Origin of the sequence: Bacillus suaedaesalsae, from assembly GCF_016890225.1 — a bacterium.
GTDB lineage: Bacteria > Bacillota > Bacilli > Bacillales > SA4 > Bacillus_BS > Bacillus_BS suaedaesalsae.
This window is the reverse complement of sequence record NZ_JAFELM010000043.1, coordinates 288,357-369,147: the sequence shown is the minus strand read 5'-3', so window position 1 is coordinate 369,147 and position 80,791 is coordinate 288,357. Positions and strand designations below refer to the sequence as shown.

The 80,791-nt window shown below is 36.4% G+C and carries 76 protein-coding genes, 1 pseudogene, 1 riboswitch and 1 other annotated feature; of the genes and pseudogenes, 58 read left to right on the top strand and 19 right to left on the bottom strand.

All coding sequences use genetic code 11. The annotated features are described in order from the left end of the window. On the bottom strand, positions 1-521 hold a 521-nt coding region (locus JR050_RS18510), incomplete at its 3' end, for an IS110 family RNA-guided transposase (protein ID WP_204205127.1). Positions 522-877: 356 nt separating this feature from the next. On the opposite strand from JR050_RS18510, the gene JR050_RS18505 reads away from it, so the two are divergent. After that, positions 878-1,123 (top strand): hypothetical protein, encoded by a 246-nt coding sequence (locus JR050_RS18505; RefSeq protein WP_204205126.1) that lies wholly within the window; start codon positions 878-880, stop codon positions 1,121-1,123. A 112-nt stretch (positions 1,124-1,235) separates the two neighbouring features. Beyond that, positions 1,236-1,415: a hypothetical protein gene (locus JR050_RS18500; RefSeq protein ID WP_204205125.1), complete on the top strand. Its 180-nt coding sequence runs from the start codon at positions 1,236-1,238 to the stop codon at positions 1,413-1,415. Between the two features lie 221 nt (positions 1,416-1,636). On the opposite strand, the gene JR050_RS18495 is transcribed toward JR050_RS18500, so the two are convergent. Next, on the bottom strand, positions 1,637-3,013 hold the full coding sequence (locus tag JR050_RS18495) for a M20/M25/M40 family metallo-hydrolase (protein ID WP_204205124.1): 1,377 nt from the start codon (positions 3,011-3,013) through the stop codon (positions 1,637-1,639). 267 nt (positions 3,014-3,280) lie between these two features. Here JR050_RS18495 and JR050_RS18490 point away from each other — a divergent pair, with 267 nt between their 5' ends. Next, positions 3,281-4,291 carry an MEDS domain-containing protein gene (locus JR050_RS18490; RefSeq protein ID WP_204205123.1) on the top strand — a complete coding sequence of 337 codons (1,011 nt, stop codon included), beginning with the start codon at positions 3,281-3,283 and terminating at the stop codon, positions 4,289-4,291. Continuing rightward, positions 4,291-4,950, top strand: a complete 660-nt coding sequence (locus tag JR050_RS18485; RefSeq protein ID WP_204205122.1) for an ATP-binding protein — start codon at positions 4,291-4,293, stop codon at positions 4,948-4,950. Before JR050_RS18490 ends, JR050_RS18485 begins: the two co-directional genes overlap by 1 nt. A 45-nt stretch (positions 4,951-4,995) precedes the next feature. Here the strand turns inward: JR050_RS18485 and JR050_RS18480 are convergent, their stop codons facing one another. Further along, positions 4,996-6,045, bottom strand: coding sequence for a C40 family peptidase (locus tag JR050_RS18480; protein WP_346726777.1), 1,050 nt, complete (start codon positions 6,043-6,045; stop codon positions 4,996-4,998). Positions 6,046-6,269: 224 nt separating this feature from the next. Here JR050_RS18480 and JR050_RS18475 point away from each other — a divergent pair, with 224 nt between their 5' ends. The 6 genes from JR050_RS18475 (at position 6,270) to JR050_RS18450 (ending at position 13,219) form a co-directional block, all read left to right on the top strand. Beyond that, entirely contained in the window at positions 6,270-6,767 is a 498-nt protein-coding gene (locus JR050_RS18475; RefSeq protein ID WP_204205121.1) for a fasciclin domain-containing protein, read from the top strand. A gap of 493 nt (positions 6,768-7,260) precedes the next feature. Then, the gene (locus JR050_RS18470) at positions 7,261-7,932 is read left to right on the top strand and encodes a GntR family transcriptional regulator (RefSeq protein WP_204205120.1); all 672 of its coding nucleotides are present in this window, start codon (positions 7,261-7,263) and stop codon (positions 7,930-7,932) included. A gap of 168 nt (positions 7,933-8,100) precedes the next feature. After that, positions 8,101-9,204 carry a tartrate dehydrogenase gene (locus JR050_RS18465; RefSeq protein WP_204205119.1) on the top strand — a complete coding sequence of 368 codons (1,104 nt, stop codon included), beginning with the start codon at positions 8,101-8,103 and terminating at the stop codon, positions 9,202-9,204. Positions 9,205-9,457: 253 nt separating this feature from the next. Continuing rightward, positions 9,458-10,801: a 2-hydroxycarboxylate transporter family protein gene (locus JR050_RS18460; protein WP_204205118.1), complete on the top strand. Its 1,344-nt coding sequence runs from the start codon at positions 9,458-9,460 to the stop codon at positions 10,799-10,801. Positions 10,802-10,882: 81 nt separating this feature from the next. Then, complete coding sequence (locus JR050_RS18455) at positions 10,883-12,022, top strand: glycerate kinase family protein (protein WP_204205117.1); 1,140 nt, start codon at positions 10,883-10,885, stop codon at positions 12,020-12,022. 9 nt (positions 12,023-12,031) lie between these two features. Beyond that, entirely contained in the window at positions 12,032-13,219 is a 1,188-nt protein-coding gene (locus JR050_RS18450) for a mandelate racemase/muconate lactonizing enzyme family protein (protein ID WP_204205116.1), read from the top strand. Between the two features lie 307 nt (positions 13,220-13,526). Here JR050_RS18450 and JR050_RS20400 read toward each other — a convergent pair whose 3' ends face one another. Next, the gene (locus tag JR050_RS20400; RefSeq protein ID WP_346726780.1) at positions 13,527-13,793 is read right to left on the bottom strand and encodes a DUF3231 family protein; all 267 of its coding nucleotides are present in this window, start codon (positions 13,791-13,793) and stop codon (positions 13,527-13,529) included. A gap of 483 nt (positions 13,794-14,276) precedes the next feature. On the opposite strand from JR050_RS20400, the pseudogene JR050_RS18440 reads away from it, so the two are divergent. The 3 genes and pseudogenes from JR050_RS18440 to lepB all read left to right on the top strand — a co-directional run bounded on the left by JR050_RS18440 (position 14,277) and on the right by lepB (position 17,340). Next, positions 14,277-15,242 (top strand): annotated as a pseudogene (locus tag JR050_RS18440) (DUF3231 family protein). 743 nt (positions 15,243-15,985) lie between these two features. Next, a complete protein-coding gene (locus JR050_RS18435) occupies positions 15,986-16,441 on the top strand; it encodes a CBO0543 family protein (RefSeq protein ID WP_204205115.1) in 456 nt (151 codons plus the stop codon). Positions 16,442-16,710: 269 nt separating this feature from the next. Continuing rightward, complete coding sequence (gene lepB / locus JR050_RS18430) at positions 16,711-17,340, top strand: signal peptidase I (protein ID WP_204205114.1); 630 nt, start codon at positions 16,711-16,713, stop codon at positions 17,338-17,340. Positions 17,341-17,509: 169 nt separating this feature from the next. On the opposite strand, the gene JR050_RS18425 is transcribed toward lepB, so the two are convergent. Then, positions 17,510-17,935 carry a hypothetical protein gene (locus tag JR050_RS18425; RefSeq protein ID WP_204205113.1) on the bottom strand — a complete coding sequence of 142 codons (426 nt, stop codon included), beginning with the start codon at positions 17,933-17,935 and terminating at the stop codon, positions 17,510-17,512. A 134-nt stretch (positions 17,936-18,069) separates the two neighbouring features. Further along, on the bottom strand, positions 18,070-19,326 hold the full coding sequence (locus JR050_RS18420) for a dicarboxylate/amino acid:cation symporter (RefSeq protein WP_204205112.1): 1,257 nt from the start codon (positions 19,324-19,326) through the stop codon (positions 18,070-18,072). A 72-nt stretch (positions 19,327-19,398) separates the two neighbouring features. Further along, positions 19,399-19,560: riboswitch (cyclic di-AMP (ydaO/yuaA leader) on the bottom strand. A gap of 159 nt (positions 19,561-19,719) precedes the next feature. Between JR050_RS18420 and JR050_RS18415 the strand changes: the two genes are divergently transcribed. From JR050_RS18415 to JR050_RS18405, 3 genes are all read left to right on the top strand, one after another. After that, positions 19,720-20,649 carry a ParA family protein gene (locus tag JR050_RS18415; protein ID WP_204205111.1) on the top strand — a complete coding sequence of 310 codons (930 nt, stop codon included), beginning with the start codon at positions 19,720-19,722 and terminating at the stop codon, positions 20,647-20,649. Continuing rightward, complete coding sequence (locus tag JR050_RS18410) at positions 20,637-21,101, top strand: hypothetical protein (RefSeq protein ID WP_204205110.1); 465 nt, start codon at positions 20,637-20,639, stop codon at positions 21,099-21,101. The genes JR050_RS18415 and JR050_RS18410 overlap by 13 nt, the downstream gene beginning before the upstream one ends. Before the next feature lie 96 nt (positions 21,102-21,197). Then, complete coding sequence (locus tag JR050_RS18405; protein ID WP_204205109.1) at positions 21,198-23,555, top strand: EAL domain-containing protein; 2,358 nt, start codon at positions 21,198-21,200, stop codon at positions 23,553-23,555. 50 nt (positions 23,556-23,605) lie between these two features. Here JR050_RS18405 and JR050_RS18400 read toward each other — a convergent pair whose 3' ends face one another. Then, positions 23,606-24,865, bottom strand: a complete 1,260-nt coding sequence (locus tag JR050_RS18400; RefSeq protein WP_204205108.1) for an MDR family MFS transporter — start codon at positions 24,863-24,865, stop codon at positions 23,606-23,608. 356 nt (positions 24,866-25,221) lie between these two features. On the opposite strand from JR050_RS18400, the gene JR050_RS18395 reads away from it, so the two are divergent. From JR050_RS18395 to JR050_RS18385, 3 genes are all read left to right on the top strand, one after another. Further along, entirely contained in the window at positions 25,222-26,127 is a 906-nt protein-coding gene (locus JR050_RS18395; RefSeq protein WP_204205107.1) for an AEC family transporter, read from the top strand. A gap of 222 nt (positions 26,128-26,349) precedes the next feature. Beyond that, the gene (locus tag JR050_RS18390) at positions 26,350-26,922 is read left to right on the top strand and encodes an ester cyclase (RefSeq protein WP_204205106.1); all 573 of its coding nucleotides are present in this window, start codon (positions 26,350-26,352) and stop codon (positions 26,920-26,922) included. 33 nt (positions 26,923-26,955) lie between these two features. Beyond that, a complete protein-coding gene (locus JR050_RS18385) occupies positions 26,956-27,351 on the top strand; it encodes a gamma-glutamylcyclotransferase family protein (RefSeq protein WP_204205105.1) in 396 nt (131 codons plus the stop codon). Positions 27,352-27,423: 72 nt separating this feature from the next. On the opposite strand, the gene JR050_RS18380 is transcribed toward JR050_RS18385, so the two are convergent. Continuing rightward, complete coding sequence (locus JR050_RS18380; protein ID WP_204205104.1) at positions 27,424-27,822, bottom strand: hypothetical protein; 399 nt, start codon at positions 27,820-27,822, stop codon at positions 27,424-27,426. Between the two features lie 94 nt (positions 27,823-27,916). On the opposite strand from JR050_RS18380, the gene JR050_RS18375 reads away from it, so the two are divergent. The 12 genes from JR050_RS18375 to JR050_RS18320 all read left to right on the top strand — a co-directional run bounded on the left by JR050_RS18375 (position 27,917) and on the right by JR050_RS18320 (position 39,922). Further along, complete coding sequence (locus JR050_RS18375) at positions 27,917-28,609, top strand: alpha/beta hydrolase (RefSeq protein WP_204205103.1); 693 nt, start codon at positions 27,917-27,919, stop codon at positions 28,607-28,609. 10 nt (positions 28,610-28,619) lie between these two features. Continuing rightward, on the top strand, positions 28,620-29,477 hold the full coding sequence (locus tag JR050_RS18370; RefSeq protein ID WP_204205102.1) for a phosphotransferase family protein: 858 nt from the start codon (positions 28,620-28,622) through the stop codon (positions 29,475-29,477). 59 nt (positions 29,478-29,536) lie between these two features. Further along, a complete protein-coding gene (locus JR050_RS18365) occupies positions 29,537-29,701 on the top strand; it encodes a hypothetical protein (RefSeq protein WP_204205101.1) in 165 nt (54 codons plus the stop codon). 208 nt (positions 29,702-29,909) lie between these two features. Further along, positions 29,910-31,466, top strand: a complete 1,557-nt coding sequence (locus tag JR050_RS18360) for a sensor domain-containing diguanylate cyclase (protein ID WP_204205100.1) — start codon at positions 29,910-29,912, stop codon at positions 31,464-31,466. Positions 31,467-31,568: 102 nt separating this feature from the next. Next, on the top strand, positions 31,569-32,564 hold the full coding sequence (locus tag JR050_RS18355) for a DUF3231 family protein (protein WP_204205099.1): 996 nt from the start codon (positions 31,569-31,571) through the stop codon (positions 32,562-32,564). 1 nt (position 32,565) lies between these two features. Continuing rightward, positions 32,566-33,141, top strand: a complete 576-nt coding sequence (locus JR050_RS18350; protein ID WP_204205098.1) for an isochorismatase family protein — start codon at positions 32,566-32,568, stop codon at positions 33,139-33,141. Between the two features lie 160 nt (positions 33,142-33,301). After that, positions 33,302-33,853 carry a GNAT family N-acetyltransferase gene (locus JR050_RS18345; protein ID WP_204205097.1) on the top strand — a complete coding sequence of 184 codons (552 nt, stop codon included), beginning with the start codon at positions 33,302-33,304 and terminating at the stop codon, positions 33,851-33,853. 146 nt (positions 33,854-33,999) lie between these two features. Beyond that, entirely contained in the window at positions 34,000-35,892 is a 1,893-nt protein-coding gene (locus tag JR050_RS18340; RefSeq protein WP_204205096.1) for a sensor domain-containing diguanylate cyclase, read from the top strand. A gap of 192 nt (positions 35,893-36,084) precedes the next feature. Then, complete coding sequence (gene serC / locus JR050_RS18335; protein ID WP_204205095.1) at positions 36,085-37,197, top strand: 3-phosphoserine/phosphohydroxythreonine transaminase; 1,113 nt, start codon at positions 36,085-36,087, stop codon at positions 37,195-37,197. Next, positions 37,175-38,338 carry a phosphoglycerate dehydrogenase gene (locus JR050_RS18330; protein WP_204205094.1) on the top strand — a complete coding sequence of 388 codons (1,164 nt, stop codon included), beginning with the start codon at positions 37,175-37,177 and terminating at the stop codon, positions 38,336-38,338. Before serC ends, JR050_RS18330 begins: the two co-directional genes overlap by 23 nt. Before the next feature lie 13 nt (positions 38,339-38,351). Then, entirely contained in the window at positions 38,352-39,599 is a 1,248-nt protein-coding gene (locus tag JR050_RS18325) for a DUF1015 domain-containing protein (protein ID WP_204205093.1), read from the top strand. A 113-nt stretch (positions 39,600-39,712) separates the two neighbouring features. Next, on the top strand, positions 39,713-39,922 hold the full coding sequence (locus JR050_RS18320; protein ID WP_204205092.1) for a DUF1540 domain-containing protein: 210 nt from the start codon (positions 39,713-39,715) through the stop codon (positions 39,920-39,922). 60 nt (positions 39,923-39,982) lie between these two features. Here the strand turns inward: JR050_RS18320 and fumC are convergent, their stop codons facing one another. Beyond that, on the bottom strand, positions 39,983-41,371 hold the full coding sequence (gene fumC, locus JR050_RS18315) for a class II fumarate hydratase (RefSeq protein ID WP_204205091.1): 1,389 nt from the start codon (positions 41,369-41,371) through the stop codon (positions 39,983-39,985). A 166-nt stretch (positions 41,372-41,537) separates the two neighbouring features. Between fumC and JR050_RS18310 the strand changes: the two genes are divergently transcribed. Next, positions 41,538-41,843, top strand: coding sequence for an iron-sulfur cluster assembly accessory protein (locus JR050_RS18310; protein ID WP_204205090.1), 306 nt, complete (start codon positions 41,538-41,540; stop codon positions 41,841-41,843). 112 nt (positions 41,844-41,955) lie between these two features. Here JR050_RS18310 and JR050_RS18305 read toward each other — a convergent pair whose 3' ends face one another. Then, positions 41,956-42,150: an alpha/beta-type small acid-soluble spore protein gene (locus JR050_RS18305; protein ID WP_149217471.1), complete on the bottom strand. Its 195-nt coding sequence runs from the start codon at positions 42,148-42,150 to the stop codon at positions 41,956-41,958. A 755-nt stretch (positions 42,151-42,905) separates the two neighbouring features. Here JR050_RS18305 and JR050_RS18300 point away from each other — a divergent pair. The 8 genes from JR050_RS18300 to JR050_RS18265 all read left to right on the top strand — a co-directional run bounded on the left by JR050_RS18300 (position 42,906) and on the right by JR050_RS18265 (position 54,113). Beyond that, the gene (locus JR050_RS18300; protein WP_204205089.1) at positions 42,906-43,214 is read left to right on the top strand and encodes an ArsR/SmtB family transcription factor; all 309 of its coding nucleotides are present in this window, start codon (positions 42,906-42,908) and stop codon (positions 43,212-43,214) included. Positions 43,215-43,227: 13 nt separating this feature from the next. Beyond that, entirely contained in the window at positions 43,228-44,160 is a 933-nt protein-coding gene (locus tag JR050_RS18295) for a cation diffusion facilitator family transporter (RefSeq protein WP_204205088.1), read from the top strand. 238 nt (positions 44,161-44,398) lie between these two features. Further along, positions 44,399-44,929 carry a GNAT family N-acetyltransferase gene (locus JR050_RS18290; RefSeq protein WP_204205087.1) on the top strand — a complete coding sequence of 177 codons (531 nt, stop codon included), beginning with the start codon at positions 44,399-44,401 and terminating at the stop codon, positions 44,927-44,929. Positions 44,930-45,049: 120 nt separating this feature from the next. Then, a complete protein-coding gene (locus JR050_RS18285; RefSeq protein WP_430392901.1) occupies positions 45,050-47,284 on the top strand; it encodes a UvrD-helicase domain-containing protein in 2,235 nt (744 codons plus the stop codon). Positions 47,285-47,341: 57 nt separating this feature from the next. After that, positions 47,342-49,519, top strand: a complete 2,178-nt coding sequence (locus JR050_RS18280) for a DNA topoisomerase III (protein ID WP_204205085.1) — start codon at positions 47,342-47,344, stop codon at positions 49,517-49,519. Between the two features lie 105 nt (positions 49,520-49,624). Beyond that, positions 49,625-50,653, top strand: coding sequence for a GGDEF domain-containing protein (locus JR050_RS18275; RefSeq protein ID WP_204205084.1), 1,029 nt, complete (start codon positions 49,625-49,627; stop codon positions 50,651-50,653). A gap of 50 nt (positions 50,654-50,703) precedes the next feature. After that, positions 50,704-50,920: a binding site (T-box leader), on the top strand. 270 nt (positions 50,921-51,190) lie between these two features. Further along, positions 51,191-52,435 (top strand): tyrosine--tRNA ligase, encoded by a 1,245-nt coding sequence (gene tyrS / locus JR050_RS18270; RefSeq protein WP_204205083.1) that lies wholly within the window; start codon positions 51,191-51,193, stop codon positions 52,433-52,435. A gap of 148 nt (positions 52,436-52,583) precedes the next feature. Next, positions 52,584-54,113 (top strand): gluzincin family metallopeptidase, encoded by a 1,530-nt coding sequence (locus tag JR050_RS18265; protein ID WP_204205082.1) that lies wholly within the window; start codon positions 52,584-52,586, stop codon positions 54,111-54,113. Positions 54,114-54,247: 134 nt separating this feature from the next. Here the strand turns inward: JR050_RS18265 and JR050_RS18260 are convergent, their stop codons facing one another. Beyond that, positions 54,248-56,317 (bottom strand): sensor domain-containing protein, encoded by a 2,070-nt coding sequence (locus tag JR050_RS18260; RefSeq protein WP_204205081.1) that lies wholly within the window; start codon positions 56,315-56,317, stop codon positions 54,248-54,250. Between the two features lie 145 nt (positions 56,318-56,462). On the opposite strand from JR050_RS18260, the gene JR050_RS18255 reads away from it, so the two are divergent. The 8 genes from JR050_RS18255 (at position 56,463) to JR050_RS18220 (ending at position 63,962) form a co-directional block, all read left to right on the top strand. Then, positions 56,463-57,995, top strand: a complete 1,533-nt coding sequence (locus JR050_RS18255) for a spore germination protein (protein WP_204205080.1) — start codon at positions 56,463-56,465, stop codon at positions 57,993-57,995. Positions 57,996-58,023: 28 nt separating this feature from the next. Further along, the gene (locus tag JR050_RS18250) at positions 58,024-59,181 is read left to right on the top strand and encodes a Ger(x)C family spore germination protein (protein WP_204205079.1); all 1,158 of its coding nucleotides are present in this window, start codon (positions 58,024-58,026) and stop codon (positions 59,179-59,181) included. Positions 59,182-59,397: 216 nt separating this feature from the next. After that, positions 59,398-60,471, top strand: coding sequence for a GerAB/ArcD/ProY family transporter (locus tag JR050_RS18245; RefSeq protein WP_204205078.1), 1,074 nt, complete (start codon positions 59,398-59,400; stop codon positions 60,469-60,471). A 414-nt stretch (positions 60,472-60,885) separates the two neighbouring features. After that, positions 60,886-61,212 (top strand): YnfA family protein, encoded by a 327-nt coding sequence (locus JR050_RS18240; protein WP_204205149.1) that lies wholly within the window; start codon positions 60,886-60,888, stop codon positions 61,210-61,212. Between the two features lie 22 nt (positions 61,213-61,234). Next, positions 61,235-61,687 (top strand): GNAT family N-acetyltransferase, encoded by a 453-nt coding sequence (locus JR050_RS18235; protein ID WP_204205077.1) that lies wholly within the window; start codon positions 61,235-61,237, stop codon positions 61,685-61,687. Then, on the top strand, positions 61,684-62,256 hold the full coding sequence (locus JR050_RS18230; protein ID WP_204205076.1) for a hypothetical protein: 573 nt from the start codon (positions 61,684-61,686) through the stop codon (positions 62,254-62,256). The genes JR050_RS18235 and JR050_RS18230 overlap by 4 nt, the downstream gene beginning before the upstream one ends. A gap of 357 nt (positions 62,257-62,613) precedes the next feature. Then, a complete protein-coding gene (locus JR050_RS18225) occupies positions 62,614-63,426 on the top strand; it encodes a hypothetical protein (protein ID WP_204205075.1) in 813 nt (270 codons plus the stop codon). After that, positions 63,423-63,962 (top strand): DUF4275 family protein, encoded by a 540-nt coding sequence (locus tag JR050_RS18220; protein WP_204205074.1) that lies wholly within the window; start codon positions 63,423-63,425, stop codon positions 63,960-63,962. Before JR050_RS18225 ends, JR050_RS18220 begins: the two co-directional genes overlap by 4 nt. An 11-nt stretch (positions 63,963-63,973) precedes the next feature. Here the strand turns inward: JR050_RS18220 and corA are convergent, their stop codons facing one another. Next, positions 63,974-64,921, bottom strand: coding sequence for a magnesium/cobalt transporter CorA (gene corA / locus JR050_RS18215; RefSeq protein WP_204205073.1), 948 nt, complete (start codon positions 64,919-64,921; stop codon positions 63,974-63,976). Positions 64,922-65,054: 133 nt separating this feature from the next. On the opposite strand from corA, the gene JR050_RS18210 reads away from it, so the two are divergent. From JR050_RS18210 to JR050_RS18200, 3 genes are all read left to right on the top strand, one after another. Then, the gene (locus tag JR050_RS18210; protein ID WP_204205072.1) at positions 65,055-65,687 is read left to right on the top strand and encodes a LysE family transporter; all 633 of its coding nucleotides are present in this window, start codon (positions 65,055-65,057) and stop codon (positions 65,685-65,687) included. Between the two features lie 179 nt (positions 65,688-65,866). Beyond that, positions 65,867-66,430: a GNAT family N-acetyltransferase gene (locus JR050_RS18205; protein ID WP_204205148.1), complete on the top strand. Its 564-nt coding sequence runs from the start codon at positions 65,867-65,869 to the stop codon at positions 66,428-66,430. Between the two features lie 119 nt (positions 66,431-66,549). After that, entirely contained in the window at positions 66,550-67,428 is an 879-nt protein-coding gene (locus JR050_RS18200) for a hypothetical protein (RefSeq protein ID WP_204205071.1), read from the top strand. A 413-nt stretch (positions 67,429-67,841) separates the two neighbouring features. Here JR050_RS18200 and JR050_RS18195 read toward each other — a convergent pair whose 3' ends face one another. Further along, positions 67,842-68,354 carry a CBO0543 family protein gene (locus JR050_RS18195; protein ID WP_204205070.1) on the bottom strand — a complete coding sequence of 171 codons (513 nt, stop codon included), beginning with the start codon at positions 68,352-68,354 and terminating at the stop codon, positions 67,842-67,844. 152 nt (positions 68,355-68,506) lie between these two features. On the opposite strand from JR050_RS18195, the gene gabT reads away from it, so the two are divergent. Continuing rightward, entirely contained in the window at positions 68,507-69,850 is a 1,344-nt protein-coding gene (gabT, locus tag JR050_RS18190) for a 4-aminobutyrate--2-oxoglutarate transaminase (RefSeq protein ID WP_204205069.1), read from the top strand. Positions 69,851-70,152: 302 nt separating this feature from the next. Here the strand turns inward: gabT and JR050_RS18185 are convergent, their stop codons facing one another. Next, a complete protein-coding gene (locus JR050_RS18185) occupies positions 70,153-70,593 on the bottom strand; it encodes a YueI family protein (protein WP_204205068.1) in 441 nt (146 codons plus the stop codon). Between the two features lie 133 nt (positions 70,594-70,726). Between JR050_RS18185 and JR050_RS18180 the strand changes: the two genes are divergently transcribed. Then, positions 70,727-73,018: an ATP-dependent DNA helicase gene (locus tag JR050_RS18180; protein ID WP_204205067.1), complete on the top strand. Its 2,292-nt coding sequence runs from the start codon at positions 70,727-70,729 to the stop codon at positions 73,016-73,018. A gap of 53 nt (positions 73,019-73,071) precedes the next feature. Here the strand turns inward: JR050_RS18180 and JR050_RS18175 are convergent, their stop codons facing one another. Then, complete coding sequence (locus JR050_RS18175; RefSeq protein WP_204205066.1) at positions 73,072-73,386, bottom strand: hypothetical protein; 315 nt, start codon at positions 73,384-73,386, stop codon at positions 73,072-73,074. Then, the gene (locus JR050_RS18170; RefSeq protein WP_204205065.1) at positions 73,376-74,674 is read right to left on the bottom strand and encodes an ATP-binding protein; all 1,299 of its coding nucleotides are present in this window, start codon (positions 74,672-74,674) and stop codon (positions 73,376-73,378) included. The genes JR050_RS18175 and JR050_RS18170 overlap by 11 nt, the downstream gene beginning before the upstream one ends. Positions 74,675-74,848: 174 nt before the next feature. Between JR050_RS18170 and JR050_RS18165 the strand changes: the two genes are divergently transcribed. The 5 genes from JR050_RS18165 (at position 74,849) to JR050_RS18145 (ending at position 77,512) form a co-directional block, all read left to right on the top strand. Then, complete coding sequence (locus JR050_RS18165; protein ID WP_204205147.1) at positions 74,849-75,529, top strand: HAD-IA family hydrolase; 681 nt, start codon at positions 74,849-74,851, stop codon at positions 75,527-75,529. Then, positions 75,526-76,089 carry a DJ-1/PfpI family protein gene (locus JR050_RS18160; protein WP_204205064.1) on the top strand — a complete coding sequence of 188 codons (564 nt, stop codon included), beginning with the start codon at positions 75,526-75,528 and terminating at the stop codon, positions 76,087-76,089. The genes JR050_RS18165 and JR050_RS18160 overlap by 4 nt, the downstream gene beginning before the upstream one ends. A 172-nt stretch (positions 76,090-76,261) precedes the next feature. Beyond that, positions 76,262-76,717: a GNAT family N-acetyltransferase gene (locus tag JR050_RS18155; RefSeq protein ID WP_204205063.1), complete on the top strand. Its 456-nt coding sequence runs from the start codon at positions 76,262-76,264 to the stop codon at positions 76,715-76,717. A gap of 13 nt (positions 76,718-76,730) precedes the next feature. Further along, entirely contained in the window at positions 76,731-77,285 is a 555-nt protein-coding gene (locus tag JR050_RS18150) for a GNAT family N-acetyltransferase (protein WP_204205062.1), read from the top strand. A 59-nt stretch (positions 77,286-77,344) separates the two neighbouring features. Beyond that, positions 77,345-77,512, top strand: a complete 168-nt coding sequence (locus JR050_RS18145; protein ID WP_204205061.1) for a hypothetical protein — start codon at positions 77,345-77,347, stop codon at positions 77,510-77,512. 1 nt (position 77,513) lies between these two features. On the opposite strand, the gene JR050_RS18140 is transcribed toward JR050_RS18145, so the two are convergent. From JR050_RS18140 to JR050_RS18130, 3 genes are all read right to left on the bottom strand, one after another. Continuing rightward, the gene (locus JR050_RS18140) at positions 77,514-78,767 is read right to left on the bottom strand and encodes an MFS transporter (protein WP_204205060.1); all 1,254 of its coding nucleotides are present in this window, start codon (positions 78,765-78,767) and stop codon (positions 77,514-77,516) included. An 84-nt stretch (positions 78,768-78,851) separates the two neighbouring features. Further along, positions 78,852-79,454, bottom strand: coding sequence for a TetR/AcrR family transcriptional regulator (locus JR050_RS18135; RefSeq protein WP_204205059.1), 603 nt, complete (start codon positions 79,452-79,454; stop codon positions 78,852-78,854). A gap of 151 nt (positions 79,455-79,605) precedes the next feature. Next, positions 79,606-80,655, bottom strand: a complete 1,050-nt coding sequence (locus JR050_RS18130) for a M42 family metallopeptidase (protein ID WP_204205058.1) — start codon at positions 80,653-80,655, stop codon at positions 79,606-79,608. Positions 80,656-80,791 lie beyond the last annotated feature (136 nt).

The following is an 80,791-nucleotide window of genomic DNA, read 5'->3' as shown; positions in this document are numbered from 1 at the left end:
GCATTAAGCATGTCTCTAGCTGAAACTCCCATAATATCTGATACAACAGATCCTAACTTAATATTCGCACCTTCTAATACCTTTTGAATACGATTATGCTGCCTTGCACGTTCTTCAATAATGCTTCTTCGATAACGAACAAGCTCGCGTAATTCACGTTGATTCCTGTCAGGTATATAGCTAGCTTTAATTAGTCCATGACGGAGAAGTTTGGCAATCCATTCTGCATCTTTTACATCTGTTTTACGTCCTGGAACAGCCTTCATATGTTGTGCATTTACTACTAAAAATTCAATCTCCTCATATTCTAGTAAGTTCACAATAGGCTTCCAGTAAACACTTGTGCTTTCCATAGCAGCATGCGTACAATTGTGCTGTTTGATCCAGTCAACCAGTTGGATCAAAAACACAGTCTTAGTAGAAAAAGTTTTAATCTCCTTTCCTTCTGGAGTGATGATACATGCGGTGATGTTGTCCTTATGGACATCCATTCCACACGCTCTTTCAATGATTACATCCATTGAAATACATCCTTTCTACGGCGATAATTAGAATTAGAGGCTGGTGCAACAACCAGAATAGGATTAATCTACCATGTGTGCTTCCCGTAAGGGAGCGACAATCAGTGGTGCACCGTGGTCGGTGGAGTCAGACTAAAGAATGGGCTCTAACGCACCATAGTTAAACGACCTTCCTCTCCCAGCCGTAGAATCAGTATTGACGGTTCTAAACCATTTTCATTCTCTGTGGTGAAGCGCTGACTTTGCGCTTCATGGATGGCTAAAGGGTAAGTTTAATTCAATAAGGCATTACTGTTTTTTATAGTTTTTTATAGGAAAGATCAAAAATCAATGAAAATATGGATGGGGAAGAGCTAGTGGATATAAAGAATATTGCAATTGGGATATTATTAACTATTGCTGGATTAATAACATTAATACTTACAATTAGATATTTAGTAAAAGAATATAAAAATGAAGAACGTAAAAAAAGAGTATGGCATGTCTTAGATGTAATATTGGATATCTTTTGGTTCCATATTAATTTTAGTACCATATTTTTATTAACTGGTATTGTGTCATTAATATTAGGGATTTTTTATATTTTAATAGAACTGGTTTAGGTCATATCAATTGTTACTTAATTCAATTAAAGGGGAAGGATAGTTGAAGAAGGGAACGTACTAAAATAGAAAAAGTATAAACTTTATATCAAGACAAGGAGGGTGAAGATTTATGAACTTTATGTTTACAATTATTTTTGGAGTGATAGGGATATTACTACCTTTATTTGGTGCTGATCCAGCAATTTTACTACAAGGCTTAATATTCGGTATTCTTGTAGATTTGTATGTTAAAGCAGATAAAATTCATCAAGAATTGAGTAAATCTAAGAATAAAAATGGGCAGGAGTAACAAGTATAATTTACAAACTTTTATTCAACTAACGGGGGCGTTAGTTGAACAAGACTGTGATATCAGAGCAAAAGGATCAGATTGTAATTATCTAATCCTTTTTGTATTGTTATTTGTATTGCTAATTTGCTGCTAAATCCAGTGCTAATTAACCTGCGATTTAACGTTTTCTCCCTCTCAACCGAACGGGTTACCACACAAGGCTACGAGCGTTTTCACATTTATTTACCAAATTCATTCAACACATGAGCAATATGTAAAATACCTTCCTCATAATCTGTTATTCGAATCGATTCGTTTGGTGCATGTAATTTTGACTGTGCCCAGCCTACACCTGTGCTCACAATCGGAAGTTTTAGATTGTGACCAAAGTCTGTCATCGGTCCTGTTCCTGCGTTGTTAGGAGAGAGAACGACGTCACACTTGTATACTACTTCTGCCGTGCGAACCATTAATGAAACGAACGGATCAGATAAGTCAGAACGATAGGCTTTCACACCACTTAGAAGTTTTACACTTACATCTGAAAATCCGTGTTTGTGCAAGTGGTCTGAAATCACTTGGTGAATGTGTTCAGGGTCCTGACCTGGAACTAAACGACAATCTAGCTTTGCTAGTGCTTTTTTCGGCAATACTGTTTTCGAGCCATCTCCGTAGTAGCCACTTTGAATTCCGCAAATCGTCATCGTTGGATTTAAGATGTACGCTTCTCGAGGGTCTTGACCACTGTAGTTCGTAATTAATGGATGCTTCAGTCCATAGTTTTCACGAAACGACTCTTCGTCGAACGGCATCTTTTTTACATAGTTCAACTCAATTTCAGTAGGAGGGAGGATGTGATCATAAAATCCTTTGACTAAAATTTCATGTTTACTATTTTTCATAGAAGCAAGTGCATGTGTCAATCTCCAGGCAGCATTCTCAGCAAGCGGACCTGTTTTAGAGTGAAGATCCATGTCGGCAGTTTCTACCGTTAATTCGAAATACGCCATTCCCTTCACACCTGCCATTAAATTGACCCGGTTTTTCTCATCTCGATCTGCATGCTCCCATATACATGCGTCCGCCTTAAATAAATCACTATATTTCTCTAAATAGTAGGGAAGGTTTGGACTACCAATCTCTTCTTCACCCTCTAGTAAAAACTTAATATGACAAGGCAAGCCGCCATCTTGCTTCTGTAATAACTCGATAGCAGTAAGGCGTGCCATTAAGTCTCCTTTATTATCAGCAATGCCTCTAGCAAACAGCTTTCCATCACGCTCTGTTACGTCAAACGGATCAGATTCCCATTCATGAAGAGGCTCCGGTGGTTGAACATCATAATGATTATAAAATAGTAGAGTTTTGTTTGAATTTCCTTTTTCTCCAGGTTCAAAGTGAACATACAAAACAGGAAAACCACCAGTAACCTCATCTAGTACCCGAACACTACCACCAATAGAAGTTATTTTCTCCTGTAAAAATTGAACTGCCTCTCCAATACTATTATTTTGCGCTGAAATCGAAGGGATCCGGCAAAATTGCTTTAGCTCCTCAATGGATTGAGACAGTGATTCTTTTACTTTCGCTGATAAGATTGATAGATTTTTGCTCATTATTTTAACCTCCTATTAGTTTTTTTCGTTATATTCAATGAAATGGGTGAACTTTGTAACAATGGTAAACGATGACATAAAACTCAATCATATGAATAGGCTTGCAAGTATTTAGATAGTGCGTATTCAAGTATGTAGTCACATTAAAGGGACTAGGTGTTTATATGAAGTTTGGCAGAACATTTGAACATGTAAAAAAACATAAGATTATACTATTATATCAATTTCCCAAATACTTAAACTATTCTAAAAAATGCGAGGGTACAAATGTCTGAAAACATAGTTCGATTAAACAAGATGATTGATGTCACAAATCATGGACATATTTTATATATATATGATTCCATTGATTGCTATATTGATAACGCATCAACCTATATTTTTACAGGTGTTGAAGAAGGTCATCAAGTCCTCTTCATTGAAAGAAAAGAACTGTTTGAACAGATTCTACAAACACTAGAACAATCCTTAACACCAGAACAACTTAAAAATGTACATTTTTGTGATAATCAAGAGTATTATAGGACGTATGATGATTTTAATAGTGAAAAAATCCTTGAGCATTTTTCGAAAACATTACAGAAAATGTTTAATCCTCATTTGTCTGTTCGAACGTGGGCAAATGTTGATTGGAAAAAACAAGAGTCCATTTCGACAAAACTCGAGCATTTTGAAATAATGGCAGATGAATGTGTACGAGATTCAAAGGTTATATCCGTTTGTGCATATTGCGGTGAGCGAATATCAGCGACTCTTCAAAATAAATTACTACGATCACATGACTACTTCATGACGGACCATGAGTTTGTGAAGTCAAATTTATATCAAATTAGAAATGTTACGTTTCCATCCCTTTGGGAACAAAAACAACAAATCAAGGTAGCTGGTGAGTTAAAGGCAACCCAACATCAACTACAGTCATTTATCATGCAAAACTTAGATCCGATTATTATTTTAGACAGCAATGATATCGTTGTAACTGTAAATGAATCATTTGCTTCAACATTCGGTTATGAAACAAATGAAATTCTCGGTTTGTGTGTGTATGACCTTCCGTTTATACCAAGTAATCGAATAAATGAAATCTACTTGAATCGAAGTATTACGCACCAAGGAGAAAAAGTACAAGGATATGAAACAATACGTCAAACAAAGGATGGAAGAAATTTAGCCATTCTTGTCTCTGGCTTTCCATTAATTGATGAAGACAACAATGTCTCAGGTTGGGCCGTGATACTACGAGAAATAACAGAGAAGAAGCACAAGCGGAAGAACTGATGATTAAGTCTGAAAAGCTATCCATTGCAGGGGAGTTAGCAGCAGGGATTGCCCATGAAATTCGAAACCCGATTACTTCTATCAAAGGATTTCTTCAGTTGATGCAATCAAGTGAGTATGAAAAAGAAATATATTTTGACATTATGTCATCGGAAATTAATCGCATTGAGCTCATATTAAGTGAACTGCTCATGCTCGCAAAACCACAAGCCACTCAAACTGCACCTAGAGATGTCACGATGATTCTTGAAGATGTGGTTGCACTCATGCAGCCAGAAGCGATATTAAAAAATGTACATATCCAAGTGATGGCTGAAATTGAACAAGCCGTTGTTGATTGTGAAGAAAATCAACTAAAGCAAGTTTTTATAAACTTTATTAAAAATGCTATAGAAGCAATGCCTGACGGTGGTGTACTAAACATCATTGTGACAAACTCATCTTCTAATGAACTTAGCCTACAATTCACCGATCAAGGATGCGGCATTCCAGAAGAACTCATTTCAAAACTAGGACAACCCTTTTATACAACAAAAGAAAAGGGAACCGGTCTTGGATTCATGGTAAGCAAACGCATCATCGAAAACCACCATGGAACCGTAGACATCCATAGCAAACTAAATGAAGGTACGACAATAGAGGTTAAACTTCCAATATAAGGATATAAAGAAAAGTCGACAAGTGCCAGCACTGTCGACTTTTCTTTATTTTATTACACGCTTTGCAAATAAGTAATGCTTTCCCCAGTAAGGGTTGCTTAGCACATTTTCTGTAATGGTTACGCCTTTTGAGGAGGAAGCGTGTATCATACTTCCGTCTGCCATATAGATTCCTACGTGACCAACACGTCCATCTGAATACGTACTTGGATCTGTAAAAAAGAGCAGGTCACCTTGTTCTAACTTTGATACAGACATTCCTACACTGGCTTGTTCTCTCGATGTTCTTGGTAAATTAACTCCATTTTTCTGGAAAACGAGCATTGTGTATGATGAACAATCGAATAGGCGCGGAGCTTCAGAAAGTTTTGCGCCATATTTATAGCCGGCACCAATATATTTTTTCGCGTGTGTAATGATGTTTGCACGAACTGCTGTAATATTTGTTGTCTTTTTAACAGGTGCTTTTTCTCTAATAGGTTCGGTTTCTTTTGCTGTTACCTTCGTCGGAATTTGTAGTCGTTGACCTGGATGGATGATGTTGGTTTTTAAATTGTTTGCAAACTTTAATTGATACACCGTTGTATGGTGAGCACGAGCGATATCGAATAATGAATCACCATGTTGTACAATGTACTGCTTCGCTGGTTTTTGAACTTGAATCGATCCGTTTTCTGGTTTGAAATACATATACACGTTGAATAACGCACTACCAGCAGAAAGCGAGATATAGGCCGTTTTGTTATGCCACACAAGTGGGTCGATATGAATATACTCATTTCCTTTTCTAGCAATCGCGCCTCCAACTGTTGCACGAAGCTGGCTCGAGCCATCCGTCACTTGAAACGTCGCATTTTTCGGATTGTATTCAATCGCATTATACTTTAACATATTCGCTAACCGAACGAACGGTATGTACAATTCACCGTTAATTTTTATCGGCTCTACTCCATCTACTGCTTTACCGTTCACGAATACACCTGCAGTAGGCATTACCTTAGTCTCCGCATGAACCGTTAGTGTACCACTTGCACTAACAATCAGAATCAAAAAAGCAATAAGTATTCTTTGAAGTCGGTTTCTTGTTGATTTCACTACTAATTAACCCCTTTTCTTAAAATCATTCAGTTCTATATTCTGCCCAAATTTGTCATTTCATTCCCGATACTCGAAAAAATAGAAATAACTACACAAATTAGGATAATCATGGAATAGTAACAAATACTAATGTTGAAATAATAGAAGGAGGTGAATACGAGAGGTTATAGAACAAAATTGTTACATAAAAAATTTGTTAAACATTAAAGGAGGTTTTATTGATGAAAAAGAAATTGTTTGGGTTTGTTTTATTAATTTCTTTACTTGTTACATCATTCTCAGGAGGAGTATTTGCTGCTGAAAATCCTAATGCAGAAAAGGATATCGTGGATACGGCAGTAGCAGCAGGTCAGTTCAATACACTAGCAGCCGCATTACAAAAGGCTGGATTAGTTGAAACACTGAAAGGGAAAGGACCTTTTACCGTATTTGCTCCAACTGATGAGGCATTTGCCAAATTATTAAAAGACTTAAACATTACAGCTGAAGAGTTATTAGCAAGAGAAGATTTAAAAGATATTCTTTTATATCATGTTGTACCAGGGAAAGTGTTATCAACTGACTTAAAAGATGGAATGAAGGTAAAAACAGTATCAGGTAAAGAAGTAACCATTTCACTAGATCCAGTTCAAGTAAATAAATCAAACGTCGTAAAAGCAGATGTTTTAGCATCGAATGGTGTGATTCATGTCATTGATGCTGTATTATTACCACAATAAAAATTAAGAGGCTGTCCTATAAGTCATAAATTGATGACTTATAGGACAGCCCTTTTTTATGTATAAAGGAAATCGTCATTTTGACACCATTTTGTCGCTTATTCACACATAGGACACTGGAAACTATCAATTGAAGTATTAAGCAGGAGAAATCTCGCTTTTTTGTTTATGGATAGTAATTTTGATGAGGATGAAAAAATATAAATCAACGAAATGATTTGTATTCCGACGAAACAATTCTATATCAAACAAAAGTGAGTCACATTCCGGCGAATCTGTCACTTATTTCGGCGAAAATTCAATATCTATCGGCGAACACCATCATAATTCAACGAAACATATTCCGATTCAAACACTTTAAGTCAAATCCGACGAAATCGCCCCAATGTTTTCCATCACTTTTTCGAACTCTCTGAAAATAAAGGTAGATTTTTCAAGTATACCTATTTTAAAATAGTGAAAGAACATAGGGTAGTTAGTAAAGGATGGTAGTATGGATTATTTTGCAGTGAACAAGCCGGTCCCGTATTATGAACAATTTTATCATTCGATTAAGCAAATGATTTTTGATGGAGTATTTGCACCCGGTGATCGAATTGTGGAAACGCAGTTAGCTAAAGACTTTAATGTGAGTAAAAGCCCAATTCGTGAAGCAATCAGAATGCTTGAAAGAGATGGACTTGTCATATTAGATGAAAAGTCCAGAGTCATCGTTTATAAACCAACGTTAGAAGATGTGGAAGAAATTTATTTTTGTAGAAAAGCTCTGGAGTCCTTTGCGGTTGCACATACGACGAAAATTGCTACAGATGATGAAATTGCGAGTATTGAAAAATTATTGAACGATACAGAGATTGCCATTCAAAATAAGGAAGACGCTCAATCAATTATAAAGCTGAATGAAATGTTCCATAATCACATTATTGATTACACTAAGAATAATCGACTTCAAAAGCAGTTATCGGAATTACGATCACTCATGTATTTCTTCCGCATTATGAACTACAAAGGGGAGAACAGGGCAGAAGTGATTCTTGAGCAACATCGTGGGATCTTCGCGTTGATAAAATCAAGAAAAGCTGAAAAAGCATCCGAAGCAATGGTACATCACTTGCAACAGGATCTCGATAATTTAACGGCGTATTTAAACAAATTGAATAACTAAAACGAGGACACTTCGAAACTAGAAGTGTCCTTTTTCATAATTGAGTGAAAATTTACAAAAATATATTGCATGCACTATTTTTATCGTTTATGATTATCTTAGTATCCAGTCGACTGGATACTAAAAACACAAAATTACATACAAACACTAATGGGGTGAGAGCCAGAAATGAAAACATTAAAGATCGCAAATATACCAGGAGACGGAATAGGAAGAGAAGTTGTTCCGGCGGCAACCGACGTATTACACGTGATCGCAGACCTGCATGGTGGATTAAAATTTGATTTTACTGAATTTCCGTGGAGCTGTGAGTATTATTTAGAGCATGGGACAATGATGTCTGAGGATGGAATGGAGAGACTTAAAGACTTTGATAGTATTTTCTTAGGAGCAGTTGGAAATTTACAACTCGTTCCGGATCACATTTCATTATGGGGATTACTCATTAAAATCAGGCGTGAGTTTGAACAAGTCATTAACATCCGTCCAGCCAAGATGTTAAAAGGAGTACGCTCGCCACTGTTAAATCCGAAAGACTTCGACTTAATTGTTGTTCGTGAAAATAGCGAAGGAGAGTATAGCTCAATTGGCGGAAATATTTATCAAGGTGAAGATGAGCTAGCCATTCAAAATGCGGTGTTTTCTCGAAAGGGTACAGAAAGAGCGATGCGTTTTGCATTTGAATTAGCGAAAACTCGTCGAAACTTCGTTACAAGTGCAACCAAATCAAACGGTATTGTGTATTCCATGCCCTTTTGGGACAGTGTGTTTAAAGACGTTTCGGCGGATTATCCAGAAGTGAAAACTGATTCGCAGCATATTGATGCATTATCTGCCTTCTTCGTCACACAACCTGAACGATTTGATGTGATTGTAGCTAGTAACTTATTTGGTGACATCTTAACTGATTTAGGGGCAGCCATTATGGGGAGCATTGGAGTTGCACCAGCTGCCAATATAAATGTAAATGGTAAGTATCCATCGATGTTCGAGCCTGTCCACGGTTCTGCACCAGATATTATTGGAAAAGGAATCGCGAACCCAATTGGTCAAATATGGACAGCGAAGATGATGCTCGATCATTTCGGCGAACACGAACTTGGTACGACTCTAATAAATGTAATCGAAAGTGTGACCAACGACGGTTTCTTAACACCAGATATTGGTGGTACCTATACAACGAAAGAAGTAACAGATGTAATTACTACTAGATTAAAAGAAGTTGAAAAAACAGGAAAACTAGTTCAAAGTAATAATATCGAGATTCTTTAATCCATTTTACATCAATGTTTTGGCTACTTTGTTTCAAAGGTGGAAGTAAAGTTCCTGACATTATTATTTAAATTTAAAAGGGTTGTTTTCGCAAAGCTTGTTGTTGCAGATGAGGTTTTGAAAACCAAAATGTTCGAGTTTCAGAGCATTTGTCGCATTTCCCCTCATTAATAAGCAACAACTTTGGTAAACGCCTAAATGAAAGCGCTTTAGGGGTAAACGCTTTTTCAAATTTAAATAAGAGGTGAGTAGGATGAGTATTCAAACAGAAACAAATGTTGGGGTATCAAAGGTACGTTTAAAAGATGAAAAAATTCTAGGTTTGCAGTTACCACTTTTCTTTGGGGTTGCGTTCATCGTCATTTTAGGAATGTACCTCGAAATCCTTCCAAGCAATATCGCGAGTGGTCTTGCGGTCACCATGATACTTGGTGGATTGCTAAATTGGATTGGTGATAAGATTCCTGTCTTCAACACATTTGGTGGTGGACCTTTACTATGTATACTGATTCCTGCCTTGTTCTTGTACTGGGGTTGGATTCCCGAAAGTGCTGGTGTATTAGCTGATAGCTTCTACAATGATATGGGATTTGCAGAAGTTGCGGTAACAGGTATTATTGTCGGTAGTTTATTGAGTATGGATCGCAACATGTTGATGAAATCTGGAGTACGCTTTTTCATTCCTCTTGTAGCAGGGGTTGCCTCTGCATTATTAGTAGGTGGATTAGTTGGTCATTTAATAGGATTTGGATTTGCAGAAACGATTTTCTTCGTTGTTGGTCCGATTATGGGTGGGGGAATGGCTGCTGGTGCAGTTCCAATGTCTGAAATTTACGCTTCCACAGGTGGCGGTGACGCAGGAGACTACCTGGCAAAGCTGGCTCCAGCGGTTATGGTAGGAAATATGATTTGTATAATCCTAGCAGGTATATTAAATGGTCTAGGAAAAAGAAAAAAGCCATTATTCAATAACTTTTCTGGTGACGGAAAAATTTTAAGATCTGATACATCTAAGCCAAAAGTTGCTTCTGAAGAAAAGAAACAAGGATTAATTCCATCTTCATTATCAAACATTTCGATTGGAATTCTAATCGCTTCTGGAATATTTGTATTTGGTCAAATCTTAAACGAATTAGTTCCTTCTCTACATTCTTATGTTTGGATTATTTTAGCTGCAGCATTCTTAAAATTATTTAATATTTTACCAGCAAGTGTAGAAAAAGCTTCTGAAGACTGGTATGACTTTATTTCAATGGCATGGGTACCTGCGATACTAGTAACGATTAGTGCAGGAATGATTGATTTTAATAGTGTACTAGAAATTGTTACAAACCCTAGTTACTTAAGCTTAACGTTAATTACAGTCGTTATGGCAGTACTTGGTGCCGGTTTAGTCGGATTACTAGTTGGCTTCTATTTCGTCGAATCTTCTATTGCTGCTGGTCTTGGTATGGCAGACATGGGTGGATCTGGAGACGTTGCGGTATTAAGTGCAAGTGGAAGAATGGGCTTAATGCCATTCCTTCAAATCTCTTCCCGTATAGGTGGAGCCTTCATGTTAATTGTATTATCTGTTCTTGCTTCCTTCTTGCTATAAAACGAGGAAGAATACTAAAGCTCGAATCTTATCATGTATAAGATTCGAGTCTTTCATTTTAAATAGGTAGGTGCTTGACACATGAACGTATTAATTGCCATCGATTCCTTTAAAGGAAGTGTATCTTCTATAGAGGCAAGCGAGACAATCTCACTTGGAATCAAAGATGTATATAAAGAGGCAACTATAACGGTATTACCATTAGCTGATGGCGGAGAAGGAACCGTTGAAGCATTAGTGGCTGTACGTGGTGGAGAGTTGGTTACGAAAGAAGTGACCGGTCCTCTCGGAAGAAAGGTTCAGGCTACATATGGAATCGTTGATTCAGACACCGCCATTATTGAGATTGCACAAGCATGCGGATTACCTCTCGTTCCCACTAACGAACGAAATCCTTCACTGACGACAACGTATGGTGTTGGTGAACTGATTGCAGATGCAATTGAAAGAGGATGCCGAGAGTTTGTTGTTGGACTAGGAGGAAGCGCCACGAATGACGGTGGCATTGGGATGCTTCAGGCACTAGGCTTTCGCTTTGAAGATAAAAATGGACAGGAACTAGGGTTTGGTGGAGGAGCATTGGTACACCTTCATTCTATTAAACTAGATCAAGTTCATCCTGATGTGAAAAACTGTTCTTTCCGTGTCGCCTGTGATGTGAATAATCCGTTGTATGGTCCAAATGGTGCTGCCTATATTTATGGAACACAAAAAGGAGCATCTGATGAAATGATTGCCAAGTTAGATGAAGGCTTGCAGCATTATGGAAAGGTTGTAGAGCAGCAGCTTACCCTTGATATACACAGCATAGAAGGTGCCGGGGCTGCCGGAGGACTTGGTGCAGCGTTCATTGGATTTTTAGGGGCAGAATTGGAATCCGGAATTGACTTAGTATTAGACGTGATTGAAATGGAAACACACATCCAAGGCGTAGACTTTGTTATTACCGGTGAAGGGAAGCTTGATCACCAAACGGCAATGGGAAAAGCCCCAATCGGAGTGGCAAAGCTAGCAAACTACTATAACGTTCCGGTCATTGCACTCGCTGGGAGTGTTCCAAGTGGAAAAAGCACGTTAAATGATCACGGAATTACCTCGTATTTTTCCATCATGAGTTCGCCAATGACATTGGATGAAGCAATGAATTCAGATGTGACGATCCATCATCTACGAAACACAACAGAACAATTGTTCCGATTAATAAAATCTATTACAAAATAGGAGGTTCCTATGAAAATAACAGATGTGAAAGTAATTGGTGTGAATCGTTTTTTGTATGTCAAAATCTACACTGACGAAGGAATTACGGGAATTGGTGAGTCGGGAGCGTGGGGTTTTCTCGATGCTTCACGTGAGGCCATCAATACATTCAAAGGTTATTTAATCGGAAAAGATCCACTGCAAATTGAGCATCACTGGCAATACATGTATCGTTCGTTTCATTTTAGAGGTGCAGCGATTATGGGTGCATTAAGTGCAATTGATATTGCCCTTTGGGACATTGCCGGGAAATGGTTTGATGTACCAACCTATGTGCTATTAGGTGGGAAAACACGTGATAAAATACGAACGTATTATCATGTTAGTGGAGAAACAACCGAGGAATTAGTGGCAAGCTGTGTAAAAGCAAAAGAACTAGGCTATACAGCTGTAGGTCATTTATCTCCATTTTTAGATGAACCAAGAAGCAAACCATACTTCATGCCATATGCGAAGATGTTGAATGAAGCTGTTGACCGTGTTCGGTTAATTCGAGAAGCAGTTGGTGATGATATGGACTTATGCATCGAGCTACACAGGCGAATGAAGCCAGGTGAAGCAATTGCTTTCGCGCAAGCAGTCGAGAAATACCATCCATTTTTCTTAGAGGATCCAACTACTGCGGATAATTTTGATTCAATGGCACTCATTGCAAACAAGACTTCAGTACCGATTGCGACTGGTGAACGTATCCATACGATTCAAGAGTTTCAAATGCTCCTATCACGTAATGCGATGTCCTACGCGAGAACAAGTGTATGCTTATGTGGAGGAATAACAGGTGCAAGAAAGATTGCAGCTATTGCAGAAGCAAATGGAGTTCAAATCGTACCGCACAATCCACTAAGTCCAATTAGCACAGCAGCTTGTATACAAGTTGCAGCATCCGTTGAAAATCTTGCAATCTTAGAACTACCCGATCATGATACGATTTCAGCAACAGAACGTTTTACGAGTTCTACTTCTACAGAATCACTAACATTTAAACAAAGTGATACCGTTACATGGGTACCTCGAGCAGAAAACGGCTTTATTGAAACACCAACCGGAAAAGGAATAGGCATTGATTTAATAGAAGGCATTGAACTTGAATATCCATTCCAACGAAGAGAAATTAATACACGATTACATGTTGATGGGTCGATTGTGGATCAGTAGAGAGTGGGGGAGACCCTGCTTTTTTTATTCGTCAGAAAGGATTCTTTCCATAATTGGGTAGATCCTTTTTTCTTGACTATATTTCTTAAAGTTTATAGATTTTAAAAAAAGGAAATTGAAGCATTTGCATTATCTTACTTTCAAAAAAAATCAGAAAAGAAAAAAGCCAAGAGCAAATACTCCTGACCAATTTTATGTATCAACTTATTAGTTATTCGGGGCACCTGGTGGATAATAATATGGAGGTACTTTAATCCATCCTCTTTTTCTCATAGCATCTTTCAAATAAACCCCATATTTCATTTTTTCATTGAGTAAACATTGAACCAATATCTTTGCGAATTGATTGGCTAGCAGCTGCAGCACAATGGACTACAGCTGCTGCTGTCTTTATACCTATTCCATTCATAATTTCATTATCGGTCAATTTTACGCCAAGTGGAACTGCATTTGGATCAGAATTAGGTCTTTGTTCACTAGTTGGTGGTAAATGGACACCCTCGTTAATTAAAAATTCTTTAAATTGTGTAGATTGAGTATCACATTGTTTATAGCTTTGGTTTAGTAACTCTATAACTTCATCATCATTTGTTCAGATGAGCCCAATTTGTATGTATACAGTGGCCTCGTCCATGATACCTAAATATTACCATGCGTTCATAACTTCTCCTACGTGAAGGGGACTCTTAGGTTCATTATCTAAAGTCATTTGTAGATAGTCTTTTAAGGATTCAAAAATTGTAGTCATCTGTAACCTCATCGGATAGATTTATAAATTTCCCTAGTTATTTTGCATTAAGATTAGGATGACCGATAATTGCTAAAATATACTGTGGTGTGATTATAGGTGTGTAATGTTCATAAAGGAATTCCTAGAAGAACATGTCCTGGGTTTTATGGATGTAAACAGGGTAATAGATGTGGTTTAATAAGATAAGATGATTATAGTATCCATTAAATTAAGGGAAGGTTAATCGTTACTAGGTACTAAGTGTAAAAATGAATAGTATTCCCATGAAGGAAAATACTATCTGAAAAATGGATAACTGGGGGTACCATGAAATTGCTTACACCGATAAATTTACATTCACCCAAAACAGACGTCTCAGAGAAATTAACTGCAGCAGAAATGGGAAAGCTTTGGGCTACATATATGGGAAATAGTATGGCGAAATGTATACTAACGTATTTTAAAGAACATGTTGAAGATGACGATATCAAAACATTAGTAGAAAATGCATATAATCTATGTTCAGATTTCATGCTTAAAACCGAAGAAATTTTAAAGAAGGATAACTTTCCGATTCCCCAGGGATTTAGTTTAGAAAATGACGTATAGCCTAATGCACCTCGTTTATTTGAAGATGAATTTTACGTTCATTATTTAAAATATACGGCCAAAGCCGGAATGAGTATTTATAACGTAGGATATCCTTTAGTTTACAGGGAAGATGTAAGAAACCTCTTTAGATATTGTATGGAATCTACGATGGAACTAATGGACCAAATTAAAGCAATTTTAATGCATAAAGGGTTTATTATTAAACCACCTATTATACCGATTCCCGATAAAGTTGAATTTGTTCATCAAGACTTTCTAAATGGATTCTTTGGGCATGTACGACCTTTACACGCTATGGAAATCACCCATTTTTACGACAACATTGAAAACAATGTAACGAGTAAAGCTTTAATTATGGGATTTGCTCAAGTTGTTAGGGACGAAAAAATTCGGCAATTGTTTGAAAGAGGCACGGAGCTTACACAAAATAATTTAAAAAGATATATGCAGAAACTTCACGATGAAAAATTACCATCACCTTCATTTTTAGATCATTTAGTTACAGAATCAAATTTTTCGCCTTTTTCCGATAAGATCATGTTATTCCATAAGGTAGATATGTTTTCAATGAAGATTAGAGCGTTTGGGAATTCAGTTGCTGTAAACGGAAGACATGACATAGGATTATCATACGCTGCATCATTAGCAAAAATCTCCTTATTTGTTGAAGAAGCAGCCTGAATCATGATTGAGAAAGGGTGGATGGAGCAACCGCCATATGCTGCTGAAAGATAAGAGTAATTTTTAGTTACTTTACTTTATAATTACTTTGGAAATATATGTAGGAAAGCAGTAAACTCAATCATAAAGGATCTATAATACAGTTCTGAATAGTTAGGCATTGTCTACTAAAGACAATGCCTTTTACTTTTCTAATATTACGTAGTCTTTAGTTTTCCTAATGTTAATGTTATATCTTTTCGCAAACGAGTGTAAATCAACATATATAGATTTGGTTTGAAATCATAAAGGCGGATATTAAAGCCTTTTCTTAATTAGGCTAGATTCTTTTTTTCTTGGCTATATTTCTTAAGGTTTATAGATTTTTTAAAAAGGATTAAAGCATTCGCATTATAATTATATTTGTTCAACTAATGGAGGCCAGTAATGAAATTAGGAGATAGTGGACACTAACAAAAATCTAGTGGATGTAAGTTTAATATAGGGAAACTAGAATAAAAGATTGAAGACAATATTAATGTCTGGATTGAACTACTAATAATTCTTTCGCCTTTGTTAATTTTTATCATATATACTTATTGGGTTTCCTTAAATCTAAGGGAGAAAAAGATATGTGAATCAAAAATAGAATGTCTGGGTTGATTTTACTATAGATAGTTAGTTAAAGAAGAATAATTCATCGAATAAATAATGATAATATGCTTGATATTGTTGTTTTTTAAAAGGACGAGGTGTTCCTCTTGGTGAAGCTATTTATAGTGACAGTTATATTAGTTGTTTTAATTGCCTTAAGAATTCCTAGAAAAAGAACTAGGCATGAGTTACTTGCTACAATACAGTTTGCATTGTTAATGAATTTTGTAACTGATTTGTATCTTGATTTAAAGTACAAACTTTACTGGTATTTTGATAAAAAACAAATAGAGTGGTTGTATCTAGTTGTAGCCCTTGGTGAAATTGCTGTATTGGTTATTATTTTTAATTATTTTCCACTGAAATCTAATCCCATTAAGAAATTTATATATATCTTGGGATGGACATGTATTCTTGCATTACTTGAGTTGTATGCGGTATATATTAAAGTTTTACATTATGGTGAATGGAATATAATTTATTCTGCGTTGATTTACTTTATTTCACTATACATCCTTTATTTTGTATTAGTCTACACGGCGGATAGAAGAGAACATATATCATGAATAAAGATCTGTTTATGACCTTCTTACCAAGGATGGAGATCATCTTACTACAAGAGGTAATAAAATAGAATATAATAATGGACTAATAAAAGTGACAAATGGAATTTAGGTAAAGACGAAACATAAAAAATGCAAAATGTGTTAAATGGGTGGTCTTGTTGGTTTGTTAGACAGTTTAAAGAATTATCGATAAAAATTCTAAATATTGTAACAATTAACCAAAAACACACTCTTCACTTGTTGTAAAATAATTACAAGGAGGAGTTTATATGAGTAAGTTTAGCTTAGCATCTTTCTTGGTTTTATTAGTAATTGTAACGGGATGTACAAATGGAATATCGAAAACAATAAACGATCACAATACAACACCAGAGATTTTGAACGTTCACAATATTACATCTGATATGCTCGTTATCCATCCAATGTATGATGCCATGGACCGTGGAAATCATGATTTCTATAATAAAGATGTTGTCGTTGATGTGAAATACTATGAAAAAAATGAGATTGAACGAGGCGATATAATTGCGTACAAAGAAAATCCAAATAATGAAGAGGATTTGATTCGTGTAATTGGTCTCCCTGGTGAAAAAGTAAAGATTGAGCAAGGTCAAATCTTTATTAACGGAATGAAACTGGATGCGTTTTACGGAAGAGCACATCGATTAGGGTTAAACTTAGAAGAACTAAAAAGTATGATAGAGGAAGGTAGTTATGGTAACCTTCAATCAAAGGAAAATGTTGAAAATAATATAAAAAACTTTGAAAATACAAATGAAAAGGAAGTTGAAGTTGCTGAAGGACAGGTGTACGTTATAGGTGACGACTGGCTGAGAACCCCAATAAAAGGATTGTTACCTACCAAAACAATAGTTGGAAAAGTATTAGGCTACCATTAAATTCTTAACTAAAGATTAAAATATAAATGAGAATACACTAGAGACTTTAATTATGTCTTCTTATAGTTGCTTAACCCACGTTTTCGAAATTACTTACTTATTATGTAAGATCCTTTCTCTATAATATAGTCTTGAATAGTTAGGCATTGTCTATTAGCGACAATGTCTTTTACTTTTCCAAAATTTCGTAGTCTTTAGTTTTCCTAATGTTAATGTTATTTTTTTTCGCAAACGATTGTAAATCAACAAATAGGGAGATTGGCTTTACATCATAAAGACGGATATTAAAGGCTTTTCTTATAACAACGACTGCACCTTTTTTAGCCCAGCCTATTCTTATAAATCTAATTTGTGTAATTTGTTTTGAAGAAATAACTTTTCTATAAATCCGTAATCCAAATACATATACTTCATACGTTAAGCTATCCTCAAGTCTCACTTTATAGTGGGAGAAGATCGCGAAAATAAATAATAATATAAGTAAACCTTGAAATGTGAATAAAATTCCGTATGAACGAGTATCCATCATCCATGTTAAATTTAATGCTAGCAAAAATATGAGTGATTTATTCTCGTTTTTCCCCACGTAAATCAAATAATCACATCCACTGTTTTTTCCTAATTTTAACACATAATATAATGAAAAATGACGACATAAAAAGAAACTTGAAAACTACCATCAAAAAATAAGAGGCCAAATCATAAACTGATTTGGCCTCTTACTATTTTTTATACTGACACACCTTGATTACTATCTGTTGTTGTATGTTTTTCTTCTGATTTCGCCACGATGACTGCACATGCTGCGTCACCTGTAATATTAACGGCTGTTCTTGTCATATCAAGCAGACGGTCAATACCGATGATTAGGGCAATACCTTCAACTGGTAGGTTAACAGCTTTTAATACCATCGCCAGCATGATTAATCCAACGCCTGGGACACCAGCTGTTCCGATACTTGCAAGAACGGCAGTAAGAACAACCATGAGAAGTTGACTCATTGTCAGGTCAACACCGTAAACTTGTGCGATAAATACAGTTGCCACACCTTGCATAATGGCTGTTCCATCCATGTTGATCGTTGCGCCAAGTGGTTGAACGAAACTACTAACCGATTTCGGAACACCTAAATTGTTTTGAGCTGTTTCCATTGAAACTGGAAGTGTAGCCGAACTACTTGATGTACTGAATGCAACCGACATAGCTGGTGTAAAACCTTTGAAAAACTTCCAAGGATTCATTTTACCTAGGAATGATACTAATCCACCGTAAGCTACCACTACATGGATGAGTAGAGCAACGAGTACGGCAATGAAATATAGTCCCATTACTTGGAATGCGTCCCAGCCTTGCTTCCCAACTGCTGAAGCAATTAATGCAAATGCGCCGGCTGGAGCAAGTTTCATGACTAAGTGTACAAGATACATCATCACTTCATTTGCTTGTTCGAAAAGGTTTAAAATACCTTTCGTTTTGTCACCAAGTACAGCAAGTGCTAATCCGATAAATACTGCGAATGTAATAATTTGAAGCATGTTTCCAGTTGACATCGCATCAATAGGATTTGTTGGTATGATTGCGAGTAATGTATCGACAAATGATGGAGCTTCAGCAGCTTCAAATTGAGCATTTGACGTATCGAAGTTTCCACTAGCACCAGGCTTCATAATGTAACCAACTGCTATTGCGAGCACAATCGCTACTGTTGTAGTAACTAGGAAGAAACCAATTGTTTTTGCTCCGATTCTTCCAAGTTTCTTAGGATCCCCAAGCCCTGCGACCCCTAACGTAATCGAAATTAGAACAAGTGGTACAACTAGCATTTTAATTAAGTTCAAGAAGAGTGTACCTAGAGGATAAAGGATGTACGGGTTCAAATAATCAGCAAAGAAATCAGGTGCAAAAAAGTTAAACACAAAACCAAGAAGTAAACCTAGAATAAGAGCGATAATAATGTTTCTCGTTAATCTGTTGCTTCCTTCCATTGAAAAACCTCCTTTTATTTTTAAATATAAAAAACCACGACAGAGAGAACCCCATCGTGGTTAATTAAAAAGTTGTGGTCTCTACTGTAGCTTACGAGGTTAGCTGGCGGATTCGGATGTAGAGACACCCTACCTAACTAGAAAACTAGTAAAAAGGATTCACCCCTGTGACACGAATGCCACGGTAATAAGTTGGTTCCCCCGTTCCCATATGGGATTAAGCTTTATTATTCAATTTTTATAATCATAACGAATTACATCTCTTTATGTCAATTATATGAACTTTTAATTGAAACAGAACAATTTTCCAAAAAGCAGGAGATTAAAAATAGGAATATAAATCGCAATACTTCAAGTACATTGTAATGAATTGATGAAAAGGGGGAAGTGCCTTTGACGAAAGCTACGAAACTATTTGTTGGTAATTACAAGGGTGGAGTAGGAAAGACGACAAGTATTTACCAAATTGCGTTACATATGGTTACGAAGGGAAGAAAAGTATTATTGGTAGATCTTGATCCACAATGTTCATTAAGCGAGATTTGTTTATCCAAAACCGACATAACACTCGATACGTTACAAGACAACGAATGCCTAAACTATATATATGACATGTGGAATGAACGGAAGAAGTTTCCATTATTAAAGTTTGATATGACTTGTAGTAACTTAGTTAAACAGACAAAAGAAGGTATTCATTTCATTCCTTCAAACATCTTTTATACAGGTGGAGGACTCGACGAACTTGCATTAAAGCTTTCAAATGACTTTTACGATTTACTGCCTTTACAGCAATTCTTTAAGGAAAGCGAAATTGAAAAAGAGTTTGATTATATTTTGTTTGACTGTCCACCTAGTAACACGATGTTAACACAAGGAGCATTTTTGCTATCAGATTATTATGTGATTCCGTCTATTATTCAGACGCTTAGCATCCGTGGAGTCGTGCATTATATTAAAACAGTAGATTCTATTTTTGAAAAGAGATGTACATCAAGTGATCATTCATTGATTGCTACAGCTTGTTTTGGTGAGAAGCCAAGGTTATTAGGTATATTTGAGACGTTAAAAAAAGGAACCGTTAATAATACGAGTGAGTTACAAGAACTAAAGGACGAGTTAAAGAAGATTAACATTGGCTCACTACAATCCAACTATTTATTTGACACCATTATTAAAAGTAATGAACATATTGCAAGAAACACGGCGAACGGAACGTTATGTGAAGAGTACGAACCGTTAACAGACGAAATCGTAACTAGTTTAGAAGGAAAGCGATCTCATGCAGTTGCAGTCATAGGTGATAAACGATGGCTCAGGTAGGGAAAAACGAGATTATTCATTATTTAGAAAAACTTAAGTCGATGTACGTAGCGATAGATGAAAATGCATTAAGAAAAGATATTCGAAAAATAGAGGAGATAATTCGATCGTTACATGGAAAGGTAGAATCGAATCCTATAAAAAAGCAGGTGCGGAAGAAGGAAAACACGTTTAGGGAAAGTCTCGCCTTATTAAATGAAAGAAAATATAACGACCTAAAAGGGACGAAGGTAAATTTTGAACACGTTCGCTCCAGTGAAGATGTTATTACATTTTTTGAGATTCATAGTGAAACTCATATTTTATCTCATACTACAGCGTTAGATTTAAAGCTGATTTACACCATTTTAACGGGAGAGCATCGTGAGATTAAAGGAAAGAAAGAGGAGTTATTGCAAACAGTTAAGCGAAATATTCGGGCTCGAAAAAGAGGAGAAGCATTTTCCAGATAAATATTTAACGAAGGGGTCTATCTGAATCCTATATTTCTCGCTATAATAAGGAGTATATACCTAGTTTCGACAAATTCTATCAAAGAGGATACGATCATGTTTCAGATAACCTTTCATTATTTTCATATTTTCGAAGTGTTGATCACTTCTTTATTCTCCATGGTGGCAACATTTATTGGGATCAATTCAAGTCGTAATATTAAATTATCAAAAAATAAAGTGAGAACAACAATCATCTCCGCTGTTGTGATGGGCTTTACCTTTTGGTTAAGTCACTTTTTTACTGCCTACACCATAGACATTCCGTTTTCAACGAATAATTATGTGTTGTATTTCGCAACGAACTTTTTATTATGCTTTACTGGTTCATATATAGCGATTTATTTGGCTCAATATCAAACATTTAATTTATTACGTTATATTATCGGATCCATTATGTTAGCTATTGTCATTTTAAGCGCCGAATTAGGGGGCTTTTATGTACTGTATCAGGATTTAATCGACATCAAGCCGATATTATTGATTGTTTCTATTATTTTAGTAGTAGGAATGTCCTTTTCAACTCTGCGATTCTTAATTCAAGTCACGAATGAAGACATTTTCACAACGAAAAAGAGCTGGAAATTCATAGCAGGAATGTTAGCTGGAACGTCAATAGCGGGTATTCCTTATATTCTATTAATATCTATACTAGATTTACAATCTGTTTTTGGTGAAGCACCTCAGTATTCATATTTAGTACCATTCATTTTTATGATCGTGTCTAACTTATTGTTAATGTTAGTCCCAGATATATTTGGTGAAAAAATCTTAATGAAAGCTTTATCAAAATATCAATCACTGGAGCATCATAATCATAGTGCTGTATTTTCAATTGACTTAAGCGGTTTTATAACGAGTGTGAACAAGGAAGGCATAAAGTTAACAGGCTATTCCGAGGAAGAATTACTAACACTCAATATTGCACAGCTTCTCCCAAAGGAACGAACAAAATGGGTAGTAAAAAATATGAACAGCGTTTTGTTTGGTGAAACTAAAAATATTGAATCACAAGTAATCAGAAAAGACGGTTCCTTAATAGATGTAAAAATTAATGCAGTAAGAATTATCGTAGATAAGGTTGTAATAGGTGCATTCGGTATCGTTGAAGACATTACTGAGGCTAAAAAAGCACAGCAAACGATTGAGCATTTAGCCTATTATGATGAACTAACGAATTTACCAAATCGTAGAAAGCTAAGAGAAGTGTTAGATGAATTAGTTGATGACAATCAAGTGTTTTCGGTTATTCTCATCGATTTTGACCGATTTAAACGAATCAATGATAACTTTGGACATACGTTTGGAGATTATTTCTTAGTGGAAGTGGCTAAAAGTCTGACAAATGTTATTCCAGAAGATTGCTTAGTAGCAAGACTTGGTGGGGACGAATTTTTAATCATTGTTCCCGAAACAGAAAATGTAACGTTGACGGCTCAAAAGTTAATTCATGAATTTCGTAGTCCGATTCAAGTGTATGGCATTGAATTGTTAGTGACAGCAAGCCTCGGTATTGCATCGTTTCCTCATGATACGGGAGAAATTGATGAATTATTGAAGTTTGCCGATATAGCAATGTACCAAGCAAAGGATAATGGTGCGAATAAGTTTGCTCATTTTTCTCATGACATGATTAATGATCAATTTGATTTGACACTTGAGAATGATTTTAGAAGAGCCATTGATAACAAAGAATTAATGTTATATTTCCAACCGAAAATGAATGTGTACAAAAATGAGGTAATCGGCTGTGAGGCACTGTTACGTTGGATGCATCCGAAAGAAGGCTTTATATCACCAGGTGTATTTATACCACTTGCTGAAGAAGTAGGACTTATTGTTCCGCTTGAAAGGTATGTAATTCGCGAAGTTTGTAAACGAATTGCATCCTGGACCGAAATGGGCTTACAACCAGTACGAGTTTCTATGAATATTTCGATGGATAGCTTATTTCAAGAGGACTTTATTCATTATTTATTAAAAAATATGCGTGAATTTAACATTGATGGAAGTATGCTAGAGTTAGAAATTACAGAACGAATCGTGATGAAGAACGAGGAGTATGTGAATAAAACACTGCAAAAGCTTCGTGAACTAGGAATTGAGATTAGTATTGACGATTTCGGTACAGGTTACAGCTCATTAAGTTATTTATATAAACTGCATGTTGACCGATTAAAAATAGATAAGCTGTTTATTGATATTTGTTTAGAAAACGCTGAGATTGTAGCAACGATTATCGCGATGGCGGGAAGCTTACATCTAAAAGTAATTGCAGAAGGTGTTGAAACTGAAGAACAACTGAGGGTATTAAAAGAGCTTGGCTGTAAGGAAGTACAAGGGTTTTACTTCTCGAAACCACTACCAAGTGATGAATACGAAAAGCTGTTAAAAGAAATAGCCATTATAAAATAAAAAAAGAAGTAACGGTTCACTTTTTGAGTGATTCGTTACTTCTTTTTCATTTATGCAGATTGAGAGTGCTGCTTCTCGCGTATTGCTCTGCGTTCTTCTAATCCAGGAATGATTTTGATTAAAATAGCTACTCCAGTTAACCCCACTGCAAGTGCAAGGACTGCCATCCAAAGGGAAGGGAGGAAAGCACTAAGCGTTACGAAAAGTGAGGCAATCATCATCGAACCGTTAAACGTAAGGCCGTTTAATGCCATGTAAGAACTGCGTTGATCATCAGGTGGTATTGAAGCTAAATAAGATTGCTCAACTGGTACACGGATGACTTCTCCAACCGTAGCGAGGATCATACAAATAAACAGTAACCAAATGTTGTTTGAATACGCGATAATGGCATAGCCAATTACAAACGTAGTGGAACCTAGTAAAATAACGTTTCTGTCTTTAAAGCTTGAAATTAGCTTCACCGCAAATAGGGAAGTAAGAGCAACAAGAATCGTATTTTCCGTTCGTAAAATCCCTAGCATCGCTACACCATCAATGTTCCAGTTAAAGAAAGGCTGAACGGGCATGTCATTGGATAAACGAATACCAATATAGTTCGTTAAGTTCATTTCTAACGATATGATGAGTAAGTGAGAAAGAATAAATAAAACGAAAAGCTTGTCTTGGACAACTGTTTTGTAACTTCTAAACATTTCTAGTGGGCTAAAGCTCGTTTTCGTTTCCGTAGCTTTTGGAACATAGCTTTCTTTAATTAAGAAAAGTACCATGAGAGCAATGATGAATGCTGAAAAGGCAACGGCGGTGAATAGTTCAAATAAGTATTCTTTGAAGAAAATCCCTCCGATAATACCACCAAGCGCAATCGATAAATTAGAAGCCCAATACGTGATCGAGTACATCAATTTACGTTGCTCAGGACTTGATACATCAATTAGCATCGCCTGGTTTGCTGGACCCGCTAAGCCCCAGCAAATACTATTAACCGTCATCATTAAATAAGTAAGAACAGGTAACTCCAACCATGGAGAATTCGCAACTGCCATTGTCGCAAAGGCAAGGAAGCGAAGCACCTCCGCAAATGCCATAATCTTCTTACGGCCATATTTATCCGCAATATATCCTCCAAGAAAGTTAACAGCTGCACCAATCACAACGTTCAATAAAAGCAGCATCCCCGTAACCTTTGCACTAAAATGACTCGCCAAGTAGATCGCCATAAACGGAAACACCATTCCACCGACCATCCTACTTAAAAACGTCTCTACAATTCGAATCTTAATGTTAATATGAAAATCCCTAAACTTCATTTCCTTCACCTCTTGTTGTCTATGAATCTATGTAAAATATACCAACAGTTCCGTCTCTATCCATTAGCACACAGACGGAAACATCAGTCATACTTTAGTCTGAGAAAATACTAATCTCTTCGGAACAAAAACCAGACTTGAAATAAATACCAATAACGAATTATATACCCAATCCTACAAAATGACAATAAACTTTACCCCTTTAAAGCAATGGGGGACAGGCCCCCATTGCTTTAAAGGGGTAAAGGATTGTTGCGGCTATCGAATTAATTAGTGTTATTTTAGTAGGATAGTAATAAAATAGAAGCAGGTGAAAAGGATACGTATACGTTAGTTTATAGATAGAAGGTGTAGGAATGGATATTTTGATGGTGCTTTTGCCGGTAGTTTTTATTTTTGCAATCGGGTTTATTGGGCAGAAATTTTTACGTATTGAACCGAGGAACGTTTCGAGGGTGGCGGTGTATTTGCTCACTCCGTTTCTGGCTTTTCGTACGTTCTATGAAAATGACATTAATACTGATTATCTTTACCTTTTTCTGTTCGCACTTGGTCTTTGCTTTGGCCTGATTTCCATTGTGTATGCTGTTTCATACATAAAAAAGTATTCGAAAAGCGAAACGAGTTCGCTCATTTTGTCCTCGGTGTTCATGAATAATGGAAACTATGGAGTTCCTGTTGCATTATTTGCGTTTGGGGCAGCTGGCTTTGATGTGGCCATCATCTTAATGGTTATTCAATCACTCATCATGAGTACAATCGGTGTGTATTATGCGGCAAAGGGCAGTAGCGAGAAGCAAACAGGCTTCAAGGGTGCAGCATTAGCCGTACTGAAAATGCCCGTAGTATATTGCTCAGTACTTGGAGTCACACTACAACTTACCCATATCACCATTCCAAAAACGTTTTATCAAAGCATCGAACTTGTCGCTGATGCTGCAATTCCAACTGTGATGATCGTGCTTGGCATGCAGCTTGCAACGATTACAATCAAAAACATCGAACATGAAAAAACGATCTATTCGTTACTCATCAAGCTCACTATCGCACCAGTAGTCGCCTGGTTGTTTGCAAGTCAATTACCAGTTTCGGATCTTGTACAAAGCATCATGATTTTGATGGCAGCGATGCCGTCTGCCGCAAATACCACGTTACTTTCGCTTGAATACAACACAAAACCAGACTTTGTCTCATCAGTCACGTTACTCAGTACAATTGGAAGTATTATTACGTTGCCGATTGTACTAGCCATCTTAACGTAGAGCACCTGTGAATGGTGCTTTTTTTCATTTGCGAGCGAAAATTGAAATTTACGCACCGATTCATGGAAATACGAGTCTAAACAAACAATTTCATTGCCAAAAGAGAATATGTGATTACATTACCAAAAACTGTAACTAACCTGTCACAACTACCAACCTATCAATTTCACTCAATCCGTTATAATAAAGGCATACATACAAACACACTAGGAGAGATGTCCTATGATTACTGAACATAAAAGAATCGTAGTCGAAAAGTGGTTTCAAGAGTACTTTACAAAAGGAAATGTACATATTTTAGATGAACTCACAACGGAAGATTTTACTTATCACGCTCGAAACGGTGCCAAAAGCACAACCGAACAGCTAAAGTCCTTCATGGGCTGGTACCGCCAAACATTTCATGACGACGAGTGGACGATCAACGATTATATTGAACAAGACTTTAAACTCGTTGTCCGCTATACAGGCTGGATGACCTATAAAGGTGGCTGGTTTAACATCCCATCAAGTAACCAACGTGTGAAAGAAACTGGTATGATGATTTTTTACTTTGAAGATGGAAAAGTAAGTGATGTGTGGTGTGAAAATAGTGATGCTGCGATCCTTAATGAACTAGGGGCATTCGAAAAACATACACATGAAGTATTTTTACAGAATAAAGAAGCTGCTTCAATAAGGGCTGAGTTTACAAATACTAAAAACTACTCCTCAGAATTACTTGTAAAAGACAGAAACATCATCTCAGCTCGTGGTTGTGGATGTATTTCTTTTGTCTTGGCTTCGGAACAATAATAATTGTACAAAGCTTTTAGGTAGGCATCCTTAATGGAACGGACGATAAACGTATTTGTATACGGTACATTACGCAAAGGGGAGCGAAATCATCATTTCTTGAAGGATGCGGTGTTCGTATCAGAAGATTGTTGGACTGATGGCATAATGATCGACACCGGAAAAGGATATCCTGCATTACTACCAACTGATACGAAAAAAGTAGTTGGGGAGTTATACAAGGTCAATCTACTGGAATTAACAAAGCTCGATTATTTAGAAGGATACGTAGAAGGTAAAAGCAATAACTTATATGAACGAATCACTCAAACCATCTATATCAATTCAGAAGAGATAAAAGGATTCGTCTATATCATGAATGACAATCGTAACGGGAAAGTCGCCATTTCATCCGGAAATTGGAAAAACAGAGCATCTAACTCACTTTGAAGGTTGTTTTCGAACAAACCTAGAAAGAGATCGTTTATAACGGTTTTGAGACATTTTTCTATGAGGAATAGGTTACGAAATGGGCTTTCTTGAAAACATAATACTCAACACAATCGCAACAAGAACGACGAATAAAAAAAGATGACTCGTATTCAAGATAAAGGACTCAACATTCATTAAATGACCTTTCGAGCCAATTTTCATATAGCGCTGTATTATCGGAAAAAGAGGATGATAAACGAAGACATACGGAATAAAAATGAGTGGTAGTGCGGGCCATCGTCTTCCAGTATAATTTTTCATAAAGAGAAAATAAAAAACACCCGTAAGTATGACTAATCCGTATTTAATCGGCGTTATTTGTTCAATTAATCGGTCTGGGTGATTCAGAAATGCTAATATATTCAGAAGAAATACCCACCCAATCCCAAGTAAAATCGCAACAATTTGAGTACGAATAAATAGCAGCATCCAAACATCCTTTCAAATGGTTGTTACCGTAGTATGCCTGTTTTTTGGTCATTTATACCAAATAAAATCTAGTAAACTAATAAGGGAAAACTATATGATAGCCAAAAAAGTTTATCAACCAACCAACAAAAGTAAAGAACAAACAATCATCATTTATCACGGCTGGGGATCAGCCATAGAAAGTCAACACGAATTAGCCACAATTCTTTCGGAACAAGGTTTTCAAATCATCGTTCCAGAAATCATCTATCACGACACAAGAAATCCACTTCCCAATCCATTTGAAATACCAATCATGCAAAAATACTTTTGGAACACGATTTTCCACACGATTAACGAGTTCAACCTGTTCATAAAAGAAATAGCCATTCCAGAGGAAAAGCTGATTTTACTAGGTAGTTCCATGGGCGGTTTTATCGCAAACGGTATCATCTCGAATCACCATAAGATAGCAGGACTAATTAATATAAACGGTTCGGGCTCTTACCTTACTTCCGAAAACATTTTTCGAATAAATTCGGGGAGACAACCATTAACTTCTGCAGAACAAAAAGTTTTTGCCCACTATGATCCAAGACAAAAGGAAATGAACTATCATACTTCGATGTTACTCATGCACGGAGAACTAGATTCAATCGTTTCTATAGAGGGACAACAAGATTATTATTCATACATAACTAAACAAGGCTATGAACACATACATTTTAATACATATCAGGAGATTAACCACACAATCTCACCAGAAATGGTTGATGACATTGTTAAGTGGTTACAGAATAATTTTTAAGAGGGAAATTATGACGACAAATTTTACGAGCCGAATATTAGAAGTTTATCCAACTATCACAATTGAAAAAGCTGTAATAGATGTAACAGGACAAAATAATGATGTTGTAATCATTAATGATACACTTGTTTTCAGATTTCCAAAATATGAACAAGGCATTCGAGACTTGTTAACAGAAGTTAAAATACTTACTTCCATAAATGATGTGACAACACTATCAATCCCGAATCCAACTTACACTTCTTTTGAAGAGTTAAAGGTAGGCAGGGTGTTTACAGGCTACCAAAAGATTAACGGGGTTACGCTATCCAAAAACGCATTTCAGGAAGTAAATCGTGAGATACAGCAAAATCTAGCTATTCAACTCGTTACCTTCTTAAAAGAAGTTCATTCAGCACCAATTCAAATGTTACAGCTTAAACAAACTGATCTATTCAATACGTTCCAATATCTATACTCACGTATACAAACAAAACTATTTCCATTTATGAGAAAAGATGCACAAATGGAAGTGACAGAAACGTTCGAAGCTTTTTTCCATAATCAGAAGCAACCAATCAACCAAACTCTCATTCATGGAGACTTCGGTTCGTCTAATATTCTCTGGAGTCCTGAAACCTCGCAAATAACAGGTATCATTGATTTTGGCGGCTCAGGTATAGGGGACCCCGCATATGACCTTGCAGGCTTGTTGTCTTCATATGGAAATGCATTCTATGAAACCTGTATTTCTTTATATCCAGAAGGAGAAAAGGTCTCAAAACGAGTGAAATTCTACCGTAGCACATTTGCCCTTCAGGAAGCTCTACATGGGATCGAGCATAACGATCCGATTGCATTTGAAAATGGAATAGAAACTTACAGATAAGAGAAGGGAAGGAAATCCTTCTCTTTTTTAGACTGGCATATAAAACTACTGTTCAATTATTGACCACATCCGAAAAATCTGTAAACAATGCAGAAAGCACGAGAGAAATTAGCGCTTCATATGACCAAATTAGTGCATCCATGCAAGAAATTACAAGTGCAGCAGAAGAACTTACGAAAATGGCAGAAAACCTGCAACACCGTACACAAGGATTTACTTTATAGAACTTTTAGGGATTTGTTCATTTTTGAACAATCCCTTTCTTATGATTTTTATCTTTAAGATAAATTCATAAAGAGATAGAAACTTGTTGGATATTTTGAGAATATGACAATACCGCAAACCTTAATTTATTTCTATTTCTATAAAAAATTCAAATTCAACCGATATAGAAATAGTAATTAACTTTTTAACTTAATGGTGGGAATACAGATGAAACGCAGCTCTAAGATGAGACTACAATCCTTAATTTTAATATTACTTACGTTTGCAATGCTTGGTACATTTATGGCAAGTATGATATCAAGTGTAAAAGAAAGTAAGGAAAATTTAGAGAGAAGCTTTTTAAATGAAAATCAATTTTATGCGGAAAAATTAGCGAATCTAACAGATGACTTATTTAAAAATATGCTTCAAACATTAAAAACAAGTGCGAAACATATGACAACCATTTACACAAACCCAGATGAAGCATATGCAGAGATCAATGATGTACTAGATAGTACGAATTTCTTTAACTCGGTTTTTTATGTGAATGAAAAAGGGATAATTGTCCGTTCCGCTCCTCATTTTGGATTAGAAGGTGTAGAAATTAAATCGGTTGGTGTAAAGGAAGCGTTACGGAAAAAGGCACCTACCATTTCCGAGCCATATGTAGGTGTTTCCAAACAAATTATTATACTCCTGTCACATCCGGTTTTTGATGAAAAAGGTACGTATAAAGGATTTATTGGAGGGACGATTTACCTCGATGCACCAAATAGCATTCAAAGTATGTTAGCGTTACACCCGCAACATCGTAGCGGCTCTTATGTGTATGTGGTCGATTCAAAAGGGAACATCATTTATCATCCAGAAAAAGAGCGAATAAGTGATAATGCAATCGAAAATCATGTTGTTAAACATGTGACAAATGGGGATGAAGGTCATTCAGAAGTTGTGAACACAGAAGGAATTTCAATGCTGGCTGGATTTGCATACGTTGGTACAGCGAATTGGGGAGTCGTCAGTCAAACTCCAAAAGAAGCAGTAGAAGAACCGACATATGTAATGGTAAGAGAAGTTGCAATATCAGCAATCTTGATCATTATTTTAGTCTTTATCGTATCGTTGTTACTATTAAAGCGCATTGCCAATCCACTGCGAAAGCTTGCAGAATTTGCTCGTGATGTCGCAGATAAACAACATCACATTGAAACACCAACCATTCCTGATCGGTACCTAGAATTAAATGAACTGAAGAAAACGATGTTCCTAATGGTAGATTACTATAAGGAACAGATTGAAACGTTTGAAGCAGAAGCAACAGTTGACGCATTAACTGGATTATTTAATCGTCGCCATCTAAACAACACGATCCCTAGTTTTCATGACTATTCTGTCATTATGTTTGACATTGATCGTTTTAAATTAGTGAATGACCAATATGGACATTTAATGGGAGACGAAGTATTAAAGTTTATAGCAAATACTGTCCGAAACATAACAAGAGAAAATGACATTGCATTCCGTTTCGGAGGAGAGGAATTTGTCATCCTGCTCCCACTAACAGATGTTGAAACAACGTATCAACTAGCAGAACGATTAAGGAAAACAATTAAAACATCGAAAACTCCAATTGGAAAAAAAGTCACCATTTCCATCGGAATTGGAAACATGCCGAAAAACTCGATACATTTTACTGAACTACTCGATTTAACAGACCAGGCATTATATAAAGCGAAAAATGATGGTCGAAACCGTATTGTACGTGTTGATGAGCTGAACTAGTCCTTGTAAGAGAGGGCTAGTTTTTTAATGAAGGAGAGATTGAATAAAATACCAATTCATTACAAATTATAAATTATAATAATGTATGAGTTGGGGGATTTTATGGAGCACAAACCTGTTAAATTAACAGCAAATGAAAAAGCTTACTTATGGACGAACTATATGGTAGATAGTATGGCAGTCTGTTGCCTTTCGTATTACATAGAGAAATGTGAAGACAGTGAAATTCATGACATTTTATCATTTGCTTTAGACTTATCAAAAAAGCATACACAATTTGTGAAAGAGACATTCACAAAAGAAAAATATCCAGTACCAATTGGGTTTACTGAAGCCGATGTCAACCTTCAGGCACCAAAACTATTTTCAGATGAGTTTGTTTTACTGTACTTACATAACCTTGCGAATGAGGGGCTCATGTATTATTCGAAAGCACTGAGTATGACGGCAAGAGAAGATGTGCATGATTTTTATGTAAAATGCATCAGTTCATCAACTGAGCTAAACACACGCACAAAGATGCTATTACTTTCGAAAGGGCTATATATCAGACCTCCATATATCCCAGATAGTAACCACCCAGAGATGATTGAAGAATTAGGGTTTATGAAAGGGTTCCTCGGGAAACAACGCCCTTTAATCTCAATGGAAATTGCAAACTTATATTTTAATCTCATTACACTTGAAGTTGTGAAGACTTTAATGATTGGATTTGCTCAAGTTGCCTCTAATAAAGATGTAAAAGATTTTATCACTAGGGGAAAGGACTTATGTAACAAAACAATCGAACAATTTAGTTCCATTTTACAGAAAGAGGAGTTACCTGCTTCAAAACCTTGGTATACTCATGTGACTGACTCAACAGAATCACCTTTTTCTGATAAACTTCTCATGTTTCACGGCTCAGTGCTGAATGCAGGTGGTGTTGAACAATACGGATTCAGTTTAGCGTCTTCCATTAAAAGAGACATAGGCGCGAGATATGCCCAGCTTATTACAGAAATGCTGACCTATTCGGATGACGGCATGAATTTGATGATAAAACATCAATGGCTTGAACAGCCACCGATGAATGTAGACCGTGGAGAGTTGAAGTAATATGCAAAAAGTAATGAAATTGCCCGCACTGTTAATACTAGATGTTCAAAACGGGTTTGACGATCCGTATTGGGGAGAGCGAAATAATCCCGGTGCAGAGGCAAATATAGCCCGACTACAAGAAGTCTGGAGACAAAAGAACGGAACCATTATATATACGAAACATCTGTCCCTACAACCGAAATCCCCCCTTCACCATACGAACAAAGAGGGCACAGCATTTAAAGAACAAATAAAACCAATACCAAGTGAAAAAATCTTTACGAAAAATGTGAACAGTGGATTTATCGGAACAGAATTACAAACTTACTTAAATGATCATCAATTAAAATCTGTTGTCATTACTGGTCTTTCCACACAGCATTGTGTTTCCACCACAACTCGAATGAGTGGAAATCTAGGTTTCCAAACCTTTCTAGTACATGATGCTATTGCTGCTTTTGAAATAAAAGATGCTAATGGAAAAATCCATCCGCCTGAGAGTGTGCAAGAACTTGAACTTGCCATGCTTCATAAAGAATTCGCGACAATCGTAACAACAGAAGAAATCCTACAAGAAGTTACATATTCCGTGTAGCAACGACATCGATCGTTGCTTTTTATATTGCAGAAATATACCAATACTAGTAATATTTAACTATATGGACGTAAAGGGGATAGAATATTGCGTAAAACGACAATGGTTTATATATATAATGAGGTGAAAACAATCAAACTTAAGGGAGAATAAAACAAAAATGACAATTAATTACTCAAATTTCTTTCACGGAACTCTTGTAAAGCTAACAGCGCCGAAGCCAGGTGACGTTGAAATGATGGCTAAATGGCATGAAGATGCGGAATATTTACGAAATGTAGATACAGATATTGCGAAAATCAAAACTATTAATCAATTAGAAGAAGAAGAAAGCCGCAATACAGGTAGCTTTTATTTCCGCGTGAGAACACTTGAAAATGATGAACTAATTGGATTTGTTGTCATTCATAGTGTCGAATGGAATAACAGATCAGGAATGCTAGCAATTGGTATTGGCGATTCCACATTCCGTGGAAAAGGGTATGGGACGGATACAATCAAGCTTATTCTTCAATATGCATTTCATGAACTAAACTTAAATCGCGTAGGATTAGACGTAATTGAGTATAACGAAAAAGGAATTCGTGCCTATGAAAAGGCAGGGTTTAAACAAGAAGGTAAAATGCGTGAAGCCGTTTGGAGAGATGGAGAACACTACGACCGTGTTATCATGGGAATTTTACGATCTGAATGGGAAGCCTTAAACAAATAAAATCATAAAAACGAGGAGAGAGGACAGAAGTCTCTCTCCCTTTCATTACCATATATTACATGGTGAATCTTGGCGAATTTCCTTATATAAACTAGTAGTTTTGGAGTATAATAGGTAGGATGTTATGATGAGCGGAGAGAGCGCATATGAAAAAAGTATCTAATGGGATATTGGTAATTTTAGTCGTGTTTTTTTCGACTTTCTCACTATTTCCTTTTAATAGTATATATGCTAGTACCGAAATTAGAGCTGATAAAGGCAACATTTCGTTAGATAAATGGAACTTCGAGGAAGAAGGTCCTGTTAAGCTTAGAGGAGAATGGGGGATTTACTGGAAGGAACTTCTTACTCCAGATAAAATCTACAAAAATAATGCCACTTTCGTAAATTTTCCTCATCATTGGGTCGGTAGTACCATTAATGGAGAGGTAATACCCGGGCGAGGCTATGCCACCTATTTCCTTGAAATTTCCGTTAGCGAAAATCAACTAGGAAAACCAATGGGGATTTATATACCCTCAATTTCTAATAGTGCAAAGCTCTGGATTAATAACGAGATTAAACTCGATATAGGGAAAACAGGAACAACAAAGGACGACTCCATTCCGTTAGTGGATCCGACTACAATCTACTTCAATCCAGAACAGACTAAGATTACTATCGTCTTACAAATCGCAAACTTTCATGAAAAAAAGGGTGGTATCTTCAATGATATAATTTTGGGAGATGCTGAAGATATTACGAAAATTATTAACTCACGTATTGCTAAGGATATGTTTTTAGTAGGTTCACTATCAATTTTTGGATTATATCACATTATTATTTTCCTATTAAGAAAAAAGGATAAAGGTGCTCTTGCATTCGGGATATTTTCCCTATTGATTAGTATCCGTACACTCATTGTTGGTGAAGCCATATTAGTAGATATTTTCCCAAACTTTTCATGGTTTTGGCATCGAAAAATCGAATATTGGTCAATCAGTGTTAGTATCGTAACGTTTATAATCTTTTTATCTCATGTATTTCCAAAACACTCGAATAATAAGTTTTCTAAATTATTTCAAATGATTGCCTTGATTTATTCTATTTTTGTACTAGTTTCAGAACCGATTATCTTCACACATACCATTCAATATTTACAGTTAGTTATGGTCACGATGATTGGGTATGTCATTTTTGTTTTCTACCGTGAAATGAAAGATCAAACACCGGGAGTAAAAATACTACTCATTTCCATGTTTGTTCTGGCTATAACCGTACTAAATGATATTTTGTATTACAATGAAATCATCCATACTGGAGATTATACAACCATTGGATTTTTCTTCTTTATTTTAGCTCAATCAACAATACTTGCTATTTCCTATGCAAAGACATTCCAAAAGGTAGAGGCAATGTCTACAAGCTTGATAGAGTTAAATAATACGCTAGAAGAAAAGGTTCAACTGCGAACAGCTGAGTTAAAGCAATCTCAATTTGAATTAGAGAAGGCAAATAGTAAGCTGCATGAGCTTTCAAATTTAGATAGTTTAACGAATATACCAAACCGTAGATCATTAGACACTAAATTTGAAACTGTATGGAATGAAGCAAAGAAAAAGAACGAATTGCTCACAATCTTTATGATTGATGTTGACTGCTTTAAACTATACAACGATACGTATGGTCACTTACTTGGTGATGATATATTAAAAGCTGTAGCGAAAACTTTATCAAAAATATCAAAAGAACATAATGGTTTTCTTGCTAGATATGGAGGAGAAGAGTTCTTTCTGCTATTTGAAAATAAAACAGAAGAAGAAGCAATTACAATTGCTAATCAATTACATCAATCCATTTATGACTTAAATATCGAACATAAAACTTCTACAGCTTCTGATCGACTGACGATTAGTATTGGAATGACACAAGTAAAAGTCTCATCAGACCTAAATCGCGAATGTGTTATTGCACAAGCAGATAAGGCACTATACGGTGCAAAGCAAGCTGGTCGTAACGGAATATGTCGTTATCAAGAAGAAGAAATTATGAAACTATAGACGAGGACTAACCTCGTCTTTTTTTGTCGAAAAAAATCTTAAACTTGTAAAATGAAAAGGTTTACAACATCTTCTGTGATTTAGTATTTGTGCTACAATATCAATAAAGTGAATATTCTGAAATAAACTAAGGATAGCAATTGATATCAATCTGCTAGCAATTGTTTAGCAATAAGTAAAAAGGGGGATGAAATGAGGAGAGTTACCAATTTTTCCGCTGGCCCATCAACACTTCCATATTCTGTACTCAAAAAAGCTCAAGCTGAATTTACTTCGTATCAGAATACTGGCCTATCGATTTTAGAAATGAGTCATCGTTCCAAGCACTTTGAAGAAATACTATTTGATACAAAACAGTTACTTCAAAAATTAATGAACATCCCAAACAACTACCAAGTGCTCTTTCTACAAGGTGGTGCCTCACTGCAATTTTCGATGGTGCCACTCAATTTATTTCATCGCACAAACCACGCCTATTATGCTCACACCGGGACTTGGTCGGAAAAAGCAATCCAAGAAGCACGAAAAATGGGTGAAGTAACTATGATAAGCTCATCAGAAGACAAAGCATTTACCTACATTCCACCTATCCATCTTCCTAACCATCCTTCTGCTGATTATATTCACATTACAACGAACAATACGATCGAAGGAACAAGATATGACACGATACCTAATGAGTTTGATATTCCTCTAGTTGCTGATATGTCTTCTAACATTCTTTCTGAAGTGTATGATGTTACGAAATTCGGACTCATTTATGCGGGGGCACAAAAAAATATTGGTCCTGCAGGATTAACGATAGTAATTATACGAGATGATTTAATTGGAAAAGCTCCGCAAAATTGTCCTACGATGTTAGATTACTCAACTTACGTTAAAACAAAATCGTTATACAATACACCACCAACGTTTAGTATTTACATGACTAAACTTGTATTAGAGTGGCTACAAAAGCAAGGTGGTGTTGAAGGAATTGAAAAAGTAAACAAAGAAAAAGCTCGGTTACTGTATAGCTTTTTGGATCATTCACCTTTGTTTCATTCAAAGGTAGAACCGAAATTTCGTTCTATTATGAACATACCGTTCACAACGTACAATGCAGAGCTCGATCAGCTGTTTATCCAGACTGCATTAGAACACGATTTTCTTGAATTACAAGGACATCGTTCTACTGGCGGTATGAGAGCAAGTTTATATAATGCAATGTCTATTGAAAGCGTACGGAAGCTTGTTGATTTTATGAAGCTGTTTGAACAGTCGTATTTGTTGGAGGGGAATTATGTATCAAATAAGGACCTATAATTCTATAGCAAAAAGAGGTTTAGATGTTTTGACTCATGAAGGAATTCAAGTGACTCACACCGATTTCCCAGATGCTATATTACTACGCAGTTATCCGTTAAACGACACAACCATTCCCTCATCCGTTTTGGCAGTTTCACGGGCTGGCGTTGGAGTGAACAATATTCCTGTTCAAGAACTTACCGAAAATGGTGTTGTCGTGTTTAATACACCTGGCGCAAATGCGAATGCAGTCAAAGAATTAGTAGTAATGAGTTTAATTGCTTCCTCGAGGAATTTGTTTCGAGCTGTTTCATGGACAGAACACTTGCAAGGCGAGAACATTGAGCAAATTGTAGAAACTCGTAAGAAGGAGTTTGTGGGGAATGAGATTTACGGGAAAAGACTTGGTGTTATAGGAGTTGGGGCTATTGGCGTATTAGTAGCTAACGATGCACTTTCACTTGGAATGGATGTTGTGGCCTACGATCCATTTATTTCAGTCAATACAGCGTGGCAGCTTTCTCGTGATGTGAAACGAGCCCATCAAATAGAGGAGTTACTTCAAACTTGTGATTACATTACGTTGCATGTTCCTTATACAGATGAAACTAAAGAGATGATGAACGAAAAAGCGTTTATGCAGATGAAGTCGGGTGTGAGATTGCTTAATTTTTCACGCGGTGAGCTAGTAAATGAAACAGACTTAGCACTAGCTCTTGAGCAAAAGAAAGTAGCAACATATATCACCGATTTTCCGAATGAGAGGGTACTGGAATTACACAATGTGGTTGCCATTCCTCATTTAGGTGCTTCCACACAGGAATCGGAAGAAAATTGTGCATTTATGGCCGCGAAACAACTTGCTCAATATTTACAAACCGGAAACATTCAAAACTCAGTCAATATGCCAAACGTTTACTTACCGTATACGAGAGAAAATCGACGGGTGACCGTATTTCATCAAAACATTCCGAATATGGTCGGGCAAATCACCTCGATATTAGCTCGATTTTCTATCAATATTGCCGATATGATGAACCGAAGTAAAGGTCTTTGGGCATATACAGTTATGGATTTAGATGATGATGTGGATAATAAAGGTGAGCTAGTTCATGAAATATCCAAAATTGTAGGTGTTAAACGAGTCCGAATTATATAAAAGGAGGATAGCAATGGTTTCCATTCGTCCATTTAAAGCTTTCAGGCCAAAAAGTGAGCTGGCAGAACAAACGGCTGCATTGCCTTATGATGTCGTTTCAACTTCTGAAGCAAAAGAGCTTACAAAGAACAATCCATATTCATTTCTACGTGTTGATAAGGCAGAAATTGATTTTGATGAAACAGTTTCTCCTTATGACGATAAAGTGTATGCATATGCAAAGAAAAATCTAGAAACATTCATTCGTGAAGGCATACTCATTCAAGATGATGAACATTGTTTTTATATTTACCAATTACAACGGCTACATCATACACAAATTGGGCTTGTTGTATGTAGCTCTGTTCAAGACTATAAAGACAATTATATTAAAAAGCACGAGCTAACAAGACATGCGAAAGAGCAAGACCGAATTCGTCATATTGATGAAACAAATGCTCATGTTGGACCCATATTTATGACCTATCATGACAACATAGGAGTTAATAGTCTTTTGAAAAAATGGGTGGCTCGTCATGAAACATTGTATTCGTTTATTGCAGAAGATGGTGTGACACATAGAGTTTGGAAAATTGATGATTTAGAGACCATTTCCCTGCTACAAGCAAAATTTGTAGATGTGTCATCTGTTTACATAGCAGACGGTCACCATCGAACGGAAGCTGCCGTAAAAGTAGCAGAGAAGAGACGGAAGCAAAATCCAAACCATACAGGCGAAGAAGAATATAATTTCTTTCTATCAGTATTATTTCCACAAGATCAAGTTCAAATTCTTGATTACAATCGAATTGTAGCGACATTAAATGGAATGACCGTAGACCGTTTAATTGCGAAGTTAGCAGAAAGATTTCAAATCAGAGAAGTAGGGAGGCGATCCTATAGACCTGACCAAAAACATACGTTTGGAATGTATGTGAACCGAAAATGGTATAAATTAACGGTGAAGGAAAAAGATTTACATCACACAGATCCAGTGAAACTGTTAGATGCAACGATTCTACAGGAGATGTTATTACAACCTATATTAGGAATCAATGATATACGAACCGATGAGCGTATTGATTTTATTGGGGGTATTCGTGGTCTCAAGGCCCTTGAACAAGCTGTTCATTCGGGAAAAGCTCAAGTAGCATTTTCTTTGTTTCCAACATCAATAGCTGAATTAATGACTGTTTCTGATGCAGGAAAGATAATGCCTCCTAAGTCTACATGGTTTGAACCAAAGCTTCGAACTGGTCTGTTTGTACATCTGTTAGAATAGTTGCGGTTGTCTGTAATTTAATTATGTAAACTAATCCTATTTATTCCACAAGTAAAATCCCTTATTTTGTAGAAAATAAGGACTCAAGGGATAATGAATAGGAGGGGTTACGAATGCCTAAAGTAGAAGTCTCTTGCTCTATTTCGAATTGTACCTTTTATGGTCAAGGAAATGTGTGTACTGCAGAAAAGATCATGGTCGAACACGACAGCCATGCACGATACGATACTGAATTCTCATCAGAATTAGATGAAAAAAATCATACTGATCAGGTTGAAACATCAAAAGAAACTTGTTGTAAAACGTTTAAACCTGTAGAATAACCATAATTAAAACGACAAGTGCAGTTCAAGTTCACACATGAACTACTACTTGTCGTTTTTTTATTCCTTTGGATGAATCATATCACCCGGTTTTACATATTGATCAAATTGTTGTTCTGTTAAGAACCCTAAATGAAGAGCAGATTCTTTTAACGTAATACTTTGCTTATGTGCATATTTTGCGATAGCCGCAGCTTTTTCATATCCGATATGTGGGTTTAGAGCCGTAACGAGCATGAGTGATTCATTTACGTATCGATTAATGGTGTCCAGGTTTGCTTGAATTCCTACTGCGCAATTGTCGTTAAAGGACAAAATTGAATCAGTGAGTAAACGGACAGACTGAAGGAAGTTGTAAATGATAACAGGTTTAAAAACATTCAGTTCAAAGTTCCCCTGACTTGCCGCAAAGCCGATTGTAGCATCATTTCCCATCACCTGAGCAGCCACCATTGTCATTGCTTCGCTTTGGGTTGGATTTACTTTTCCAGGCATAATCGAACTTCCAGGCTCGTTTTCAGGTATCGAGAGTTCTCCAATTCCACAGCGTGGACCACTTGCTAACCAGCGCACATCATTGGCTATTTTCATTAAATCAGCGCCAAGAGCTTTCAATGCTCCGTGAGCATACACCATTTCATCATGACTAGTTAATGCGTGAAACTTATTTATTGAAGAGTAGAAGGGTTGCTTTGTGAATGTAGCTATTTCTTCTGCAACAAGATCGCCAAACTTTGGATGAGCATTGATGCCAGTCCCAACCGCAGTTCCACCAATTGCTAGTGAAAGCATTTTTTCTGTGGATTGTTGAAGCATCTCTTTCGTCCGTTCTAACATGTACACCCAGCCACTAATTTCTTGACCTAACGTGAGAGGGGTAGCATCTTGAAGATGTGTACGTCCGATTTTCACAATATCTGCGTATTCTTTTTGTTTTTCCTTTAAGGTTGTATGTAATATATTGATTGCCGGTAGGAGGGAATCCCTTATTTCAACCACACCTGCAATATGCATCGCAGTTGGGAAGGTGTCATTGGAGCTTTGGCTCATATTGACGTCATCGTTTGGATGAATCGTTTCGTTATGACCGTTTTCTTGCAGCCACATGTTGCCCCAAAAGGCAATCACTTCATTGACATTCATATTACTTTGCGTACCACTTCCAGTTTGCCAGACGACTAACGGAAAGTGGTCGTTTAATGATCCGTTTATGATCTCATCACATGCTAGTACGATTGTTTTTGACTTAGCTATGTTTAATTTTCCTAACTTAACATTAACGATAGCTGCACTTCTTTTTAAAATGGCGAATGCTCGTATGACTTCCTCAGGCATTTTTTCTATGCCAATCTTGAAATTCTCTCTGCTACGTTGTGTTTGGGCACCCCAAAACTTCTCAACAGGAACGTGAATTTCACCCATCGTATCCTTCTCAACTCTATATTGCATGTTCATCACCTCTAGTTAAAGTTTATTCCCTAATGTACATGAACATAATCTTAAGTGAGCAGTTTAATTTACGAATGCACGTGAGATTTATATAATAAATAAGATTTCAAACAATGGTTTGTTGTCCATACTAGTGTTTATACATATATAGAAAAGAGGATACAAGATGAAAGTAAAAATCAATCGTAACGCAACAAAGTTCTTAAAAAGTGAGCTAGAGAAGGAAAACGCACAAGGAAAGATGTTCCGCGTGTTCGTAACCGAAATGCACGGAAATCATGCCCACTATGACCTAATGCTCGATACACCAAACGAACACGATGAAATCGTCAAAACCGACAAAGAGATCGATATCCTACTAGACAAACGAGAAGAATTCCTTGATGGTGTCTGGATCCAATACTTCCACTTCCCAAAAGAAGAACTCATCATCACAAATCCATCAAAAGGATATCCAACACATAATCATTAAAACAATAACTTTAACACTTTAAAGGAGTGGGGGACAGGCCCCCACTCCTTTAAAGTGTTAAAGAATAGTAAAAGAGACCCCACCGCAAGAGGGGTCTCTTCTTGATCAACAACTATAGACCTTGTTGACCGCGTAATTGTTGTTCAGCCATTGCGACGAGACGTTTTGTCATTTCGCCACCGACAGAACCGTTAGCTCGTGCGGTCGTATCAGCACCTAGCTGAACTCCAAACTCTGAGGCAATTTCTTGCTTCATTTGATCCAGAACATTTGCAGCACCAGGAACTAAAAGTTTGTTTCTTGCCACGATACATCACTCCCGAGCGAGTTTTGAGCAAGGGAAGCTTGCTCCCTCTTAACATAACCTCACTACTTCTAATGTATACAAACATACCTATATAATTTCGACAAAATTTGCATAATTTCCCTATGTTGTTACACGTTAAGATTAACAAAAAGAGAGGTTTAGCGTGAGATCACATACGAATTCACGCTATTATTTTTGTTGATAATTCAACACATGGGGGATTTTTTTATAATTTCTCATTCGAGTTCAATGTAAGAAACCAATTAAGAAATTTTGAATGATAGATTTGAAATTGTAATACCTCAATAATCTATTTATAAGAGCTTTAAATTAAATAAACTTAGTGGAATGGAGAGGAAGACACTTGACTCCTGCGGGAAGTAGAGGAAAAGCTGAGACCCCGCAGCCGAAGGCGAGGAGGCTCAGCTTCCTCCACGCGGTATCCGGCAAGTGTCTGGAGCGCAATGGAACGAACTAGTTACTACACTTAACTAAATTAAAATACAACAAATTATGCGAAAACAGCCTAATTTAATAACCCTGTTGAATTAAAAATCAACAGCGTATTCTTATGTGGTTACTCATGCTAATTACTTTGTGTTTTTCAAGGGAAACAATACGTGATTTAGATTGATTGTTTGCACGTCTAAGGAACCAGTTACTCTTGATATAACCATTGAACATTTCCCAAATATTTCATATAATGTATATGAGCATATGCTCATATAGTTAAACGAAGGGAAGTTCAACTGATCATGGACCGTAGTAATCATGCTTTTTTACCTGAACGAACAGTAGAAGAAGCCTCAAGAATATTTAAAGTGTTAGCCGATCCCACTCGGATAAAATTATTATACTTATTATCCCAAGAGGAGTGCTCTGTTGGTCATATAGCAGAAGTTTTACAACTGTCTCAGTCTGCTGTTTCCCACCAATTAAGCACACTTAGAAACTTACGTTTAGTGAGATATAGAAGGGAAGGGAACACGTTTTTGTATACATATGATGATGACCACGTTATCTCGATTCTCACTCAAGTCGTTCATCATATTGAACATGAATAAGGGGGAATAACATTTGGGACATCATCACCATCATGGTCATGACCATCACGGACACCACCACCATTTTGAAGAAACAAGAGATGGGAATAAAAAAGGACTACTCATTGCCTTACTCATTACAACTGGCATCATGCTGCTCGAATTTATCGGGGGACTGTTTACCAACAGCTTAGCCTTGCTATCTGATAGTGGACATATGTTAAGTGATGCGAGCTCGCTGTTACTAAGTTTAGTTGCGATCTGGTTTGCAGCAAGACCTGCTTCATCGAAAAAAACGTATGGCTTCTATCGATTCGAAATCTTGGCAGCTCTATTTAACGGTGTGACACTCTTCATTATTGCTGGATTTATCGTTTGGGAAGCCTTTGAACGAATCTCGGCACCACCTACCGTTGCAAGTGGAACGATGATTATGATTGCCACTATTGGATTGTTAGCTAATTTATTAAGCGCATGGGCATTACTGAGAAAAGGAGACGTAAAAAATAACGTCAATCTAAAAAGTGCTTATTTACACATTCTCGGAGATGCATTAGGGTCTGTTGGGGCCATAATTGCGGGTATTGTTATGCTTGTTGCGGATTGGTACCTTGCTGATCCGATTATCTCAGTTGTCGTTGCTTTACTAATATTAAAAAGCGCGTGGGGCGTAATTAGTCACTCCATTCACATATTAATGGAAGGCACGCCCCAATCTATTGATATAAACGTTGTAAAAACAACACTCCAACAAATTGAAGGAATCAAAGATGTGCACGACCTTCATATATGTACGATCACGTCTGGCTTAGATACACTAACTTGTCATATATTAATAGATGATTCCAAGGATTCACAAGAAATACTACAACAAGCAATTGATCTGATCAGAGAGAATTTTCACATTGAACATTCAACTATTCAAATAGAAAAATCAATGATTCATCATCAGGAATTAAAAGTATAAATGTTGGATTTTAGAAAAGCTGTCCTTCGCAAAGATTGTTGTGTATCGAATAAGCTTAGCAATTCAAAATGATTGATTATTTCAGGCAGCTTTTCATTAACATTGTTGACTTCTTAAATTTTGTTAAATTTATTTCTATAATAATGTTTACGAATTAGAAAATTCCTTTAATGTGAGAACATAAACATTAAAGGAATTTTCTTTCACGCTTAAATAGGTTGATGAAAGGAATACAAGGATGGAAAATATAAAAATTAGAAGACCAAGAATAAATGATGTGCACGAACTAACTGAGTTTTTTAGAATCGTTTTATTCGACACTTTTACTAAAGAAGGAATAGATCATCTATTGGAGGATCTAGAAGAAGAGATAAAAGCTAAAGAAAATTATTTTATGAATGATATGAATAGTGATGGTAAAGATCGATATTTCCTAATTGCTTTAAAAGAAGATAAAATAATTGGGACGATTGAACACGGTATAACAAGTGAATTAATAAATACATGTACTGGAAATACATATAAAGGCTTGCAGGAAGTTGGAACTATATTTGTGCATCCAAACTTTCAAAATCGGGGAATAGGTAATTTACTATTAAGTGAAATGTACATGAACTTGAAGTCTAAAGGATTAACAGAATTTTGTTTAGATAGTGGCTATAGGACTTCACAAAAAATTTGGACAAAGAAATTTGGGAACCCAGATTACCTACTAAAGGATTATTGGGGAAAAGATTTCCATCATATGATATGGCGAGTGCAAATTTAAAATTTGCTTGTCCTTAACTCAGTACAAACTAGAGTAATTGTTTCCATCTTCCAAAAGACGAAGCATTTCCAACGATAGTTTGGTATACTTTTAAAGGAATTTAAAGTAGATAAATAGGTGATGTTTGTGCAACCAAGACAATTTTTCAATAGTCCAATCGGTATAACGAATAAAGAAGGCCCTGATGCAATGTTTGCTGAAACTAGCAATAGTGCCACACTCATTTCGAATCAAGAAAAAGATGCTGCATATTTTCGTTCGTTGGAAATATCGGGCATCTTTTTAAATGCTTCTCAAATTGAAGCGGTCCGCCATAAAGACGGTCCCATGCTTACATTAGCAGGTGCGGGATCTGGAAAAACCTCCGTCCTAGTTTGTCGTACAGGCTATCTTTTAAACGTACATAACGTGGACCCAAGGCAAATTCTTCTCGTTACCTTCTCCAAAAAAGCTGCGGATGAAATGAAGGAGCGAATTGGGTTGCTACCAAATTTAACACCAGGTGCTGCTAAAGGAATTCAAGCAAGTACGTTCCATTCGTTCTTCTTAACCATTCTCCGAAGTAGAGGCTATCATCAAGAAATATTAAGTAGTGAACGGCAAAAGCAAATTATGATCAAACAAATCATGAAAGAGTTGGGTATGGGAGATACGTACCAGCCCGAAACAGTATTACAGCTCATTTCCTCTCACAAAGTGAACATGATTAAGGATACAGCTTGGCCGAAGGAAACGGAAGATGCAAGAAAAGCTTATTTAAAATACGAAGAGTGGAAGCGAAGAACGAACAAACTAGACTTTGACGATATACTAGTAGAATCCTATGAACTGTTATCAAATAATCTAGTCTTACTTCAAACCCTACGCAATCGTTTTCAATATGTAATGGTAGACGAATTTCAAGATACGAACCTCCTGCAATATGAATTAATTAAACTGCTTACTGCAAAATCTCAAAATCTATTTGTTGTAGGTGATGATGACCAAACTATTTACACCTTTAACGGGGCAAGAAATGAATTCATTTTAAACTTTGACAAGCAGTTTGAAACAGCCAAAACCATATTCTTAGACATCAATTACCGTTCCACAACACCGATTGTTGGTCTCGGTAATGAAGTGATCAAGCACAACAGAAAACGCAAAGTCAAAATGTTGAAGGCGACGAAGAAAAGTGTTCTCTCGCCTCAATATTGCCGCCCAGCTACGACAGATGATGAAGCGAAATGGGTCATAAACGATATAAAAGAAAAGTTGGCAATTGGTAGTCACCGCTATGCTGATTTTGCAATCCTACACCGAACTGCAAATAATAGTCGTGCCATTTTCGAGCAACTCATCATTGATAAGCTACCGTTCATCCAATTTACCGGAAATGACAAATTGTTTTATGAGCATTGGACGGTAAAACCGATACTCGATCATTTAAGGTTGGCACTAAATCCAAGAGATTTTGATGCAATGGACGGTATGGTAGGAACACTCTATATCGCACGTGAAAAAGCAATGGATCTTATTTGGAATGAAGAACAAAAAGCGAAAAAGAAGTATCCACTCATCCATTTAGCAACCTTACCAGGTCTCAAAAGCTTCCAAGTGGAAAAAATAAAAGAACGCATTAAGCTCATGAAAGAAGTAAAAGATTTAGAGCCTCAATCTGTCATTAAGAAACTTCGTCAATCGTTTTATGATAAGTATTTAGAAACGGAAGGATTAAAACAAGCAACCGTTCATAAAGAAGATTTGAAGGAAACGTTGGACGAGCTGGAAGCATCAGCAAAACGATTCGCGACTATTAGTGACTTTATTCGATTTATTCAAGAAATGTCTGAACAACTGACACTTCTTAAAAATTCGAAGAAGCAAACAGAAAGTGATGCCATTTCTTTAATGACGATTCATAAAGCAAAAGGATTGGAATTTCGAACAGTTTACTTGATTGGTGCTTCTGAAGGGATTTTGCCACATATCACGGCGATTGAAGCTGAGAAGATAGAGGATGCAGGTCCTAAACAATCAGCAAAAGAGAAAATCGAGATGGCACTAGAAGAAGAACGTCGTTTAGCGTATGTCGGCATTACACGAGCGATGGAAGAATTGTATATTTTATCTCCCTCTTTTTATAGAGGCAAAAAGGTAGAAGTCTCTCGGTTCTTATTAGAGGCTTTTGGTGCTCAAAGTGCGAATACAAACGGTAGCAAAGCAACGGTTTTAGCATGGATTTGTTCAAGTGCAAAATGTAATGGCTGGCAACGAATTATGACACATGAGGAAACGGAATCTGAAACAAAAGAATGTCCGTTCTGCAGTGGTGAAATGAAAAAGGGTTCAAAAGAAATAAGTAGTAAAAGTTGAACATAGATGTGTAAAGGACTATTCTATAAGAATAGCTTACGTGAAGGGAATGCTTACATGAGTAAAAAATTAGTTTTAGCTGAAAAGCCTTCGGTTGGACGTGACCTGGCTCGAGTGCTTGGTTGTACGAAGAAGGGAAATGGATTTTTCGAAGGAAACGGATATGTCGTGACATGGGCTCTCGGTCATTTAGTTACACTGGCTGATCCCGAAATGTATGATGATAAATATAAATCTTGGAAAATAGAAGACTTACCGATGTTGCCAACTCCGTTAAAATTAACGGTCATCAAACAGACGGGGAAACAATTTCAAACGGTAAAAGCACAGATGAACCGTAAGGACATTTCTGAAATTATTATCGCAACAGATGCTGGTCGTGAAGGTGAATTAGTAGCACGATGGATTATCGAGAAGGCTCGTGTTCAAAAGCCGCTCAAGCGTTTATGGATTTCATCTGTGACAGACCGTGCCATTAAGGACGGCTTCGCAAAGTTACGAAATGGGAAAGAATATGAAACATTGTATGCATCTGCTGTTGCTCGTTCTGAAGCTGACTGGTATGTAGGAATGAATGCCACTCGTGCATTAACAACGAAGCATAATGCACAGTTATCATGTGGACGTGTTCAAACACCTACGCTTGGAATGATTGCAAAGCGTGAGGAGGAAATTAAACAGTTTCAGCCGAAGCCTTTTTACGGAATTACGGTTAAAGCTGATAATCTTTCGTTAACGTGGCAAGATGCAAAATCAAAAGATAATCGTTCTTTTGATCAACAAAAGATAGAAGATATCATAACTCGTTTAAAAGGGAAAAACAGTCAAATTAAGCACGTACAAAAACAAGCGAAAAAGCAGTTTTCTCCTGGATTGTATGACTTAACCGAGTTACAACGTGACGGTCATAAAATGTTCGGCTACTCAGCAAAAGAAACACTGTCAATCATGCAAAAGTTGTATGAACAACATAAACTCGTAACGTATCCAAGAACAGATTCCAGGTTCCTTTCATCAGATATGGTAGATACGTTGAAGGACCGCTTAGAAGCAGTCGCCATACCTGGCTATGCACCACTTGCCAGAAAAGCAATGAAAACGATGAAACCTAACAAAGCGTTTGTAGATGATAGTAAAGTGTCCGATCACCATGCGATCATCCCAACAGAGCAAAGAGCAGACATAAGAGCATTATCTGATAAAGAACGAAAAATATATGATCTAATTGTCAAACGCTTCCTGGCAGTCATGTTTCCACCGTTTGAATATGAACAAACGACGATTACGGCTACTATTGATAACGAATCGTTTACGGCAAAAGGAAAGACGATATTGTCAAGTGGATGGAAGGAAGTATACGGTACGTATGCTGATGAAGAAGAGGAAGACTCTTCAGATCAATTGTTACCTTCCGTATTAGAAGGAGAAATGTTAAACGTCATTTCTTTATCCAAAACGACAGGTTCAACAAAACCTCCGAAACGCTTTAATGAGGCAACACTTTTAACAGCAATGGAAAATCCGGCAAAGTTTATGGCGGGTGAAAGTAAGGACTTAATTCAAACGATTGGACGTACTGGTGGTCTTGGTACTGTTGCCACTCGTGCTGATATTATCGAAAAGCTTTTCAATAGCTTCCTTATTGAACAAAAAGGCAAAGAAATTTTCATAACAAACAAAGGGAAGCAGTTACTTGAGCTTGTACCAGAAGACTTAAAGTCACCAGCCCTAACAGCAGAGTGGGAACTAAAGCTCGAATCCATTGCAAAAGGCAGCCTAAAAAAGGAAGCCTTTATTGGAGAAATAAAATTGTATACGAAACAAGCTGTAGCGGAAATTAAAAACAGCCAAACACGCTTTAAACACGATAACATGAGTGGTACAAAATGTCCTGATTGTGGAAAATTGATGCTAGAAGTAAACGGCAAAAAAGGTAAGATGCTAGTTTGTCAGGACCGTGAATGTGGGCATCGTAAAAACATTTCAAAAGTAACCAATGCAAGATGTCCGAACTGTCATAAAAAGCTAGAATTACGCGGACAAGGTGAAGGACAAGTGTTTGCTTGTAAATGCGGACACCGAGAAAAGCTTTCAACCTTCCAAGATAGAAGAAAGCAAAACGCAAACGGAAAAGTATCAAAGCGTGAAGTCCAAAATTACATGAAAAAGCAAAATGAAGAACCCGTCAACACTGCATTAGCAGATGCTTTAGCCAAGCTGAACTTGAAGAAGTAAAATCTATAAGTATACTGCGAGGTTTAAATATAAAATAGTTGTTTTATGGGAATACTAGAATTTCTAAATATAGTTTATAGAAATATAAACTGGAGGATAGACAATATGCCAGGAGTACTATCAAAATTTGCCATACTGAAAAGAAGATTATATTTGTGGGTTTTGCCATTACTGATTCTGGCGATTGTTAGTTCATATGCTAATTGGGACGGGTCCTTTGCCGTTTTTGATGTCATAAGAGGAATATTAGTACTTTGGTTTATTTTTGCCTGGATACTTTTATATAAAAAAACAGCTTTCCGATTAGTAGAATTCGTGACATTAGGTGTTAGCAGTTTTTCACATTTAATTACAACCTTTTATTCGCTCAATTGGATTGTACTAAAGCAGCAAGAAACGATTGGAAGCAGCAGTTATTGGACCACACTCATCTATATTTACATCTTTGTTACCTTAAAGGGGAGAACGGGGGCCATTTATTCATTTTTATTGTGGCTGGCAACGTTTGGTCTAGTATTATTATTTTGGCCGGAATTAACCCCGGAATTTAAGGATAATTTTATGCAATATATGCTCGCAAACCTCGTCTATATAAGTTTTCTATTTGCCTCACTTAGGATTATGCGTACGTATACTGAATCGGAGCTCCTTGAGAAAATGGCTTATCAAGATTCTCTTACAGGAATTGCGAATAGAAGACAATTGCTAGAATGGATCGAGCAGCTTGTTAAGAAACAACCTGCTCACATGTCCGTTATCTTTTTTGACATTGATCATTTTAAACGAATAAATGATCAATTTGGTCACCTTATTGGAGATCAAGTTCTTGTGGAATTCACAAATGTCATCAAAGAGCATATACAACCAGAAGATTACTTCGGCCGCTGGGGTGGAGAAGAGTTCGTAGTTATTACATTACAGTCGTTACCGGAAACGATTCAACTAGCGGAAAGATTAAAAGAAATCGTAAGTGAACATTGTTTTACAAAAGTAGGTAATGTCACTTCAAGTTTTGGAGTTGACACCTTAAGACCAGGAGAACAACCCGATTCCCTTTTTGACAGAGCAGATACCGCTCTTTACTTAGCAAAACAAGAGGGAAGAAATCTGGTGAAGGTCATAAGTGAAAATTAAGATTGAATTTCATTACATTTTCCGTTACTATATGTAAATAACTTCATTATATTATCGTTATGATAGGAATACAGTAGTTACTTATCTCCCTGTTTTAGAGAGCTGATGGTTGGTGTAAATCAGTACAAAGATAAGAACGAATTACCTCCTTGAACTTTCTTTGTGAACACCTGAGTAGCAAAGAACGGCCAAAACCGTTACCTGGCAAGAGTGGAAGACTTATGTCTTCAAGCAAGGGTGGTACCGCGTATTAACCACGTCCCTTATTTAGGGGCGTGGTTTTTTATATTTTTTGAAGGCTATTTTCGTAAAGATTGTTGCTTTTGCATATCATATAATTTCTATAGTGTAATGGAGCGGAAGACACTTGACTCCTGCGGGAAGAGGAGAAAGGGGCGAGACTCATGCTGGCGAAGCCGAAGAGGCTCGACTTTTTCCCCGCGGAAAGCAAGTGTCTGTAGCAAAATGCAACGAAAGATACCCAACTAAAAACAACAAAATATGCGAAAACAGCCTTTTTGAAAGAGAGGAATAATCATGGAAAACTGGATTGAACAATTAACAAATGAACAAAAACTAGAACTAGAGAGGCAGTTTTCAATGTTTGAAAATGGCGTACAAGAGATTATTCCAGCAACTGAACTACGTCAAAAAATTGCCAAATCCATTAAAACAGGTAAACCATTAAAAATAAAATTAGGCTTAGACCCATCCGCACCTGATGTTCATATTGGACATACAGTAGTCTTAAACAAATTAAAACAGTTCCAAGAAAACGGACATTTAATTCAATTAATTATCGGTGATTTTACAGGAAAAATTGGAGATCCGACGGGGAAGAGTGTAGCACGAAAGCAATTAACAAACGAAGAGGTTCAGCATAACGCGAAAACGTACTTCGAGCAGTTCAGTAAAGTTTTAGACATGGAAAAGGTCGAGCTATACTACAACTCAAAATGGCTTTCTGCTTTAAACCTTGAAGATGTCATTCACTTATCAGCCAGCATTACGGTTGCGCGCTTACTTGAGCGAAATGATTTCTCTGAACGTCTATCAACTGGAAAGCCAATCTCCTTACACGAGTTTTTCTACCCGTTAATGCAAGGCTATGATTCAGTTGAACTAGAGAGTGATGTAGAGCTAGGTGGTACTGACCAACATTTCAATGTTTTAATGGGACGTCACTTACAAGAGCACTTTGGTAAGGAAAAGCAAGTAGTGATCATGCTTCCTCTTTTAGAAGGTCTTGATGGTGCAGATAAAATGTCGAAGTCTAAAAACAATTACATTGGTGTAGACGAAGCACCAGAACAAATGTACGGAAAGACGATGTCGATACCAGATGAACTGATTACAAAGTACTTTAACCTAGTAACAGACATAACGGTAGAAGAAAAGAAAATTATTGAAAAAGATTTACAAGAAGGTACATTGCACCCACGTGATGCAAAAATGCATTTAGCCAAAACCATCGTTACGATGTACCACGGAAAAGAAGCGGGAGAAACAGCAGAGGATCATTTTAAATCTGTATTCCAACGTGGTTCCTTACCGACTGATATTCCAGAAATCAACTGGACAGGAACAAACGAAATAAGCCTTATCGATCTATTAGTAGACTTGAAACTACAAAGCTCAAAAAGTGAAGCAAGAAGAATGATTCAAAATGGCGGAGTTCGTGTAAATGAACAAAAAATAGAGGACGTACAGACAGTTATTTCGATAACGGACGGACTTGTCCTTCAAGTAGGAAAGAGAAAGTTCGTGAAACTTAAATTTTAGTTTTCCCTTCAAGTTATTAGTGGATTCATGTATGCTAAATATAGAATAACATGAGAGAATAGTTGTGATTAACCAAAAAACAGTGTAAATTTCAGTCGAAATACACTGTTTTTTCATTTAAGTTTGTAATTGATGGAAAGGGGATGAAATGATGCTGAACTTTGATCGCTTAAAATTGATAACCAATCCACAACAATGGCAAACTGCCTATAACGAAGAGATACAAAAACTAGACTTAATTTACCAAGAAGAAGAGCAATTATATTATAAGATGTACATTGATGGAAAACAATCTAATCGAATAGATGAAATTGCAAAGCTTAAACACTCGTTAATGACTGACGAAGACCTGCATCAAACATTCGTTAACTGGAGAACTATATTTATCGAAGACCACATATGGAAGAGAAGACTTGACGTATTTTTAAGTAAAATGAAACAAGAATCACTTTTTAGTCACCCAGATATTGTTGACCTGCAACACCAATTACAATCTATGTTATTAGAAAGCAAATTTACGGTAAGAGGAAACGAATACAATCTTGGAACAGTTCATTCTACGATTATGGATCATTCCGACCGGGAACTTCGGAGACTGCTTTTCTTAGAAGCGAAAAAAGTCGGCCAAAACGCAGAAGAGTTATTTAGAACACTGATTCAAAAAAGAAACGAATTAGCAACAGAACAAGGATATGAAAACTACTATTATTTCAAATGCAGTATTAAAGAAATTAATATAGATTCGTATTTGAAAGAAATGGATGAGTTATTTCAGCAGTCGAATAAGACGTTCGACTATTGGGATTTGATGATAAGAGAAAAATTTAATTGGACAACGATTCATCATTTTGATCAATATTATTCTACTTTTCATTTCCATTCTATTAATAGTGATGCTTTTAAGTCCAACAGGATGGAAGATGTCTTAGAAGATGTCGTTCAGGGACTCGGCATATCAATGAAGAATCTTCCTGTTACAATTGCAAAATTAGAAATTCCCTATGGTGGTTTTTGTGTAAATATTCATCCAAACGATCTTCGTCTAGTCGTCAATAATAGAGAATCGTACTCCTTATTTTTGTCAGGACTACACGAAATGGGGCACGTCCTTGATGGCCATTATAGTTCGTATAGTTACCCTGAACTTTATCGTTTTTATTCAAGTATTTCTGCGGAGGCAATTGCTGAACTATTCCAAACGATCATGACTGATGAAGAGTTTTTGAAAAGCAACTTTAATATAGACGATGAAATGTATTCACAAATTAAAGAAATAAACCAATTAACAGATATAAAAATACTAAGAATCAATTACTTTTATAGTTTAGTGGAATATGAATTATATATAAATCCAGAGCAATCGTTTCAAAAGATTGCAGATGAGTGTTATGTACGGGTTTTTGGGTATGAAGCTGAAACCTTTCATCCAGCCGGCGAAATGTTTTACATTGAAAACCCAGCCTTTTTCCAGGATTATAATTATGCATTAGCGATACGAGATATGGTTCGTGAGAAATTCGATATTACGAATCTGTATAAGGAAAAAGAAGTATTTCAACAATTAATTCGAACAATGATAGAGCCTAACCAGTTATACTCTTGGCATGAACGAGTTGAAATGCTTTGCAAAGAACCTCTTACTTTTAAGTACATAGCAATGAAATTACAAAATACATAGCTCTATATAAAAGAAATGTATCCTGAAGTTGTCATTAAATAGCTAAAAAGGGACCCGTATATCTTTATTCGAATCCCTTTTGTCTACAACCTAGAAGAGTCATTCAGAAACGAATGACTCTTCTTTTATTAAACTTATAGTTTCAAACTTCTAGACAAATCTTGAAGTTGATTAAACGGAATCGGTTTACTAAAGTAATAACCTTGCATTTGTGTGCACCCGATGTTTTGTAAAAATTGCAGGTGTTTTTCTTCTTCGACACCTTCTGCAATGACATTCATTCGTAAACTTTTAGACATCGCAATGATCGTTTCAATAATCGTTTCTTGGTCAGAGCTTGATTCAATATCCTGTATAAAGGATTTATCAATTTTCAACACTTTAATTGGCAATCTTTGAAGATAACTTAACGACGAATAGCCCGTTCCGAAATCATCTAGAAATACTTCTATTCCTATCGCTTCAAGTAATAATAGTTTTGTAGACATTTCATTTACATCCATCATCGTTAAGCTTTCCGTTATTTCAATTTTAAGCAGGTTTGTATTAACTTTACCTTGCTTTAGGATTTCATCCAATCGTTCTAAGCAAGTTACTTCTTCAAACTGTCTAACCGATACGTTAACAGATACATATACACCTTCAAAACCCTGTGTTTGCCATGCTTTCATATCTTGACAGGCTTTTTGGAGTACCCAACTTCCAATCGGCACAATAATACCAGATTCCTCTGCTATCGGAATAAATTCCATTGGGGAAATTGGTCCATATGTCGGGTGGACCCATTTCAGCAGCGCTTCAAATCCCACAATCTTTTTTTGCATCACATCAACAATCGGTTGATAGTGAAGAGAGAGCTGTTCGTTTGATAGTGCTTTTCGCAACTCTTGTTCTAGTATCATCTTACGAGAAAAATCGTCCTTTAAGCTTTTATCGTATATTTGGAAGTTGTTTTTCCCTTTTTCCTTTGCTAAATACATCGCCTGATCCGCTCGTTTTATTAAGTTTTCGGCCGTCTCTGCATGTTCGGGATAGATACTAACGCCAATACTTGTTGTAAGTGTATACTCATGACCATCAAGCTCAAAGGGTTGACGAATTTTTGAAAGAATTCGCTCGGAAACTTCTGTTACTTCTGCATCATCATGTACATTTTTGAGTAATACCGCAAATTCATCTCCACCTAATCTTGCAACTAAATCGTGTTTTCGTACGATTTGACGAAGGCGAACTGCGATAATTTGTAAAATTTGATCTCCAACATGATGCCCTAAAGAATCATTCATATATTTAAAACGATCGAGGTCTAAGTAAAGGACAGCTAGCTTTCTATTCGAAGGATCCTGGAGTGCTACATCTAATGAATGATAAAACATTCTTCGATTTGGTAATTCTGTCACTAAATCAAAGTTTGAAAGATGTTTTAATGTTTCTTCGGTATTTCGGGATTTTGTAATATCAATCAATACACCATCAATTCGTTCTAGCTTTCCGTCAGCATCTAGAATGGGAACGGTATAGTCAGAAATCCACTTTATTTCGCCACTACGATGGAAGATGCGGTATTCATGCCTCAGTGTTGTTCCATTGTTTAATTCAAGAAAACGGTTGGAATAAAGGTTTAAATCATCTGGGTGAATCAGTTTTTGCCATAGTAATGGCTCTTGCTCAAATTCTGCTGGTGAATAGCCAGACAACCGCTTGGAAGCAGGTGAGACTTGGAATAGTTTTTGACCTCGATAATCATACGACCATACACATATATTCGTGCTTTCAAAAATATTTTGCAATTGGTTACGGGATTGGATCAATTCAAGTTGTAAGGATTTACTTTCCGTAATATCCTTTGCCACACCAATCACACCAAGAATTGTTTCGTTAATGATAATCGGCATCGCTGTAATCGAAAGTTCTACTTCTTGACCGTCCTTTCGAATAATTGTAACCTCAAAGCTTTTTTTATTTCCCTCTAATACATCTTGAAAAACACGAAGAATCTTTTTGATTTCTTGAGCTTTTACTATAGAATTTATCGAGGATTGCAAAAGTTCGTCATAGGAATATCCCGTGATTTCTAAAGCTCGTTCATTGGCTAACATACAGTTTCCATTCGTATCTAATGCATAACAACCATCCGGGTTGTTCGTAAATAGAGACTTATAAGCACTATATAAAGATGGAATGTCACTCAGTAAATTAGTCATGGTAGTTTTCCTCTTCCCGGCAGTATGTATAGTCCAATTATACTAACAATTCCCTTATAATTCTTGAGGTATTTTTAACCAATAAGTATGGATAAAACAGCCATTTGAGGGAAAAGTAAGAGCAAACTAGTATGGAGAGGCTCTTATGAAAAAGCTCATTACAACGAAGAAGATACAACTAAAAGAAGATAATAAAAAAGTAGAAGTAGAACCAGTTTCAAGAGATATTCATAAAAATATTGAACTCTTACAAAAAGAATTTGAAAAATCGGATGTTACGTTTCGCAGACTAAAGGTAGGCAATCATGAAGCATGTCTAATTTTTATTGAAGGATTAATTGATAAAGTAACCATTGAATTACATGCGATTCACGAACTGCTCGAAGCGGTATCGATTGAGGAATTATCAGATGAATATATCGAACAAAATGTTGTTTCTGTCAATAAAGTACTAAAATCAAATGACTTAGCAGAATTGATCAATTATGTGTTAGACAGCAATGCGGTGTTAGTAATTGATGGATTAGATAAAGCGTTAGTATTAGATGCAAAAGGTGGCACAACACGAAGTGTATCAGAGCCTGAGACGGAAGCATCGATTCGAGGACCAAGAGAAGGTTTTACAGAGAATCTTGGCGTAAATAAATCCCTCGTGAGACAAAAAATACGTTCGAATGATCTAAAAATTATCTCAAAGGTTGTCGGGACACATACTCGAACATCTTTAGCCATTATGTATATGGAGGGAATTGCATCACCGGATTTAGTGTCGGAAGTAGAAGAGCGAATCGATCGAATTAAAATCGACGGCGTATTAGAAAGTGGGTACTTAGAGGAATTTATGGAGGACAATCCGTTTACAGTATTTCCACAAATTCAAAATACGGAAAGACCTGACTCAGTAGCTGCGAATCTACTGGAAGGAAGAGTCGCTATTTTAGTGAATGGGACTCCGTTTGCCTTAATATTGCCAGCTACCTTTTGGCAGTTTTTGCAAGCTAGTGAGGATTATTATCAACGTTATCACATCTCAATCTTTTTACGGTTACTTCGTGTGACCTTGATTTTTTTAGCTTTGTTATTACCTGCTTTCTATATTGCCGTTACGACATTTCATCAAGAAATGATCCCAACTAATTTGTTATATAGTATTGCGGCGAGTCGTGAAGCGATTCCATTTCCAGCTTTTATTGAAGCCCTTATAATGGAGCTCGCCTTTGAGGCACTACGGGAAGCGGGTATCAGATTACCCAAGGTAATCGGACAAGCAGTAAGTATTCTTGGCGCGCTTGTGATCGGACAAGCAGCTGTTGAGGCTGGGATTGTTTCTGCACCAATGGTTATTATCGTATCGCTAACAGGTATTGCATCATTCACCATTCCACGATTTAGTTTAGCGATATCCATTCGTTTGCTGCGTTTTCCGTTGATGCTTCTTGCTGCTACCTTTGGATTATATGGAATTGTACTTGGCTCTATCGTTTTATTAACTCACCTATGTAATTTACGTTCATACGGTGTTCCTTATTTCAGTCCTCTTGGACCTCTAAGTTGGAAAGAACTTAAAGACGTTTTCATCCGAGTACCATGGTGGAAGATGGATAAGAGACCAGATGAGTTTGTAAAGGAAAATGTAGTTCGAGAAGAATCCAATTTAAAGCCTTCTCCAGATCAATAAAATCAGCTTAATAGGAGGGGAAACAATAATGAAAAAGCTTCAAATTACGTTAATTATTTGTATTTCCCTCATCCTACTAACTGGATGCTGGGACCGTACGGAAGTAAATGATATGGCCTTTGTTACGGCAACAGGTTTTGATAAAGCTGATGAAAATTCGTTTAGAATCTCTGTACAAGTCCCGCTCCCTAGTGCAATGGGAGGTTCCGGTTCATCCGGCGGTGGTGGTGGTACAACAGGTGGGCCTTCTTATGTAGATTCTGAACTTGGGCGAAATATACGGGAAAGTAATGATCACTTGCAACAAAGAATGTCTCGGAAGCTATTTTTTGGTCACAGAAGAATACTTGTATTCGGTGAAGCAATGGCACGTGGTGGCTTCGAAAAATCGTTACAACTTGTTCTCGAACAACCACAGTCCAGGCTTTCAACCTATGTTCTAGTAACTGAAGGCAAGGCAGTTGACATCTTAACTGCTTCCCCCCACTTGGAGAAACTTTCATCCGAAGCGATGCGAGAAATAGTGAAAGCCGGAAGGGCAGTAACGGTAAAGGATGTGTTAAATGATATTGGTTTAGAAGGTAAAGATCCGGTGATACCGGTAGTAAAAACGGTGAAAACAAAAAACGGGAAGTCAAAAGAAGATAAAGAAGAACTTGCAGTGGAAGGAATGGGTGTTTTTAAAGGAGACAAATTAAGTTATTTTGCCAACAAAGAAGAATCATCTGGGGCACTTTGGCTGCTGGATGGAATGGAAAATAAAACCTTTACTTTTCCGGTTCGACAAGACGATGAATTGAATGTACAGATTGATAGGGTTAATGTAAGAACTGATTATAAAATCATAAACGGTTTACCTTCTTTTACAGTAAAAATCATAACTGATGCCGATATGATGCAAAATGAAGCACAATTGCAACTCGGTGACTTAAAAGCATATGAACTTGCAACAAGTTCGATGGAGAAACAAATAATTAAAGAAGTTAAGGCATTATTTGATCATTCAATGGATGAAGGAATTGACGTATTTGGTTTAGGTTTACATGTCGTAATAAAAGACAATGTTCTTTGGGAAGAGAAGTTGAAAAAGCACTGGCGCGAACTATTGCCAGATATTGAGGTGAAGGTAGAGGCAAAAGCAGAGATCGAACAGGTGCTTAATTCAGGAATCCAAATAAGGGAGTGAGGCCATGGAAGCAATAATTCTTATTTTCACTTTATTAGCTGTATCTCTATTCACCAGGCGAAAACATATGGATAAAAAGGAGAGGCTATGGGTTTTCACGATTTCTTTTTTGACAGCCGGATTGTCCTTACTGTTCATTACGCCATTCACCCTGAACGGAGTCACAGTATTCGTCAATAAGGTATTGAGCCCAATTACAAAGATGGTGGTTTCGTAATGAAAACAAAAATCTCTCCATTTCAATTAGCAATTATCATTGCCAATTTTATTTTAACTGGCTCCTTAATGATTACGGGTCAAATTATTACCCAAATTACAAAGCATACAACTTGGCAAGTGCCATTTTTCATCCTTCCTCTCTTATTAGGTTTGCTGTTTATCGGTATGGGGAGGAAAGGTAATTTAGTAGATGTTATGCCATCTGCTAGTAAAAGTAAACGTTCCAAGATATTTTCGATACTCATGTCGATTTTTTTAATGTCTGTTTTTATTCGTGATGTACGCACGTTTGTTCACTATATTTCGTCCAACTTACTTCCGACTACACCACTTGAAATCATTACGCTTATATTAGTGATTACCTTAGTGTATATAAGTGCTGCTGGTCTTGAAGTCATTGGAAGAATCACAGTTATCCAATTTGTCGTTTTAGCCGCAATTATTTTGACCCTACCACTTACACTAATAAATGAACTTAAAATGTCTAACCTCTTACCTATTTTTGAAATAAAAGAAGCGTTAAACCTTGGCAAGTCATCGTTTATTTTATTTCCATGGATGGGGGAAGTGTTCATTGTATTTTATTTATTTTCAAATATTCAAGATACAAAAGGATTACGAAAAGCAACCTACTACGGTACGGCCTTTGGAATCTTATTATATTTTGTGTTACTAATATTAAATATTTTAGTGCTGGGAGAAAAAATTGTAAGGCTATCTTCCTATCCAAACATTACAATGATTCAACAAATTAATATTACTGAGTTTCTCGATCGTTTAGACTTAGTTATCGTATTAATCTGGATGCCATGTCTAATTGCAAAGCTTGCACTCACTTTATACTTAATCCAAAAGGCGATTGCAAACATAAGAAGTGTTGAATCGGTGAATATAATCCTCCCTTTAGGTTTGTTACTTGGAGTTTTATCTATAGTCTTATTTAAAAGTACAATGGTGTTTTTCGAGTTCACCTTTTTCTCTTGGACATTAATTGGACTATTTTTAGAAATGTCATTGTTAGTGCTGTTTCTTATAAGCCGTAAAAAGAAACGGAAAGCAGAGTCAACATAATAGTAGGGGAATGTAAATATGACGGGAGCATAATCATTTAGATTTATGCTCTTTTTTTGTTAATAAACCACATAATGAATAGGAAGAATATGTTAAACTTTACGTATAAGGTTTTCTATCCAAGATACACTGCTAAAAAACTTACTAAAGCAACTAAATTTTATTGAAATTTCATTCCATGGTCTTCTAATTTATAGAGGAGTGGTATCATGATGTTTTTCATAGCATTTCTAGTCATGATGTTACTCTTTTTTTCATTAACATCTGTATATTGATTGAAAAGGTGTTAAAAAGATTGAATCACTCTAATGAAAAGATTGTAAAGTTGCTAGAATGATCTAATTTCACGGATTTATGTAAGCTACGAATAGATTAAAATAATTTGCAAATAGGGTGAATAGGGATGTGGTTTCTATTTTGTACGCAATTGGATTATTTATCCTTGCAGGAATAGCTGAGATTGGTGGGGGCTATCTTATTTGGTTATGGCTTCGAGAAGGAAAGACTTATTACTTTGGAATTGGTGGAGGATTGGCACTATCACTATATGGCGTAATTGCGACCTTTCAAACCTTCCCGTCGTTCGGTAGAGTTTATGCCGCATACGGTGGTGTTTTTATCGTTCTATCTGTTTTATGGGGATGGGGCATTGATAGAAAAACACCAGACATATATGATTGGCTTGGTGCGATTATTTGTATAATCGGCGTATCCGTTATGCTATTTGCACCACGTAATTAATACATAAGACTAGGAGAATTTAATGAACATTCAAATAGAAAGAGATAACAATAACGATTATAAAAATCATATCAATGATGAACTCTTCAAATACAATTTAGCTCACTTTCCAGAAGACTTAAGAGGAAGGTACGAGCAAGTTAACTTTATCTTAAAAGATGATCAAGGCGTTGTTCGTGGGGGCTTACTAGGAGAAGTTTGCTGGAACTGGTTAGAAATTCATACGTTAATGGTAGATGAAGAGATTCGATCATTAGGATACGGTTCAAAATTATTAACAGCAGTAGAACAACTCGCAATTGATCGAAAATGTGATTTCATTAAAGTAGATACGCTAAGTTTTCAAGCTTTGGAATTTTACGAAAAACATGGCTATAAGGTTTTTGGAAGTATTGACAATGTAGGTAGACACTTTACTCATTATTATTTAAAGAAAGATTTATACGTCGGAAACAAAAAGGAGATGAGAAGTTGAAAAAATACTCTTATCTAGTACTTATCGTAGTTGTAGTGGTCCTTTTGTTTTTGATGATAAGTGGCTATCGATTCACGGCATTAAGTGCAGCAAATGCGAACAGCTTTCTTTCAAATGATGCGGAATTGATGGAGGAGTATACAACATCTTCTTATAAAATTTTCTTATTTAAGAGTGATATCGATAAACAATATCAATCCGTATTATCCGAAAAGTTTTGGTTATTCTATAGAAGTCCATTGTCTACGAACATTCCGTATAGCTCTGACAACATACAGACCATTGGAGGTATTAGCATTACAACAGAAGATGATGCTGCAACGATGTTGAGTGTAATTTCACACGATGATGAAGTAGCATACATAGAAGCGGGTGATGAACACCATACAGAACGGAAGAACGTAACCAAAGGAGAACGTATTTCTTTTTTGTTTCCATTTAGTCAACAAATCGACCACCTTCATGCCACAGCGTACAACCAAAATGGCAAACCGCTCTATTATTACGGATACCCTAAATCTACGAATGTATTTAGAAGTGAAGATTTAAAATGGCATAAAATTGACTAACAGATTGCATTTTTCATAACAGAAGGAGGGGATATTGTGGAAAGAAAAATTCACTACTTGTTTGCATTGATTACCTATCCAATTACCATATTACATCTCATTTTTGGCCACTACCCCCAAGATAAATTTATATCGGGAGTCATCTTTTATACAGCTGCATTTATCATATATATAACATTGGTTTACCTTTATTGGTTGAATAAAACAGGCAAAAGGGTTGTCATGTATTGCTTATTCATACTAGCGATATTATGTATTATTTCAATATGGATTCTTTATTAATATTCTTTGAATAAGGGAAGGAATTCCTACTATTTTGTCTAATAGAATGTAAAACATTTAATTCGAGGTGAAATCATGTACTGTCCAGAAGAAAGAGAATCGTATTTTCATCGTACAATCAACGCATTAAAATCGTCATCATTAATTGAAGGTATTGTTCAGTTGGGTTCTGGAGTTATTGGATACAAGGACGAGCATTCTGATATTGACTTAATGGTGTCTACGAATAAAATCACTGACGTTGATGAAGCGAAAAAATACATCCAAACGTATTTTAGTGGCCTTGAATTTCTTTATATAAAGGAAGTTCAATTTCGGGAAAATATCTTCTTACTAATTGCCATTTTAGAAAATGGACTAGAATTTAACGTGTCGATTTTGCCTACTGACTATTTAAATGTAAAATCACCATTATGGAATGTAATTGAAGACAAAACAGGGAACGTATCTGAAATCATGGAACGTGAAAACAAGAACTTTACAGAAAGAGAATTCAAATATTTTGTAAGCGATGATATTGGGTTCGATTTCTTCTATGCGATGAGAAAGTTTTACACAGAATTAAAACGACAAAATTTAATCTATGCTCTTAAAATGCTCGAAACGTCGAGAGACTATATTCTTGAAGTACAAGGATATAATGAAAACAAGAAACTCCATCAATTCAAAGCATACGAAACATTACAGCCTGCTTTTATAACAAGGTACCTTCAGACTTACCCAGACGAAATAACAGTTGCAAAGTTACTAATTTCAGCTGATAGATTAATAGATTTATTTTATGATATTGTAAAACAAAGTGATGTTTTTTCTGTAAATGAAGTATGGCTTGACAGCGTGAAAGTGAAAGATTTTATGTCAAAAATAGATTTGAGGCAGTTTTCATGATACGTAAAAAAATATACCACCTTCTAGGCCAATTGCCTGACGAAGAATTAGAGCATGTATACTGGTCAATCGAATCTATTTATCAAGAATATCGTCATAAAAAGAACTTGCTCAATAAAGGCGTTGTTATTTCAGAAATAATAGAAGACGCTAATGTATTGATTGATAAATGGGATAAATCCTTTGCCAATAGTATAAGTGAGAAGGAAAGAGAAGAGATTCACTACGACGATTTTAAATGGCACATATTCAGCTATGAAAAGCAGTCTTGCTTGCTAGAGGAAGAGGCACGTAAAGCATTTACTGCGATGACTAAGGATGAAGTATATGTCATGTATGAAGGTGCACCTTTTATATTTCTATACTCCAATTCAAGTAAACTAGTAGCAGAAGATTTCGATACACAGGATGACATTTATATTTTTGATAAAAACTTCACTTGGACGTATGTTCGTACTCACGAATCCTTGTGCGGACCGTATTTCTATCGGGTAAACGAAATGACAGATGAAAAAACTCAGGGCGACAAACCCTGAGTTTTTCTGTACTATTTAAACCAGCCTTTCTTATAAAACCACCCAAACATTCCCACTCCAATGACAAACATTGCAATTAACGTACCATAGTAACCGTATTCGGAGTGAAGCTCAGGCATGTATTCAAAATTCATTCCGTAAATTCCGGCTATAAACGTTAGAGGCATGAAAATCGTCGTAATGACGGTTAATACTTTCATCACTCTGTTCGTTTGGTGAGAATTTAAGGAGACATAACTATCACGCATATCTGTTGTAAGTTCGCGGCTTGCTTCAATCATTTCAGACAGCTTTAATAAATGGTCGTGAATATCTGCGAAGTATTCCATCCTTCCTTGTACATCTTTTAAACGACTTGAATTAATAATGCGATATGTTAAATCACGCATCGGTGTTATGGTGTGACGTAATAATAAAAGCTCATGCCTTACGTCAAATATTTCATTTAATAGCTCTTCGGTTGATTTTACTTCTGAATTGGCATCAATATCATCGAGACGATCTTCAATATGATATACAAGAGGGAAGTAATTATCTACGATTTTATCTAAAACATGATATAACACAGTTGATGGATTCCACTCTGAAATGAGCTTTGATTGAAGTAGGCGGCTCCATACTTCATCCACTTCTTTACTATGTTGATTATGAAACGTCACAATGTATTGATCACCAACAAAGAAATCAACTTCTTCACGTGAAAATGAAGCTGCATTTAAGGCTTGAATAACAAAGAAGTTATAGTTCTCATAATAATCCAGCTTCGGACGTTGCAGCGTATGTATACAATCTTCTATCGATAATGGATGAAATTGAAGCGGATGATGCAATAGTTCAATTTCTTCTTCCGTCGGGGAGTCAAAATCAATCCAATACCACTTGTTATCACTTGTTGTTACATCCGGCAGTTTTTCTAGTTGTAGTATTTGGTTATTTTCAATGACAATAGTACGAATCATACGGTCTCCTTAAGTAATTGTTACTATTACTTTACACTGAAATCTATTCAGATCCAAAACTTTTTGTCTTATTTATGAAAGCTTGGACATAAGATGTACAAGTTATCAACTTAAGGCAGTGGGTGAGAGTAAAGTGAATGTAAGTATTTTAGTAAGTTACGTTCTTCTTGGCATTACGTTAGCAGCACCAATCGGTCCTGTTAATTCCGTACGACTTGATAAGGGACTCAAAAACGGCTTTTGGCATGCATGGGTAGTGGGTCTCGGTTCAATGATTGCAGATGCTATATTTATGGCGCTTGTTTATTTTGGCATCGTTCACTTCTTAGATTCACCACCGATTCAAGTATTTTTATGGCTGTTTGGTGGATTTATCTTAATTTATTCTGGAGTAGAGAGCATCTTAACAGCTAATCAAATTAAACTGCATCACATTCGTAGTAAAGACTCGATGCTTAAATGTTTTCTGACTGGATTCATTATGTCCATTTCGAGTCCGCTATCCATTCTTTTTTGGCTTGGTATTTATGGCTCCGTCTTAGCAAAAACAGCGGCAACGTATGGAACTGGTGAACTTATTTTATACAGTTCGATGATATTTGTCGGTCTAGCAATTTGGGATATTTTCGTCGCAAGCTTAACTAGTGGGTTTCGTAAGTTCTTAAACTTAAAAAGTATTATTATCATTTCAATTATCTCAGGGTTATCTCTTATTGCATTCGGATTATATTTTGGCTATCAGGGGATCGTTGCATTATTTGGTTAGGCTGATTTCGCATTGATGTTGTTTTTCATGCAAGTCTTGAAACACGTAATTAGTAATCTTATAAAATATAATTAGTTTAAAATAGATAGCCATGTTTACGATAATTCCCTTTGATTAAAAGGTAGGACTTTCACAATACTTTGTCGAAGTATACAGTGAAAGCTTATAAAAGGATGGTAATTAGATTCATGAAATTAACTGGCAACAAAGTAGCACTACGAACGATTGAAAATAGTGATTTTCCCGTTTTATTTGAATTCATTTACGGCTCAGAAAATCCAGAGTGGAAGAAATGGGACGCACCGTATTTTCCACATAAACAAATTCCGTACCATACGTTCGTTGAACAAATGATGAAAAAATCAACATCAGAACCAGCCAATCAAATGGTTATTCTTCACGATGAACAGATCATTGGTACAGTCTCTTCATACTGGGAATACGAACCTTCAAGATGGCTTGAAGCAGGAATCGTGATTTATGTACCAGAGTATTGGAATGGTGGATACGGTACGGATGCGTTAAAGCTTTGGGTGGAGTTCTTATTCGGTCAACATGACATTGCAAGGGTTGGTATTACAACATGGTCTGGAAATGATCGAATGATGCGAGCAGCCGAAAAGATTGGCATGCAGTTAGAGGGTAGAATGCGAAAATGTCGTTATTACAATGGCACATATTATGATTCCATTCGCATGGGTGTATTACGTGAAGAATGGGAACAACTAAATAACCACTTATAAACCAATTCCGGTTAGGATTGGTTTTTTTATTTTATGCTAATATATCTACCTCATACATAAATCACCTGTAGATATGGAAAAACTTATAGAAATGACGAACGGATGAAAGGAAATACGCAATGAATAAAAAAAGTATTCCTTTTCTTATATTGGCAATCTTACATAGTATTATTTTGTTAATTACGTTTAGGAAAAAAGGAAAAAAAACGTTTACTCTTTTGACAATCGGTATTGGAGTCGCTTATGTCTTTGAATACTTCGTGTTAAACGTATTTAAAATGTACAAGTACTATCCAAAAATATTTAAAAACAAATGGATTGATTCGGTAATGGGGGCTTTATTGTCACAAGCAGTATTTGTACCCATTACAGGAACTGTATTAACACTATTTAAACATGGGTGGAAGGCAAGAATAGGGGCCGCACTATTTTACGGTGCAACTGAACGGATTTTCATTAAGTGGAAGATTTTTAGTAATGATACGTGGAGTACAATCTATACCGTTGGTGCAATGCCGATGTACTTTTATATCATTACCAAGTGGTGGAGAGGGTTACAAAATGGAAACAAACTCATCCAATGGAGTTCCCTGTTGTTATGCTTTTGGACAAATTATACAAATATACTTTTTATAGCTTTAGCAAGATATAAGAAGTACAGATTTCGCTTTCATGCTGTAAGAAATCGCTATTGGGATCATTTTATTATCGTCCCACTATACACGTTACTAGCAAGTATTGTTGGAACGATTAATACATTTCATATGCCAACCTCTTTCAAATGGTGTGGTATTCTGTTCATGCATTTGATCGACCAATGTTTATTTCATTGTAAATTGATCAAACCGTCTAATAAGGGGAGTTTATACAAGCTACTACCCATTCACATTTCGATTCTATTGTTAGGGGAGATATATAAGAAATTAATAAAATCAGAACATCACATACATGAAGTAAATACATCAAGAGGTTGGGACAAAACTAAAACACGACTCTAAAAACGAACAATTTCAAATTAGGTAGGCTTTTAATACAGCTGTTAATTTCCGTGCAAGACTTCGCTTTCCGCGGGGTGTTGGTAAGCCTCCTCAGTCGTTCCTCCGTGCGGGGTCTCACCTAACTCACTTCTCCCGCAGGAGTCTTCGTCTTGCACTCCAACTAACAGCTAGAACATACTTAAAACAAAACGTAGTCTCAAACAAAACAAATAAAAAAATCCGAACTCAATCAAATCCTATTTTTAACGAATTTGAGATGATTGTTCGGATTTTTCTTCGCCGAAAATACTTTTAGCCCAGCCTCATTCTTTACTCCTCAAAATGAAAATCGCCATTGAAATAAAGATGGTAAACAAAATGATAAGAAAAATCGGTGTTGATAGTTGCTCTCTCAACATATAAGTCACTATTAATCATTTTAATTCTGCTAATGTTGGGTGAAAAAACAAGAATAATATTGTGATCACAGGAATGGAAACAATAATTCCAACAAGAGGGTTTCGGTAATGTATTCTAAGTATCGTAAACATAATGACATTGAATATTCCTGACCAAAAAAGATTCCAGTCATTTTCGTAAATAAACATTCCCTTGTTATGAAAGATAAATTCAAGACTTGTAAAATAGGCAACCCAGACAGCTACATATAGATAAGGCTTTTTCTTCTTCGGAAAGTATCTTAAATAAATCATAAGTATAACTGGAATGACAAACAACATGAAGGAAATTTCTATAAACGTATGATTAAGCCATGAAAAAGTAATACCATTGTATCTCCATAACGTATGATTATAAAAAATGAAATTATAAAAGAGATTACAGATGATATAAAACTGAACCGTGGGATAGTAATCTTTCCAATTTTTCCAATCAACAAAATAGTAACCCAAAAAAACATATACAATTAGGACTAATAGTAAATACATCGTAAAGTCCTTTCTTTACATTATCATAACGTTATTATGTCCAAAATATGGCATCAATTAAACAAGCAATTCCCGTTAAAAAGTGATTCATTTGTAGGATTTTTCATATAGATTAGTAGAACGGAAAACTATGCTGAAAGGATGTCTCGCCTATGACTGAACGTCGTTTTATCCATGTGGAGACAGCACTACCTGGTAAGAAATCAATGGAATTACAACAGTTGCGTAATGAACATGTACCGAGAGGACCGTTTAATACATCACCTGCTTTTATTGATAGAGCAGAGGGAGCGCTCGTCAAAGATGTGGATGGGAATTCATTAATTGATTTAGCCGGTGGCATTGGTACGTTAAACGTTGGTCACTGTCCTCCTAGAGTAGTTGAGAAAATCAAAAATCAATTAGATCACTTTATACATCCAGGATTTAATGTGATGATGTATGAATCCTATATACAACTAGCAAAGAAATTAAATGAAATCACACCGGGCAAGTTCAAAAAGAAAACCTTCTTTTTGAACTCAGGGGCAGAAGCGGTTGAAAATGCAATTAAAATTGCAAGACGCTATACGGGAAGAAGGGCTGTCGTTTCATTTGACCGTGGTTATCACGGTCGTACTTATATGGCGATGGCGTTAACAAGTAAAGTTAAACCTTATAAAAATGGATTTGGTCCGTTAGTACCCGAAACATACAAATTGCGCTTTCCGTATTACTACCGTAAACCGACAGGAATGACGAATAAACAATATGATGCATTTTTATTGCAGCAAATTGATGACTTTTTTATAGCGGAAGTACCACCAGAGGATATTGCCGCATTCATATTGGAACCTGTACAAGGGGAAGGTGGCTTTGTCGTTCCATCTGTAAACTTTGTTCAACAGTTAAAGAAGAAATGTGAGGATCACGGAATTTTATTTATTGCGGATGAGATTCAAACTGGATTTGGCAGAACCGGAAAAATGTTTGCGAGTGAGCATTTTGGAATTGAACCTGATTTGATCACGTTGTCTAAATCAATTGCAGCCGGAATTCCAATTAGTGCTGTAACAGGAAGAGCTGAAATTATGGATGCACCTATGCAAGGGGAAATAGGTGGAACATACGGAGGAAGTCCATTAGGATGTGTAGCCGCATTAGAAGTCATTACTATGATTGAGGAAGAAGGGCTTCTAGAACGAGCAAATACAATCGGAGAAGTCATCACCAATTCATTTACAAATATGAAAGAAAAATACGAAGTAATTGGGGATGTAAGAGGTCTTGGCGCAATGTGTTCGATTGAAATTGTAAAGGACCGAGAATTAAAAGAACCGAATAAAGAGCTAACAGGACAAATTATTGCTGAATGCAATAAAAGAGGAGTCATTATCCTTAGCGCTGGCTTATACAGTAACGTAATAAGAATTTTGAGCCCGCTTGTCATAACGTTTGAACAGCTATCCGAAGCATTAACAGTTATTGATGAGGTTATTGGGGAGTTGACATGTTAACCATTAAACAGCACCAACGATGAGAATCGAAGGTGCTGTTGTTCTATTCTATCGTAATCTTTTTAAAAGGCAATTTCGTAAAGATTGTTGGTATTTGGATAACTTGTTAAAACATTGAGTTGTTTGGAGCGGAAGGCGCACGACTCCTGCGGGAGATAGAGGGAATCGTGAGACCCCGCAGGCGAAGCCGAGGAGGCTCATGTCCCTCCCCGCGGAAAGCGTGTGCCTGAAGCGGAAATCAACGGACCAAATATAAATTCTTTTTTTGTAAAAATAGCAACAAAGTATGCGAAAACAACCTTTTAAAACAGTTTATCAAAGAACCTTTTTAAAGGCGAATCGTCATCATCATCTTCGTACTCATTCTCCTTTTTGTTCACAGATAACGAAATATCTTCAAGATCGATTGCGTGATCAGTGGCTAACACGAGACCAAAATCAGAATTGTATTCGCCATTAACACTTAACGTATATGGGATGTTTAAATCCGAAGCAAGCTTTACAAATGGACTTAACGCGCGATATTCCATATTACCATTTAGAAACATTTTTGCAGTTGGATATTGCTTCATAATTTTTTCCAAGTCAGTTATGTATAAATTTTTCTCACGTACTTGTCCTTGTTTAAGAGCAATGATGACACGCTCCCGAATAGTGCCTAAGTATTCCCTCCGTTCATCAGGTTTCGTTTCAAGTGGTCCAGCTATTCCTTCTGTTATATAATCTTCAATATCTTTTTTCATTACCTTCGCACCTCCAGCATAACCGTTATTTTAACCGTACTAGTGTGCTTTTAACAAAACAGAACAAACGTTCTTTACATATGAATGATTTATGATAATATAGAATTACTAATAATGTGGAACGGTGATCAGTATGAATAAGTGGAATGTGTCTGTTCGTGGGATTGTGGAGTATGTATATCGAAGCGGTAGTATTGAAACCTCCTTTCAAGCACCAAGCTTATTTATGGAGGGAACGAAGGCTCATCAAGCTGTCCAGGCTACCTATACAGATAAAGACGAGAAGGAAGTTCACCTTGAAACAGATGTTATGTTAAAGGACTGCCTTTTAAAAATTGAAGGTCGTTGTGACGGAATTCTTCACCGAGATGATATGGTAACCATTGACGAAATTAAATCAACATCTCGCTCACTTGAATTTTTCACAGAAGAGACAACTTCCCCGGTTCACTGGGCTCAAGCAAAAATGTATGCCTACATGTATGCAAAACAACATGAGCTTCTTGCGATTAATGTTCAGCTTACGTATATAAGACGAAACAAAAAAGAAAAAAAGCATTTCTTACAAAGCTTCCAAATTACTGAATTAGAGCAGTTTTTTAAGATGGTAATTGAGAAATATACTCCCTATGTCCAGTTTCATCAACACCACCAAAAAGAAAAAAACGAATCGAGTAAAAAGCTATCCTTTCCATTTCAAACATATCGAGAAGGACAACGAAAGCTTTCTGGAGCTGTATATAAAACGATTCACGAACACCAAAACTTATTCGCATTAGCACCAACAGGTATAGGAAAGACGATTTCCACCGTTTTTCCATCAGTAAAAGCAATAGGAGAACAACACATTGACAGAATTTTTTACTTAACAGCCAAAACCATCACACGTACAACAGCCGAAGATACGTTCTCATTACTTAAATCACATGGCTTAACGTTCAAAACGGTTACCATTACAGCGAAAGACAAAGCATGCTTAAAGGATGAAACCCGTTGTCAAAAGGATTATTGTGAATTCGCCAATGGCTATTATGACCGAATTAACGATGCTGTGTTAGATATATTACAACACGAAGACATTATAACGAGAGAGGTGATAGAAAGTTATTCCATGAAACATAAAGTTTGTCCGTTTGAATTCTCATTAGATTTAACGAACAACGCTGACGCAATCATATGTGATTACAATTACATATTTGATCCCAGGGTTTCCCTGAAGCGAGTGACAGATGATAACCGAAAGAAAAGCGTGCTGCTAGTGGATGAAGCACATAATTTAGTCGACCGAGGAAGAGAAATGTACTCCTCTACAATAGAGAAGTCAATGTTCCTAGAGCTAAAACGCGCTTTCAAAGGGAATCACGATGCACTCTATCAAACAGTCAATCAAATCAATCAATTCTTTATACAAATTCGTAAAAGTTCATCAGCTTCTGAATTTACACTATCAAAGTTAGATACTGATTTTGTAAAAGCGCTTGAATCATTTGCAAGTGTAGCAGAAGAGGAGATTCAATCTCCTTGGATGCAAGAAAACCGTGAACTATTGCTAGACGCTTATTGGAATGTTCAAGCGTTCCTCAAAACTGCTACTCTGTATGATGAGCGGTATGTTACTTACATTGAAATTCAGAAAAATGAAGTAAGAATGAAGATTCTCTGTCTAGATCCCTCTCTTTCCTTGCAAAAAATGGGGAAGGGGTTTAGATCGAAAATCTTCTTTTCGGCAACGCTATCACCACAGTCCTATTACCAAAAGATGATTGGCGCTAAAAGCTGTGATTATACAATCGATATCCCGTCACCGTTTCGAAAAGAACAAACAGAAGTGATCATCTATCCGATATCAACTCGTTATCAGCATCGTGATAAAACAACGGTTCAAATTGGAACGATCATAAAAAAAGAGATAGAGCTAAGCAGTGGAAACATCTTACTCTTTTTCCCGTCGTATCACTATATGAACCAAATCATAGAAAACATAGAGTTAGATGGAAACCAATTCACAGTATTGAGACAAGATACGAATATGACGGAAGACAAGAGAGAGGAGTTTATATCACATTTTGATGTGCATCATACGAAGAGAGTAATTGCATTCGCCGTATTAGGAGGCGTTTTTTCAGAAGGAATTGATTTAATGGGAGATAAACTGAATCATGTGATGATTTGCGGTGTAGGGTTACCTCAAGTAGGGTTTGAACGGAATATTATGAAGGATTACTTTCAATCAATAGGACGAGATGGCTATTTATATTCGTATGTGTTTCTAGGTATCAATAAAGTATTACAAGCGGGTGGGAGACTCATCCGTTCAGAGGAAGACTACGGTCGGATTACACTCATTGATGATCGGTATCTTACACCACTCTATCAATCTCTGTTACCTCATGAGTGGAAGCATTTTATTGTAGCAAATGAATAAAAGAATTGTAGTTATCTCTAGAAAGTGAGAGCTAACACAATTCTTTTTACGTATTACATCGATTTCGTAGTAAACAACTTTCTTCGATAATTCCATATCACTATTCCTACAGAAGAGAGAAGCAGGAGGAGACCGAATACTAAAAATGTATTCGCGTAACTCATAATATCCGTCCAAGGTACACCATCATCATCTAACGGTATACCTAAAAACGTAATGCTAATTCCTTCCCCGTCAATGATTGGCAACTTGAACCTTTTCCATGATTCAACTAAACCAAAAAATTGTTTTAACGAAAAAAACTTATAGATGCACACCGTTCCTAAAAGCAATACAACATTTTGCAAAAGTAGTGTTTTAAAGCGCATATTCGGTTTTTACTCCTCCTTTAGTAGATTTTAATGCAACTGGGAAACAGACCGTAATGGTCGTTCCTTTACCTTCTTCGCTCTGTAGAGAAAAGATACCTTGATGATTCTCAATAATTTTCATCGTCGTCATCACACCTAAACCAGTTCCCGTTTCTTTTAACGTGTAGAATGGTTGACCTATGTTTTTCATTTTATCCTTTGGAATCCCCATGCCGTTGTCTTCAAAACAAATTTCAATATTTTCCTCATTCATTTGTAATGATATTTCGATTTTCCCGCCTGTTGGCATTGCTTCAATTGAGTTCTTCACGATATTAATAAATGCCTGTTTTAACTCATTTTCCTCACATAAAATGAATACGTTCTGTGTCGTTTTGTCATGTATATCCATTTGGATATTGTGATACAGAGCTTCTGGTCCTAATAATGTTGCAATATCATGAATGATTGGGTAAAGAAGACACTGCTTATATTGGGACTCCTTTGGTTTTGCTAAAAACAAAAAGTCGTTCGTCACTTCATTAATACGATCGATCTCGGAGAGGATGACATCGTAATATTCAGAATCTGAGTTAGATTCCTTCATAACTTGAACAAATCCTTTAATGCTAGTAAGCGGGTTACGAATTTCATGGGCAATTCCCGCTGCTAATTGACCAACAACAGCTAAACGGTCCGAAGCTTTCAACATCTCCTCAGCTTTTTTCCTTTCCGTTACATCACGTACAACAAGTTGCACACATTTCTTGTCGTTATACATGCAACCAATCGCCTTTGACTCCGCGAAAATCGAGGAACCATTTTGATGAACTAACTCCACCTCGATAATCTCTTGTATCTTTGCCTCTGCAGCGTAAGCTTCCCGTTGACGTTCATGAATTTTCTCATGTGTAGAAGGGTGAGCGAATTGTAAAAGCGATTGGCCAGTTGCTGAACCATAAGGGTACCCAAGCATTTCATAAATCGCAGGGTTTGCGTAAAGAATCGTCCCCATATGATGAATGATAACTCCATCTGGGTGGTTTTCAATTAGTGATTTATAACGTTGGTCACTTTCGACTCTTTCTTTGTTAGACTTTTTCTCTAGAATTGAATGTAAAACAATGCTGAACATAGATGAAATAATAAAATAAGGAATAATAACTAAATAGAGGAATTGGTTTGATATTTCAATATCAAAAACTAGTAGCAGAAATAGTAGTGTGATGAAGGCTGCGATCATTAGGCTACAAAACAAAATAAATGGTTGATTTCTAGTCATTTCTGTTAACGAAAATTGTTTCAAGCACTAATACCTCCTTTCCTATCTAATGAATAAAATAGAAATTCTACCATTATCATATCAAAAATGGAAAAAAATAAAAGAAAAACTCTATAAAACTGTAAGATAATACCATAAAATGGTAGATTTATAGAATGAAACATGATATTTTATTTAAGCGAGGATGTGAGAACAATGATAAAAGCAGTAATATTTGACTTTGATGGCTTAATTATTGATACAGAAACCGTTTGGTATGAAGTGTTTAGAAAAGTGATGGGGAACTATGGCGTTTCGATGACTGTTGAAGATTTCTCCATTTGTATAGGTACAAGTGATGATGTTTTATATAAAAAGTTAGAACAACTTGCGGGTACTACACTAGACCGCACTGAAATGAAACGACAAACAAGAGAACTCTATAACCACTATGTCTCGACGTTAACACTAAGAGAAGGGGTTATTGATTATTTACAAGCAGCTACTACTATGGGTCTTAAGCTTGCAGTAGCATCTAGCTCAAGTCGGAATTGGGTTGAAGCGTTTTTAGAGAAGTTTCAACTACGAAATTATTTCGATGTAGTCAAAACGAGAGATGATGTGACGATGGTAAAACCAGATCCAGAACTTTACATCCAAGCTATGACTAGTCTTGGAGTGACGGCTCAAGAAGCCTTTTGTTTTGAGGATTCAAAAAATGGATTACAGGCAGCACTTTCTGCAGGATTATCTTGTGTTATCGTACCAAATGGGATTACAAGAATACTAGATTTCTCTGGACATGCATTTAAAATGAATTCGATGGCAGATCATTCGTTCGAAGAAGTCCTAGCAATACTACACACAAAAGACACGATCCATAAAGGGGCAAGATCATGAAAAAAGTATTAATGTTTGTATACGATTCATTTGCTGAATTTGAAATATCCATTTTAGTAACCTGTTTAAGTGGGACGGATTATAAGCTTGAAACATTTTCTACTTCAGATACTCCAGTTACATCGGGAGGAAAATTAAACATTTTACCAGACTTACACATTGATCATATAAAGATAGAAGATTATGTAGCGCTCATCATCCCAGGGGGAGAACCCTCCGCACATTTATCAGACTTTAAGTTACTAGATTTACTCAAACAATTTCATGAATCTAAAAAAGTCATTGCAGCCATATGTGGTGGTCCTGCTCTACTTGGAGCAGCCGGTATCTTACATGATGTGTCCTATACAGCATCCATTACAGAGCAAGACTTACTATATAGAGACTACATGAACTGGGAGAGAAAGAAGGATAACCTTCTAGTTATCGACCAAAATGTCATAACCTCAACTGGATCAAACTACATCGTCTTTGCAGAAGAAGTATTACGCAAACTAGGCATCGTCCCAATCGATGAAATTAAACCGCTTACATATTTTAGAGTACCGTCGTCATATTAAGGAGCAGCTAGAAATCTAGCTGCTATTTATTTGGGAATTATAATCTCTTTTCTAACATTTTTCTATATGATGATAAACACCGAAATTAGCAACATATTAATTTTCTATGTACATTCAAGTTTGTTCCATTATAATAATGACTAAACCATTTTTTTACATAGAGGTGATACGGGTGTATCAATATTTTCATGGGCTAATCATTCGAGAAGGAACGCACGGCATACCCGCGGATAAAGTGAAAAAGTTATTTGAGGATGCAGGGTGGATGCGAATAAATCCAGAATGGCAGGATGAGAAGTATCAACTAATCTTTGAAAATTCAACATGTGCTTATACAGTATGGGATGGGGAAGAAATGATTGGAATGATTCGTGTCATTTCAGACCAAATCACGATCGCAACTATTGCAGACCTTGTTGTTCGTTCCACGCATCGTGGACAAGGTATAGCGAAAAAGCTTATCGAACTTTGTGTTTCGAAACTCCCTCATGGAGACTGGTTTGCCAATACATCAAGCAACAATTTTTCTTTTTATGAAAAATGTGGATTTGAAGTGAAAGATCTATCAGAAAACGGAACGTGTGTCCTTTATGGTTTTCGTAAAGCAAGGCAAGAAGGACATCGATAAAAGGAGTAATGTGATGAAATCACTATTTGATGCATTTCCAATTTTAGAAACTGAACGTTTAAAATTACGAAAAATAACTGTAGACGATAAAGAAAACGTATTTGCCTATTTTTCTGATGATCTTGTAACGAGATACTTCGGAATTGATAACTTCACAAAGATAGAACAAGCAGAAGAAATCATCAATGCGTTTAATAATGGGTTTGAGCAGAAACAAGCCATCCGTTGGGGGATTGCTCTTAAACATACAGACGAATTAATTGGCTCAATCGGGTTTCATAACATTAGCAAAAATAACGCTAGAGTTGAAGTAGGATACGAGATTACAAGAAAAGAATGGAACAAAGGGTATGCGACTGAGGCGTTAAAAGCAGTGATAGCGTATTTATTTAACGAGGTAGGCTTCAACAGAATTGGTGCAACGATACGACCTGAGAATGAGGCGTCACAACAACTTGTAAAAAAACTTGGCTTCCAGGAAGAAGGAACGCTTCAAGATTATCAATTTACTAGAGGAAACTATCATGATTTGATTATGTTTTCGTTGTTGAAAAGGAATTACAAATAAAAGGTTAAACGGCGTGCTATATCGAAGTTGATAGCACGCTTATTTAAAGGGGGCGTTTTATGCATTGGAAAAAGTATTTGATATTACTTCCACCATTTCTTTTTATAGGTATTTTATCCATTATACTTCTTCCTGTTGGTGAAAAACATAATTCGCTCCTTTTAGCTTTACTATTTTGGGTTGTATATTACCTTTGGATTCATTTTGAAAAAGATAATAAAAATTAATTTATAACGTTGCAGTTTTTACTTGTAAAGGTTTAGTAGATTCGTTCGTAATACGGAAACAAATAAACATACTCACAAACCCCATACCCATAAATAGTGAGGAAATCAAAGCCGGTGGTAAAAATGCACTAACTAAAATCACAATTCCCGCTAAACTGGCACCAATTAATGATGCTACTCCAAACATCGCCATATACGTTCCCCTAGCATGATCTGGAACCATGTTCGCTAATAGAGTTTGTCTGATCGGGATATGGAGCAACTCCCCAAATGTTGCGACTAGCATTGCCACCATTAACAGGAGGGGTGAGCTTCCATAACTTATATACGTATACCCACTAAAGAACAGGAATAGCCCTAGAATTAATACAGTTTGATCTTTATATTTTTTCATCACGTATGTGACGAATAATGTAAGTGTTACGACTAGGATGGTATTTTCCGTTTTGAGTATCCCGACCATATTCATTCCATCTACCTTTAACGAAAGAAAAGAGACGATTGTTTTCGGTTCTTCCATTAGCGTTGTTAACCTAATACCAATGTAATTTGTTAATTGTTCTTCCACACAAATAATCAATAAATTAGCAAAAGCAAATGTAACGAATACACGATGTTTAAACACCTCTTTATAAGAAACCTTTACTTGTGGTTCATGCGATTCTTTTTGGTCGATTGATTCTTTATAGCGATCTTTTATGAAGAAGATGGTTATAAGCAAGGAGATAAATGAGCAAACAGAAACTCCGATGAATAAGTAATAATGGTAGTCTTTAAACAAAAATGCCCCAAGCATTCCACCAAAGGCTACTGCCAAATTCCCTATCCAATACGAATACGTATAAATCGCTTTTCGATTATCAGGATTACTTTCATCAATAATTAATGCCGAATAGGATGGACCTGCTAAGCCAGTGAAAAAATGAATGATAACAAACAAGACAAATGTAACGTAGGGAAGGGTCTGCCAAGGTGAGTTCACATAGGCAGCCGCTAAAAAGCACACGGTAACGATAAGTTCAGCAACAACAATGTTCGTTTTGCGTCCAAGTCGGTCAGATAGAGGACCACCGAGCATTGACCCAACAACACTTGCCACCATTACACCAATAAACATAAACGCAGTCGTAGATGTACCGAGTTTAGTAGAGAAGTAGATAACTAAAAAAGGTGTAACAGACATATTGGCAAGTGTCATAAGAAATTGTAAGCCTAAACGGATTTGAATGGTCGAACTAAATTGGAAGAAGTTCATAGAAATACCACCTTTTTAAATTGTTTTCAGACCCCGTGATTGATTAATCAATCATTTTTATTGCATTAAGATGACCAAGAACAGTTATGTGTCCATTGGTCCGAAAATTTGCATAGCAGACGGTACAAACTTTAGCCAATACTCTTCATCTGGTTCATCAGCCAGGTTGACACGAAGTCCAATCAATAGGGACGTGTAAGAAGTAACCGTAAAGTGAGTGTCTAGTTGCTTTAATTGATTTTTTGTTTGGCCGTTTTTTACGAGTATTTGGATTTTCTCTCGGAATGTATTATGAAACTGATCTAACTCTTTAAACTGATTTTCAAAGCGAGTGTATTGTCCAATGACTTGAACAACAAGTCGCAAATATTTATTCACTTCTGAAAAGATCTTAATATGCATTGTTACCATTTCTTCAAGTTCTTCAAGCGGGTTAGACGCATTTTCATCAAAATCCAATAATAACTTAGAAATTTCTTCGAGAGGTTCCATTACAGCTTGATGAAACAAATCATCCTTTGTGGGGAAATAAGTAAAAACACTTCCAAAGCTAACACCAGAAGCCTTCGCAACCTTTGCAATAGTTGTATCATTGTAGCCATGTTCTGAAAACAATAAAATGGCCTGTTCAAGTATTTTCTTCCGTTTCGCTTGCATCTTCGTCATCTGATCCTCAGAGATGGGCATAACATCCTCCTACAACTGATTGATTAATCAATCTTTATTCTAAACTCCAATAACCCTTTTGTAAAGTTTTGGTATTCGACAAAATTCGGGTGGTGCCTGACACTTGTCGAGTAAATAAAAAGAGATGCTGCTTCATAAGCAGCACCTCAAATTATAGAACCATTTTAGATTGTACGTAGTGATATAGCAGGTTTGCTGTGTTTTCGATTGAGTCCTTATGTGTACGCTCGAAGGCATGTGAAGAGTCAATGCCAGGGCCAATTAGACCGTGAACGATATCGTGACCAGAGCGTATGGCAGCAGATGCATCTGACCCGTAGTAAGGGTAGATATCTAGTTTATAGCCAATTCCGTTTTCCTCAGCTAGTTTTGTTAAATGTTTACGAAGCTCATAGTGATAAGGCCCACTCGCATCTTTCACACAAATTGAAACGGTATATTCATCCGTCGATTGGCCATCACCCATAGCACCCATATCAACTGCTAAATATTCTACTGTTTCCGGTGTAATATTTGAATTTCCACCGTATCCAATTTCCTCATTATTTGAAATCAAGAAATGGGTAGTATACGGCAGTTCTACATGATTTTCTTTTATCTGTTTAATTAGTTGAAGTAGAATTCCTACACTCGCTTTATCATCAAGGTGACGAGATTTTATAAATCCGTTATGAAGAACTTGAACTCTAGGGTCAAAGGAAACAAAATCTCCAACTTCGATACCTAATGCTCGGATGTCGTCGGCATTTTTCACCACTTCATCTAAACGAACTTCCATATTTTCCTGATTTCGTTCTGCTTTTCCAGCATCCTTATACACATGAACAGATGTTTGACGCATTAAAATTGTTCCTGTAACAACTTTTCCTGAAGACGTATGTATTTGACAGTATTCACCTTCGATCGAGTTATAACGAAAGCCACCGATTAAATCGAGCTTAAGTCGACCATTTGATTTTACTTCTTTAACCATCGCACCTAACGTATCGACGTGAGCTGTAAGCATACGATGCTGACGATCATCCTTACCGGGAAGAGTCGCAATCAACCCGCCTTTACGGTTTCTCTTTGTTACAACATTAAGTTCCTTGAAATAGTTCTCTACATATGTAATCACTTCATTTGTATATCCAGAGGGACTTGGAATCGAAACTAATTCTTTAATCAACTGAATGGTTTGTTCAACATTTACATTTGTCATTATGTTACTCCTCTGCAAAAAGACTTTACCTCATTATACATTGTTTTCCTTTTTATGACGATGACTATGACTGAATAAGGGAGATTTCAATAGTAACAAATTGTAAATTTATGCTAAAATTTAAGTAATATAAACC

Bases quoted from the DNA above. Each gene is read 5' to 3' on its own strand.
- JR050_RS18500 (WP_204205125.1), top strand. From the start codon at position 1,236: ATGAACTTTATGTTTACAATTATTTTTGGAGTGATAGGGATATTACTA.
- JR050_RS18495 (WP_204205124.1), bottom strand. From the start codon at position 3,013: ATGAGCAAAAATCTATCAATCTTATCAGCGAAAGTAAAAGAATCACTG.
- JR050_RS18490 (WP_204205123.1), top strand. From the start codon at position 3,281: ATGTCTGAAAACATAGTTCGATTAAACAAGATGATTGATGTCACAAAT.
- JR050_RS18485 (WP_204205122.1), top strand. From the start codon at position 4,291: ATGATTAAGTCTGAAAAGCTATCCATTGCAGGGGAGTTAGCAGCAGGG.
- JR050_RS18475 (WP_204205121.1), top strand. From the start codon at position 6,270: ATGAAAAAGAAATTGTTTGGGTTTGTTTTATTAATTTCTTTACTTGTT.
- JR050_RS18470 (WP_204205120.1), top strand. From the start codon at position 7,261: ATGGATTATTTTGCAGTGAACAAGCCGGTCCCGTATTATGAACAATTT.
- JR050_RS18465 (WP_204205119.1), top strand. From the start codon at position 8,101: ATGAAAACATTAAAGATCGCAAATATACCAGGAGACGGAATAGGAAGA.
- JR050_RS18460 (WP_204205118.1), top strand. From the start codon at position 9,458: ATGAGTATTCAAACAGAAACAAATGTTGGGGTATCAAAGGTACGTTTA.
- JR050_RS18455 (WP_204205117.1), top strand. From the start codon at position 10,883: ATGAACGTATTAATTGCCATCGATTCCTTTAAAGGAAGTGTATCTTCT.
- JR050_RS18450 (WP_204205116.1), top strand. From the start codon at position 12,032: ATGAAAATAACAGATGTGAAAGTAATTGGTGTGAATCGTTTTTTGTAT.
- lepB (WP_204205114.1), top strand. From the start codon at position 16,711: ATGAGTAAGTTTAGCTTAGCATCTTTCTTGGTTTTATTAGTAATTGTA.
- JR050_RS18420 (WP_204205112.1), bottom strand. From the start codon at position 19,326: ATGGAAGGAAGCAACAGATTAACGAGAAACATTATTATCGCTCTTATT.
- JR050_RS18410 (WP_204205110.1), top strand. From the start codon at position 20,637: ATGGCTCAGGTAGGGAAAAACGAGATTATTCATTATTTAGAAAAACTT.
- JR050_RS18405 (WP_204205109.1), top strand. From the start codon at position 21,198: ATGTTTCAGATAACCTTTCATTATTTTCATATTTTCGAAGTGTTGATC.
- JR050_RS18400 (WP_204205108.1), bottom strand. From the start codon at position 24,865: ATGAAGTTTAGGGATTTTCATATTAACATTAAGATTCGAATTGTAGAG.
- JR050_RS18395 (WP_204205107.1), top strand. From the start codon at position 25,222: ATGGATATTTTGATGGTGCTTTTGCCGGTAGTTTTTATTTTTGCAATC.
- JR050_RS18390 (WP_204205106.1), top strand. From the start codon at position 26,350: ATGATTACTGAACATAAAAGAATCGTAGTCGAAAAGTGGTTTCAAGAG.
- JR050_RS18385 (WP_204205105.1), top strand. From the start codon at position 26,956: ATGGAACGGACGATAAACGTATTTGTATACGGTACATTACGCAAAGGG.
- JR050_RS18380 (WP_204205104.1), bottom strand. From the start codon at position 27,822: ATGCTGCTATTTATTCGTACTCAAATTGTTGCGATTTTACTTGGGATT.
- JR050_RS18375 (WP_204205103.1), top strand. From the start codon at position 27,917: ATGATAGCCAAAAAAGTTTATCAACCAACCAACAAAAGTAAAGAACAA.
- JR050_RS18370 (WP_204205102.1), top strand. From the start codon at position 28,620: ATGACGACAAATTTTACGAGCCGAATATTAGAAGTTTATCCAACTATC.
- JR050_RS18360 (WP_204205100.1), top strand. From the start codon at position 29,910: ATGAAACGCAGCTCTAAGATGAGACTACAATCCTTAATTTTAATATTA.
- JR050_RS18355 (WP_204205099.1), top strand. From the start codon at position 31,569: ATGGAGCACAAACCTGTTAAATTAACAGCAAATGAAAAAGCTTACTTA.
- JR050_RS18350 (WP_204205098.1), top strand. From the start codon at position 32,566: ATGCAAAAAGTAATGAAATTGCCCGCACTGTTAATACTAGATGTTCAA.
- JR050_RS18345 (WP_204205097.1), top strand. From the start codon at position 33,302: ATGACAATTAATTACTCAAATTTCTTTCACGGAACTCTTGTAAAGCTA.
- JR050_RS18340 (WP_204205096.1), top strand. From the start codon at position 34,000: ATGAAAAAAGTATCTAATGGGATATTGGTAATTTTAGTCGTGTTTTTT.
- serC (WP_204205095.1), top strand. From the start codon at position 36,085: ATGAGGAGAGTTACCAATTTTTCCGCTGGCCCATCAACACTTCCATAT.
- JR050_RS18330 (WP_204205094.1), top strand. From the start codon at position 37,175: ATGTATCAAATAAGGACCTATAATTCTATAGCAAAAAGAGGTTTAGAT.
- JR050_RS18325 (WP_204205093.1), top strand. From the start codon at position 38,352: ATGGTTTCCATTCGTCCATTTAAAGCTTTCAGGCCAAAAAGTGAGCTG.
- JR050_RS18320 (WP_204205092.1), top strand. From the start codon at position 39,713: ATGCCTAAAGTAGAAGTCTCTTGCTCTATTTCGAATTGTACCTTTTAT.
- fumC (WP_204205091.1), bottom strand. From the start codon at position 41,371: ATGCAATATAGAGTTGAGAAGGATACGATGGGTGAAATTCACGTTCCT.
- JR050_RS18310 (WP_204205090.1), top strand. From the start codon at position 41,538: ATGAAAGTAAAAATCAATCGTAACGCAACAAAGTTCTTAAAAAGTGAG.
- JR050_RS18300 (WP_204205089.1), top strand. From the start codon at position 42,906: ATGGACCGTAGTAATCATGCTTTTTTACCTGAACGAACAGTAGAAGAA.
- JR050_RS18290 (WP_204205087.1), top strand. From the start codon at position 44,399: ATGGAAAATATAAAAATTAGAAGACCAAGAATAAATGATGTGCACGAA.
- JR050_RS18285 (WP_430392901.1), top strand. From the start codon at position 45,050: ATGTTTGTGCAACCAAGACAATTTTTCAATAGTCCAATCGGTATAACG.
- JR050_RS18280 (WP_204205085.1), top strand. From the start codon at position 47,342: ATGAGTAAAAAATTAGTTTTAGCTGAAAAGCCTTCGGTTGGACGTGAC.
- JR050_RS18275 (WP_204205084.1), top strand. From the start codon at position 49,625: ATGCCAGGAGTACTATCAAAATTTGCCATACTGAAAAGAAGATTATAT.
- tyrS (WP_204205083.1), top strand. From the start codon at position 51,191: ATGGAAAACTGGATTGAACAATTAACAAATGAACAAAAACTAGAACTA.
- JR050_RS18265 (WP_204205082.1), top strand. From the start codon at position 52,584: ATGATGCTGAACTTTGATCGCTTAAAATTGATAACCAATCCACAACAA.
- JR050_RS18260 (WP_204205081.1), bottom strand. From the start codon at position 56,317: ATGACTAATTTACTGAGTGACATTCCATCTTTATATAGTGCTTATAAG.
- JR050_RS18255 (WP_204205080.1), top strand. From the start codon at position 56,463: ATGAAAAAGCTCATTACAACGAAGAAGATACAACTAAAAGAAGATAAT.
- JR050_RS18250 (WP_204205079.1), top strand. From the start codon at position 58,024: ATGAAAAAGCTTCAAATTACGTTAATTATTTGTATTTCCCTCATCCTA.
- JR050_RS18245 (WP_204205078.1), top strand. From the start codon at position 59,398: ATGAAAACAAAAATCTCTCCATTTCAATTAGCAATTATCATTGCCAAT.
- JR050_RS18235 (WP_204205077.1), top strand. From the start codon at position 61,235: ATGAACATTCAAATAGAAAGAGATAACAATAACGATTATAAAAATCAT.
- JR050_RS18225 (WP_204205075.1), top strand. From the start codon at position 62,614: ATGTACTGTCCAGAAGAAAGAGAATCGTATTTTCATCGTACAATCAAC.
- JR050_RS18220 (WP_204205074.1), top strand. From the start codon at position 63,423: ATGATACGTAAAAAAATATACCACCTTCTAGGCCAATTGCCTGACGAA.
- corA (WP_204205073.1), bottom strand. From the start codon at position 64,921: ATGATTCGTACTATTGTCATTGAAAATAACCAAATACTACAACTAGAA.
- JR050_RS18200 (WP_204205071.1), top strand. From the start codon at position 66,550: ATGAATAAAAAAAGTATTCCTTTTCTTATATTGGCAATCTTACATAGT.
- JR050_RS18195 (WP_204205070.1), bottom strand. From the start codon at position 68,354: ATGTATTTACTATTAGTCCTAATTGTATATGTTTTTTTGGGTTACTAT.
- gabT (WP_204205069.1), top strand. From the start codon at position 68,507: ATGACTGAACGTCGTTTTATCCATGTGGAGACAGCACTACCTGGTAAG.
- JR050_RS18185 (WP_204205068.1), bottom strand. From the start codon at position 70,593: ATGAAAAAAGATATTGAAGATTATATAACAGAAGGAATAGCTGGACCA.
- JR050_RS18180 (WP_204205067.1), top strand. From the start codon at position 70,727: ATGAATAAGTGGAATGTGTCTGTTCGTGGGATTGTGGAGTATGTATAT.
- JR050_RS18175 (WP_204205066.1), bottom strand. From the start codon at position 73,386: ATGCGCTTTAAAACACTACTTTTGCAAAATGTTGTATTGCTTTTAGGA.
- JR050_RS18160 (WP_204205064.1), top strand. From the start codon at position 75,526: ATGAAAAAAGTATTAATGTTTGTATACGATTCATTTGCTGAATTTGAA.
- JR050_RS18150 (WP_204205062.1), top strand. From the start codon at position 76,731: ATGAAATCACTATTTGATGCATTTCCAATTTTAGAAACTGAACGTTTA.
- JR050_RS18145 (WP_204205061.1), top strand. From the start codon at position 77,345: ATGCATTGGAAAAAGTATTTGATATTACTTCCACCATTTCTTTTTATA.
- JR050_RS18140 (WP_204205060.1), bottom strand. From the start codon at position 78,767: ATGAACTTCTTCCAATTTAGTTCGACCATTCAAATCCGTTTAGGCTTA.
- JR050_RS18135 (WP_204205059.1), bottom strand. From the start codon at position 79,454: ATGCCCATCTCTGAGGATCAGATGACGAAGATGCAAGCGAAACGGAAG.
- JR050_RS18130 (WP_204205058.1), bottom strand. From the start codon at position 80,655: ATGACAAATGTAAATGTTGAACAAACCATTCAGTTGATTAAAGAATTA.